The 113,202-nt window shown below is 59.5% G+C and carries 114 protein-coding genes and 1 other RNA gene (1 of these 115 only partly in view); 46 read left to right on the top strand and 69 right to left on the bottom strand.

All coding sequences use genetic code 11. The annotated features are described in order from the left end of the window. Positions 1-67: 67 nt before the first annotated feature. The 6 genes from msrQ to AC2LD7_RS03495 form a co-directional block, all read right to left on the bottom strand. Positions 68-676, bottom strand: a complete 609-nt coding sequence (gene msrQ, locus AC2LD7_RS03470; RefSeq protein ID WP_484596465.1) for a protein-methionine-sulfoxide reductase heme-binding subunit MsrQ — start codon at positions 674-676, stop codon at positions 68-70. Then, complete coding sequence (gene msrP / locus AC2LD7_RS03475) at positions 676-1,686, bottom strand: protein-methionine-sulfoxide reductase catalytic subunit MsrP (RefSeq protein ID WP_484596466.1); 1,011 nt, start codon at positions 1,684-1,686, stop codon at positions 676-678. The genes msrQ and msrP overlap by 1 nt, the downstream gene beginning before the upstream one ends. A 66-nt stretch (positions 1,687-1,752) precedes the next feature. Beyond that, entirely contained in the window at positions 1,753-2,580 is an 828-nt protein-coding gene (pssA, locus tag AC2LD7_RS03480; RefSeq protein WP_484596467.1) for a CDP-diacylglycerol--serine O-phosphatidyltransferase, read from the bottom strand. Between the two features lie 150 nt (positions 2,581-2,730). Next, positions 2,731-3,747: a ketol-acid reductoisomerase gene (ilvC, locus tag AC2LD7_RS03485; protein ID WP_484596468.1), complete on the bottom strand. Its 1,017-nt coding sequence runs from the start codon at positions 3,745-3,747 to the stop codon at positions 2,731-2,733. A 46-nt stretch (positions 3,748-3,793) separates the two neighbouring features. After that, on the bottom strand, positions 3,794-4,285 hold the full coding sequence (ilvN, locus tag AC2LD7_RS03490; RefSeq protein ID WP_131649991.1) for an acetolactate synthase small subunit: 492 nt from the start codon (positions 4,283-4,285) through the stop codon (positions 3,794-3,796). 2 nt (positions 4,286-4,287) lie between these two features. Then, the gene (locus AC2LD7_RS03495; RefSeq protein ID WP_484596469.1) at positions 4,288-6,012 is read right to left on the bottom strand and encodes an acetolactate synthase 3 large subunit; all 1,725 of its coding nucleotides are present in this window, start codon (positions 6,010-6,012) and stop codon (positions 4,288-4,290) included. A 403-nt stretch (positions 6,013-6,415) separates the two neighbouring features. On the opposite strand from AC2LD7_RS03495, the gene AC2LD7_RS03500 reads away from it, so the two are divergent. Continuing rightward, positions 6,416-6,847: a DUF4124 domain-containing protein gene (locus tag AC2LD7_RS03500; protein WP_484596470.1), complete on the top strand. Its 432-nt coding sequence runs from the start codon at positions 6,416-6,418 to the stop codon at positions 6,845-6,847. A 41-nt stretch (positions 6,848-6,888) separates the two neighbouring features. Here AC2LD7_RS03500 and AC2LD7_RS03505 read toward each other — a convergent pair whose 3' ends face one another. From AC2LD7_RS03505 to mrcB, 3 genes are read right to left on the bottom strand one after another with little or no spacing between them, the layout of a single operon-like run. Then, positions 6,889-7,221, bottom strand: coding sequence for a YqcC family protein (locus AC2LD7_RS03505; RefSeq protein WP_484596471.1), 333 nt, complete (start codon positions 7,219-7,221; stop codon positions 6,889-6,891). Then, positions 7,221-7,940 (bottom strand): tetratricopeptide repeat protein, encoded by a 720-nt coding sequence (locus AC2LD7_RS03510; RefSeq protein ID WP_484596472.1) that lies wholly within the window; start codon positions 7,938-7,940, stop codon positions 7,221-7,223. Before AC2LD7_RS03510 ends, AC2LD7_RS03505 begins: the two co-directional genes overlap by 1 nt. A 39-nt stretch (positions 7,941-7,979) precedes the next feature. Then, a complete protein-coding gene (mrcB, locus tag AC2LD7_RS03515) occupies positions 7,980-10,292 on the bottom strand; it encodes a penicillin-binding protein 1B (RefSeq protein ID WP_484596473.1) in 2,313 nt (770 codons plus the stop codon). 152 nt (positions 10,293-10,444) lie between these two features. On the opposite strand from mrcB, the gene AC2LD7_RS03520 reads away from it, so the two are divergent. The 4 genes from AC2LD7_RS03520 (at position 10,445) to AC2LD7_RS03535 (ending at position 14,096) form a co-directional block, all read left to right on the top strand. Continuing rightward, positions 10,445-12,007, top strand: coding sequence for a bifunctional aminoglycoside phosphotransferase/ATP-binding protein (locus tag AC2LD7_RS03520; protein ID WP_484596474.1), 1,563 nt, complete (start codon positions 10,445-10,447; stop codon positions 12,005-12,007). A 155-nt stretch (positions 12,008-12,162) separates the two neighbouring features. Next, positions 12,163-12,915 carry a class I SAM-dependent methyltransferase gene (locus AC2LD7_RS03525; RefSeq protein WP_484596475.1) on the top strand — a complete coding sequence of 251 codons (753 nt, stop codon included), beginning with the start codon at positions 12,163-12,165 and terminating at the stop codon, positions 12,913-12,915. 9 nt (positions 12,916-12,924) lie between these two features. Further along, positions 12,925-13,197, top strand: coding sequence for a TfoX/Sxy family protein (locus tag AC2LD7_RS03530; RefSeq protein WP_484596476.1), 273 nt, complete (start codon positions 12,925-12,927; stop codon positions 13,195-13,197). Positions 13,198-13,298: 101 nt separating this feature from the next. Continuing rightward, a complete protein-coding gene (locus AC2LD7_RS03535; RefSeq protein WP_484596477.1) occupies positions 13,299-14,096 on the top strand; it encodes a cyclic nucleotide-binding domain-containing protein in 798 nt (265 codons plus the stop codon). A gap of 223 nt (positions 14,097-14,319) precedes the next feature. Here AC2LD7_RS03535 and AC2LD7_RS03540 read toward each other — a convergent pair whose 3' ends face one another. From AC2LD7_RS03540 to AC2LD7_RS03550, 3 genes are read right to left on the bottom strand one after another with little or no spacing between them, the layout of a single operon-like run. Further along, complete coding sequence (locus AC2LD7_RS03540) at positions 14,320-15,210, bottom strand: ChaN family lipoprotein (protein WP_484596478.1); 891 nt, start codon at positions 15,208-15,210, stop codon at positions 14,320-14,322. 9 nt (positions 15,211-15,219) lie between these two features. After that, a complete protein-coding gene (locus tag AC2LD7_RS03545) occupies positions 15,220-15,987 on the bottom strand; it encodes a heme ABC transporter ATP-binding protein (RefSeq protein ID WP_484596479.1) in 768 nt (255 codons plus the stop codon). Beyond that, positions 15,987-17,024 (bottom strand): FecCD family ABC transporter permease, encoded by a 1,038-nt coding sequence (locus tag AC2LD7_RS03550; protein ID WP_484596480.1) that lies wholly within the window; start codon positions 17,022-17,024, stop codon positions 15,987-15,989. The genes AC2LD7_RS03545 and AC2LD7_RS03550 overlap by 1 nt, the downstream gene beginning before the upstream one ends. A gap of 148 nt (positions 17,025-17,172) precedes the next feature. On the opposite strand from AC2LD7_RS03550, the gene AC2LD7_RS03555 reads away from it, so the two are divergent. The 12 genes from AC2LD7_RS03555 (at position 17,173) to AC2LD7_RS03610 (ending at position 31,855) form a co-directional block, all read left to right on the top strand. Then, complete coding sequence (locus AC2LD7_RS03555) at positions 17,173-17,496, top strand: Rieske (2Fe-2S) protein (RefSeq protein ID WP_484596481.1); 324 nt, start codon at positions 17,173-17,175, stop codon at positions 17,494-17,496. A gap of 71 nt (positions 17,497-17,567) precedes the next feature. Continuing rightward, positions 17,568-19,346, top strand: coding sequence for a protein-disulfide reductase DsbD (locus AC2LD7_RS03560; protein WP_484596482.1), 1,779 nt, complete (start codon positions 17,568-17,570; stop codon positions 19,344-19,346). A 151-nt stretch (positions 19,347-19,497) separates the two neighbouring features. Continuing rightward, complete coding sequence (aroQ, locus tag AC2LD7_RS03565; RefSeq protein ID WP_158187567.1) at positions 19,498-19,941, top strand: type II 3-dehydroquinate dehydratase; 444 nt, start codon at positions 19,498-19,500, stop codon at positions 19,939-19,941. A gap of 82 nt (positions 19,942-20,023) precedes the next feature. Beyond that, entirely contained in the window at positions 20,024-20,482 is a 459-nt protein-coding gene (accB, locus tag AC2LD7_RS03570) for an acetyl-CoA carboxylase biotin carboxyl carrier protein (protein WP_484596483.1), read from the top strand. 17 nt (positions 20,483-20,499) lie between these two features. Continuing rightward, positions 20,500-21,849: an acetyl-CoA carboxylase biotin carboxylase subunit gene (gene accC / locus AC2LD7_RS03575; RefSeq protein WP_484596484.1), complete on the top strand. Its 1,350-nt coding sequence runs from the start codon at positions 20,500-20,502 to the stop codon at positions 21,847-21,849. 109 nt (positions 21,850-21,958) lie between these two features. Then, the gene (gene prmA, locus AC2LD7_RS03580) at positions 21,959-22,840 is read left to right on the top strand and encodes a 50S ribosomal protein L11 methyltransferase (RefSeq protein WP_484596485.1); all 882 of its coding nucleotides are present in this window, start codon (positions 21,959-21,961) and stop codon (positions 22,838-22,840) included. A gap of 121 nt (positions 22,841-22,961) precedes the next feature. Then, positions 22,962-24,272: a DUF3426 domain-containing protein gene (locus AC2LD7_RS03585; RefSeq protein ID WP_484596486.1), complete on the top strand. Its 1,311-nt coding sequence runs from the start codon at positions 22,962-22,964 to the stop codon at positions 24,270-24,272. Between the two features lie 200 nt (positions 24,273-24,472). Beyond that, the gene (gene dusB, locus AC2LD7_RS03590) at positions 24,473-25,486 is read left to right on the top strand and encodes a tRNA dihydrouridine synthase DusB (protein ID WP_484596487.1); all 1,014 of its coding nucleotides are present in this window, start codon (positions 24,473-24,475) and stop codon (positions 25,484-25,486) included. Continuing rightward, on the top strand, positions 25,483-25,803 hold the full coding sequence (gene fis, locus AC2LD7_RS03595) for a DNA-binding transcriptional regulator Fis (protein ID WP_131649971.1): 321 nt from the start codon (positions 25,483-25,485) through the stop codon (positions 25,801-25,803). Before dusB ends, fis begins: the two co-directional genes overlap by 4 nt. 112 nt (positions 25,804-25,915) lie before the next feature. Then, positions 25,916-27,520, top strand: a complete 1,605-nt coding sequence (purH, locus tag AC2LD7_RS03600) for a bifunctional phosphoribosylaminoimidazolecarboxamide formyltransferase/IMP cyclohydrolase (RefSeq protein WP_484596488.1) — start codon at positions 25,916-25,918, stop codon at positions 27,518-27,520. Positions 27,521-27,629: 109 nt separating this feature from the next. Beyond that, the gene (purD, locus tag AC2LD7_RS03605; RefSeq protein ID WP_484596489.1) at positions 27,630-28,919 is read left to right on the top strand and encodes a phosphoribosylamine--glycine ligase; all 1,290 of its coding nucleotides are present in this window, start codon (positions 27,630-27,632) and stop codon (positions 28,917-28,919) included. Positions 28,920-29,035: 116 nt separating this feature from the next. Further along, the gene (locus AC2LD7_RS03610) at positions 29,036-31,855 is read left to right on the top strand and encodes a response regulator (protein WP_484596490.1); all 2,820 of its coding nucleotides are present in this window, start codon (positions 29,036-29,038) and stop codon (positions 31,853-31,855) included. Between the two features lie 11 nt (positions 31,856-31,866). Here AC2LD7_RS03610 and AC2LD7_RS03615 read toward each other — a convergent pair whose 3' ends face one another. Further along, complete coding sequence (locus AC2LD7_RS03615) at positions 31,867-33,123, bottom strand: cytochrome P450 (RefSeq protein WP_484596491.1); 1,257 nt, start codon at positions 33,121-33,123, stop codon at positions 31,867-31,869. A gap of 205 nt (positions 33,124-33,328) precedes the next feature. On the opposite strand from AC2LD7_RS03615, the gene AC2LD7_RS03620 reads away from it, so the two are divergent. Next, the gene (locus tag AC2LD7_RS03620) at positions 33,329-34,282 is read left to right on the top strand and encodes a lysylphosphatidylglycerol synthase transmembrane domain-containing protein (RefSeq protein ID WP_484596492.1); all 954 of its coding nucleotides are present in this window, start codon (positions 33,329-33,331) and stop codon (positions 34,280-34,282) included. A gap of 89 nt (positions 34,283-34,371) precedes the next feature. Beyond that, positions 34,372-35,127, top strand: coding sequence for a VC0807 family protein (locus AC2LD7_RS03625; protein WP_484596493.1), 756 nt, complete (start codon positions 34,372-34,374; stop codon positions 35,125-35,127). Between the two features lie 9 nt (positions 35,128-35,136). Here the strand turns inward: AC2LD7_RS03625 and AC2LD7_RS03630 are convergent, their stop codons facing one another. Further along, entirely contained in the window at positions 35,137-36,036 is a 900-nt protein-coding gene (locus tag AC2LD7_RS03630; protein WP_484596494.1) for an AEC family transporter, read from the bottom strand. A gap of 151 nt (positions 36,037-36,187) precedes the next feature. Continuing rightward, positions 36,188-37,114, bottom strand: coding sequence for a dTDP-4-dehydrorhamnose reductase (rfbD, locus tag AC2LD7_RS03635; protein WP_484596495.1), 927 nt, complete (start codon positions 37,112-37,114; stop codon positions 36,188-36,190). Between the two features lie 389 nt (positions 37,115-37,503). Here rfbD and AC2LD7_RS03640 point away from each other — a divergent pair, with 389 nt between their 5' ends. From AC2LD7_RS03640 to AC2LD7_RS03650, 3 genes are all read left to right on the top strand, one after another. Further along, a complete protein-coding gene (locus AC2LD7_RS03640) occupies positions 37,504-37,902 on the top strand; it encodes a Rho termination factor N-terminal domain-containing protein (protein WP_484596496.1) in 399 nt (132 codons plus the stop codon). A 12-nt stretch (positions 37,903-37,914) separates the two neighbouring features. Further along, positions 37,915-38,049 (top strand): hypothetical protein, encoded by a 135-nt coding sequence (locus tag AC2LD7_RS03645; RefSeq protein WP_484596497.1) that lies wholly within the window; start codon positions 37,915-37,917, stop codon positions 38,047-38,049. Positions 38,050-38,161: 112 nt separating this feature from the next. Continuing rightward, the gene (locus tag AC2LD7_RS03650) at positions 38,162-38,695 is read left to right on the top strand and encodes a ferritin-like domain-containing protein (RefSeq protein WP_029404882.1); all 534 of its coding nucleotides are present in this window, start codon (positions 38,162-38,164) and stop codon (positions 38,693-38,695) included. 197 nt (positions 38,696-38,892) lie between these two features. Here the strand turns inward: AC2LD7_RS03650 and lpxC are convergent, their stop codons facing one another. The 18 genes from lpxC to rsmI all read right to left on the bottom strand — a co-directional run bounded on the left by lpxC (position 38,893) and on the right by rsmI (position 58,254). Next, the gene (lpxC, locus tag AC2LD7_RS03655) at positions 38,893-39,804 is read right to left on the bottom strand and encodes a UDP-3-O-acyl-N-acetylglucosamine deacetylase (RefSeq protein ID WP_484596498.1); all 912 of its coding nucleotides are present in this window, start codon (positions 39,802-39,804) and stop codon (positions 38,893-38,895) included. A 111-nt stretch (positions 39,805-39,915) separates the two neighbouring features. Beyond that, positions 39,916-41,103 (bottom strand): cell division protein FtsZ, encoded by a 1,188-nt coding sequence (gene ftsZ, locus AC2LD7_RS03660; RefSeq protein WP_484596499.1) that lies wholly within the window; start codon positions 41,101-41,103, stop codon positions 39,916-39,918. Positions 41,104-41,150: 47 nt separating this feature from the next. Continuing rightward, positions 41,151-42,398: a cell division protein FtsA gene (gene ftsA, locus AC2LD7_RS03665; protein WP_484596500.1), complete on the bottom strand. Its 1,248-nt coding sequence runs from the start codon at positions 42,396-42,398 to the stop codon at positions 41,151-41,153. A 12-nt stretch (positions 42,399-42,410) separates the two neighbouring features. Next, positions 42,411-43,268, bottom strand: coding sequence for a cell division protein FtsQ/DivIB (locus AC2LD7_RS03670; protein ID WP_484596501.1), 858 nt, complete (start codon positions 43,266-43,268; stop codon positions 42,411-42,413). Between the two features lie 3 nt (positions 43,269-43,271). Continuing rightward, positions 43,272-44,216, bottom strand: a complete 945-nt coding sequence (locus tag AC2LD7_RS03675; protein ID WP_484596502.1) for a D-alanine--D-alanine ligase — start codon at positions 44,214-44,216, stop codon at positions 43,272-43,274. Further along, positions 44,213-45,673 (bottom strand): UDP-N-acetylmuramate--L-alanine ligase, encoded by a 1,461-nt coding sequence (gene murC / locus AC2LD7_RS03680; RefSeq protein WP_484596503.1) that lies wholly within the window; start codon positions 45,671-45,673, stop codon positions 44,213-44,215. Before murC ends, AC2LD7_RS03675 begins: the two co-directional genes overlap by 4 nt. Beyond that, positions 45,666-46,736 (bottom strand): undecaprenyldiphospho-muramoylpentapeptide beta-N-acetylglucosaminyltransferase, encoded by a 1,071-nt coding sequence (gene murG / locus AC2LD7_RS03685; RefSeq protein WP_484596504.1) that lies wholly within the window; start codon positions 46,734-46,736, stop codon positions 45,666-45,668. Before murG ends, murC begins: the two co-directional genes overlap by 8 nt. After that, complete coding sequence (gene ftsW, locus AC2LD7_RS03690) at positions 46,726-47,958, bottom strand: putative lipid II flippase FtsW (RefSeq protein WP_484596505.1); 1,233 nt, start codon at positions 47,956-47,958, stop codon at positions 46,726-46,728. Before ftsW ends, murG begins: the two co-directional genes overlap by 11 nt. Then, a complete protein-coding gene (murD, locus tag AC2LD7_RS03695) occupies positions 47,958-49,301 on the bottom strand; it encodes a UDP-N-acetylmuramoyl-L-alanine--D-glutamate ligase (protein WP_484596506.1) in 1,344 nt (447 codons plus the stop codon). The genes ftsW and murD overlap by 1 nt, the downstream gene beginning before the upstream one ends. A gap of 6 nt (positions 49,302-49,307) precedes the next feature. After that, the gene (gene mraY, locus AC2LD7_RS03700; protein ID WP_484596507.1) at positions 49,308-50,390 is read right to left on the bottom strand and encodes a phospho-N-acetylmuramoyl-pentapeptide-transferase; all 1,083 of its coding nucleotides are present in this window, start codon (positions 50,388-50,390) and stop codon (positions 49,308-49,310) included. Next, positions 50,390-51,766 carry a UDP-N-acetylmuramoyl-tripeptide--D-alanyl-D-alanine ligase gene (locus AC2LD7_RS03705; RefSeq protein WP_484596508.1) on the bottom strand — a complete coding sequence of 459 codons (1,377 nt, stop codon included), beginning with the start codon at positions 51,764-51,766 and terminating at the stop codon, positions 50,390-50,392. Before AC2LD7_RS03705 ends, mraY begins: the two co-directional genes overlap by 1 nt. Further along, positions 51,759-53,222: a UDP-N-acetylmuramoyl-L-alanyl-D-glutamate--2,6-diaminopimelate ligase gene (locus AC2LD7_RS03710; protein WP_484596509.1), complete on the bottom strand. Its 1,464-nt coding sequence runs from the start codon at positions 53,220-53,222 to the stop codon at positions 51,759-51,761. The genes AC2LD7_RS03705 and AC2LD7_RS03710 overlap by 8 nt, the downstream gene beginning before the upstream one ends. Further along, positions 53,222-54,955 (bottom strand): peptidoglycan D,D-transpeptidase FtsI family protein, encoded by a 1,734-nt coding sequence (locus AC2LD7_RS03715; RefSeq protein ID WP_484596510.1) that lies wholly within the window; start codon positions 54,953-54,955, stop codon positions 53,222-53,224. The genes AC2LD7_RS03710 and AC2LD7_RS03715 overlap by 1 nt, the downstream gene beginning before the upstream one ends. Next, a complete protein-coding gene (gene ftsL / locus AC2LD7_RS03720; protein WP_484596511.1) occupies positions 54,952-55,242 on the bottom strand; it encodes a cell division protein FtsL in 291 nt (96 codons plus the stop codon). Before ftsL ends, AC2LD7_RS03715 begins: the two co-directional genes overlap by 4 nt. After that, the gene (gene rsmH / locus AC2LD7_RS03725; protein ID WP_484596512.1) at positions 55,239-56,186 is read right to left on the bottom strand and encodes a 16S rRNA (cytosine(1402)-N(4))-methyltransferase RsmH; all 948 of its coding nucleotides are present in this window, start codon (positions 56,184-56,186) and stop codon (positions 55,239-55,241) included. The genes ftsL and rsmH overlap by 4 nt, the downstream gene beginning before the upstream one ends. Further along, a complete protein-coding gene (mraZ, locus tag AC2LD7_RS03730) occupies positions 56,183-56,638 on the bottom strand; it encodes a division/cell wall cluster transcriptional repressor MraZ (protein ID WP_122168339.1) in 456 nt (151 codons plus the stop codon). Before mraZ ends, rsmH begins: the two co-directional genes overlap by 4 nt. Before the next feature lie 291 nt (positions 56,639-56,929). After that, an RNA gene (gene rnpB / locus AC2LD7_RS03735) (RNase P RNA component class A) lies at positions 56,930-57,288 on the bottom strand. Positions 57,289-57,378: 90 nt separating this feature from the next. Then, entirely contained in the window at positions 57,379-58,254 is an 876-nt protein-coding gene (rsmI, locus tag AC2LD7_RS03740; RefSeq protein ID WP_484596513.1) for a 16S rRNA (cytidine(1402)-2'-O)-methyltransferase, read from the bottom strand. Positions 58,255-58,375: 121 nt separating this feature from the next. Here rsmI and AC2LD7_RS03745 point away from each other — a divergent pair, with 121 nt between their 5' ends. From AC2LD7_RS03745 to AC2LD7_RS03760, 4 genes are all read left to right on the top strand, one after another. Then, positions 58,376-60,133, top strand: a complete 1,758-nt coding sequence (locus tag AC2LD7_RS03745) for a penicillin-binding protein activator (protein WP_484596514.1) — start codon at positions 58,376-58,378, stop codon at positions 60,131-60,133. After that, the gene (locus AC2LD7_RS03750) at positions 60,130-60,498 is read left to right on the top strand and encodes a YraN family protein (protein ID WP_484596515.1); all 369 of its coding nucleotides are present in this window, start codon (positions 60,130-60,132) and stop codon (positions 60,496-60,498) included. Before AC2LD7_RS03745 ends, AC2LD7_RS03750 begins: the two co-directional genes overlap by 4 nt. Before the next feature lie 89 nt (positions 60,499-60,587). Then, the gene (locus AC2LD7_RS03755; protein WP_484596516.1) at positions 60,588-61,181 is read left to right on the top strand and encodes a phosphoheptose isomerase; all 594 of its coding nucleotides are present in this window, start codon (positions 60,588-60,590) and stop codon (positions 61,179-61,181) included. Next, on the top strand, positions 61,178-61,756 hold the full coding sequence (locus AC2LD7_RS03760; RefSeq protein ID WP_484596517.1) for a BON domain-containing protein: 579 nt from the start codon (positions 61,178-61,180) through the stop codon (positions 61,754-61,756). Before AC2LD7_RS03755 ends, AC2LD7_RS03760 begins: the two co-directional genes overlap by 4 nt. A 131-nt stretch (positions 61,757-61,887) precedes the next feature. On the opposite strand, the gene AC2LD7_RS03765 is transcribed toward AC2LD7_RS03760, so the two are convergent. The 7 genes from AC2LD7_RS03765 to rplM form a co-directional block, all read right to left on the bottom strand. Next, positions 61,888-62,301 carry a ClpXP protease specificity-enhancing factor gene (locus AC2LD7_RS03765; RefSeq protein WP_484596518.1) on the bottom strand — a complete coding sequence of 138 codons (414 nt, stop codon included), beginning with the start codon at positions 62,299-62,301 and terminating at the stop codon, positions 61,888-61,890. A gap of 12 nt (positions 62,302-62,313) precedes the next feature. Beyond that, positions 62,314-62,931, bottom strand: coding sequence for a glutathione S-transferase N-terminal domain-containing protein (locus AC2LD7_RS03770; RefSeq protein WP_484596519.1), 618 nt, complete (start codon positions 62,929-62,931; stop codon positions 62,314-62,316). An 88-nt stretch (positions 62,932-63,019) separates the two neighbouring features. After that, complete coding sequence (locus tag AC2LD7_RS03775) at positions 63,020-63,829, bottom strand: cytochrome c1 (RefSeq protein WP_484596520.1); 810 nt, start codon at positions 63,827-63,829, stop codon at positions 63,020-63,022. Then, a complete protein-coding gene (locus AC2LD7_RS03780; protein ID WP_484596521.1) occupies positions 63,829-65,040 on the bottom strand; it encodes a cytochrome b in 1,212 nt (403 codons plus the stop codon). The genes AC2LD7_RS03775 and AC2LD7_RS03780 overlap by 1 nt, the downstream gene beginning before the upstream one ends. Further along, positions 65,040-65,633: a ubiquinol-cytochrome c reductase iron-sulfur subunit gene (gene petA / locus AC2LD7_RS03785; protein ID WP_484596522.1), complete on the bottom strand. Its 594-nt coding sequence runs from the start codon at positions 65,631-65,633 to the stop codon at positions 65,040-65,042. The genes AC2LD7_RS03780 and petA overlap by 1 nt, the downstream gene beginning before the upstream one ends. 262 nt (positions 65,634-65,895) lie before the next feature. Continuing rightward, a complete protein-coding gene (rpsI, locus tag AC2LD7_RS03790; protein ID WP_021209313.1) occupies positions 65,896-66,288 on the bottom strand; it encodes a 30S ribosomal protein S9 in 393 nt (130 codons plus the stop codon). A 14-nt stretch (positions 66,289-66,302) separates the two neighbouring features. Next, a complete protein-coding gene (gene rplM / locus AC2LD7_RS03795) occupies positions 66,303-66,731 on the bottom strand; it encodes a 50S ribosomal protein L13 (protein ID WP_019342644.1) in 429 nt (142 codons plus the stop codon). A gap of 416 nt (positions 66,732-67,147) precedes the next feature. Here rplM and AC2LD7_RS03800 point away from each other — a divergent pair, with 416 nt between their 5' ends. Together AC2LD7_RS03800 and AC2LD7_RS03805 are read left to right on the top strand one after the other, a co-directional pair. Next, entirely contained in the window at positions 67,148-68,185 is a 1,038-nt protein-coding gene (locus tag AC2LD7_RS03800; RefSeq protein ID WP_484596523.1) for an NADP(H)-dependent aldo-keto reductase, read from the top strand. 108 nt (positions 68,186-68,293) lie between these two features. Then, positions 68,294-68,986, top strand: a complete 693-nt coding sequence (locus AC2LD7_RS03805; protein WP_484596524.1) for an energy-coupling factor ABC transporter permease — start codon at positions 68,294-68,296, stop codon at positions 68,984-68,986. Positions 68,987-69,215: 229 nt separating this feature from the next. Here AC2LD7_RS03805 and yacG read toward each other — a convergent pair whose 3' ends face one another. The 5 genes from yacG to pilB form a co-directional block, all read right to left on the bottom strand. Beyond that, the gene (gene yacG, locus AC2LD7_RS03810) at positions 69,216-69,413 is read right to left on the bottom strand and encodes a DNA gyrase inhibitor YacG (RefSeq protein ID WP_484596525.1); all 198 of its coding nucleotides are present in this window, start codon (positions 69,411-69,413) and stop codon (positions 69,216-69,218) included. Further along, positions 69,410-70,018: a dephospho-CoA kinase gene (coaE, locus tag AC2LD7_RS03815; RefSeq protein ID WP_484596526.1), complete on the bottom strand. Its 609-nt coding sequence runs from the start codon at positions 70,016-70,018 to the stop codon at positions 69,410-69,412. Before coaE ends, yacG begins: the two co-directional genes overlap by 4 nt. A 335-nt stretch (positions 70,019-70,353) precedes the next feature. Then, entirely contained in the window at positions 70,354-71,223 is an 870-nt protein-coding gene (locus AC2LD7_RS03820; protein ID WP_484596527.1) for a prepilin peptidase, read from the bottom strand. A 2-nt stretch (positions 71,224-71,225) separates the two neighbouring features. Beyond that, the gene (locus tag AC2LD7_RS03825) at positions 71,226-72,443 is read right to left on the bottom strand and encodes a type II secretion system F family protein (RefSeq protein WP_484596528.1); all 1,218 of its coding nucleotides are present in this window, start codon (positions 72,441-72,443) and stop codon (positions 71,226-71,228) included. Between the two features lies 1 nt (position 72,444). Beyond that, positions 72,445-74,148 carry a type IV-A pilus assembly ATPase PilB gene (gene pilB, locus AC2LD7_RS03830; RefSeq protein ID WP_484596529.1) on the bottom strand — a complete coding sequence of 568 codons (1,704 nt, stop codon included), beginning with the start codon at positions 74,146-74,148 and terminating at the stop codon, positions 72,445-72,447. A gap of 319 nt (positions 74,149-74,467) precedes the next feature. On the opposite strand from pilB, the gene AC2LD7_RS03835 reads away from it, so the two are divergent. Both AC2LD7_RS03835 and AC2LD7_RS03840 read left to right on the top strand, forming a co-directional pair. Then, on the top strand, positions 74,468-74,884 hold the full coding sequence (locus AC2LD7_RS03835; RefSeq protein WP_484596530.1) for a pilin: 417 nt from the start codon (positions 74,468-74,470) through the stop codon (positions 74,882-74,884). 1,583 nt (positions 74,885-76,467) lie between these two features. After that, positions 76,468-77,031 (top strand): REP-associated tyrosine transposase, encoded by a 564-nt coding sequence (locus AC2LD7_RS03840; RefSeq protein ID WP_484596531.1) that lies wholly within the window; start codon positions 76,468-76,470, stop codon positions 77,029-77,031. Between the two features lie 112 nt (positions 77,032-77,143). On the opposite strand, the gene vapC is transcribed toward AC2LD7_RS03840, so the two are convergent. Together vapC and vapB are read right to left on the bottom strand one after the other, a co-directional pair. Beyond that, positions 77,144-77,554: a type II toxin-antitoxin system tRNA(fMet)-specific endonuclease VapC gene (vapC, locus tag AC2LD7_RS03845; protein ID WP_484596532.1), complete on the bottom strand. Its 411-nt coding sequence runs from the start codon at positions 77,552-77,554 to the stop codon at positions 77,144-77,146. Then, positions 77,554-77,784, bottom strand: a complete 231-nt coding sequence (gene vapB, locus AC2LD7_RS03850; RefSeq protein WP_484596533.1) for a type II toxin-antitoxin system VapB family antitoxin — start codon at positions 77,782-77,784, stop codon at positions 77,554-77,556. The genes vapC and vapB overlap by 1 nt, the downstream gene beginning before the upstream one ends. Positions 77,785-78,097: 313 nt before the next feature. Between vapB and mntA the strand changes: the two genes are divergently transcribed. The 4 genes from mntA (at position 78,098) to AC2LD7_RS03870 (ending at position 80,099) form a co-directional block, all read left to right on the top strand. Beyond that, positions 78,098-78,493 carry a type VII toxin-antitoxin system MntA family adenylyltransferase antitoxin gene (mntA, locus tag AC2LD7_RS03855; RefSeq protein ID WP_484596534.1) on the top strand — a complete coding sequence of 132 codons (396 nt, stop codon included), beginning with the start codon at positions 78,098-78,100 and terminating at the stop codon, positions 78,491-78,493. Continuing rightward, positions 78,483-78,911 carry a type VII toxin-antitoxin system HepT family RNase toxin gene (hepT, locus tag AC2LD7_RS03860; RefSeq protein WP_484596535.1) on the top strand — a complete coding sequence of 143 codons (429 nt, stop codon included), beginning with the start codon at positions 78,483-78,485 and terminating at the stop codon, positions 78,909-78,911. The genes mntA and hepT overlap by 11 nt, the downstream gene beginning before the upstream one ends. 167 nt (positions 78,912-79,078) lie before the next feature. Further along, positions 79,079-79,546: an RNA methyltransferase gene (locus AC2LD7_RS03865; protein WP_484596536.1), complete on the top strand. Its 468-nt coding sequence runs from the start codon at positions 79,079-79,081 to the stop codon at positions 79,544-79,546. Positions 79,547-79,661: 115 nt separating this feature from the next. Next, a complete protein-coding gene (locus AC2LD7_RS03870) occupies positions 79,662-80,099 on the top strand; it encodes a YtoQ family protein (RefSeq protein WP_484596537.1) in 438 nt (145 codons plus the stop codon). A gap of 129 nt (positions 80,100-80,228) precedes the next feature. Here the strand turns inward: AC2LD7_RS03870 and cysN are convergent, their stop codons facing one another. From cysN to AC2LD7_RS03890, 4 genes are all read right to left on the bottom strand, one after another. Continuing rightward, a complete protein-coding gene (cysN, locus tag AC2LD7_RS03875) occupies positions 80,229-82,127 on the bottom strand; it encodes a sulfate adenylyltransferase subunit CysN (protein ID WP_484596538.1) in 1,899 nt (632 codons plus the stop codon). A 60-nt stretch (positions 82,128-82,187) separates the two neighbouring features. Then, entirely contained in the window at positions 82,188-82,529 is a 342-nt protein-coding gene (locus AC2LD7_RS03880) for a four helix bundle protein (RefSeq protein ID WP_484596539.1), read from the bottom strand. A gap of 71 nt (positions 82,530-82,600) precedes the next feature. Continuing rightward, positions 82,601-83,518 carry a sulfate adenylyltransferase subunit CysD gene (gene cysD / locus AC2LD7_RS03885; RefSeq protein ID WP_484596540.1) on the bottom strand — a complete coding sequence of 306 codons (918 nt, stop codon included), beginning with the start codon at positions 83,516-83,518 and terminating at the stop codon, positions 82,601-82,603. A gap of 164 nt (positions 83,519-83,682) precedes the next feature. After that, entirely contained in the window at positions 83,683-84,441 is a 759-nt protein-coding gene (locus tag AC2LD7_RS03890; RefSeq protein WP_484596541.1) for a Nif3-like dinuclear metal center hexameric protein, read from the bottom strand. Between the two features lie 179 nt (positions 84,442-84,620). On the opposite strand from AC2LD7_RS03890, the gene algW reads away from it, so the two are divergent. Continuing rightward, complete coding sequence (algW, locus tag AC2LD7_RS03895) at positions 84,621-85,775, top strand: Do family serine endopeptidase AlgW (protein WP_484596542.1); 1,155 nt, start codon at positions 84,621-84,623, stop codon at positions 85,773-85,775. A gap of 124 nt (positions 85,776-85,899) precedes the next feature. Here algW and hisC read toward each other — a convergent pair whose 3' ends face one another. The 11 genes from hisC to AC2LD7_RS03950 all read right to left on the bottom strand — a co-directional run bounded on the left by hisC (position 85,900) and on the right by AC2LD7_RS03950 (position 94,468). Then, complete coding sequence (hisC, locus tag AC2LD7_RS03900) at positions 85,900-86,943, bottom strand: histidinol-phosphate transaminase (protein WP_484596543.1); 1,044 nt, start codon at positions 86,941-86,943, stop codon at positions 85,900-85,902. Positions 86,944-87,046: 103 nt separating this feature from the next. Continuing rightward, positions 87,047-88,357: a histidinol dehydrogenase gene (gene hisD / locus AC2LD7_RS03905; RefSeq protein ID WP_484596544.1), complete on the bottom strand. Its 1,311-nt coding sequence runs from the start codon at positions 88,355-88,357 to the stop codon at positions 87,047-87,049. A gap of 130 nt (positions 88,358-88,487) precedes the next feature. Further along, the gene (hisG, locus tag AC2LD7_RS03910; protein WP_484596545.1) at positions 88,488-89,120 is read right to left on the bottom strand and encodes an ATP phosphoribosyltransferase; all 633 of its coding nucleotides are present in this window, start codon (positions 89,118-89,120) and stop codon (positions 88,488-88,490) included. Positions 89,121-89,239: 119 nt separating this feature from the next. Next, positions 89,240-90,505, bottom strand: coding sequence for a UDP-N-acetylglucosamine 1-carboxyvinyltransferase (gene murA / locus AC2LD7_RS03915; protein WP_484596546.1), 1,266 nt, complete (start codon positions 90,503-90,505; stop codon positions 89,240-89,242). 102 nt (positions 90,506-90,607) lie between these two features. After that, positions 90,608-90,847: a BolA family protein gene (locus AC2LD7_RS03920; RefSeq protein ID WP_255983162.1), complete on the bottom strand. Its 240-nt coding sequence runs from the start codon at positions 90,845-90,847 to the stop codon at positions 90,608-90,610. Positions 90,848-90,941: 94 nt separating this feature from the next. Next, positions 90,942-91,424: a phosphate-starvation-inducible protein PsiE gene (locus AC2LD7_RS03925; RefSeq protein ID WP_484596547.1), complete on the bottom strand. Its 483-nt coding sequence runs from the start codon at positions 91,422-91,424 to the stop codon at positions 90,942-90,944. Next, positions 91,424-91,750 carry an STAS domain-containing protein gene (locus AC2LD7_RS03930; protein WP_484596548.1) on the bottom strand — a complete coding sequence of 109 codons (327 nt, stop codon included), beginning with the start codon at positions 91,748-91,750 and terminating at the stop codon, positions 91,424-91,426. The genes AC2LD7_RS03925 and AC2LD7_RS03930 overlap by 1 nt, the downstream gene beginning before the upstream one ends. Then, a complete protein-coding gene (locus tag AC2LD7_RS03935; RefSeq protein WP_484596549.1) occupies positions 91,743-92,393 on the bottom strand; it encodes an MlaC/ttg2D family ABC transporter substrate-binding protein in 651 nt (216 codons plus the stop codon). Before AC2LD7_RS03935 ends, AC2LD7_RS03930 begins: the two co-directional genes overlap by 8 nt. 11 nt (positions 92,394-92,404) lie before the next feature. Continuing rightward, complete coding sequence (mlaD, locus tag AC2LD7_RS03940) at positions 92,405-92,863, bottom strand: outer membrane lipid asymmetry maintenance protein MlaD (protein ID WP_484596550.1); 459 nt, start codon at positions 92,861-92,863, stop codon at positions 92,405-92,407. Beyond that, positions 92,863-93,627, bottom strand: coding sequence for a lipid asymmetry maintenance ABC transporter permease subunit MlaE (gene mlaE, locus AC2LD7_RS03945; RefSeq protein WP_484596658.1), 765 nt, complete (start codon positions 93,625-93,627; stop codon positions 92,863-92,865). Before mlaE ends, mlaD begins: the two co-directional genes overlap by 1 nt. A 25-nt stretch (positions 93,628-93,652) precedes the next feature. After that, positions 93,653-94,468, bottom strand: a complete 816-nt coding sequence (locus AC2LD7_RS03950; protein WP_484596551.1) for an ATP-binding cassette domain-containing protein — start codon at positions 94,466-94,468, stop codon at positions 93,653-93,655. A 248-nt stretch (positions 94,469-94,716) separates the two neighbouring features. Here AC2LD7_RS03950 and AC2LD7_RS03955 point away from each other — a divergent pair, with 248 nt between their 5' ends. From AC2LD7_RS03955 to AC2LD7_RS04000, 10 genes are all read left to right on the top strand, one after another. After that, positions 94,717-95,691 (top strand): KpsF/GutQ family sugar-phosphate isomerase, encoded by a 975-nt coding sequence (locus tag AC2LD7_RS03955; protein WP_484596552.1) that lies wholly within the window; start codon positions 94,717-94,719, stop codon positions 95,689-95,691. Then, complete coding sequence (locus AC2LD7_RS03960) at positions 95,692-96,213, top strand: KdsC family phosphatase (protein ID WP_484596553.1); 522 nt, start codon at positions 95,692-95,694, stop codon at positions 96,211-96,213. An 8-nt stretch (positions 96,214-96,221) separates the two neighbouring features. Beyond that, on the top strand, positions 96,222-96,794 hold the full coding sequence (gene lptC / locus AC2LD7_RS03965) for an LPS export ABC transporter periplasmic protein LptC (RefSeq protein ID WP_484596554.1): 573 nt from the start codon (positions 96,222-96,224) through the stop codon (positions 96,792-96,794). Further along, entirely contained in the window at positions 96,781-97,329 is a 549-nt protein-coding gene (gene lptA, locus AC2LD7_RS03970; protein WP_484596555.1) for a lipopolysaccharide transport periplasmic protein LptA, read from the top strand. Before lptC ends, lptA begins: the two co-directional genes overlap by 14 nt. Beyond that, entirely contained in the window at positions 97,329-98,054 is a 726-nt protein-coding gene (gene lptB, locus AC2LD7_RS03975) for an LPS export ABC transporter ATP-binding protein (protein ID WP_484596556.1), read from the top strand. Before lptA ends, lptB begins: the two co-directional genes overlap by 1 nt. Before the next feature lie 147 nt (positions 98,055-98,201). Continuing rightward, complete coding sequence (locus AC2LD7_RS03980; RefSeq protein ID WP_484596557.1) at positions 98,202-99,710, top strand: RNA polymerase factor sigma-54; 1,509 nt, start codon at positions 98,202-98,204, stop codon at positions 99,708-99,710. A gap of 79 nt (positions 99,711-99,789) precedes the next feature. Then, positions 99,790-100,098 (top strand): ribosome hibernation-promoting factor, HPF/YfiA family, encoded by a 309-nt coding sequence (gene hpf / locus AC2LD7_RS03985; protein ID WP_255983188.1) that lies wholly within the window; start codon positions 99,790-99,792, stop codon positions 100,096-100,098. Positions 100,099-100,104: 6 nt separating this feature from the next. After that, complete coding sequence (ptsN, locus tag AC2LD7_RS03990; RefSeq protein WP_484596558.1) at positions 100,105-100,569, top strand: PTS IIA-like nitrogen regulatory protein PtsN; 465 nt, start codon at positions 100,105-100,107, stop codon at positions 100,567-100,569. Positions 100,570-100,703: 134 nt separating this feature from the next. Further along, positions 100,704-101,561 (top strand): RNase adapter RapZ, encoded by an 858-nt coding sequence (gene rapZ / locus AC2LD7_RS03995; protein ID WP_484596559.1) that lies wholly within the window; start codon positions 100,704-100,706, stop codon positions 101,559-101,561. An 8-nt stretch (positions 101,562-101,569) separates the two neighbouring features. Further along, positions 101,570-101,842 carry an HPr family phosphocarrier protein gene (locus tag AC2LD7_RS04000; protein ID WP_484596560.1) on the top strand — a complete coding sequence of 91 codons (273 nt, stop codon included), beginning with the start codon at positions 101,570-101,572 and terminating at the stop codon, positions 101,840-101,842. Between the two features lie 106 nt (positions 101,843-101,948). Here AC2LD7_RS04000 and pmbA read toward each other — a convergent pair whose 3' ends face one another. After that, positions 101,949-103,295 (bottom strand): metalloprotease PmbA, encoded by a 1,347-nt coding sequence (pmbA, locus tag AC2LD7_RS04005; RefSeq protein ID WP_484596561.1) that lies wholly within the window; start codon positions 103,293-103,295, stop codon positions 101,949-101,951. A gap of 110 nt (positions 103,296-103,405) precedes the next feature. Here pmbA and yjgA point away from each other — a divergent pair, with 110 nt between their 5' ends. Further along, the gene (gene yjgA, locus AC2LD7_RS04010; RefSeq protein WP_484596562.1) at positions 103,406-103,927 is read left to right on the top strand and encodes a ribosome biogenesis factor YjgA; all 522 of its coding nucleotides are present in this window, start codon (positions 103,406-103,408) and stop codon (positions 103,925-103,927) included. 66 nt (positions 103,928-103,993) lie between these two features. Here the strand turns inward: yjgA and tldD are convergent, their stop codons facing one another. The 6 genes from tldD to mreD form a co-directional block, all read right to left on the bottom strand. Then, complete coding sequence (tldD, locus tag AC2LD7_RS04015; protein WP_484596563.1) at positions 103,994-105,436, bottom strand: metalloprotease TldD; 1,443 nt, start codon at positions 105,434-105,436, stop codon at positions 103,994-103,996. A gap of 2 nt (positions 105,437-105,438) precedes the next feature. Beyond that, positions 105,439-106,284: a carbon-nitrogen hydrolase family protein gene (locus tag AC2LD7_RS04020; RefSeq protein WP_484596564.1), complete on the bottom strand. Its 846-nt coding sequence runs from the start codon at positions 106,282-106,284 to the stop codon at positions 105,439-105,441. Positions 106,285-106,329: 45 nt separating this feature from the next. Next, positions 106,330-110,133: a YhdP family protein gene (locus AC2LD7_RS04025; RefSeq protein WP_484596565.1), complete on the bottom strand. Its 3,804-nt coding sequence runs from the start codon at positions 110,131-110,133 to the stop codon at positions 106,330-106,332. 366 nt (positions 110,134-110,499) lie between these two features. Further along, entirely contained in the window at positions 110,500-111,957 is a 1,458-nt protein-coding gene (rng, locus tag AC2LD7_RS04030; protein ID WP_484596566.1) for a ribonuclease G, read from the bottom strand. 145 nt (positions 111,958-112,102) lie between these two features. After that, on the bottom strand, positions 112,103-112,693 hold the full coding sequence (locus AC2LD7_RS04035; protein WP_484596567.1) for a Maf family protein: 591 nt from the start codon (positions 112,691-112,693) through the stop codon (positions 112,103-112,105). Positions 112,694-112,780: 87 nt separating this feature from the next. Continuing rightward, positions 112,781-113,202, bottom strand: the 3' portion of a protein-coding gene (gene mreD, locus AC2LD7_RS04040; RefSeq protein ID WP_484596568.1) for a rod shape-determining protein MreD. The gene runs 67 nt beyond the window's last position; only the last 422 of its 489 coding nucleotides appear in the window; the start codon falls outside the window, past its right edge; the stop codon is at positions 112,781-112,783.

The following is a 113,202-nucleotide window of genomic DNA, read 5'->3' on the forward strand; positions in this document are numbered from 1 at the left end:
CGCCGGAGAAGGTGCGCATTATAAGCACTCAGAACATCACGTCAACGGTTGTTTTCAGCTTTTTCAATCAACGAGCCGCGCTCGCCCTACCACGGCTGGCGAGCTTTCTTTCTATGAATGGCAGTCGCACCAATAGCAACGCAGCCGCTATCGTGGCGTAGAGCGCCCACCGTCCAGCATCGGCTCGCACGACCCACAACATGTGCAGCAGCACAATCAGAAGCACTGGATAAACAATTCGATGCAGCTTCTTCCAGCGCTTGCCCAGCTTACGCATGCTCCAACGGGTAGACGTAGCGGCAAGGGCAAGCAATCCAAGCAGCGCGATCGCACCTACCGCTATATATGGGCGATCAACAAGTTCTTCCGTGAAACCGGTGAAATCGAGCCCTAGCAAGAAATAAAGATAAGCCGTGAGATGCATCACCGCATAGCTGAAAGACCAAAGCCCAAACTGGCGGCGGAAAGCGATCCATCCTGCCCAAGCTGTGAGTCTTTGCAAAGGCGTCATCGAAAGTGAGCACAGCAGCAAGACCAAAGCGCCCTGACCCAAGTTATCCACCAACACCTTGCCAGGATCAGGACCTAACGCGGCGATAGCCCCCAAATACATCCAGTAGCAGGGGACACTTGCTACTGCCAGGAAAAGAAACAGCCTCCACCATGGGTACCGCATCAATAGTCCTTGCTCAGATCCATGCCGGCGTACAGGCTCGAAACTTCATCGGCGTAACCATTGAATGGAAGCGTCTCTCTAACGTTGGGACTGAACAGACTGCCAGGCAGCCGACGCTCTCTCGCCTGGGACCACCGAGGATGGGAGACGTCCGGATTGACATTGGCATAGAAGCCATATTCCTGAGGCGCCATTGTCTGCCAGGTCGTTGCCGGCTGTTCACGAACGAAACTGATGCGCACAATGGATTTGATGCTCTTGAAACCGTACTTCCACGGGACAATCAGCCGAAGGGGCGCCCCATTCTGGTTTGGAAGGATGCGACCGTACATGCCAACAACCATCAGGCTTAGCGGGTGCATCGCCTCGTCCATTCTCAGCCCTTCGACATAGGGCCAGTCGATAAGGGAAAACCCGGTACGCATGCCAGGCATCTGCTCGGGTCGAGCCAGCGTCTCGAAACGGACGTATTTCGCACTGGAGGTTGGCTCCAGGCGGCGAATCAGGTCAGCCAGCGGAAAGCCCAGCCATGGGATGACCATCGACCACGCCTCGACACAGCGCAAGCGATAGATGCGCTCCTCGAGCCGGGTAGGAGCAAACAGATCCTCGACCGAGTAGCGTCCCGGATTCGTCACCTCACCATCGACCACGACGGTCCAAGGGTCGGTCACGAGCCTGGGTGCATGAGCTGCCGGATCCCCCTTATCCGGGCCGAATTCGTAGAAATTATTGTAGTGAGTCGCATCGCGGTAAGGCGTGACAGCTTCACCCTCAGCAACAGAGGCCTCCCATCGCGCTTGATTGAGCTTGTCATCAAACCACCCAGGGGCATCAGCGGCATCTACGCCCTCGTAACGCCCATTGTCCGCATGTGCCACCAACGGAAGGCCCGTGGAGGCAAAAGACAGCGCAGCTCCCTGCAACAGCTGTCGACGATTCAGATAAAGCGCTTCGGGAATTACCTCTGATTCACGGCAATCGCTGCGACGGGGGATTTTTATAAGCATGAGAGGAGCTCCGCTGCCTAAGGCCTGGGCCCTCCAATAGACAGCGGATCACTGTAGAAATCAACTTTAAACACGCTTGCGGCGACGCATCAAAAACTGCACGGGGCCTGAAACGGCATAGGCAAGGAAGATTAAAAGCAGAATGCGAGGAGGATCGCTGAACACTACGGCGAAAACCAAGACCACTACAAGGATCGCAACGAATGGCACCCGACCTTTGAGATCGAGATCCTTGAAGCTGTAGTACTTGATGTTGCTGACCATCAACAAACCTGCTGCCGCCACTAGCAGTGCAAACAGCATTACCACCGCAAAGGGGAGATCCACGCCTCGAATGCCCGGCTCGTCCAGCGCCCAGACCGCCCACACCGAACCGGCAACTACACCAGCCGCCGCAGGACTAGCCAGACCTATAAACCAACGCTTGTCGACCTTACCGATCTGGGTGTTGAAACGCGCAAGACGCAACGCAGCACAGGCGACATAAATGAACGCCACGGTCAGCCCTACGTTACCCAAGCCGGACAGCGCCCATTCGTATGCCAACACGGCGGGCGCCAGGCCAAAGGCAACCATATCGGACAGCGAATCGTATTCGGCACCGAACGCGCTCTGGGTATTGGTCAGCCGCGCCACTCGCCCGTCGAGGCTGTCCAATACCATCGCCACGAATACCGTGGCGGCAGCGACATAAAAATTACCGTTGATTGCGGCAATTATGCAGAAGAAACCGGCGAACAGATTGGCGGTGGTAAAAAGGTTTGGGAGCAGGTAGATACCACGGTGGCGAACTTTACGACCCTCGGAATCCTGGATTTCTTCGACGTGCTCGTCGATGGGCAGCAGGCTTTCCGGCTCGGCTGGCTTGTTCGGCTCTTCGGGATGCTCACTCATGCAAATTCACCTTACAGCAGGTTTGAATAATTTCGACAGACCCTGGCACAACGGGTTCACCTGGGCGCCAGCATCGGTTTATATCAGATGCCCCACAGGCATAACGAAAAAACGCGGCCTAGGCCGCGTTCTTTTCAAGCAGAACCAGTATCAGTTCTTACTCTTGTCGACAATCTTGTTGGCAGAGATCCACGGCATCATGGAGCGCAACTTTTCACCGACTACTTCGATGCCATGGGCAGCGTTGTTGCGGCGATAGGCTGTCATCGACGGATAGTTGGCTGCGCCTTCGGTGATGAACATCTTGGCGTACTCGCCGTCCTGGATGCGCTTCAGCGCATTGCGCATTGCGGCACGGGACTCGGCGTTGATCACTTCCGGACCGGTGACGTACTCGCCGTATTCGGCGTTGTTGGAGATCGAGTAGTTCATGTTGGCGATACCGCCTTCGAACATCAGATCCACGATGAGCTTCAGCTCGTGCAGGCACTCGAAATAGGCCATTTCTGGCGCATAGCCAGCTTCAACCAGCGTTTCGAAACCAGCCTTGACCAGCTCGACGCAACCACCACACAGAACGGCCTGCTCACCGAACAGGTCGGTTTCGGTTTCGTCCTTGAAAGTGGTTTCGATGATACCGGTGCGGCCACCACCAACACCCGAGGCATAAGACAGGGCAACGTTCTTGGCATTGCCGGACGCATCCTGGTAAATCGCGATCAGGTCGGGAATACCACCGCCCTTGACGAACTCGGAGCGCACTGTATGACCTGGCGCCTTCGGCGCGATCATGATCACGTCCAGATCAGCACGGGGCACGACCTGGTTGTAATGGATCGAGAAACCATGAGCGAAGGCCAGCGTGGCGCCTTTTTTCAGGTTCGGCTCGATCTCGTCACGGTACAGACGGCCCTGGAATTCGTCAGGCGTGAGGATCATCACCACATCAGCCGCAGCAACTGCAGTTGCAACATTGTCGACTTTAAGACCATGGGCCTCGGCCTTGGCAACTGACGAGGAGCCAGCACGCAGGCCGACAGTCACGTCGACACCGGAATCTTTCAGGTTGCAGGCATGCGCATGGCCCTGCGAGCCATACCCAATGATCGCGACCTTCTTACCCTGGATGATGGAAAGGTCACAATCTTTGTCGTAGAAAACTTTCATTGAATTACCCCTGTTACTGGCCGTTCGGGCCATTCGATAAAACGAGTTAGATGCTCAGCACTTTGTCGCCGCGGGAAATCCCGGTGACGCCGCTGCGCACGACCTCCAGAATCGATGTGGTACCGATGGCCTGGATGAAACTGTCCAGCTTGTCGGTCGTACCGGCCAACTGGATGGTGTAAACGTTTGATGTCACGTCGACGATCTGTCCACGAAAAATATCGGTAGTGCGTTTGACCTCGGCACGCTGCGCGCCGGTAGCCTTCACCTTGATGAGCATCAGTTCGCGCTCGATATGCGCGCTTTCAGACAGATCCACCAGCTTGACCACCTCGATCAGCTTGTTGAGATTCTTGGTGATCTGCTCGATTACCTCTTCGTGGCCCACGGTGGTCAAGGTCAGTCGCGACAGGGTCGGATCTTCGGTCGGCGCAACGGTGAGACTCTCGATGTTGTAGTTGCGCTGCGAGAACAGGCCAACCACGCGGGACAACGCACCTGGCTCGTTTTCCATCAGCAGAGAAATGATGTGTCTCATGATCAGGTCCGCTCCGTCTTGCTGAGCCACATGTCACGCATGGCACCATCTTTGATCTGCATTGGATAAACGTGCTCGCTGGTATCAACGGCGATATCAAGGAACACGAGCCGGTCCTTCATGGCGAAGGCCTCTTCCATCTTCGGCTTGAGATCCTTCAGGTCAGTGATGCGCATACCTACATGCCCATAAGCTTCGACCAGCTTGACGAAGTCCGGCAGCGATTCCATATAAGAGTGCGAGTAGCGGCTGCTATACATCATGTCCTGCCACTGGCGGACCATGCCCAGCGCACCATTGTTGAGGTTGATGATTTTCACCGGAAGGTCGTACTGCAGGCAGGTCGACAATTCCTGAATATTCATCTGGATGCTGCCTTCGCCAGTAACACAGGCAACGTCAGCCTCTGGGAAATTCAACTTTGCCCCCATGGCCGCCGGGAAACCGAAGCCCATGGTGCCCAGACCGCCAGAATTGAGCCAGCGGTTAGGCTTGTCGAACCTATAGTACTGAGACGCGAACATCTGATGCTGACCAACATCCGAGGCCACATAAGCGTCGCCCTTGGTTACCTCGCATAGCGTTTCGATAACCGCCTGCGGCTTGATGATAACGCCGTCACCCTTGTCATACGGGAACAGGCCACGGCTTCCACGCCATTCCTCGATCTGCTTCCACCAGCTGGCGACGGTCTCGGCGTTCGGCGCCTGGCCGATTTCCTTGACGATGGCAACCATCTCGGTGAGCACGCTGTCCACCGGACCTACGATCGGTATATCAGCTTTGATCGTCTTGGAGATGGACGCCGGATCGATATCGATATGAATGATCTTTGCGTTCGGGCAGAACTTGGTCGCACCGTTGATCACGCGATCATCGAAACGCGCGCCGACCGCGAGAATCGTATCGGAGTGATGCATTGCCAAATTAGCGGTATAGCTGCCGTGCATACCGAGCATGCCGACGAACTGACGGTCGCTGCCCGGATAGCAACCAAGCCCCATCAAGGTGTTGGTCACTGGCAGGTTGAGCATCTTCGCCAGCTCGGTCAGCTGCGCCGAGGCGCCGCCCATGACCACGCCGCCACCGGCATAGATGATTGGCCGCTTGGCTGACAGCAGCAACTCCGCCGCCTTGCGGATCTGTCCAGAATGACCGCGCAGCGCCGGACTGTAAGAGCGCAGTTTGGCTTTCTTCGGGTAAACGTATTCGAATTTTTCGGCCGGGTTGGTCATATCCTTCGGGATATCGATGACAACCGGTCCAGGGCGGCCAGATTCAGCGAGATAGAACGCTTTTTTCATCACTTCGGGGATTTCCGAAGGATGCTTGATCATGAAGCTGTGTTTCACGATGGGCCGGGAGATACCGATCATGTCGGTTTCCTGGAAGGCATCGGTGCCGACCATGTTGCTGGCCACCTGGCCAGAGATCACCACCATTGGAATCGAATCCATATAAGCGGTGGCAATGCCAGTGATCGCGTTGGTCGCACCAGGGCCAGACGTCACCAGCACGACACCGGCCTTGCCGGTGGCGCGGGCGTAACCGTCAGCCATGTGAGTAGCGGCTTGCTCGTGACGTACGAGGATGTGCGTCACTTCCTTTTCCTTGAACAGCGCATCGTAGATGTGCAGCAAGGCGCCGCCCGGATACCCGTAGATGTACTTAACGCCCTCGTCGCGCAAGAAGCGGACGACCATTTCAGCGCCGGATAAAAGTTCCACGTTGTTCACCTCTAAAACGCCAGATAGCCGCTCCGCGTCGGGCCGGCCAGAAATAGGTTTACTGCCAGGCAGCGCATGAGCGACGGTGGTCGCCGACTACGTCAGCTGCTGATTAGCAAGTATTAGGAAAACCCCTAAAGTGTTGCGGGGCGTTCCTCCCAGCGCGAGGTAACGCGTTGCGGGTGTTACAGTCGGCGCGGGTGTGCACCTCATGATTGACTGAAAAGGCGCGCTTGCGACGGCCTCTCAGAACAGCAAGCATGGAATTGTTCGGATTAGACCCAGCCAAGTCAAGTCTGCTGTTGTCCTTCAACTGTTTTCAGCTGTGATCCAGCGCAGAATGAAGGCAAACGGCTTTTGCGTATAGTACCGGCTTGGTTTTGCACCCACAGAAGGGATTAGCATGCGTTTGACGATTTTCGCGGGCGGGCTGTTGCTTGCGTTGAGCAGCAGTGTCATGGCCAGTCAGGTTTATAAATGGGTGGATGCACAAGGGGTCACCCACTTCGGCGCACAACCGCCGCAAGGTCAGTCCGCCGAGGTACTCAACACCGCCACGCCGCCACCCAAACCTATCGCGACGGAGTCGGTCGAGCCCGAACCGACGGACGGATCCGAGCAGCGCAGCATTGATCGCAAGGTAAAGCAGCAGGTGGCCGAGCAGGAAGCAGAACGCCAGCGCTACTGCACAGCACTACGAACCAATCTGGCACAACTGCAGAACAATCCACGAGTGCGCGTGGAAAAAGAAGGAGAAATGCGGCGCCTGAACGAAGAGGAACGCCAAACGCGCATCGGCGAAACCAAACAGAAAATCGCCGACACGTGTAACTGATGCGTATCGGACACAAAGTCAGTTTCGCGGACTGACGCGCATCATGCGTCGCCGCGGCTGATCAGCACATCGAACGTCTCCAGCGCCTTGAGCAGACCGGCTACTTGCTGCGGTCGATCCTGATAGACCATTTCCGCCATCGGCAAAACCCCCGAAACGGCCGGCAGTGCCTCACCACGTTCCAGAATGAACTTCATTCTCGGCAAGAATATCCACTGTAACCATTGATCGAACGACAAGGTATCGACGCAGAACGGCTCTTGACTGGCCAAAGCCTGCGGATCCGGTGGCGATGATGCCCATACGCCAAGCAAACGCAGCTCTCGCTCTATCAGCAATAGCTGTTCGGCCAGTTTCGGAACGCGTTGACCCATCACATCGAGACCTTCGCTCGTTCACGAGCCTGCGCGGCGCCTGCGGCGTTACCCTGCTGCTCGCGTGCCTGCGCGATCAACTCCCACAGACTCGCCTGCAACGCCGGACGGTCACTGGCATAGCTCAAGCCCCGCCGAGACAGCTGTTCAGCCTGCACCGTATCCCCCTGAGCAAGGCGCACCTGAGCCAGGCGGTACAGCACCTGCGGCTCGCGCGGCGCAATACGCTGGGCACGCTCAAGGCTGGACGCCGCACCGTTCAGGTCACCTCCACCCTGTTGCTGCTGAGCCGTGGTCAATAGCGCCAGCACCGGTCCGTCAAGCTGCTCGTCCGCGGATAGCGTTCCACTGCTGGAAGGGATACCACTGGGCATCGGCTGGCGCGGCGTCGAGCCTGGCGTCGGTTGCACCGGCGGGGTCCACTGTCCAGGCGCATCGGAAACCGGGCCTGAAGAGCCGGAGAAGGTGACGTCCGGCGCAGCGAAAGTTTGCAAGGGTTCAGCATTCTGCTGCGGCACCATGACCATCACACCAGACGCCGCGGGCGACGGACGCGTCGTCGGCGCAGGCGAGCTGGCGGTGCGAGAAGATTGCCGCGCCGACACTTCTTCGGAAACCGGCGCTCCCGAATCGACGACAGGTATCGCGCCCCGCTCAACCGTCGCACAGCCCTGCACCAGCGCAGCGGCCGCCAGAACCGTTATCCATTGCTTGTTCAATATTCGAACCTCTTAAAATTCCATTCAACTGCTACCGTCTTAGGGCAACCAGCCGCGAACCCAGTCCATGACTGATTCAGCCGGCGCACGAATTCCGCAACCAGAACCCAGCGCAGGCTCGCTGCCGCGAATATAGGGAATCTGCACGGCGTCAGGGCAATTCTCCAACGTACCCTGCCCGGTCTGCGCATCCACCCAGACCATCTCGACATTGTCCGGCATTGGCGATTGCAACGGCAGCGGATCGGCACGACGCATGAAATCCGCCCAAACCTGCAATGCTCCGGTGGCCCCGGTCAGCGAAGTCTTGCCATTATCATCACGACCCAGCCAAACCACAGCCAGCAAGTCCTGACTGAACCCGGCGAACCAGCTATCGCGTGAATCATTGGTGGTGCCAGTCTTACCTGCCAACGCTAATGACTTTGGCAGGTAATTGTAGGCCGAGCGTCCTGTGCCTTCGAGCATGGTGCGCTGCATGGCGTATTGAGTCAGATAGATAGCTCCGGCATCGAAACGCTGTTGAATCTTGAAGGGGTATCGACTGAGCGGCTCGCCGTCGGCAGCGACGACACTGCGAATGGCTCGAAGCGGTGTATTGAAACCACCATTGGCGAGTGTCTGATACATATCCGCCACCTCGATAGGCCGCAACCCGCCAGCCCCCAACAGCATCGAGGGATAAGCTGGCCACTCTGGTGAAACACCCAATCGTTCAAGTGTTTTCAGCACGTGAGGCACACCCAAATCAAGGCCAAGGCGAGCCGTGGACAGATTGTAGGAATGAGCCAATGCCTGATAGAGATACACGGTTCCATGAGCGGTACGCCCATAGTTCTGCGGCTTCCATACTTGCCCATCGGCACCCTTGACTGAAAACGCTTCGTCTTCCAAGAGACTGGTCAGGGTGTACTGACTGGGCTTCTCCAAAGCGGCGAGATAAATAGCCGGCTTGATCAGTGAGCCGATGGGCCTGGACGCATCCAATGCACGGTTGAAACCAGCGAAGCCTGGCTGCCGGCCGCCGAGCATCGCTTGAATCTCGCCGGTCTCGGGGTTGGTAACCAGCATCGCCCCTTCGACCTTTTCCGCCGCTTTGCCGAGGCGCTTCAGCGTCTCGCTCATCGACTTCTCGGCCTTGAGCTGCAGAATCGGATCGAAGCTGGTAAAGACCCGCAGACCCTCTTCCGTCAAGTCTTCCTCGCGGTAATCCTCACGCAACTGGCGCTTGACCAAGTCAAGGAATGCCGGATACGAGCTGTCGGCAAGACTGCCCCGCTGTGTCACGCCAAGCGGTGCGTTCCGCGCCGCTGCTGCTTCCTCAGGGCTCAGAACTTGCTGCTCGGCTAACAGGTCCAGAATAAGATTGCGACGCTCCAATGCCCGCTCCGGATGGCGCCGAGGGTTGTAGTAAGTCGGCCCCTTGACCATGCCTACCAGCAGCGCAACATGCTGCACTTTCAGTTCGGCTAGCGGCCGGCCAAAGAAATACTGGCTGGCCAAGCCGAAACCATGAATGGCTCTGCGGCCATCCTGACCGAGAAATACCTCGTTGAGGTAGGCCTCGAGAATTTCCTCTTTGTCGTAATGCAACTCCAGTAAAGCCGCCATCATCGCCTCAATGGCCTTTCGGCTGAGGCTGCGCTCGTTGGTCAGGTAGAAGTTCTTGACCAACTGCTGGGTCAGCGTGCTGCCGCCCTGGCGAACCTCGCCGGCGGTCAGGTTCACCCAGACGGCACGTGCGATGGACTTGGGCGAAACGCCGAAATGATCGAAGAACTCCCGGTCTTCGACGGCGACCAGTGTTTCCACTAGATAAGGCGGCGCCTGGTCGAGCTTGATGAGAATACGGTCTTCGTTATGCACCGGATAAAGCCCGCCGATCGTTAGCGGTTCGAGGCGCGCAACCGGGATTTCGCCGCCATCGGCACGGGCGAGGCCGGCAACGAAGTCGCCGGAGAAACGCACTCTGATGCGCTGCGACTCTTCGGCGCCCTCATAGAACCGGAATCCGCGCGTATGCATCTCCACGGCATTGCCAGCCACCGAAATGCTGCCGGGACCGCTTACCGTCTTTTCGCGACGATAACCCAACGCACCAAGCTCAGTCAGGAAGTCGTCCTTGGCGAGCTTCTGCCCGACGAACAATTCAAGCGGCCTCGCGTAGACCGTTGCCGGAATGGTCCAGCGCTTGCCAGAGAACTTCTCCTGCACCACCGCGTCGAGGTAAACGGCTACACCGGCGAGTATCACCAGAGCCACAATGGATAGTTTGATAACCCAGCCCAACCAGGGACGGGAGCCACCGAAACGGCGTTTCGAACGAGAACGAGGGGAGCGTGCTTTAGTCATGGCGGCGCATTATACGCACTTTGATTTGTCCGCAAGACGGCCTCTTGGCGGTTTGCAGGCCTACCGAGGAACGACATAATGGAGCGCTCAGCCTGTGTGAACTGTGTCCCAATGTGCTCACACATCCACCCAACAACCTACAAGGAATGACCGTGAGCCAAGCATTGATCGCCGCGTTGCAGAATCCGACCCTTTACCCTCACCCGGTCGAGGGCTTTAAGATCATCGAAACCCATATTTCCTGGGTGATTCTTACCGGCACCTACGCCTACAAGATGAAGAAGCCTGTGGATTTCGGCTTCCTCAACTTTACCGATCTGGCTGCTCGCAAGCATTTCTGTGAGGAGGAGCTACGCCTGAATCAGCGCATGGCGCCTGACCTGTACTTGCAAGTCCTGCCGATCACCGGCAGCGTCGACGTGCCGGTGATCGGCGGCAGCGGTGAGCCGATCGAGTACATGCTGCAAATGCGCGAGTTTCCGCAGACTCAACTGATGGCTGAAGTGCAAGCTCGCGGCGAACTGACCGATGCCCATATCGACGCCCTGGCCGAGCAGATCGCCCAGTTCCACCTGAGCGTTCCCCAAGTGGCCGCCGGGCACGCTCTGAACAGCGCAGAAGCAATCGTCGCGCCGATGCGACAGAACTTCGAACAGATTCGCCCGTTGCTGACAGAGCAGGCCGATGTGCAGCAGCTCGATGCGTTGGCCGACTGGACCGAAACGAGCATCGCCCGCCTGCAGCCGCTGTTGGAGCAGCGTTCCCAGCACGGTTTCATCCGTGAATGCCACGGCGATCTGCACCTGGGCAACGCCACGATCATCGAAGACAAGGTGGTACTGTTCGATTGCATCGAGTTCAACGAGCCCTTCCGTCTGATCGATATCGCCTGCGACGCAGCATTCCTCGCGATGGATCTGGAAGATCGAGGACTGAAATGCCAGGCGCGGCGCTTTATCAACGGCTGGCTGGAATACACCGGCGATTACGCCGCACTCGATCTACTCAATCTGTACAAAGCCTATCGCGCGCTGGTTCGCGCCAAGGTCAATCTGTTCCGGCTGTATCAGGAACAGGACGCCGTTCAACGTCGGGTCATCCTGCGTCAGTACCGCAGCTACGCCAATCTAGCCGAAAGTTACAGTGCGATTCCGTCTCGCTTCCTGGCCATCACCCATGGCGTCTCGGCGGTGGGCAAAAGCCAAGTCGCGCTACGCCTGGTCGAGGCGCTGGGTGCGCTCAGGCTGCGTTCGGATGTCGAACGCAAGCGGCTGCACGGCGAACAGCCGCAAGCACAATCCGGCGAACTGGCTGCCGGCATCTACAGTGCCGAAGCTGGCGAAGCCACTTATCAGCGTTTGCATACGCTGGCCGAGGCGGCACTGAACGCAGGCTTCTCGGTAGTGATCGATGCGACCTACCTCAAGCAACAGCACCGCCAAGCAGCCTGGCAGGTCGCTGAATCCACCGGCGTGCCGTTCCTGATCCTCGACTGCGAGGCTCCCGACGCAGTCATTGAACAATGGCTTGCACAACGACAGGCCGAAGGCGGCGATCCATCCGACGCCACTATGGAGGTGGTCAAGGCGCAGCAGGCGACACGCGAGTCGCTGACCGAAAGCGAACAACTGCTCAGTCGGCAGGTCGATACGCCCGATGCAGGCAGCCTCGACAGCTTGGTCAGCGCGATTCGCCAGCGGCTTCCCGGGCTCTAACTCGAAGATTAGCGTCGTCGCGCCGAATGCGGCGGGCAACGATCAGGCACCGCTACGGGCAGAACCCGGCGGTGCTTCTATACTTGCGCAGGTCTGCCTGCGGAAATTGACCATGCCCCACTGCGTCCTGCCATTTTTGCCGCCGGATCGTCGCCATGGGTGATAGCGTCCAGCTTTTCTCGATCCGCTCCGACGCGTACGCCCAGTTCCGGCCAACTTACCCGGACAGCCTGTTCCGCTGGCTCGCTACGCAATGCCCGCAACCCCGCTGCGCGCTCGACATCGCCGCCGGTAGCGGCCAGGCGACTCTTCCTTTATTAGCCCACTTCGACACTGTACTCGCCTGCGATGCCAGCCCTGACCAGTTGCTCAGTGGCACGGCCTGGCAATCGGTACAACGTTTCGTTGCTCGGGCAGAGCAACTGCCACTGCGCGATGGCTTGGTTGACCTGATCGTGGTCGCCCAGGCGCTGCACTGGTTCGCTACTCCGGCGTTCTTTGCAGAAGCGACGCGAGCGCTCACCCCGGATGGTCTGTTCTGCGCGTGGTGCTACAGCTTGCTGCGTATCGAGCCCACAGTAGACGCCGTCATTGCTCGGCTACATAGCGAAACGCTCCGCGGCTACTGGCCGCAAGGACGTGCCAGCGTCGATGCCGGCTATCGCGACATTCAGATGCCGTTCGGAACCATCGAACCGCCGGTTTTCGCCATCGAGGCTTATTGGAATCTACCCCAGCTGCTCGGCTACCTGCGCACATGGTCGGCAGTGAGGCAGTGGCAGCAAGCTCACGGCAAAGATCCGGTGACCCAGCTGGAATCCGAGCTCGCGCGGCTGTGGGGCTATCCGGAGCGACAGCGTAAAGTTCGCTGGCCGCTTCACATCCTCGCCGGCTATCCAGGCCAATAGGAGCCAATCATGCACGACGAGCTGCTTACCTTGAAGAACCTGGGCAAGACATCCGCGCAATGGCTGCATGCCTCAGGCATCCACACAGCCGATGATCTGCGCCGGCTCGGTGCGGTCAGCGCCTATCAGGCGGTCAAATCACGAGGATTCAGTGCATCCCGAGTGTTGCTGTACGCGATTGAAGGAGCTCTACGTGACACCAACTGGAAAGAACTGCCAGACACCCTCAAGAGCGAGCTGAACCAGCATCTGAATAGTTGTCACAGCGGCAACAAGAGCTAGCTCACAACCTCTACGTGGCGCGATTTACTCCCTAGACCTGCGGCCTTATTGTCAGCGCGCGCATCGCTCAACCTTTGCAAGCTGGCTCAAGGATTACCGTCATGTATCTACTCGGGGAACAACCGGCCTACGCCGATCGACTGATCAACCGCCTGCAAGGGATCCCCGCCCAGCTATTGGAAGGCCTTGCACCCTCCGGCTCCGCTATCGAAGTCAAGTGTTCCGATGATTTGAGCGGCGAGCTGCCCGAGCAGCAATTGTTCGTCATCGAGAGCGGGCTACTGCACGCGCTGGTAGACGAGAGGCCACTGTTTTACATGCAGGAAGGCGACATTCTCGGCCTCCGCCAGGGCATCGAGTTGCCGGTCTGTCGTTATCGAAGTGAGGAGTCGATTCGTCTGGTCCCCTACTCGCGCAGTGCGGTATTCCAACATATTCATGCGGATCAGCGTCGACAGGAACTCTTTACCCAATATCTGATTGGCCAGACGGCCCTGCTGTCCGACGCGCTCGCTCGGCTGAAGCAGCCCGAGATTCATCCGACGACGGGTTTCCAGCACTTCGCGGCCGGTGAGGAACTGATCCGCCAAGGCGACGATGCAGATAATGTCTTCATCATCATCGAAGGGCACGCAGAAGCGATTGTCGACGGGCAAAAGGTCGGCGACGTGCAGCGCGATGAAATTTTCGGCGCGATGGCCGTTTTCACCCGTGAGAAGCGCAGTGCGACCGTCATCGCCACCGCGGCTTGTACCGTCATGGTGATACCTAAGGATCAGTTTCTCAGTCTGATGCAGAGCAACCCGAAAATTGCCCACAGCCTGATAGAGAGCATGGCCAGACGCATCGACCTACTGAACAAGGAAGTTACCCAGCTGCGGTTGCCGCTCACCGCTTGAGTTCGGATCGAGCACAAATGCGGTCAGAAAGTTTTATTTCCGACAGCTGTTGACTATGAAATGAGAATTGTTATTATTAGCACCACTGGTCGCGAGATCAGTCGGTAAGCTGGAAGGCCAGGCAGTCGGACTTTCAGGTTATCTCCTCATCAGGCTAATCACGGTTTTGACCCGGCTCTTGCCGGGTCTTTTTTTGCCTGACAAAAGCGGCTCCGTACTCATCTTACTTCCGGTTTCTGGCCTTTTCGCGAAGTGGACCACAAGAGTCCTGCCGCGGCTGGGCCGGTGTAAACCAGACGAAATCGGCTTGTTTCGCCCCCACCGTTTCCCCGGCCTCGGCAAGCATCAATACACGTGCGTCGGACGCTCCTCCGCGCTTGAGATGCAAAGTCACCCCGAGGTCACGCCGAACATGAAAGGCGCCGGCCAGCAATAATGCGGGCTTCGGCGCTGCGTCCAGTTGCTGAGCCATTCGGCGGTCACGTTGCTGCTGCACGGCAAGCATTGCCGGCAGCTGCGCTTCGGGCAGCATGTCGCAATGAGAGACGCGGATCTGTTCCAGCAATGCCGCCTGCACACGTGTCGCAGCGGCGATGCCGGTCAGCTGCGGCTTGTTGCGGTAGATGGCTGATATTTCCGCACGATCAAGGTTCGCCTGCAGTAGCGGATAAGACTGTGTCAGAGCGTACTCGACTAGTGGCGCGTACAGCTCCCACTTCCAACCGCTTTGCCATCCCAACGCCGCTGGCAGGTCCGCTGGCCGCTGCCCTTGCGCAATCGAGCTCTGTACGCGCGCAACCTCTTCCTGCTGATCAGGGTTGAGCATTTCCAATAACACGCTGCCCTGCTCGCGCCGTTGTGCCAACGCTTGAAGCAGCCAGCGCTGCAGGGCGTGATGGTCAGGATTGTCATGGCGTTCGCCAACCAGGACTCGATCGGCATCGGCCAGCTCATCTAATAGCTGTTGCGGCGAAAGCCGCTCGCCGCTACGCAGATCAACGATCTGACCCAGATCCAGATGATCTCGGTTCTCGGGGCCCTGCCAAGCCGGCAACGGCTGCATCGATTGGCACGCAGTGAGCAGGATCACAGCGACGGGCAACAGGAATCGCATCAGCACTCCTCAGCGGGCGATGACAAGCGGGTGACCACGCTCTGGGTGCTGCTGGATCAGCACCTCGAGGCCGAATACGGACTTCAGCGGTTCGGCACGCAGTACCTGTTCCGGCGTACCGCTTAACCGGGCACGGCCGTCGGCGAGCAGCAACAGGCGATCACAATAACGCGCGGCAAGATTCAAATCGTGCAGGATCACCAGCACCGCGCCGCCCTGCTCGGCAAAGCGCCCTACAGACTGCAGAATGCCGTGTTGGTGCGCCGGGTCGAGCATGGCGGTGGGCTCGTCGAGCAGCAGCACCTGACCCGTGCCTCCCGGCCATAGTTGCGCCAGCACTCTCGCCAAATGCACGCGCTGTTGCTCGCCGCCGGACAGCGTCAGGTAGCTACGCCGGGCCAGATGCTGCGCGTCCGCAGCGTGCAATGCGGCGGCAACGATCTGGCTATCGAGCTCCCAGCCGCTGGCATGGGGCAATCGACCGAGGCCGACGACGTCCTCCACCAGGAATCCAAAGCTCAGGCTCGAACTCTGCGGCAGCACCGCCAAACAGCGCGCGCGCTCAGGGCCATCCCAGGCGTGCAGCGGTTTTTGACGCAGCAATACCTGTCCGGTAGCGACCGCCAGCTCGCCACTCAGCGCCCCGAGCAAGGTGCTTTTGCCGGCACCGTTGGGCCCCAGCACACCCAACACCTCGCCAGGCGCCAGTTGGAGATCAATGCCGTGGAGCACCGTCGTGGCACCGCGGCGCACCGAAATCCCCTGGGCTTGGAGCATCAGCGGCGCCCTCGCAGCAACAGGTATAGAAAGAAGGGGGCGCCTAGCAAAGCGGTAACGATACCGATCGGCAGCTCGACGGGCGCGAGCATGAGCCGCGCCAGCAGATCAGCCAGCAGTAGCAGACTGCCGCCCGCCATCGCCGAAGCCGGCAGCAATAAGCGGTGATCGGGCCCGACCACCAGGCGCATCAGATGAGGGACTACCAACCCGACGAAGCCGATCATGCCGGCTGCTGCCACTGCCGCGCCGACGCCCAGCGCCGTGCAGAACACCAGCTCGCGCTTGAGCCGCTCGACCTCGAATCCCAAATGACGCGCCTCGGACTCGCCAAGCAACAGTGCATTCAGCGCTTGGGCTCGCCGCGGCAACCAGAACGCGACCGCCACCGTCACCAGCAGAAGCGGCCAAAGCCGTGCATAGCTGGCACCGTTGAGGCTGCCCAGGTTCCAGAACGTCAAAGTGCGCAGCGTGGCGTCATCGGCAAAGTAGGTAAAAAGCCCGATCGCCGCGCCAGCCAGGGCAGTCAGCGCAATGCCGGCTAGCAGCATCGTGGCGACATGCGTGCGCCCATCGCGACGCCCGAGACGATACACCAGCGCGGTGACGCCGAGGCCGCCGATGAAAGCGCTCAGCGACAGCAGATAGGGCTCCAGTAACGGCGAGATACCACCCACCAGCTCACCGCCGACAATGGCCACGGCAGCACCCAGCGCAGCACCACTGGAGACTCCGATCAATCCCGGGTCCGCCAGTGGATTACGAAACAGCCCTTGCATGGCGACGCCGGACAACGCGAGTACCGCGCCAACGGCCACCCCGAGCAAAGCGCGCGGCAAACGTATTTGCCCGACGATGAGCTCGGCCTGTCCGACGCCCTCACCCGCAAGCGGAATGCCAAGCACGCGAAGCATGGCATCCAGGGTTTCGTCGAATGACAGACTGACCGGCCCCAATGCCAGCGATAGCCAGAAGGCAAGCAGCCCCAACAGGCTCAGCGAAAGGAACAAAGGGCGTGCGGATAGCGCAGGGCTCATCAATAGCGTCGCCAGTCGGGAAGTTGGAGTCGGAAGTCGACGCGAAGAATAAAAGCCATCCCACGGGTTCGCCAGCACTAATCCATACAGCCCCTGCACCAAACGAGATCGCCTAAGCGATAATCCCGGTTCGACAGTGGAGGGCAACATGATCCGATTGTGCGCCGCGAGCGACGTCGCGGAAGGCCAGAGCAAGGGCCTGGATATAAATGATCAACGCCTGCTTGCCGTGCGCAAGGACGGCGCCCTATATGTCTACGAAAATCGCTGCCCGCATCGCGGGATTCCACTGGAGTGGCAGCCCGACCAGTTTCTCGACAGCAGTGGTAGCCTCATCCAGTGCGCCACACATGGCGCGCTGTTTCTGATCGATAGCGGCGAATGCGTTGCCGGCCCCTGCGCTGGCCAGGCGTTGCGTGCGCTAACCATTGTCGAACACGACGGCATAATCTGGTTACAGAACGCGCGCTAGTGCGACGTTGCGCCCGGGCGACGATTCGCCACCTTGGGTATCATGCCGCCACTGCTATCTGTGAGATGACCATGCGCCGTTTGCTGAGTCTGCTGATCCTGCTGTTCGCCCTGCCTGCCACCGCCGGCCTGTTCGATAGTCGTCCCAGCGCCACCTTGGGCGGGCTGAACAACAGCGCAGACTTTCTTCCGGTACGCGAAGCGTTCCGCCTGAGCCTGATAGGTGCGGCGCCCGAGCAGATCAAACTGCGCTTCATCGCCGCGGAAGGTTATTACCTCTACCGACACCGATTTGAGTTCAAGGCCAGCGACACGGGTGTGGTCATCGGCGAAGCGACTCTGCCTGCAGGCAAGCAGAAGACCGACGATTATTTCGGCGAGGTCGAGGTGTACTACGGGGTGCTAGACGTCGAGCTGCCGGTGCAAAAACCCGACAACCGACCGTTCAAGCTCCAGGTCACTTACCAGGGTTGTGCCGACAAAGGCCTGTGTTATCCGCCGGAAACGGAGTCGCTGGATATCGGCGGCACGCCAGCCCCCGCCGCTTCAAATTCCGATGCCGCCAGCGCTGACAGCGATAGCGGCGCATTATCATGGCGCTCGGTCGCGCTGTTCTTTCTAGCCGGACTAGGTCTGACCTTCACGCCTTGCGTGTTGCCAATGCTGCCGATCCTCTCCGGCGTGGTACTGCGTGGGCAGACCGGAGGCATGCGTAGCTTCCTCTTGTCGCTCGCCTACGTATTGCCAATGGCCGGCGGCTTCGCCCTGCTGGGCGCACTGATGGGCGTGTTCGGCGCCGAGCTGAATTTGCAGGCACGCCTTCAATCGCCTTGGATTCTGGTGCCCTTCGCACTGTTCTTCGTGGCTTTTGCCCTGGCCATGTTCGGCCTCTTCGAGTTGCGCCTGCCACAGGCATTGAATAGTCGTCTCGATCGCCTGGCGGGGAATGCAAAAGGTGGTTCGTTCATGGGCGCCGCGCTACTGGGCATCTTGTCCAGCCTGCTGGTCTCGCCTTGTGTATCCGCTCCGCTGGCCGGCGCGCTGCTCTACATCAGCGCCAGCGGCGATGCACTGGGCGGCGGCCTGAAGCTTTTCGCTCTGGGTCTGGGCATGGGCGCGCCGCTGATTCTGTTTGCCACGGGCGGCGGCGCGCTACTGCCTAAGAGTGGCACCTGGATGGTTTCTGTACGTAATGCCTTCGGTGTGCTCCTGCTAGCGGTTGCGGTATGGATGCTTGAGCGTGTATTGCCAGGATCGCTGGCCTTGGCGCTATGGGGCTTGTTGGCAGCCGGCACAGCGCTGTTTCTCGGAACGCTCGAATTCACCTCCAAGACGCCGCGACAGAAGCTCGCACAGCTGCTTGGCCTGGCACTGCTGGTCTACGCACTGGCAGCATGGATCGGCGCGCTGCAAGGCGGCTCCGATCCGCTGCGTCCGCTGCCACGCGCGGCGCTCGGTGCGGGGGCCGGCACGATCGCGGCCGACAGCTGGCACACCGTCTCCACCCCGGCGGAGCTCGACGCCCAGCTTGCCGCGGCCCGCGCGGCCGGACAGCCGCTGATGCTCGACTGGTATGCCGACTGGTGCATCAGCTGCAAGGTGATCGAACGCGAGGTGTTTGCCGCCCCGGAAATCGCGTCACGCCTCGTTGACTACCGCCTGATCCGCTTCGATATCACCGACAGCAACCCGGAACAACGCGCATTGCTCGACCGCTACAAACTCTTCGGTCCGCCCGCGATTCTGTTCTTCGATCGCACCGGCCGGGAAATGGAAGACGTACGCGTCGTCGGTGAAATCAACGCGAGCCAGTTCGCTGAACGGATGAACCGCGCCGACGCGTCTCTGTAGAAAAGCTCCTTGCCGCAATCTCCAGCCATAATGCGGCCATTTACGCCGATCGGGACATGACTGGACAGTCAGCCCCCCCTTCGTGCATAGTTTTCCCCCGCTGCATAACGCCGCTGATGGTGCTGTGCGGACAGAACAACAAGGAATACTCATGGCGACGTTTCTGGTCCTTCACGGCCCGAATCTGAATATGCTCGGCACCCGCGAACCCGGCGTCTACGGCGCGGTTACGCTGGCGCAGATCAACCAGGACCTCGAGCAGCGGGCCCGCGATGCCGGTCATCACCTGTTGCATCTGCAATCCAATGCCGAGTACGAACTCATCGAGCGAATCCATGCTGCGCGTAGCGAAGGTGTGGACTTCATTCTGATCAATCCTGCCGCCTTCACGCATACGAGCGTCGCGTTACGTGACGCGCTGCTGGCAGTGAGCATCCCATTCATCGAAGTGCACCTTTCAAACGTGCACAAACGTGAACCTTTCCGCCATCACTCCTATTTTTCCGATGTTGCGGTAGGGGTGATCTGCGGCCTTGGCGCCAGCGGCTACCGCCTGGCATTGGAGGCTGCCTTGGAACAACTCGCTGCTTCCTGACAGGACCGCGCACGGCAAACGTGCCCGACCTCGAAGAAGCGAGCAGCAATGCCCTTTGAACTTACTTGGGAGTCACCGCTTCATGGATATTCGCAAAGTCAAAAAGCTGATCGAACTGCTGGAAGAGTCCGGTATCGACGAACTGGAAATTCACGAGGGCGAAGAGTCCGTACGTATCAGCCGCCACAGTAAGCAGGTGGCGATGCAGCAACCCTACTATGCCCAGGCGCCGATGCCCGCACCGGCAGCCGCTCCGGCCGCTGCAGCGCCCGCCGCCGATGCTACCCCGGCACAGCCTAAGCTCAACGGCACCGTGGTTCGCTCGCCGATGGTCGGCACCTTCTATCGCGCTTCCTCGCCGGAATCGGCCAACTTCGTTGAAGTCGGCCAGAGCGTCAAGAAAGGCGACATCCTCTGCATCGTCGAAGCCATGAAGATGATGAACCACATCGAGGCCGAAACCAGCGGCACCATCGAATCCATCCTGGTGGAGAATGGTCAGCCGGTCGAATACGACCAGCCGCTGTTCACCATCGTTTGAACCGCGGAGAGCCAGCGATGTTGGAAAAAGTACTAATCGCCAACCGCGGTGAAATCGCCCTGCGGATATTGCGAGCCTGCAAAGAGCTGGGAATCAAGACCGTCGCGGTGCATTCAACCGCCGACCGGGAACTTATGCATCTGGCCCTGGCAGACGAGTCGGTCTGCATCGGCCCGGCCCTTGCGACCAACTCCTACCTGCACATCCCGGCGATCATCGCCGCAGCGGAAGTGACCGGGGCCACGGCGATTCACCCGGGCTACGGCTTCCTTGCCGAAAACGCCGACTTCGCCGAACAGGTGGAAAAATCCGGCTTTGCCTTCGTTGGACCGAAAGCCGAAACCATTCGCCTGATGGGCGACAAGGTCTCGGCCAAGAATGCAATGATCAAAGCAGGCGTGCCCGTGGTGCCCGGTTCCGACGGCCCGCTTCCAGAAGACGAGACCGAAGCCCTGCGCATCGCCCGTGAAGTCGGCTATCCAGTGATCATCAAGGCCGCCGGTGGCGGTGGTGGTCGCGGCATGCGCGTGGTCCACCAGGAAGAAGACCTGATCAAGTCGGCCAAGCTGACCCGCACTGAGGCTGGCGCGGCGTTCGGCAACCCGATGGTCTATCTGGAAAAGTTCCTCGGCAATCCACGTCACGTGGAAGTCCAGGTGCTATCTGATGGCCAGGGCAACGCGATTCACCTGGGTGATCGAGACTGTTCGTTGCAGCGCCGTCACCAGAAAGTCCTGGAAGAAGCACCAGCTCCTTATATCGATGAAAAAGCGCGTGCCGAAGTGCTCAAGCGCTGCACCGACGCCTGCGTCGAGATCGGTTACCGTGGCGCCGGCACTTTCGAGTTCCTTTACGAAGACGGTCGCTTCTATTTCATCGAGATGAACACCCGCGTGCAGGTGGAACATCCGGTGACGGAAATGGTGACTGGCGTGGATATCGTCAAGGAGATGCTCAGCATCGCTGCCGGCAACAAGCTGTCGATCAAGCAGGAAGATGTAGTCATTCGCGGTCACTCGCTGGAGTGCCGTATCAACGCCGAAGACCCGTCGAATTTCCTGCCCAGCCCAGGCAAGGTCAAGCATTTCCATGCACCGGGCGGCAACGGCGTACGCGTCGATTCGCACCTGTATAGCGGTTATTCGGTACCACCGAACTACGACTCGCTGATCGGCAAGCTGATCACCTACGGCGCCACGCGTGAAGAAGCCATGGTGCGCATGCGCAATGCGCTGGACGAAATCGTCGTCGATGGCATCAAGACCAACATCCCGCTGCACCGGGACTTGGTTCGCGACGAAGGTTTCTGCAAGGGCGGTGTGAATATCCATTACCTGGAAAAGAAGCTGGGTATGGATAAGCACTGACACCATTAGAAAACGATAGAAGCGCTGAAGGCTGGAAGTCGAACGAAAAGCGGGTATCGCCGCCGTCTCGTTCAGCTTCCAGCCTTCAGCCGTTTTTAACGAGGTTTTTATGTCCTGGTTACAACTTCGTCTCGCTATCGCTCCAGAACAGGCGCAAACCCTAGAAGATGCGCTGCTGGGCGTGGGTGCGGTATCGGTGACCTTCATGGATGCCGAGGACCAGCCCATATTCGAGCCGGACCTTGGCACCACGCCGCTGTGGTCGCACACCCATCTGCTGGCACTGTTCGAAGCCGACGTCGACGAAAGCAATTTGCTCGCGCATCTGCAACTACTGACCGGCGGCGAACTGCCCGAGTATCAATTAGAGCGCATCGAGGACCAAGACTGGGAACGTAGCTGGATGGACAACTTCCACCCGATGCGCTTTGGTCAACGCCTATGGATCGTGCCTAGCTGGCACGCTGCTCCCGAACCAAAAGCGGTGAACCTGCTGCTCGACCCCGGCCTCGCCTTCGGTACGGGCACCCACCCCACTACCGCGCTATGCCTGGAATGGCTGGATGGGCAACGATTGACCGGCATGCAGGTGCTCGATTTTGGTTGTGGCTCAGGAATCCTCGCCATTGCCGCACTGCTCCTAGGCGCCGAGAAAGCGATCGGTACCGATATCGATATCCAGGCCATCGAAGCATCACGCGACAATGCCGGGCGCAACGGCATCGACCCGGCGCGATTCCCACTGTACCTGCCCGAACAACTACCCGATGGTCAGGCCGACGTCGTGGTAGCCAACATCCTTGCCGGCCCACTGGTGGCGCTGGCGCCGCAGATCACCGAGCGGGTCAAACCCGGTGGACGCCTGGCTCTGTCCGGGATTCTTGCCGAACAGGCCGAAGAAGTCCGCGCCGCCTACGCCGAGCAATTCGATCTTGACCCCACTGCAGACAGGGAGGGTTGGGTGCGAATCACCGGTATTCGAAGGCCCTGAACCACGCGATCGTTCGATGTTCCGGAACGCGACATCAACGTCGCGTTGTCTCCGCGAGTCGCCACTGCCGCTCATTAGTGCGCATGCGCTAGACTAGCCGGCATTTCCGCCGGACTCGCGCATGACCAATTTCGTCACTCAGTGCCCGCATTGCCGCACCAGCTTCCGCGTCAGCCGCGCCCAGCTCGCCGCCGCCCATGGCGTAGTGCGCTGCGGCGCGTGCATGGATGTGTTCAATGCAGCCCGCCATTTGCATGAGGACGATCTGGCGCAAAACATTGCTGTCGATACAGCTGCGTCGACAGCATTTCCCATTAGCGAACCGGCACAGCCTCGTCCACAACCACCAGCAAAGCCACAGGCTGAAGACAACACACTGTGGATCCACGACGATCTCGATCTGGACAGCCTTGATCTGGACGAGGAACTGGCAAAGCTCGAGCGACAGGAGCTGGAGTTGTCGCGCGAGTTTCTCGAACTGGAGCCGCAGCCCAGCGAAAGCCTTCGACCCTACGCTTACGATCAGCCGACCGCCGATGACGAGGCCTGGGCTGAGCAACTGCTGAATGCGGAAGGCGATAAGGCAACAACCCCGACGCCCAGAACAGCGATGACGGTGGAACAGCCTTTCCCTGCCGAGCCGGATAAAAACTCTACGGAACTGCATTTCACCCCCGTTACGCGCGAGCGCCCCGCACCGCCAAGTCCGCTCACGAGTCCCCGTGGAGCTCTGACCGAGCATCTGGACCTGCAGAATTCACGGGAACGCGTCGAGCCATCCATTGGCATCACCGAAGAGCCAGACGATGAGCTGCCTCAAACCGAACCTGCAGCCGGCGCCGCATCAGGCCCCCAACGCAGCCAATCCAGCCAGGCGCGCCGGGGCGACGACCCATTATTCGAACTGGATGATGAGCCCTTGCAACTCGACTGGGAGGCCCGACGCCGACCCTGGGGCCGCTGGCTGGGTTGGGGTGCGCTTAACCTGATCGCCCTGCTGGCACTGGGCGGGCAATATGTGGCGCACAACTTCGACGAACTCGCGCGGCAGGACGAATACCGCCCTTGGCTCGCGAAGCTCTGCCCATCCCTGAATTGCGAGCTACCGCCAAAGGTCGATATCAGCCAGATCAGGAGCAGCAACCTAGTGGTGCGCAGCCATCCCGACTTCGCTGGTGCGCTGGTGGTCGATGCGATCATCTATAACCGCGCACCCTTCACACAGCCGTTCCCGCTGCTGGAAGTCCGCTTCGCCGACATCAACCGCCAGACGCTGGCGAGCCGCACCTTCAAACCTGGCGAGTACCTTTCCGGAGAGCTTGCCGGACAGCGGGAAATGCCATCGCAAATCCCCATCCACATCGCTCTGGACATTCTCGATCCAGGCGCTAAGGCGGTTAATTACAGCTTGAGTTTCCGCTCCCCCGAGTAATCTCTCCAGCGCCCGCACCGCCGCGAAGGCGAGCACCGCCGGTCGCATCGGCGTGCCAATCCAGCCGTTGGTTATAAGCTTGAGGCTGTTCAGAATTTGTTCAAAACAACCTTTAACCCGTCATCCGGAGCGGGTATTATGCACACCCTTTTTTGCTGTCCCGATCGACCTAACAAGCAGGCTCCAGGCAGGGAATCTTCATGTCAGCGGTACGCATCGGTCCTTATACTCTTCCGAATCGATTGATCCTCGCGCCCATGGCCGGCGTGACCGATCAGCCGTTCCGTCAGTTATGCCGGCGCCTCGGCGCGGGCCTGGTGGTCTCGGAAATGGTCACCAGCGATGTACGCCTGTGGAACAGCCGCAAGTCGCGCCTGCGCCTCCTGCATGACGGGGACCCTGAACCACGCTCCGTGCAGATCGCCGGAGGCGATCCGCAGATGCTGGCCGAGGCGGCTATGCGCAACGTCGAACTGGGCGCGCAGATCATCGATATCAATATGGGCTGCCCGGCGAAGAAGGTCTGCAACAAGGCCGCCGGGTCGGCGCTGATGAAGGACGAACTGCTGGTCGCCGAGATACTTGAGGCCGTAGTAGGCGCGGTGAGCGTTCCGGTGACTTTGAAAATCCGTACCGGCTGGGACAGGCAAAACAGGAATGGACTCACGGTGGCGAAGATCGCCGAACAGTCTGGAATCGCGGCATTGGCCGTGCATGGTCGTACGCGGGCTGACCTTTATACGGGCGACGCCGAGTACGACACTATCGCTGCGATCAAGCAGGCAGTATCGATACCGGTATTTGCCAATGGGGATATCGACACACCATTGAAGGCAAGTCAGGTATTGAAGGCAACGGGTGCCGACGCATTGCTGATCGGTCGGGCGGCCCAGGGCAGGCCTTGGATCTTTCGCGAGATCGATCACTATCTCGCGACCGGCCGGCTGCTGGCTCCGCCTGACTTGACCGAAGTCGAAGGCATTCTGCTTGAACACTTGAGCGCGCTGCACGCCTTCTATGGCGACGTCATGGGTGTACGCATCGCGCGCAAGCACGTCAGCTGGTATCTCGCAACACTTCCCGGCGCGCGCGAATACCGCGCCCGGTTCAACGGTTTGGAAGACAGGGATGCGCAATGCGCCAGTGTTCGAGCGTTCTTCGCCGAACGCCGAACAAGCCCTGACTTGGGGGATGGAAAAGGGGTGGCTGCATGACGCTGTTGAACGAAACATTGGTAACTGGAACAACATCCGTGAGCGACAATGTAAACCTCAAGCAGCACCTCAACACACCAAGCGAGGCAGGCCAGACCCTGCGCGGCAGTGTGGAGAAGGCGTTGCACAACTATTTTGCCCACCTCGAAGGCGCAGACGTCACGGACGTTTACAACCTGGTGCTTTCCGAAGTGGAGGCGCCGCTACTGGAAACCGTGATGAATTACGTCAAGGGCAACCAGACCAAGGCGTCCGAACTGCTGGGCCTGAATCGCGGCACTCTGCGCAAAAAACTCAAGCAGTACGATCTTCTTTAAAAAGCCTAAAAGCCGCTGGAGGCTCAAGGCTGGAAGCTGGAAGCTGGACGAACAAGCGACACCCTCGTCCGGCCTCCAGCCTCCAGCGTTATCTATCCTCGTTGGAACCAATATGACCGACCAAACCCTCCGCCTCCCCGTCCGCCGTGCGCTGATCAGTGTGTCCGATAAGACCGGCGTCGTTGAATTCGCTCGCGCACTCGTCGCCCTCGGCGTTGAGATCCTGTCCACTGGCGGTACGTTCAAGTTGCTGCGTGAAAACGACATCGCCACGGTCGAAGTCGCCGATTACACCGGCTTCCCGGAGATGATGGACGGTCGGGTGAAAACCCTGCATCCGAAGATCCATGGCGGCATTCTCGGACGTCGCGATCTCGACGGGGCGGTCATGGCAGAACACGGCATCAACCCTATCGACCTGGTCGCAGTCAATCTCTATCCCTTCGCCGCCACCGTCGCCAAACCCGGCTGCACACTGCCAGATGCGATCGAGAACATCGATATCGGCGGCCCGACCATGGTCCGTAGCGCGGCGAAGAATCACAAGGACGTCGCCATTGTGGTCAATGCCGATGACTATGCCAGTGTCATCGAGAATCTGCAGGACGGTGGCCTGACCTATGCGCAGCGTTTCGACCTGGCCCTCAAGGCCTTCGAGCACACCGCTTCCTACGACGGCATGATCGCCAACTATCTGGGTACCGTCGACCAGACCTCTGAGAGCCTTTCCACCGAGGGCCGCAGCCTGCTGCCGCGCACCTTCACCACCCAGTTCGTCAAGGCGCAGGACATGCGCTACGGTGAGAATCCGCACCAGATAGCGGCGTTCTACGTCGAAACCGCCGACGAAGCCTGCGTCGCCACCGCTCGCCAGCTGCAGGGCAAGGAACTCTCTTTCAACAACGTTGCCGATACCGACGCCGCGCTGGAATGTGTGAAGAGCTTCGTCAAGCCGGCCTGCGTCATCGTCAAGCACGCCAATCCATGCGGCGTCGCGGTGGTGCCGGACAACGAAGGCGGTATCCGCCAGGCCTATGAATTGGCCTACGCCACCGACAGCGAGTCGGCATTCGGCGGCATCATCGCGTTCAACCGCGAACTGGATGGTGAAACTGCCAAAGCCATCGTCGAGCGCCAGTTCGTCGAAGTGATCATTGCCCCCAACATTTCTGCCGAAGCCCGCGAAGCCGTTGCCGCCAAGGCCAATGTGCGCCTGCTCGAGTGCGGCCAATGGCCGGCCGAGCGTGCGCCGGGTTGGGATTTCAAGCGTGTAAATGGCGGGCTGCTGGTGCAGAGCCGCGATGTCGGGATGATCACCGAAGCCGACCTCAAGGTCGTCACGCAGCGCGCGCCGACCGAGCAGGAAATCCACGATCTGATCTTTGCCTGGAAAGTGGCCAAGTTCGTCAAATCCAACGCGATTGTCTACGCCAAGAACCGTCAGACCGTCGGCGTCGGTGCCGGCCAGATGAGCCGGGTCAACTCTGCCCGCATCGCTGCGATCAAGGCTGAGCATGCCGGGCTGCCAGTGCCGGGCGCGGTGATGGCGAGCGACGCCTTCTTCCCCTTCCGCGACGGTATCGACAACGCCGCCAAAGCCGGCATCACGGCAGTGATCCAGCCTGGCGGTTCGATGCGTGACGCCGAGGTGATTGCCGCCGCCGACGAAGCCGGGATCGCCATGGTATTCACGGGCATGCGCCATTTCAGGCACTGACAGGGCTACAGGCTACAGGCTACAGGCCGCAGGCTGCAGGCGAACGCACATCCGCTCTTGCCTGCAGCCCGTGGCCTGTGGCCTGTAGCTTTCTACGCAGGAGAGACTTATGAATGTTTTGATCATCGGTAGCGGCGGGCGTGAACACGCCCTGGCTTGGAAGGTCGCGCAGGATCCACGGGTCGAGAAGGTTTTCGTTGCCCCCGGCAACGCCGGTACAGCCACCGAAGCCAAGTGTGAGAACGTCGCCATCGATGTGCTGGCCATCGAGCAGCTGGCGGACTTCGCCGAGCAGAACGTGCAACTGACCATCGTCGGGCCCGAGGCGCCGCTGGTCAAAGGTGTGGTCGATTTGTTCCGTGCGCGCGGCCTCGATTGCTTTGGCCCGACTGCCGCTGCCGCACAACTGGAAGGCTCCAAGGCCTTCACCAAGGACTTCCTCGCCCGCCACGCGATCCCCACCGCTGACTACCAGAACTTCACCGAAGTCGAGCCGGCCCTGGCCTACCTCAACGAAAAAGGCGCGCCGATCGTAATCAAGGCCGACGGCCTGGCGGCAGGCAAGGGCGTGATTGTCGCCATGACCCTGGTTGAAGCCGAGGAAGCCGTGCGCGACATGCTGTCCGGCAATGCTTTCGGCGATGCCGGCGCGCGGGTGGTCATCGAAGAATTTCTCGACGGCGAAGAAGCCAGCTTCATCGTCATGGTCGACGGCCAGAACGTCCTGCCGATGGCTACCAGCCAGGATCACAAGCGCGTCGGTGATGGCGATACCGGTCCGAATACTGGCGGCATGGGCGCCTATTCGCCTGCACCTGTGGTCACCGCCGAGGTGCACCAACGCGTCATGGACGAGGTCATCTGGCCGACCGTCAAAGGCATGGCTGCCGAGGGCAACGTTTACACAGGCTTTCTTTACGCCGGCCTGATGATCGACCGGAGCGGTGCACCCAAGGTCATCGAGTTCAATTGCCGTTTCGGCGACCCGGAAACCCAGCCGATCATGCTGCGACTGCAGTCCAGCCTGATATTGCTGATCGAGGCAGCGCTGGCTAAGGCGCTGGACAAGGTCGAAGCGCAATGGGATCAGCGCCCCAGCCTCGGCGTGGTACTGGCCGCCGGCGGCTACCCGAACGACTACGCTAAGGGTGCACCGATTCGCGGGTTGGAGGCTGCCGCAAAGCTGGAAGGCAAGGTCTTCCATGCTGGCACCGCTCTTAAAGGTGGCGAGATCACCGCGTCCGGCGGCCGAGTGCTCTGTGCTACGGCGATGGGCGAAACGGTTTCCGCTGCTCAGCAGAATGCCTACGCCCTGGCTGCTCGCATCGAGTGGGACGGTCATTTCTATCGCCACGACATAGGCTATCGTGCAATCGCCCGCGAGCAAGGCGAAAGCTGAGCGCAAATATCATGGGAACGTGCGCGACGGCCGATGTAAAGAGGCCGCCGCGCACATTACAGCGTCCGGTTGTCTCGGCTATAATCGGCCGTCACACAGATGAAGGGACTTCAATCGTGCGTCGACTTTGGGTCGCCATTGCTTTTGCCTTCAGTCTATTGCTGGCTGCGCTGAGCGCTTTGCCCGCATTTGCCGCTACCTCAGTATCACCCTCCGTTCCAGCGCAACCCGCTCTCGCTACACAAGCGACACAACCCAACTGGCGATTGCTCGTCGACCAGTCCGGCCTGCTCAGCCTCAATGAAGTATTGGATCAGCGCAGCCTGTTTCAACGTATCGACAAGCTCTCCTATTCTGCCCCGGCGAATGACAACGCCATCTGGCTGCAAGTGAGCCTACCGGCCCTCAGCCAACCGAATTGGCTGCGAATATTTGCCCCTCGCGTGCAGTATGTCGATTTCTATCTGCTACGTGATGGCAAGCTCGAGCGCCATGTAGAGACCGGCGATCTAAGACCGCTGGAGTCTCGCCCGCTGCCTGCCCGTGCTTACCTGTTTTCTCTGCCCAACGACGGAGCACCTCGCGAAGCCTACATCCGCTTACAATCGTCACACCCGATCGTGGCCTGGTTCCAGACCGTCGACGAGCTTGGCCTCGTAGAGCAGGCCCGCCCCGCTTATCTCTTCGGGGCGCTGTTCGGTGCTCTGGCACTATTGACGATCTACAATCTGCTGCGCTTCGCCTACACCCTCAGCTACAGCCATGTATGGCTCGCCTTGCTGCATGGCGCGCTGCTTAGCTGCGCCGTGGCGAACCTCGGCATGCTGGCGGTGTGGTCGCCGAAACTCATCTACAGCCAACCGTTGATAGCCGACATGTCGGCGTTGCTGGCCTGCATTTCATTGCTGGCCTTCACCTTCGGTTTCTTTCACCATCGCAGAAAAACCTGGGTCAGCTGGTTGCTCGCGCTGCAACTGGGCGCCGTCACCGCACTGGCAGCAACGATATTGCTTACCGGTCAGCTCTGGTTCAGCTGGTTGATCTACACCATGGTGCTGGTTGCCGCCGTCAGCGTTACGGCGGTGGCGGTCCGGTACTGGCGACAGAACTACGATCCGGCCCGGCTGCTTGTCGCCGGCATACTGCTGTTCGATGCCGGCTTTGTCTTCGTTCTGCCAACCCTGCTTGGCCTCAACCAGCTCGATCCCGACTGGCTGACCGGCTTGGTATTCAGCATGGCCACCTGCTCGGGGTTGATCCTCAGCTTTGCCCTGCTCGAGCGGCAGCGCCAGATTCAAGCTGACAGCCGTACCCTGCATACCGCCGAAGCAGTCACCAGCGCCGAGCTACGGACCAAGGCAGACTTTCTGGCGAAGATCAGCCATGAAATTCGCACACCCATGAATGGCGTCTTGGGGATGAGTGAGCTCTTGCTCAGCACCTCGCTGTCAGCCAAGCAACGTGACTACGTGCAAACCATTCACAGCTCCGGCAACGAGCTGCTCAACCTGATCAACGAAATCCTCGATATTTCCAAACTGGAATCCGGGCAGGTCGAGCTCGACGATGTTCAGTTCGACCTCAACGCGCTGATCGAAGATTGCCTGAGTATCTTCCGCGCCAAGGCCGAACAGCAGAAAGTCGAGCTGATCAGTTTTATCCAGCCACAAATGCCGCATGTCGTCGCAGGCGACCCGACCCGTCTGCGCCAAACATTGCTGAATCTGCTCGATAACGCTTTCAAGCAGACCGAAGAAGGCGAGGTGCTGTTGATCGCTGCGGTGGACGATACCGAGGCGCAGCCACGGTTGCGTATCACCATTCAAGACAGTGGGCGCCCACTGGAAGCGCAGGAACGCGATGCGCTACTCAACGCCGCGCTGGACAGCCGCGACTTCCTAGCCGCAACCCGCCATGGCGGCCGCCTCGGATTGATCATTGCGCGACAGCTGATTCATCTGATGGATGGTGAATTCGGCATCCAGACCGGCGGCATTACCGGCAACATCTTATGGATAAGCCTGCCGTTGGGGGCCGATATTTCGGAGCAACCCAACAATGATCTCGATGTTCCCCTGCGAGGGGCGCGTTTGCTAGTGGTGGACGACAACGACACCTGCCGTAAAGTACTCAGCCAGCAATGCAGTAGCTGGGGGCTTGATGTCAGTGCCGTGGCATCAGGTAAGGAAGCGCTCGCCCTGCTCCGCACCAAGGCACATTTGCATGAATATTTCGACGTTGTCTTACTCGACCAAGACATGCCGGGGATGACCGGCATGCAGCTCGCCAGCAGGATCAAGGAGGACTTCAGCCTCAACCATGACGTACTGCTGATCATGCTGACCGGCATGAGCAATGCGCCGAGCAAGATCATCGCACGCAACGCCGGAATCAAACGCATCCTGGCCAAACCCGTTGCCGGATATACGCTGAAAACCACCTTGGCGGATGAACTCGCTCGGCGCAGTACCCGCGCGGCTGTACAACCCACCAGCACCCAATTCAGCACATCGCTTTCGGTGCCGGACGACTTCCGCATTCTGGTGGCCGAAGACAACAGCATTTCCACCAAAGTCATCCGTGGCATGCTGAACAAGCTCAACCTCAAGCCGGATACCGCCAGCAACGGTGAGGAGGCGCTTGCGGCAATCAAGGCGCAACCCTACGATCTGGTGCTGATGGATTGCGAAATGCCGGTCCTGGATGGCTTCGAGGCAACCGCGCGACTACGTGTCTGGGAAGCGTCCGAACGCCGTCCACGGACGCCGGTGGTGGCACTTACCGCACATATTCTCAGCGAGCATCGCGAGCGCGCCCGCGATGCCGGAATGGACGGGCATATGTCCAAACCTGTCGAGATGTCCCAGCTGCGCGAACTCATCGAGCATTGGATAGAAATCAGAGCGGCCGCCACGGATCGCTCCTCGCACCTTTGACCGCGGCTGGCTTACGGGTTCGGCTGCTGGGGGGTGACACCAGTGATGATCAACAGGCTTTCCGGTTGCGCAGGCATTCGTGACTCGTGCATGCGCAAATCCTGCGCAGGCACCGCATAGCTCATCCGGCGCGTCAGCATGCGTAGAGCACTCACCAGCAACGCGATTGCCAGAGGCTCGCCTGGGCAACGATGCCCCGTCGCGGCATCGCCCCCACCCTGGGTAATGAAGTTGAAAGCCCCGCCATCCCATGCGGCGAAGCGCTCGGGGTGGAACTGCTCGGGCTGCTCCCAGAGCCGCGCGTCTCGATTGGTGCCGTACAGATCCAGCAACACCCGCGTGCCTTTAGGAAAGCGATAGCCCTTCCATTCGAAATCCTCCCGTACACGCGCGGCGGTGAACGGAAAGAATGCATGAAGCCGACGAACCTCCTGGGCAAAGGGCTCCAGCGCGGCGTCTTCCCGCTGCAATCGCTGACGCCACTGCGGATGCGCCAGCAATTCCAGCGCCGCATAGATAACGAAGCGTGCCACCGCTACAGTCGGGCGCAGCAGATTGAGCATTTCCACTGCAGCGACCTTTTCGTCCAGAACCTGCCCGTCCGGTTCGACATGCCGAGCAACCACCGCCAACGCCCGAGCCTCGTCAATAACCAGTTCCCCGGCGCGCACCTGTCTGAGCAGGTCAACCATCCAGCCTTCCGCCTCTTTACGTGCCTTGCGCGCGCGCCAGTGACGAGCACCAACGCCGCCCGCACCGTCGATCATGGCTGCCAGTTGATCACGCCGCAGCTGCAGCTCCCCTGCAGCGAGCGGTACGCCAGCCCACTCACATACCGAGCGAGCAAGAATGGCCTGTACCTCAGGCAGCAGCGTGACGCGATCACAGCGCTGCCACGTAGAAATGGCGGCCTGCCAATTCGTCTCGCTCAACCGCACCAGCTCGGCAATGGCATCGTCTTTCAGCAGCGACATGAACAGCCGCTTGCGGTGTCGGTGGTCCGCACCATCGAGACCTTGCACCCCACCCTGGCCAAACAGGGTCTTTTTCAACATGCGCGGCGCCGCGTGCTGTCGCTGAAACAGCTGCTCGTCGTAGAACAGCCTCGCTGCGTCCTCGCCGGTCATGCATATGGTGTCCTGCATCAACAGGCGGACCTGAAATATGTCCGATTCGAGCCGCTGACAGCGGCTTGGAATGAACGAATAGCCCTCGCTGAGCAGCGATAGAGAACTGTCCACACCCGGATCGCGGGGAATATCTGGCATAAGCACACCTTTGCAAAATCGGCTTCTTTGGTGGACCTCTTGCCGCTCCGTGGGTGCCCCACTCCAGCCGTCGCTGCGTAGAATGAACAAAATGCACGGACCGGTGCCGATAAACAGACCGGCCGAATTTTCCGCGATGCACAAATCACCGATTGTCCGAGCTTTCGCTTCGAGGCAAATAAGCCGTCGCCAAGGAGCCAACACGATGATGAAGAGGAGCGATGTCGCCTGGACCCTTGTCGGCATCACGGCGGTACTGCTTTCTGGCTATCTGCTCTATCAGGAGATTCGCAATCTCTCGTTGGCTGAACTCACCGAGAGCCTTGGGGCCATTAGCTGTCGCAACTGGCTGCTGGCCGGATTGGCGACGCTTGGCGCCTACGTCGCGCTAGCCTGGTACGACCGAATAGCCATTGCCCATCTGGGCAAGAAGATCCCTTGGTGGTTCATCACGCTTTGCTCGTTCACCACCTACGCGCTGGCCCACAATATAGGCGCGTCGGTGTTTTCCGGTGCGGTCGTGCGCTACCGCGCGTATCGCAGCAAGGGCCTTACGCCGCACGAAATCGGCGTACTGATCGTGTTCTGCTCGCTGACGTTTGTCCTCGGCACTCTGTTGGCCGGCGGCACGGTGCTGGTCCTGCGACCAGAGTTGCTGAACAGAGTGATCGACGCTGAGCCATGGCTATCGATTGCAGTCGGCTCGTTCCTGCTGTGCCTGGTCGGGCTTTATGTAATCGGCGCATGGCGCCATTTTGCGCCATTGCATGTCGGCAAATGGCGAATCGACTATCCGCGTCTGCCAATTGTTGGCAGGCAGCTCATGGCCGCACCGCTAGAGCTCGCCTGCGCCGCCGCGATCATCTATTTTGCGCTTCCTGCGGTACATAATCCCGGCTATCTGGTGGTGCTCGGCGTATTCCTTGCTTCTTTTTCGTTGGCCCTGCTATCCCATGCACCCGGCGGACTTGGCGTGCTCGAAGTAACCTTTCTCGCCGCGTTGCCAGAATTGAACACCGCTGACGTCTTGGCGGCATTGATCGTGTTCAGAGCTTTCTACCTATTGCTACCCTTCGCCCTGGCGATTCTCGTCGTAGCGGTCTTCGAGGTCACGCAATGGTCGGAGAAGCGAAGTAGAGGCGCTGCTTCCGATCAGTAACCTGCTGTCACGGAACACCACCATCGCACTATGGCTAAGCGCGTGCCCACGGGCGATCATTCACCCTCTTCCGAGATGAACAGAATCACATGACCGATACCCGCACCAACCAACCGGACGCTGATCAGCCGACCGAGCACAAGCCCCGGCCCTTGATCGATCTGGCAATCAGCATCCTGATCCCTTCGCTGATTCTGATGAAGCTCAGCGGTGAAGAACGCCTCGGCGCGGACGGCGCGCTATTGCTGGCGCTGGCATTCCCGCTCGGCTGGGGCCTGTTCGAGCTGGCGAAGTACCGCAAATTCAACTGGATCGCCTTGCTGGGCCTGCTCAGCGTATTGCTAACCGGGGGCATCGGACTGCTGAAGCTAGACCCGCAGTGGCTGGCGATCAAGGAAGCCGCGATTCCCTGCATCATCGGCATCGCCGTACTCGCCTCCACTCGCACACGCTTCCCACTGATCCGCACGCTGCTCTACAACCCCAAGGTGCTTAACGTCGCCAAGGTGCATGAGCAGCTCGAGCGCAATGGCCAGACCGCTCATTTCGAAACTCGACTGTTGCGCGCCACGTATTTGCTCAGCGGCACCTTCTTCTTTTCGTCCTTCATGAACTACGTGCTGGCCAAGTGGATCGTCCACAGCCCGGCCGGTAGCGAGGCGTTCAATGCGGAACTGGGGCGCATGACGTTGCTCAGCTATCCGATGATCGCCATTCCCAGCATGTTGATGATGATGGCGATCTTCTATTACCTGTGGCGCACCATTCACGGCCTGACCGGACTGCGCCTCGAGGACATCATCGCCCCTAACGCGCGTGCCAATCAGCATGGCGAGCGCCCCTGAACAAGGGATTCAAGCAGACATCAACATCATCCACAGCGGTAGACTGACAGCCGCTAGCACGGTCGACAGGAACACAGTCGAGCTGACTGCGCGGGTGTCCTCTTGATTGACCGCGAAGGCCAGCACATTGACGCCGCTCGGGCAGGCCGCTAGCAGCACCAGCACGCTGCGAGCTTCCTCGCTCAGCCCCGGCAGCAGTCCGCTGATGTACCACACCAGCAGCGGGAACAGGCCCAGCTTGATCAATGTCAGCCCCAGCGCAGTGACACTCGGCCGCAGGCGGTAGCGCGAGAGACTGATACCCAGCACCATCAACGCGCAAGGCAGCGCTGCCTGTGCCAGCCAGTCGGCTACGCGCCAGACCGACTGTGGCAGACCGATCCCTGAAATGTTCAGCAGAGCCCCAAGCAACAAACCGACGATAAGCGGGTTCGCGAGGTTCTTCAGCAGTGCCTTGCCGCTGACCTTCTGCCCCGAGCCGAACGCGCTGTAAAAACTCTGCAGCGAAAACAGAATCAAGCTGTGAAAAACCAGGACGGCGAACACATAGACCAAGCTCGCCGGCCCCAGCAAGGTAGTCACAAGAGGAATCCCGACCAGCACGTTGTTCGAGTAGGCCGCCGTAAGTCCCAGCGGAGAGGCCCGCCCGAGCAAACGGTGTGCGACCAATCCGACCGCGACGAAGATGACGAGTACCGGTCCGAAATAGGCCAGCAATAGCATGGGTGACATGCCATCGCTCAGCTGCGCTCGGGCGATACCGGTAAACAGGACAGCCGGCATGAACAACTTGAAGGTGATATTCGCGAGTCCGGCAGCCGCTTCGCCGGCGAGCCAGCGCCGCCAGCCGAGCACGTAGCCAAGCATGATCACGCCAAAGATAGGCAAAATCGCCTGAAACACGACCACGCGGCATTCTCCAGCAACCGGCACGACCTTTTGTCGCCCCGCAAAAAAGGCCGCAAGAATACCCCGAGTTCGGGTCGAGATCATCAGTTAGGTAACCGCTCGAACGAGAGGCTGCCGCGTCTGATCGTTGAGCCCGGATGCGTCAGCTAGTTCAGGCTTGGGAGTGGTGCGCAGCTAAACTCGACGGATGAGCATCTGCACTACCCAACGCATCGAGCACAGGGGCCAGATCGTCATGCCAATCATGTGTGGCCATGCCGAAGGTTGTTTCGAACTTGGAGCAATCGAGAACCGACCAGACCGGACGGCGAGCGGGTGTCGGATACTGCGCAGTCGTAATCGATGACACCTGCGGTTGCTTGGGAAGAATGCCCTTGGCCTCTGCCTGGCGGAAAACCTCCACGGCGAAATCGAACCAGGTGCAGAACGATCGACCGCTGTAATGGTAAATCCCCCAAGCGAGCGTACCCTCACGAGCATATCGCTGGGCCAGCTGCAGCAAAACATCCGCGATGCTCCCCGCCTGGGTAGGGCATCCAAACTGATCGGCGACCACAGATAGCGAGTCGCGTTGGCGCCCCAGGCGCAGCATGGTCTTAACGAAGTTATGGCCATGCACGCCATAGACCCAGCTGGTCCGCAGAACCACATGCTGGTCGAGAACAGCCTGGATGGCTGCCTCCCCCGCCAGCTTGCTCGCGCCGTAAACGCCAGTTGGCGCGACCTCGTCCGTTTCCTTGTAAGGCGTTTGGGCTTCGCCGGAAAAGACATAATCGGTCGAAATGTGCAGCAACGGAATAGCGGCCTTCCTAGCCGCTTCAGCGAGTACTGCTGCACCATCGCGATTGACCGCGTAAGCCTGCTCACTATGCGTCTCGGCGTTGTCGACATGGGTGTACGCCGCCGCGTTGATGATCAGCCTGGGCTTGAACCGACTGACTGCCTGTACAACCTGATCCGCATTAGTGATGTCCAGCTGCCCTCGGGCCATGCCAAGCGCCTCGAGACCATATGCATGAGCACGGTCTACCAACTCGTGACCAACCTGGCCACTGGCACCGCATACAAGGATTCGCATCTGGTTATCGCCTCATCGAAAGCCCGCCAGTTAACGGCAAGCATGGATTTGTAAAACAGATTCGATACACGTCCATCGAGCCAAAAGTACCGAGTTAGCGCGGCGCGTGCTTTGTTCAGGCCAGCATAAATGGCTTTTGTTCCTCCGAATCGAAGCCTGCTGCCAATTATATTTCCAGCTATATCCGACCCACTCGCATAACCATCCGATGATGACCTGCATCACCCGAGCTAGACGACCGGGTGCCGGATAGCGCGCGCGATGCTAACACGAGTGAAACTCCCAACCTGCCGTGTGGACCAAAACAGAACAAAGCTGTAGCGGACCAGCCTGGACAATCAGGCATCTACGAGTCCACGGTCATCCATACCTGCACGAGGAGAAAGGTCATGCCTAGAGGCGAAAAATCCAAGTACACGGATAAACAGCAGCGTAAAGCCGAGCACATCGAAGACAGTTATGAAGAACGCGGTGTCCCCGAAAAGGAAGCCGAAGCGCGTGCCTGGGCCACGGTCAACAAGCAATCCGGTGGAGGCGAGCGCAAGGGCGGCTCGGGGCAAAAGAAAAGCGAGACAGCCAAACGAGCGGACCGCAAGGATTCGGCGCACCGAGCGGCCAAGGCTCGTGACGGCGACTCGCCGAATAAGGGCTCGGCGCGCAGCAATCGTTCGGATAGCACCTCACTCACCGACCTCACCCGAGATGAGCTGATGCAGAAAGCCCGTGAGCGTGACGTTCACGGACGTTCGAAGATGCGCAAGGACGAACTCATCAAGGCGCTCAGCTGAAGGAACCCAACCATGAATGAACCCGACCCTCGAGATGACGGCACACCGAGTCCCATCCCAGAGCCAGAGCGGAAAGAGCCCGGCGAACAGGTCCCCATCGACGAGCCCGGCAAACCTGATCGGCCACCGGACGAAGCCTCTGACTAAACTTTCCGGCTGTCCATCTATCACAGCTAATGGCCCAGCGAGACGCCAATAGGCGCAGTGGCCAGAGCGTGGCCGAACAATACAGCCACAGCCCAGCATTCAGGAGACCATGATGAGCTACGTACAATTGAGCGACAAACAGACCCTGCGCGAGCGCGCTCGACAGCACGTCGAGAATGGTGCGGTGACCGAAAGCTATTCGGCGGATCGCGACACCGTGATCAACTTGCTCAATGAGGCGCTGGCGACCGAACTAGTCTGCTACCTGCGCTACAAGCGCCACTACTACATGGCCACTGGACTGAAATCCAGCGTAGCCGCCGACGAGTTTCTCGAGCACGCCAATGAAGAGCAGGAGCATGCCGATCGCTTGGCCGAGCGCATCGTACAGCTTGGTGGCGCGCCCGACTTCAACCCGGACAGCCTGACCGAGCGAGCACATGCGCAATATGCCGAAGGCAACGGACTGCGTGATATGGTCTTCGAAAACCTTGTCGCCGAACGCATCGCCATAGACAGCTACCGCGAAATAGTCCAGTACATCGGAGACAAGGACCCCACCACAAGGCGCATCTTCGAAGATATCCTCGCGCAAGAAGAGGAGCACGCCGATGATATGGCGGGCTTGCTGGATGGGATGAATTGAAGCTGGAGGCTTACCAGCGTAGCGACTGCAGAAGCTTTGCCAAACGTAATTAAGGCCGAAGGGGCGGACTGGTCGAAACCCATCAGCCGAACTTGATGGATTCATCCATCCGCGATCCGCGTGCACTTTACTGTCGCCTGTCGCCAGATAAAAAAAGGCCACCCGAAGGTGGCCTCAAAAAGGAAAGAGAGTACTACTCAGCCGGCAGCTGCCGGTCGCATGTAGGAGATCGGTGCGGTCTGGGAATCATCGAAGGTCACCATTTCCCACGCATCCTTTTGTTCCATCAAGGTGCGTAGTAAGCGGTTGTTCAATGCATGTCCGGATTTAAAGCCGCGGAATTCGCCGATCAGGCTGGTGCCCAGCAAGTACAGATCACCAATTGCATCTAGAATCTTGTGCTTCACGAATTCGTCTTCATAACGCAGGCCGTCTTCGTTGAGCACATGGTCTTCATCGACCACGATCGCGTTTTCGACACTTCCACCCAGGGCTAGGTTGTGCGAGCGGAGGAATTCAATGTCGCGCATGAACCCGAAGGTTCGCGCACGGCTGACTTCCTTGACGAAGGAAGTGCTAGAGAAATCCACGCTAGCGGTCTGGGTGCGACCACGGAAAACCGGGTGGTCGAAATCGATCTCGAAACTCACCTTGAAGCCTTCGAATGGCAGGAATGTGGCGCGCTTGTCGCCATCCTCCACCGTGACCTCACGGATGATGCGGATGAATTTCTTGGGGGCGTCCTGCTCCTGCAGGCCGGCCGATTGAATCAGGAATACGAAGGGTCCAGCGCTGCCATCCATGATCGGCACTTCCGAGGCGGAAAGCTCGACACAGGCATTGTCGATCCCAAGTCCAGCCATCGCGGAAAGCAAATGTTCCACCGTATCGACTTTGACGTCACCGCTGACCAGCGTTGTCGACATGGTGGTTTCGCCGACGTTCTCGGCCCGCGCGGCAATCTGCACGGGCGGGTTGAGATCGGTGCGACAGAACACGATTCCGGAATCCACCGGTGCCGGCTTCAGGGTGAGATAGACCTTCTCTCCCGAATGCAGCCCGACGCCAGTGGCGCGAATGATGTTCTTTAAGGTGCGTTGTCTGATCATGGCTTGGTTTCGCTATTGCGCTGTTGCGAATGGTTTCCAACAAAGGTGGCGATCATAGCAGAACCCCACTTTGCTGAATACCAATCACCCCAATAGTCCTGATACATGCAATCAATCGGCCTGGCGACGCAAGAAGGCAGGAATATCGAGATAGTCCAGATCTTCCTGAGGATTCATCTTCGCCGCAGTAGCAGCTGCATGGGCCTGATTGCGCATGACAGTCGGACGCTCCAGGTCACGGTAGTTCACCGCAGCCTGATCCTGACGCGGAGCCGGCGCAGCCTGCGGCGCGACAGCAGCGGTCTGCAGCGTGTTGTCCACGACCTTGACCGGCTTTTCGTTGCGCGGGCCGAGACCAGTGGCAACGACCGTAACGTGCAGCTCATCGAGCATATCCGGATCGATAACGGCACCGACCTTAACAGTCGCCTCGTCGGACGCGAAGGCCTCGATGATCTCGCCGACAGCGGCGTACTCGCCGAGTGAAAGATCCAGACCAGCGGTGATATTGACCAGGATGCCGCGAGCGCCTTGCAGATTCACGTCTTCGAGAAGCGGGTTGCGAATGGCCGCTTCGGTAGCTTCGCGAGCGCGGTTCGGGCCAGTGGCACAACCGGTACCCATCATCGCCATGCCCATTTCGCCCATGACGGTTTTCACGTCGGCGAAGTCGACGTTCATCAGGCCGGGGCGTTGCATGATGTCGGAAATGCCGCGCACGGCACCGGTGAGCACGTCATCGGCCTTGGCGAAAGCGGCCAACAGGCTCGCATCCTTACCAAGGATGGTCAGCAGCTTCTCGTTGGGGATGGTGATCAGCGAGTCGACGCAATCGGACAGCTGACGAATGCCCTCATCGGCAACCTGCATGCGGCGACGGCCTTCGAATGGGAACGGACGCGTCACCACGGCGACGGTCAGGATGCCCATTTCCTTCGCGACCGAAGCAATGACCGGCGCGGCGCCGGTACCGGTCCCACCGCCCATGCCGGTGGTGATGAAGACCATGTCGGCGCCTTGCAGCACCTCGGCGATGCGCTCGCGGTCATCCATCGCGGCCTGACGCCCGATGTCGGGATTGGTGCCGGCACCAAGCCCCTTGGTGATGGCGGAACCCAGTTGCAGAACGGTCCGCGCTTCGATTTTTTTCAGCGCCTGGGCATCGGTGTTGGCGCAGATGAATTCCACGCCTTCAACGTTGTTGCGCACCATGTGATTGACGGCGTTGCCACCGCCTCCGCCTACGCCAATGACCTTGATCACTGCACTTTGCGGGGTATGATCTACGAGTTCGAACATTTCCCTCTCTCCTTCCAGCTTTCTAGTTTTAGGTACAGCCGCACTGCTCAGAAATTGCCCTGGATCCAGCTTTTGAGCCGGTCCACGACAGATGTTTTGGGTTCGTCGGCAACATTGCCGAGACCGGACATGGAAATGCCGTCGGTCTGCTTGCGCATGCCATACAGCAACAGGCCCACACCCGTTGAATAGATAGGGTTACGGACGACGTCCGTGAGTCCGTTGATGCTGTGCGGTACGCCCAGGCGCACCGGCATGTGAAAGATTTCTTCGGCCAGCTCGATGGCTCCTTCCATCTTTGCTGTACCGCCAGTGAGGACGATCCCTGCCGGAACCAGGTCCTCATAGCCGCTGCGACGCAGTTCGGCCTGAATCAGCGTGAAGAGCTCGTCATAGCGCGGCTCCACGACTTCGGCCAGCGCCTGCCGTGAGAGTTCCCGCGGTGGACGATCGCCAACGCTCGGTACCTTGATGGTTTCGCCGGGACCGGCCAGTTTGGCCAGCGCACAGGCGTAGCGAATCTTGATTTCTTCGGCGTACTGGGTGGGCGTACGCAGGGCCATCGCGATGTCGTTGGTAACCTGATCACCAGCGATCGGAATGACCGCGGTATGCCGGATCGCGCCTTCGGTGAAGATGCAGATGTCGGTGGTACCGCCACCGATATCTACCAGGCAGACACCCAATTCCTTTTCGTCGTCGGTCAGTACCGCATGAGCCGAAGCGAGCTGTTCGAGAATGATGTCGTCGACTTCCAGGCCACAGCGGCGCACGCACTTTTCAATATTCTGTGCCGCGTTCACCGCGCAGGTGACGACATGAACCTTCGCTTCCAGACGCACGCCAGACATGCCCAGCGGCTCGCGGACACCCTCCTGATTATCGATCACGTAGTCCTGCGGCAGGGTGTGCAGTACACGCTGATCGGCCGGGATGGCCACGGCCTGTGCAGCGTCCAGAACACGTTCGAGGTCGGCATTGCTGACTTCGCGATCACGAATGGCGACGATACCGTGGGAGTTGAGGCTGCGGATGTGATTACCGGCCAAGCCGACGAAGGCAGAGTGGATACGACAGCCGGCCATCAGCTGTGCCTCTTCGACGGCGCGCTGGATCGACTGAACGGTGGACTCGATATTGACCACCACCCCTTTTTTTAACCCGCGCGACGGATGAGTGCCGATTCCGACGATCTCCAGTTCGCCATCCGGCGTCACTTCGCCGACCAGCGCCACCACCTTGGAGGTGCCGATATCGAGACCGACGATCATCTTGCCGCTTTGCACGCTAGACATGTGTTTCATTCCTCAATTCTTCGCAACGACGGATTCTTCCGTCGTGGTCGGGCTCGGCTCGTGCCACGTAACGGCCAGGCCGTTGGCGTAGCGGAGGTCGATCCGCGCAATTTTCTCGCTCTCCTGCGCCAGCTCTTGCTGATAGATGGCAGTGAAGCGACGCATTTTTTCGATTACCTGGTCCCTGCCCAATAACAGCTCGACGCCCTGTTTGGTCGTCACGAACCAGCTGCCCCGTGCACGCAGCTCTAGGCGGGCAATGGAAAAACCGAGGGGCCGCAGCATCTGGCTGAGCAACTGGTACTGCTGCATCACCCGCTGTTGGGCCCGCTTCGGACCATACAATTGCGGCAAGTGTTCATACTGAGTCAGGTCATCCGGCGCAAAGGCCTGACCGTTGTTGTTCAGCAACGCCTCATCGCCCCAGCGGGCGATAGGCAATTGCTCATCGAGACGCACCATGACCTGATCCGGCCAGACCCGGCGCGCCTCGACGTGCGCAATCCAAGGCATCTGTTCAAGGTCGTGCCGCAAGGCATCAAGATCAACCTTGAAGAAACTGGCCTCGACGAACGGCGCCATACGCGCCTGTACGGCCTGCTGATCGACGTAGGTCAACTCGCCCCGAACGCTGACTTTGGCGATTGGCCGATCAGCATAGGGCGCGAGTCGCCCGCCCAGCTCGTAAAGCCCGACTACCAGCGCCACCAACAACATTGGCCAGAGGGCACGCTTGAGCGAACTCAGGCTAGGGCGCGGCAAACGCGCCGAAATCGGCTCACGTTGCACCAGGCGGCTCGCACCACGCTGCGCCGATTTGCGCGAGGAGCGACCGGTGGCTGGTTGTGAGTGACGCAGGGTGGTGATCATGGGTCAGTTCCCTGCCGCTAGGCTGGCATCGAGGATGGCCAGTACCAGCTGCTGAAAATCCAGTCCTGCAGCGCGCGCAGCCATCGGTACCAGACTGTGATCGGTCATCCCCGGAACGGTGTTCACTTCCAACAGCCAGAAGGCGCCGCCGCTGTCCTGCATGACATCGACACGCGCCCAACCCTGGATACCCACAGCCTCGCAGGCACGGGCGGACAGATCCTTGAGCTCCTGCTCCTTAGCAGCGTCCAGACCACAAGGAATGCGATATTGGGTATCGCTGGCCACATACTTGGCGTCGTAGTCGTAAAAGGTGTGCGGCGTACCCAGCCCGATCGGCGGCAATACCGAACCGCGAAGCGTGGCGATGGTGAACTCCGGCCCCTGGATCCACTGCTCGACCAATACTTGGGAGTCGTAGGCACTGGCAGCCCGCCAGGCAGCGATCAGCTCGGCGATGCCGCCGACTTTTGCCATTCCGATGCTCGAACCTTCATGGGCCGGTTTGACGATCAGCGGGAAGCCCAGATCGGTGGCGGCAGCCTGACAGTCAGCCTCGCTCGCCAGCACGGCATGACGCGGTGTCGGCAGGCCAAGGCTCTGCCATACCTGCTTGGTACGCAGCTTGTCCATGGCCAGCGCCGAGGCGAGGATACCGCTGCCGGTGTAGGGAATGCCCGCGCATTCGAGCAGGCCCTGCATACTGCCATCTTCGCCGCCACGCCCATGCAGCACGATAAACGCGCGGTCGATGCGCTCACTGCCCAGGCGCACCAGTAAATCATCGCCGACATCGATGCCAAAGGCATCAACGCCCGCAGCCTGTAGCGCCGACAGTACCGCAGCGCCGGATTTCAGGGACACTTCGCGCTCGGCACTCTTGCCGCCGAACAGCACGGCAACCCGGCCAAAAGCCTTGGGATCACGAGTCGATTGCAGGGCAGTCATTCGCTCTTCCTCGCGGCGCTTGTATCGCCAGCAAACAGGGGACTGTTGATCAGTTGGGGAGCCAGCCCGCCGATATCCCCAGCGCCCTGGCAAAGCAGAATGTCGCCCGCACGCAGCAGTGGCTTGACCACTGGCGCCAGCTCGGTACCGCGTTCGATGTAAATCGGGTCGAGCTGACCGCGCTGACGGATGCTATGGCACAGGTGTCGACTATCTGCACCGGGAATGGGCTCTTCGCCCGCCGGATAGACTTCCATCAGCAGCAGCACATTGGCGTCGGTCAGCACCTGAACGAAGTCGTCGTACAAATCGCGGGTTCGGCTGAAACGATGAGGCTGATAGACCATCACCAGACGGCGGTCAGGCCAGCCGCCGCGAACGGCCTGGATCACCGCCGCGACTTCACGCGGATGATGACCGTAATCGTCGACCAGCATCACGCTACCACCATCCACCGGTAGCTCGCCGTAGACCTGAAAGCGCCGGCCGACACCACCAAACTCCGACAGTCCCTGGACGATCGCATCGTCATCGATGCCCTCGTCGGTGGCGATGGCGATGGTCGCCAGCGCATTGAGGACGTTGTGATTGCCTGGCATCTTGACCGACACATCGAGCGCATCGAAGCCATCACGCAGCACGGTGAAGTAGGTGCGCATGCCTTCCTGACGAATATTGATAGCGCGCACATCGGCATCTTCGCTGAAGCCGTAAGTGGTTATAGGGCGACCGACCTGGGGGATGATCTCGCGCACTACCGGATCGTCGACGCAAAGCACCGCGAGCCCGTAGAACGGCAAGTTGTGCAGGAACTCGACGAATGTTTTCTTCAGCCTGCCAAAGTCGCCGCCATAGGTGCTCATATGATCGGCGTCGATATTGGTCACTACCGCAACCATCGGCTGCAAGTGCAGGAAGCTGGCGTCGCTCTCGTCGGCTTCGGCAATCAGGTAGCGGCTGGTGCCCAGCTGTGCGTTGGTGCCCGCCGCAGTCAGACGGCCGCCGATGACGAAAGTCGGATCGAGCCCGCCCGCGGCAAACACCGAAGCCAGCAGGCTGGTCGTCGTGGTCTTGCCGTGGGTACCGGCAACGGCGATGCCGTGACGGTAACGCATCAGTTCGGCGAGCATCTCGGCGCGCGGTACGACCGGAATCCGCTGCTCGAGCGCGAATGCGACCTCGGGATTGGAGGCGTTTACCGCACTGGAAACCACCAGCACATCGGCCCCGGCCACGTTGCCGGCTTGGTGCCCGATGAAAATCTGCGCACCGAAATTCTGCAGACGCTCGGTACTCGCGGAGGTTTTCAGATCCGAGCCGGAAACGTCGTACCCAAGATTGAGCAGCACTTCGGCTATGCCGCACATGCCGACACCGCCAACACCGACAAAATGAATCCGGCGGATACGGCGCATGCGACGTACCTCAGCCTTGACCGCTGCGGGGGATTTAGCCATGCGCCACCTCCAGGCAGATGTCGACGACGGTACGGGTGGCGTCCGGCCGAGCCAAACGGCGCGCCGTAGCTCCCATGGCCTTGAGTTTTTCCGGCTGCATCATTACCTCGGTCAGCTGCGCGGCCAGCGCGGCAGCATCGGTTTTTGCTTGGGGGAGAAGAACGGCTGCGCCCTCCTTCGCCAGATATTCCGCATTGCGGGTCTGGTGATCGTCGATCGCGTGCGGCAACGGCACCAGGAACGAAGGCAACCCGGCCGCAGCCAGCTCACAGACAGTCAGGGCGCCAGCGCGGCAGACCACCAGATCGGCCCAGGCATAAGCGCGGGCCATGTCTTTAATGAAGGGGGCAACTTCGGCCTCGACTCCGGCAGCGGTATACCGCTCCTGAGTGATACCGGCGTGCTGCTTGCCAGCCTGATGAAAAACCTCGGGACGCAGCTCCCGAGCCAGCTGACCGAGCGCCTCCGGCAGCAGCTTGTTCAAGGGCTCGGCGCCCAGGCTGCCACCCAACACCAGCAGGCGTGGGGTACGGTTGAGCAGGGTCTGCCTGGGTGTTTCGACGAACAGTTCGTGGCGCACCGGATTGCCGGTCGTACGCCGTTTGTCGCTGTTGTTGAATGTATTTGGAAAGGCTTCGCAAACGCGCTGTGCAAATGGCACCAGGCTACGGTTGGCGGTACCGGCCACGGCGTTCTGCTCGTGAATGATCAGCGGTATTCCGGCAAATTTGGCCGCCAACCCTCCGGGGCCAGTCACGTAACCACCGAGGCCCAATACACAAACGGGCTTGAGCTCGCGCATGATGCGACGGGCCTGCCACAGCGAACGCAGCAGCTGGAACGGCGCCTTGAGCAGGGAAGCCACCCCCTTGCCACGCAGCCCGCTGACCTGGATCAAGTGCAGCGGCAAACCAGCCGCGGGAACCACTTCGTTCTCGATGCCGCGAGGCGTACCCAGCCAGTGCACACTGTAGCCGCGGCTCTGAAATTCGTGGGCGCAGGCCAGCGCAGGGAATACATGCCCGCCAGTTCCGCCAGCCATGATCAGCACGTTAGCGGCCATCTGCGATCCCCTTGTTCCTGGCCGCAGGCACTTCGGCGAAATCGTCTTCGCTGAACTCAGCATCTTCGCTGCCCAACACCGTGCGGCTTTCCCACTCGATGCGCAGCAGTAGCGCCATGCTCGCGCAGGTGACTACCAGCGAGCTGCCGCCGTAGCTAAGAAATGGCAATGTCAGGCCTTTCGTTGGCAACAAACCGACGTTTACACCGACATTGATCAGGAACTGCCCGAGCCAGAGGAATGCGACGCCCCAAGCGATATAAGCCGCGAAGAACTGCCGTGACCGCTCCGCCGCTAGACCGATATAAAGGGCGCGCACGCCAACGAACGCAAACAGCAGAATGGTCAACAAAGCGCCAACCATGCCCAGTTCCTCAGCCAGAACCGAGAACACGAAGTCGGTGTGCGCTTCGGGCAGATAGAACTGCTTCTGCACGCTGTTTCCCAGTCCGACACCCAGCCACTCACCGCGACCGAAAGCGATCAGCGCCTGGGTCAGCTGATAGCCGGCGCCGTATTGGTCAGCCCAGGGATCGGTGAACGTGATCAAGCGCTGCAGGCGGTATTCCTGTGTTTGTACCAGGACGAACACCGCACCTACGGCCAACAGCACTAGCAGGCTGAACCGGATCAAGCCGACGCCGCCAAGAAACAGCATCGCCACCGCCGCGCCCATCATGACGACGGTTGCGCCAAAATCGGGCTCGAGCAGAAGCAGCATCGCCATCGGCAGCAGCACCAGAAACGGTTTGAGGAAGCCCCAGAAACTTTCACGCACCTCTTCCTGACGGCGCACCAGATAGCCAGCGAGATAGACCACGACGAATAGCTTGGCTATCTCGGAGGGCTGCACGTTGAACGCGCCGAAGCCGATCCAGCGCATGGAGCCATTGACCTCACGACCGATGCCGGGAATCAGCACGAGAATCAACAGGGCGAACGCGCCCAGCAGCAGCACCCAGTCCAGCCGTTGCCAAGCCGACAGCGGAACCATCAACACAACAGCAGCGGCGCCAAGGCCAAGCAGTATGTAAACCAGATGGCGGACCATGTGATACATGGAGTTACCGGCATTCACCGCAGCGACTTCGGAAGACGCCGAGGTGATCATTACCAGGCCCAGCCCCAGCAGGGCCAGGCAGCCAGCGAGCATCGGGAAATCGAGGTCCAGACCACGACGGCCGAACAAGGGCGAAGGTGCAGTGCGCAGGAAGGCGAGCATCAGCTGAGCCCCCTCACCGCAGTGGCGAATTGACGTCCGCGATCTTCGAAGTTGGCAAACATATCGAGGCTGGCACAGGCCGGAGAAAGCAGCACCGCATCCCCCGGTTGTGCATTTCTGGCCGCGAGCTGCACGGCTTCTTGAAGCGTCTGAACACGATGAATCGTCGCCGCGCCATCAAGGGCCGTAGCCAGAAGTTCGGCATCACGCCCAAGCAGGATGACGTCACGGCAATTTCGTGCGACGGGGCTGCGCAAAGCGGAGAAGTCCGCACCCTTGCCGTCACCTCCAGCAATCAGCACCAGCTTGCCGGCGATGTCGCTGCCCAGGCCATCAATCGCTGCCAGCGCGGCGCCGACATTGGTCGCCTTGGAATCGTCATAGTAAGCAACGCCTTTGCGCTCGCCGACCCACTGACAGCGGTGCGCGAGCCCGGCAAAGCTGCGCAGGGTTGCCAGCATCGGTTCGAACGGCAGCCCTACTGCATGCCCTAATGCCAGGGCAGCCAGCGCGTTGGATTGATTGTGAGCACCACGGATCTTCAGCTGGTTCGCCGGCATCAAGGCGTCGAATTGAAAGGCTAGGTATTTCTGAGCGTTTTCCTCGAACAGTCCGAAGCCCTTGAAGTCGGGTTTTCCAAGGCCGAACGACCACGTCGGGACATCATCGCCAACCAGCGGACGGCTAAGGCGATCGTCGCGGTTGACTACAACCTGTCGCGCACCGCGGAAGATCCGGTGCTTGGCCTGATGGTAGGCTGGCAGCCCGTCATAGCGATCCATGTGGTCCTCGCTGACGTTCAGGCAGGTTGCAACTTCGGCATTCAATTGGTCGGTGGCTTCGAGCTGGAAACTCGACAGCTCAAGGACATAGAGCTCGACGTCATCGTTAAGCAGGTCCAGTGCGGGAGTGCCTAGATTTCCACCCACCGCCACCTTGCGACCAGCTGCAATGGCCATCTCACCGACTAACGTGGTCACGGTGCTTTTCGCATTGGAACCAGTGATCGCAATGATCGGCGCTTTAGCTTCGCGAGCGAACAGTTCGATGTCGCCTGACAGCTTCACGCCTCTGGACGCGGCGACTTGCAGTGCCGGCGTACTGAGCGGCAGCCCCGGGCTGATCAGCAATTCGCTGGCGCGGCAAAGAAACTCGGGATCGAGCTCGCCACAACGCACTTCGACGCTCGGGTATTGCGTTTGAAGAGCGGCAAGTTCCGGCGGGTTCGCGCGCGTATCAGCTACGGCAAACGGCACTCCACGGCTCGCCAGATGGCGAACCAGGGACATGCCGCTCTTGCCGAGGCCGACGACGATGCGGAACTGATCGGAAGCGATGAGCACTCTTTATTACCTCAGTTTCAGGGTGGCGAGACCGACCAGCACCAGGATCACCGTGATGATCCAGAAGCGCACGATCACTCGGGGCTCGGGCCAGCCCTTGAGTTCGAAGTGGTGATGAATAGGCGCCATGCGAAAAACTCGCTTGCCAGTCAGCTTGAACGAGGCGACCTGGATCACGACCGACAGGGTTTCCATCACGAACACGCCGCCCATGATGAACAGCACGACTTCCTGACGAACGATGACCGCGATAGTCCCCAACGCGGCGCCGAGCGCCAGTGCACCGACGTCGCCCATGAAGACTTGGGCTGGGTAGGTGTTGAACCACAGAAAGCCCAGCCCAGCGCCGATCAGCGCACCGCAGAACACAATCAGCTCGCCAGCACCTGGCACGTAGGGAATCAACAGGTATTCGGCGAAATTCACGTTGCCCGACAGATAGCAGAAGATGCCCAGCCCGCCGCCGACCATCACGGTCGGCATGATCGCCAGGCCGTCGAGCCCGTCGGTGAGATTCACCGCATTGCTCGATCCGACGATGACGAAGTAAGTCAGGACTACGAAGCCGATACCCAGCGGTATTTCTATATTCTTCAGCAATGGCAGGATCAACGTCGTCTCTACCGGCGTTTGTGCAGTCATATAAAGGAAGATCGCCGCACCGAGACCGAACACCGATTGCCAGAGGTATTTCCAACGGCTCGGCAGGCCACGGGAGTTCTTTTCTATGACCTTGCGATAATCGTCGACCCAACCAATCGCGCCGAACAGCAGCGTGACGGCCAATACCACCCAGACATAGCGGTTAGCCAGATCGGCCCAGAGCAGGGTGCTGATGCCGATGGCGCTGAGGATCAGCGCCCCACCCATGGTCGGCGTACCGGATTTCGACAGATGTGATTGCGGACCGTCAGTACGCACGGACTGGCCGATCTGGCGCAACTGCAAAGTGCGGATCAACCAGGGCCCCATCCATAAAGAGAGCACTAGCGCGGTAAGTACGCCGAGAATTCCACGCAGCGACAGGTACTGAAAGACCGCGAAGCCGGTGTGGAATTGTTGCAGATACTCGGCGAGTAGCAGCAGCATCAGTGTTTCTCCGTGCTAGATGCGGAAAGCGCGGCAACGACCTTATCCATCGCGGCGCTCCGGGATCCCTTGACCAAAATGGTAGTGGCGTTGCCCTGCTCCAGGCGCAGCGCCTCGATCAGGCTTTGCTGATCGGCGAAATGTCGACCGCCAGCACCGAAGGCATCGACGGCATGCTTCATCAGCGGACCAACGGCAAACAACGTATCGACTTTGCCGATCGCATAGCTGCCGACTTCGCGATGGCCTTGCTCGGCCCAATCGCCCAGCTCGCCCATGTCGCCCAACGCCAACACGGTGCGACCGGCGAAGCCAGTCAGCACGTCGATGGCCGCGCAGATGGATGCCGGATTGGCGTTGTAGGTGTCATCGATGAGGCGCACGCCGTTGCCGAGCATCTGCGCGACACCTCGGCCCTTGACCGGCTGCAGGCTCTCCAGACCGGCGACGATGTGCTCCGGCGCGACATCCAGCGCATGCGCCGCTGCCGCTGCCGCGAGTGCATTGGCCACGCTGTGGCGGCCGAGCAGATTGAGCTGCACACGCACGGATCCGGCGGGCCCGCTCAGCACAAAGTTCGGGCAACCACGCAGATCGTAGGCAATAGAAGCGGGATGGAAATCGGCCAGAGGACTCTGTGTCGCGAAGCTCAGCACGCGTCTACCGGCTGCCCGCCGCTCCCAGGTCGAGTAGGCCTTGTCGTCGCGATTGAGGATCGCGATGCCGCCGGCACCGAGCCCGTCGAGGATCTCGCCCTTGGCCTCGACGATTTTCTCAGGACCGCCGAACTCGCCGACATGGGCGGTACCGGCGTTAGTAATCAAGCTGACATCTGGCTGCGTCAGGCTGACCGTATATGCGATCTCTCCGAGGCGCGAAGCACCCAGCTCGATCACCGCCGCGCTGTGCTGTGGTGCCAACTCGAGCAGAGTCAACGGAGCACCAAGATCGTTATTGAGATTGCCGCGAGTGGCGAGCACCGCATCGGCACCGTAGGCAGCTCGCAGGATGCTGGCGAGCAGCTCCTTGACGCTGGTCTTGCCGCTGGAACCGGTAATTGCCGCTACTGGCCCGGCAAAGGCGGTGCGATTCATCGCGCCCAACTGACCCAAAGCGATGCGGCTATCCGCAACTACTAACTGTGGCAATGAAACATTTTCCACACGCCGTTCGACCAAAGCGGCGACTGCGCCTTTTGACGCGACCTCGGCCAAGTATGCGTGGCCATCGAAACGAGGGCCGGTTAGAGCCACAAACAACTGCCCCGGTGCGATCGCACGACTATCGGTGCTCACCGAGCTGAATGACACATCGGCACCCACCAGCTCGGCGGACAGTGAGGCGACAAGATCAGTCAAGCGCATGACTTCAAGCATCGGAGCCCCTCCAAGCAGCCAAGGCGATCGAGGCCTGGTCGAGATCGGAGAACGGTAAGCGTTCACCCTGGATTTCCTGATAATCCTCGTGACCTTTGCCGGCCAGCAATACCACGTCGTCGACATGGCTAGCGGCGATGCAGCTGGCTATGGCTGCGGCGCGGCCCGGCGTGAAGGTCGCGTTTTCCGGTGCGCTGAAGCCGGCGCGAATCTCGTCGAGAATCTGTACGGGATCTTCATTGCGCGGATTGTCATCGGTCACCACGACCCGATCAGCCAACCGCTCAGCGACTTCGGCCATCAGCGCACGCTTGCCACGATCGCGCTCGCCGCCGCAACCGAACAGGCACAGCAGCTTGCCGCGGGTGTGAGGTCGCAGCGCGCCAAGAACCTTCTCCAGGGCATCGGGAGTATGTGCGTAGTCGACCACAACCAACGGGCGGTCACCGCCGCCCAAGCGCTGCATGCGGCCTGCCGGCCCTTCGAGTTTCGGCAGTACGGCGAGAATTTCATCCAGCGGATAGTTCATTCCCAGCAGAGCGCCTGTAGCAGCGAGTACGTTGCTGACATTGAAACGCCCGAGCAACGGGCTACGCAGCGAGCGCTCTCCTTGTGGAGTGATGAGGCGGGCATGGATTCCATCGTCGCCCAGCCGCGCTTCCGGGCAATAGAGATAGGCAGAGGCATCGTCGAGGCTGTAAGAGATAAGCCGCGACTCGCACTTCTCCTCGGCGAGAACGCGCCCGAAGGCATCATCCAAATTGATCACTCGGCAGCTGAGCCCCGGCACTTTGAACAGCCGCGCCTTGGCTTCACCGTATGCCTCCATCGATCCGTGATAATCCAGATGGTCGCGAGACAGGTTGGTAAACACGGCCACATCGAACGCCAGCGCTGCAGTCCGGCTCTGGGCCAGCCCATGGGAGGAGACTTCCATGGCCACTGCACGGGCGCCCTGCTTGCGCAGGTTCGCAAGATTAGCCTGCACACCGATGGCATCCGGCGTGGTGTGTCGGCCGAGCACTAGCTCACCATGAAAACCAGTACCAAGGGTACCGATGATGCCGCAACGCTCACCCAGGAGATCCAGCGCTTGAGCGATCAGATATGTCACGCTGGTTTTACCGTTGGTTCCGGTAACTCCCGCGAGGTGAAGGCTGCGACTTGGCTCGCCATAGAAACGTCCGGCAATCGCCGATAACTGCTCCGCCAGGTTACGGACCGGCACCAGCACGGCGCTTACCGCCGTCATTTCGGCCGCGCCGTCAGCTTCGTAGGCGACTGCCGCCGCACCGCGGGAAATCGCATCCGCGATGTGCAAGCGGCCGTCCTGCTGCAGCCCAGGCACAGCCAGAAACAAATCACCCGGACGCACCTTGCGGCTGTCCAGGGTCAGCTCGCGGATCAGCGTGGCGCTGCCGGCCTGCGCTAGCAATTGGTTCAACGGCATCGGCATTAGATTCGCCCTCCCTTCGGCTTGGCAGCCTCGGCCGTCTGGACTTCTTCCGCTGGAGGTAGATTGTCAGGGGCAATGTTCATCAGGCGCAGCGCGCCGGACATCACGCGACTAAACACCGGAGCCGACACCAGTCCGCCGTAGTAGCCGCCCTTGCTGGGCTCGTCGATCACCACCGCGATCGCAATGCGCGGATCCTTCATGGGCCCGAAACCGGCGAACATCGAGCGATAGGCGTTTTCTTGGTAGCCCCGGCTGCTGGACGATGCCTTGCGTGCAGTACCGCTCTTGCCCGCCACGTGATAACCCGGCACCTGGGCGCGGAACACACCGCGTGGGGCCTCGATGACCTCCTGCAGCATGCCCTGGACGGTCTTGGCAACTTCTGGCGGAACCACCGCGACGCCCTCTGGCTGCTGGTCGAGGCGAGTCAGCGACAAGGGCACAAGACGACCATCGTTAGCCAGCGCGCCATAGGCATGAGCCAACTGCACCGCGGTCAACGACAGGCCGTAGCCATAGGAAAGCGTGGCGGTCTCGGCCTGGCGCCATTCGCGATGGCTGGGAAGGTTTCCGACTCGCTCGCCGGGGAAGCCAAGGCCGGTGGCCTGACCGAAACCGACCTTGCTCATGACATCGTGAATGGCTGCACCACCGATATCGAAGGCGATCTTGCTCATGCCAACGTTGGACGAATTGATGAGGATGCCGGTCAGGTCCAGTTCACGGCCTTCGGATTTGGTGACATCTCGAATGGTGTAGCGACCGATGCGCAACCAGCCTGGCCAGACCTCGACGATATCACTGGGCTTCCAGCGGCCCGTTTGGAGCGCCGCGCTCATGGAGATGGGCTTCATTGTCGAGCCTGGCTCGAAGAGGTCTGTTAGCGCGCGGTTACGCATCGCAGCCGGCTGCAGGTTGCGGCGATTGTTCGGGTTGTAGGTCGGCTGGTTGACCATGGCCAGCACCTCTCCGGTCTTTACATCCAGCATCACCAAACTGCCGGCCTTGGCGCCAAACTCCAACAGAGCATTGCGCAGCTCGCGGTGAGCCAGGTACTGCAACCGCAGGTCAATGGAGAGCGCCAAGGCTTTGCCGGCCTTGGCATTCTTGGTCACCTGTACGTCCTTGATCAGCCGACCACGGCGATCCTTGAGTACCTGGCGTTTGCCGGGAACGCCTGCAAGCCACTCGTCATATGCCAGCTCCAGACCTTCCCGCCCGCGGTCATCGATATCGGTGAAGCCGACCACATGCGCCGCAACTTCACCAGCAGGGTAGAAACGGCGGAATTCTTCTTGCGAGTAGACGCCTGGAATATTCAGATCCAGCACGCGCTGCCCCTGCTCGGGGGTCAGCCCGCGCACGAGGTACATAAATTCACGCTCAGCCTGTTCCTTGAGACGCTGCTGAAGAGCGGTCGAGTCCTGCCCCAGCGCTTTCGCCAGTTCGGGCCAACGTGCCTTCGCTGCCTGTAGCTCCTGCGGATTGGCCCAAAGCGTTGTCACTGGCGTGCTGACTGCCAGCGGCTCGCCGTGACGATCGGTGATCAGACCGCGATGCGCCGGTATCGGAATGTGCCGCACGCTGCGCGCATCACCTTGGTTTTTCAGAAAATCCTGATCGATCACCTGCAGGTCAACGATTCGCCATGCAATCGCGCCGACCATCAGGGCCAGGAGAGCCAGCACGATGCGAAAACGCCACGGATAGAGCGCACCCTGCAGTCTCATGGCGCCACCAACCTGATATCCACCGCTGCCGGGATGTGCATTTTCAGTTGTTCGGTGGCAAGCGTCTCGATGCGGCTATGGGCCGTCCAGGTGCTCTGCTCAAGTATCAGGCGTCCCCATTCAGCCTGCGTCTTGTCGCGCACGCTGAGGGTGCCATAAAGCTCATTAAGCAATTGGCGATTCCAATGCGCACTGTAGGCAACACCGATTGCCGAAAGCAGCACAGCCACGAACAGCACCAGCATCAGCAGGCTGCCGCGGGGCATCGATCGCCGAAGCTGGTTCATCGCAACTTCTCCGCAACGCGCATTACGGCACTGCGCGAGCGCGGGTTGGCCTTGGTTTCTTCGGCGGAGGCGTATTGAGGTTTGCCCAGGAGCTTCAGACGCGGCACGAACTTCTCGGGAATGATTGGCAGATCGCGCGGCATGGTGTCCGCCTCGCCTTTGGCATGACGGCGCATGAACTGCTTGACGATGCGGTCTTCCAGCGAATGAAAGCTGATCACTACCAGCCGGCCGCCAACCTCGAGCGCCTCGAAGGCAGCGTCGAGCCCGACTTCCAGGTCGCCGAGTTCGTTGTTGATAAAAATGCGTAGCCCCTGAAAAGCACGCGTCGCCGGGTTTTTGCCTTTCTCCCAGGCCGGATTGGCGACCGTCAACACCTGAGCAAGATCGGCCGTCCGCTCGAAGGACCGTTCGGCTCGACGCTGCACTACTGCGCGTGCCATGCGCTTGGCGAAGCGTTCCTCGCCGTATTCCTTGAATACCCGAGCGATGTCGTCTTCGGCTGCAGTCGCGATCCACTCGGCCGCGCTGATCCCGCGGCTGGGATCCATACGCATATCCAAGGGGCCGTCATTGAGAAAGCTGAAGCCGCGCTCCGGATCGTCCAGCTGCGGCGAAGACACCCCTAGATCCAGCAGCACGCCGCTTAAAGTACCGGTCCAGCCGCGTTGCGCAACCTCGGCACCGAGCTCGGCGAAACTTCTCTGCACAACGACAAAGCGGCCATCCTCGGCCGCCAGTGCTTGCCCCGTAGCGATTGCTAGCGGGTCTTTGTCGAAACCCAGCAAATAGCCATCAGGCCCAAGCTGCCGCAGCAGAAGGCGGCTATGCCCCCCACGCCCGAACGTTCCATCCAGATAGCGGCCATCCGGACGCACAGCGAGCGCCGCAACGGCCTCGTCGAGCAACACGGTGATGTGGTTATAGCTGCTGGTCTGGCTCACAGGATTAGGTCACGCAGTTCTTCCGGCAAAGCACCGGGTTGTTTAATGGCCGCTAGGTCCGCATCTGCTTGCGCGTTCCAGTCGTCCTCGTTCCACAGGCTGAATTTGTTCAACTGCCCGACCAGCATGGCTCGCTTGTCCAGCCCGGCATACTCACGCAAACGTGGCGGCACCAGCACGCGACCGCTGCCGTCCATTTCCAGATCAACGGCGTTGCCGATAAGCAGGCGCTGTAACCGGCGGCTTTCCTCACGCAGTGACGGCAATTCACGGAGCTTGGCTTCTATCTGTTCCCACTCGGGAAGTGGATAAATGCAGAGGCAGCGATCAACAGCGTCGATTGTGATGATCAACTGTCCTTCGCAGCGCGAAACGAGCTCGTCACGATACCGGCTGGGCATGGCTAGCCGCCCTTTGGCATCGAGACTGATTGCGTTTGCTCCGCGAAACACGGCTGCGCTTCCTCTGAATTAGCTATCCATATCCATAAATACCCACTTCATTCCACTTTTCTCCACTCCTGCGCACTATAGAAATGCAGCAGCCCCACCGTCAAGGTGAGCCTGACGGGAAAAACCGTTATGTGACGGGTATTTAACGAGCGGGGCGAGGATAAACGGCGAACCGGAGCAAAAAGGGATCAGATATATTCAGACAAGCCAAAAGCCTGCACTTCAAAGTTAAAGTACTTTGTTAAGAGCAAGAATATTTTGGACTAAAAAGAGAGGGTGTTTCGGAAGAAGTCGGAGAGTCGATCTGTAAGCCGGGTTCTGTCGAGGACAGCCATTCCTCTACGACAGCCATCACTGACTGCCTCTAGCAACCTACCCGGATCCAGCGCGGGCCACGCCAATGGATCCCTATTTGGTCTTGCTCCAAGTGGGGTTTACCTAGCCACGAACTGTTGCCAGCCGTGCGGTGCGCTCTTACCGCACCTTTTCACCCTTACCGGCGCCGAAGCGCTTAGGCGGTTATTTTCTGTGGCACTTTCCGTAGGCTCACGCCTCCCAGGCGTTACCTGGCACTTCGCCCTATGGAGCCCGGACTTTCCTCCCTCCCTTCTTGCGGAACAAAAAGAGACAGCGACTGTCCGATCGACTCTCCGGCCGCCAGGGTACTTTGCTGGGCCTTAGCCTGCAAGCTGATAACCCAAGCGACGTCGCAACCGCAATAGCTTCCCTGCAACTACCGCTTAACGATCCTGACCCTTGCCTTGCAAAGCAAGCTGGTAAAGCAGGTTCTTTCTGACACCGGTTATCTCTGCCGCAACAGCCGCAGCGCGCTTCACCGGCAACTCCGCCAACAACAACTGCAACACCCGACACACATGCGCATCGACCGCATCACCACCCTGCGGTGCCTGCCAGCCGCCAACCACAAGAACGCATTCGCCGCGCTGCTGATTGCTGTCGGACTCCACCCAGGCACGCAACTCTTCCAGAGGCAGCCCCTTCAGGGTCTCAAATGTCTTGGTCAGCTCACGCCCCAGCACCGCTGGCCGGTCCGCACCAAACACGAACTCCAGGTCCTGCAGGCATTCGAGAATGCGATGCGGCGCTTCGTAGAAGATCAGGGTGCGCGACTCTTCCTTCAAATGCTCCAGGCGCGTACGACGTGCCGCCCGCTTCGCGGGCAAAAAACCTTCGAATATAAATCGATCAGACGGCAAGCCAGCCGCCGAAAGCGCCGCGATAAGCGCACAGGCACCGGGTAGCGGAGCGACCTTTATGCCTGCCGCCCGCGCCTGCTTGACCAAGTGATAGCCGGGGTCAGATATCAATGGCGTGCCGGCATCGGAAATGAGCGCCACATCCTCTCCCGCCAGGAGTCGCTCGATAAAGCGCCCCCCTTCATCGCGCTCATTATGCTCATGACACGCAGCCAGTGGCGTGGCAATACCGAAGTGCTGCAGCAACCGAGCCGAATGACGAGTATCTTCCGCCGCAATCAGCGCCACCTCAGCCAGTACGCGTAGCGCCCGCGCGCTGATGTCCTCGAGATTTCCGATAGGCGTAGCGACGACATAGAGCGTGCCTGCAGCGGAATTCACGGCATCTGGTGCAGTCACAGGGCGTACCTCAATCAAGTAAAACGCGCATTGTAGCCCGTTTAGCGGTCACAACATCGCAGCCCCGGCGGGGCTTGGGTACAATCCGCCGACACCCGCCAGTGCTTCCAGGAATGATCACATGATGGTTCGCTTTCGCCCGTTTCTCTTCTTATGCATTGCTGCCGTGCTTTCGGCCTGTGCCACCTCGCCGTCCTCGACATTAGGTGAGCTACCGCGCACTCCGCAGGCCTCGACGCAACAACTGCTGAAGGAAGCCGATGCCAGCGACCCAGGCGAGGCAGCACTGCTGCGGCTATCCGCCGCCGACCAAAGTATTCAGCAGGGCAACCGAGCCCAGGCTCGGCAGATTCTGGAGCAGATCACCATTGATCAGCTGATGCCCGCACAACAGATGTTCGCGCGAACCCTGCAAGCGGAATTGGCACTGGCTGACAACGACCCTCAGCGCGCCCTCGATGCCCTGCAGCATCCGACATTCGAACGTCTCGCAGAGCTTCCCGTAGAACAACAATTGCGTACCCAGCTGGCGCGAGCCCAAGCGTTCGAGGCAAACAGCCAGCCCCTCGACGCGGCACGTGAACGAACCTTCATCGCACCCCTGTTGAGCGGTGAGGCGGCAGAGCAGAACCACGAGATGATCTGGTCACTCGTTTCCAGACTGCCTGCGGACCAACTACAACCGACTGCAGATACGGATCTTTCCGGCTGGCTGTCCCTGGCCGCAACCGTAAAGCAGGCCGGCACGCTCGGCCAGCAGCAACGCGCGATCGACGCCTGGATCCAACAGAACCCCAACCATCCAGCCGCGCGGCGCCTACCCGAGCCATTGGTTAAGTTGCGGGAGCTGGCTGACCAGCCGCTGTCACATGTAGCGCTGCTGTTACCGATGGACGGCCCGTTGGCCAGCGTAGCGCGCGCTCTGCGTGACGGCTTTCTCGCCGCCCACCTGGAAGCACAGCAAGACCTGAAGATCGAATTGTTCGACAGCTCCCGCCTATCCTCTCTGGACGATTTCTACCGACAAGCCACCGCATCGGGTGTTGAACTCGTTATCGGCCCGCTGGACAAGGACCTAGTCCGTCAACTGGCCGACCGGGAGCAACTACCAATCACTACCCTTGCGCTGAACTACAGTGATGCAAACCAGAAAGTGCCCCCGCAACTGTTCCAATTCGGCCTTGCCGCAGAAGACGAGGCGCGCGAAGTGGCACGCCGCGCCTGGGCCGACGGGCACCGCCGGGCGATAGCGTTGACACCTCGTGGCGATTGGGGCAATCGGGTTTTTGAGGCCTTTCGCCAGCAATGGCAGGAACTGGGCGGAACAGTGGTTGCTGCCGAACCCCTCGCCGAACCGATCGAGCTGGCCAGTCAGATAGCCGACCTGTTGCAGGTACGCAGCAACCCCGAATCGCAGCCAACGCGGCGCCAGGACGTTGATTTCCTCTTCCTCGCGGCGACACCCCAACAGGCGCAGCAAGTAAAGCCCACGTTGATATTCCAGTACGCCGGTGACCTCCCGGTCTACGCCACCTCCCACCTGCATGCCGCAACGGATAACCGCACCCAATACCTTGATCTGGAGGGTATCCGCTTCACAGAAACGCCATGGCTTCTCGACCCCCAGCTACCACTTCGCCAGGAGATCGAACGCAAGTGGCCACAGGCTCGCGGAAGCCTCGGCAGGCTCTATGCGATGGGGGCCGACGCTTACCTTTTGGCACCACGCCTGAATCAGCTCTTGGCCCTGCCGGAGACGCAACTGCAGGGCCTTTCTGGGATTCTCAGCTTGACCCCTGATCAGCGTATCGAGCGCCGTCTTCCATGGGCTGAATTCCATGACGGCGAGGTCCAGCCGCTTCGGGAAACGCCGTATTGACAACCACCGACAAGCAGCACAGCGGGCAGCTGGCGGAAACCTACGCGCAACGTTATCTCGAGCGACACGGCCTGCGCCTGCTGCATCGCAACTGGTCCTGCCGCAGCGGCGAGCTTGATCTGGTCATGCTAGATGGCGATACAGTAGTATTCGTCGAGGTTCGCTACAGGCGCCACGCCGCATGGGGCGGCGCACTTGAAAGCGTCGACCAGCGCAAACAAGGGAAGCTGATCAAGGCTGCTCAGCTATTTCTGCAAAAAGAAGGCCGGTGGTCCCGGTATCCGTGCCGCTTTGATGTCGTCGCCATCGAGGCGACTGGCACCGCAGACACACCTAACTGGATCCGCAACGCGTTCGATGGCTAAGCCTGACACTCGCGACCGTACCCGGCAGCTCAAGATCGTTTACGGCATGGCCCAAGCGGGCCAGCCCGTCATTTGAAGGTCAAACACCGATGGACATGCAAATCCGTATACGCCAGCTTTTCCAGGCCAGTATCGAAACCAAGCAGCATGCGATGGAAGTACTTGCTCCCTGCATCGAGCAAGCCGGGCAGGTCATGGTCAATACGCTGCTCAGCGAAGGCAAGATCCTGACCTGCGGCAACGGCGGATCTGCGGGCGATGCCCAGCATTTCTCCTCGGAGCTGCTCAACCGATTCGAGCGCGAGCGTCCCAGCCTGCCGGCAATTGCCCTGACAACCGACAGCTCGACAATCACCTCGATCGCCAACGACTACAGCTACAACGAGATCTTCTCCAAGCAGATCCGCGCACTGGGTCAGCCGGGCGATGTGCTTCTCGCAATTTCCACCAGCGGCAACTCTGCCAACGTCATCCAGGCGATACAGGCCGCTCATGACCGTGAAATGCTTGTCGTCGCATTAACTGGTCGCGATGGTGGTGGTATGGCTTCGCTATTGCTTCCAGAAGATGTCGAGATACGTGTGCCGGCAAAGGTGACCGCACGCATCCAGGAAGTACATCTGCTGACCATCCATTGCCTTTGCGATCTGATCGATAACCAACTGTTCGGGAGTGAAGAATGAACCCGGTTCGACTGCACGCGTTTACGCTTGCGCTGTGCCTGGCAGCCACCGGCTGCAGTTCGGTACTCACCGCCACGCGCGATGATCCTATCAATGATGACCGGGGGACCCGCACGATCGGCAGCAGGATCGACGACTCGCTGATCGAGACCAAGGCCGCGGTGAACATTGCCAAAGCCCATCCCGACCTGGACCAGGCGTCGCATATTGTCGTTGCCAGCTATAACGGCGTGGTATTGCTCGCCGGACAGACGCCGCGCAGCGAACTCAAAGAGACAGCCGAACAGGCGGCAAGCTCCGTCCAGCGCGTCAAGCGTGTGCACAACGAGCTTCAAGTATTGCAACCCTCCTCAGCACTCGCCCGCAGCAATGACTCGTGGCTGACCACCAAGATCAAGGCGCAGATGCTGACCGACGAAAGCGTACCGGGCTCGCGCATCAAGGTAATCACCGAGAACGGCATCGTCTACCTGCTCGGCCTCGTCACTCGCCAGGAAGGCAACCGTGCAACTAGCGTGGTGCAAGGCGTTTCCGGCGTACAACGCATCGTGAAGCTGTTCGAGTATATCGATTAAGAGGCTGGAGGCTGGAGGCTGGAGGCTGGAGGTCAAGCGTAGGGGATGTCGCTTTATTATCCACCGACGCCTGATGATTCAGGCCTGCTTTTCGTCCAGCTTTCCAGCCTTAAGCGCCTTATGGCTTCTTTCTATTTAACGACTTTCAGGCTAGGACGCCCTGTCGAAGCTGGGCGCGGCGATGCGCCGGATGCAGCAGACGAATCATCGGCTGGTGTATCGTCATCGGGCGGCGTTGATTCGATCTCGAACACCATGCCCTGCCCGTTTTCTCGTGCGTATATCGCCATTACCGCAGCGGATGGCACATGCAGCCTGTGCGGAACACCACCGAACCGCCCCTCGAAGCTGATTGCGTCATTGTCCATCTGCAGGTGGCGCACAGCGCTCGGCGCAACGTTCAATACTATCTGCCCGTCGCTGGCGAAACCGGCAGGAACCTGAACCCCTGGATGCTCGACGTTGACGAGCAGGTACGGCGTGCACTCGTTGTCCACGATCCACTCATATAACGCCCGAACCAGATAAGGACGACTTGAAGTCATATACAGCCCCTCTTAGCGCATGCCGCGCTCAACGGCGGATAGACTGACCTGGAAGGCCTCACGAGCAAAGTTGGTTTCCATGTAGTCGAGCAGCGGCTTGGCCGCCCTTGGCAACTCTATTTCGAGTCTGGGCAAACGCCACAGGATAGGCAACAGACAGCAATCCACCAGACTGATCTCCTCGCTCATGAAGAAAGGCTTCTCAACGAACACCGGCGATACACCCGTAAGACTCTCGCGTAACTCCTTGCGCGCCTGAGCCCGCGCTGTATCGGAAGTGCGGCGATCAGTGATCCGATCCACCAGCGCGCACCAGTCCCTCTGAATTCTGTGCACCAGAAGCCGGGTGTTCGCCCTGGCCACTGGATAGACCGGCAGCAAAGGTGGGTGCGGATAACGCTCTTCCAGATATTCGGCAATCACATTTGGCTCGTACAGGGCCAGATCACGATCCACCAGCGTAGGCACGCTTGCGTACGGATTCACCTCGGTCAACCTGACCGGGCAACTCGCCGGATTGACATCGATTATCTCGACGCTGACACCCTTCTCGGCGAGCACATAGCGCACCCGGTGCGAATAATGGTCGGCGGGATCGGAATAGCAGGCCAACCGATTGGTCGCGGCCATAGGGTCCCTCCTTTATTAAATTATCGAATGGCAGAAAAACGCGCGCGCCCAGAAGGGCGCGCGCAGGGTACCGCAAAACAGCGAAAGGTCAGTGCACGTCTTTCCAGTATTCGCGCTTGAGCAAATAGGCGAATACGAAGAAGAACGCCAAGAACAACAGTACATAAGTACCGATGCGCTGGCTCTCCAATTTGACCGGGTTGGCCGAGTAAGCCAGGAAGGTCACGAGATTCTTGATCTTCTCGTCGTACTCCGCCCCAGTCAGCTCGCCAGAGCCTTGCACGACCGTCAACGCATGGCAGTCTTCGTGTGTGATCGGGGTTCCGGTGAGAGGATCGAATTGCTTGCGACCATCTTCAACGACCTGAACCTGCTTACATGCAACCGACTCGCCCTCAGGCAACTTGCTCGGCAACACCTGACGACCTTGAAGCGGTGCCAGCACGTGGGGCATGCCTACGTTCGGGAACACGGTATTGTTGACGCCGTAAGGGCGCGAAGGATCTTCATAGAAGCTGCGCAGATAGGTATACAGCCAGTCATTACCACGCACTCGCGCCACCAGAGTCAGGTCCGGCGGAGCCGCACCAAACCACCCTTTGGCGTCTGACGGCTTCATCCCGATCTTCATGTGATCGCCGATCTTAGCGTCACTGAACACGATGTTGTCCAGCATCACTTCCTCTGGAACGCCCAGGTCGGTCGCAACGCGCTCGTAACGCTGGTATTGCGCGCTATGGCAGCCCATGCAGTAGTTGGCGAATGTCTTCAAGCCATCCTGCAGCGCAACCTTGTCGGTCAGGTCGACATCCACCTCATCAAGGTGAACGCCACCGCCAGCGGCAAAGCCGAATGCCGGCACCAGTGCAAGAATCAATGCAGCAAATTGCTTTTTCATCAGCCAGCCACCCTTTGCGGAACTACTTTGGTCTTCTCAAGCTTGGTGTAGAACGGCATCAGGATGAAGTAACCGAAGTAGATAGCAGTACAGATCCGAGATACCAACGTGCGCTCAGGAGTGGGAGCCAGCACACCAAGCACGCCGAGGATGACGAAGGAGATGCAGAACAACGCCAGCGCGATCTTGCTCAGCCAACCCTTGTAGCGCATGGATTTGACCGGGCTACGGTCCAGCCAGGGCAGTACGAACAGCACGGCAATCGCCGCCCCCATAGCGATGACACCGAGGAGCTTGTCCGGAACTGCACGCAAAATTGCGTAATACGGCGTGAAGTACCAAACAGGCGCGATGTGCTCAGGCGTCTTGAAGGCGTTCGCTACTTCGAAGTTCGGCTTCTCAAGGAAATAGCCACCCATCTCTGGGAAGAAGAACACGATGGCGCAGAACACGAACAGGAACACCACCACACCAACGATATCTTTGACCGTGTAGTAAGGGTGGAACGGAATGCCATCAAGGGGCACGCCCGCCTCGTCCTTGCTCTTCTTGATGTCTACACCCATTGGGTTGTTCGAACCCACTTCGTGCAGAGCGAGGATGTGCAGCACTACCAGCCCTAGAATCACGATCGGCAGAGCAATGACGTGCAGCGCGAAGAAGCGGTTGAGGGTAATACCCGAAATCAGATAGTCGCCACGGATCCACTGGGTCAGGTCGCCACCAATAACCGGAATGGCACCGAACAGCGAAATAATTACCTGGGCACCCCAGTAGGACATCTGGCCCCACGGCAACAGATAACCCATGAAGGCTTCGGCCATCAGCGCCAGATAGATCATCATGCCGAAGATCCATACCAGCTCACGAGGCTTCTGGTAGGAGCCGTAGAGAATGCCGCGGAACATGTGAAGGTAGACCACGACAAAAAACGCCGACGCACCCGTGGAGTGCAGGTAGCGAATGATCCAGCCGTACTCCACGTCACGCATGATGTATTCGACAGACGCGAACGCACCCTCAGCCGATGGCTCGAAGCTCATCGTCAACCAGATGCCGGTGAGTATCTGGTTGACCAGAACCAACAAAGCCAGAGAACCGAAGAAGTAGAGCACGTTGAAGTTCTTCGGTGCGTAGTACTTGCTCAGATGGTCTTCCCACATCTTGGTCGCGGGGAAGCGCGCATCAACCCATTCCATGAACTTGCTCATTACGCGCTCTCCTGATCCACGCCGATGATGACCGTGGTGTCCGTCTCGTACGTATGCGGGGGAACCGGCAGGTTCAAGGGAGCCGGCTGCCCCTTGAAGACGCGGCCAGCCAAGTCATATTTCGAACCATGGCACGGGCAGAAATAGCCGCCGAGCCAATCAGCACCCAGATCAGGCGCCGCAACTTCTGGCCGAAAAGATGGGGAGCAACCAAGATGTGTACAGAGCCCAACCACAATCAACACTTCCGGCTTGATCGAACGAACCTGCGGATCGACATAGGCCGGCTGCTCGGATGCTTCGGACTTGGGATCGGCAACCCTGTCGGTGAGCTTGTCCAAGTTGGCCAGCGCCTCCTCGGTACGACGCACGATGAACACCGGTTGGCCACGCCATTCGGCGATCATCTGCTGGCCTGGCTCGATCTTGCCGATATTTACCTTAACCGGTGCACCGGCTGCCTTGGCCTTGGCACTCGGGAACCACGATCCCACAAACGGGACCGCGGCACCCACCGCTCCTGCAGCACCTACTACCGAAGTAGCGGCTACCAGGAAGCGACGCCGGCCAGCATTCACGCCGTCATTGCTCATTCAGTCGTCTCCCATCAGTTTCTTATGGCCTACCGAAAGCAGGCGTCTACTACGTGCGTCTACCGTAAAACGAGGCCGCGAAAAAATTCGCCAAATGGTAAAGAAAAGCCCCTCGCATGACAAGGTAATAACCTGACACAACTCTGCCCCAAGCCCCGAAAGTCGGGGCTTGGGGCGCGCGACAAGCTGTCGCAGGGATTACCATCACCCATAAAAAAACGCCCAGTTCCGGAAGAAGCTGGGCGTTTTTTGTGAAGCTGAATTAGCGCTTCGAGTACTGCGGACGCTTACGCGCTTTGCGCAGACCGACTTTCTTACGTTCAACTTCGCGAGCGTCGCGAGTAACGAAGCCAGCTTTGCGCAGGGCAGGACGAAGAGTCTCGTCATACTCCATCAGTGCACGGGTAATACCGTGACGGATCGCACCAGCCTGACCACTTACACCACCACCGAGAACGGTAACGTAGATATCGAATTTCTCGACGGTCTCGGTCAGCTCCAGCGGCTGACGAACAACCATGCGAGCGGTTTCACGCCCGAAGAAGTTGTCCAGCTCACGGTTGTTGATAGAAATCTTACCAGTGCCCGGGCGCAGAAAGACGCGCGCGGTTGCAGTCTTGCGACGGCCAGTGCCGTAATTTTGAGTCGCCGACATAATGAACTATTCCGTTAAATCTTCAGTTCTTGGGGCTGCTGAGCGGTATGCGGGTGATTGGCACCCTTGTACACCTTCAGCTTACGATACATGTCGCGACCCAGCGGGTTCTTAGGCAGCATGCCTTTGACCGCGGTCTCGATCACACGCTCTGGCGCCTTGGCGATCAACTTCTCGAAGTTGATCGACTTGATGCCACCCGGGAAACCGGAGTGAGAGTAGTACATCTTGTCGGTGGTCTTGGCACCGGTAACACGCACTTGCTCGGCATTGATAACGACGATGTAATCACCGGTATCGACGTGAGGGGTGTATTCCGCCTTGTGCTTGCCACGCAGGCGGCTAGCGATTTCGGTTGCCAGACGACCCAGGGTCTGGCCGGCAGCGTCGACGACGAACCAGTCGCGCTTGACGGTTTCCGGTTTAGCAGTAAAAGTCTTCATTCGTTATAGCCTCAGGGGCCGCCCTGAAAATAAGACGGCGAATCTTACTGAATGGTGCTCGCCCTGGCAAGGCCAGGACAGCCGGAAACAGACGCTATCGGGGGCTCGGGTCAGCGCGTCCGCTACGGCAGTGGTTTGGTAGGCTAGGCATCCCCTACCTTGTTTTCTCGTCAGCGGGCTAGGCATCCCCGGCGACAGGCTGCGGAATTATCCTGATTACGAGCAAAATAGCAAGCCGCTTCGATCCTCAGACGACGAGGGCAGCAATTTCGCGCCGAGCCGAAGCGATCGCCGGAAGCTCCCCCAGCTAATAAGCTGTTGTAGAACCTTCAAGCTAACCCATCAGACAGGTAGCGAGTAGAAACTTATCCGCTGGCAATACCATCCGATACACAAACTCACCAAAAGGACACCGCATGGAAAAGCGCCAGTTAGGCCGCACCGACCTCAAAGTCAGCTCACTTTGTCTGGGCACGATGACATGGGGTGAACAGAACGAAGAAAGTGAAGCCTTCGCCCAACTGGATCGCGCAAAGGGCGCGGGCATCAACTTCATCGATACCGCCGAAATGTATCCGGTGCCGCCGAAGCCGGAAACCTATGCGACTACCGAGCGTTTCATTGGTAATTACTTCAAAGCCCGAGGGAACCGAGCCGCCTGGATCTTGGCAAGTAAGATTGCCGGACCGGGCAACGGCATCAGCCACATTCGGGACGGCCACCTGAAGATGAACCGGCAACATATCGTCGCCGCCCTCGACGCCAGCTTGAAGCGCCTCCAGACGGACTGGATAGACCTCTACCAACTGCACTGGCCCGAGCGCAGCACCAACTTCTTCGGCCAGCTTGGCTACCAGCATCAACCAGAGGACTTCACCCCGCTTGAAGAAACGCTAGAGGCGCTCGGAGAACAGGTAAAGGCCGGAAAGATTCGCCATATCGGCCTATCAAACGAAACCCCTTGGGGCACGATGAAATTTCTGCAGCTGGCCGAATCCAGAGGCTTGCCGCGTGCAGTGTCGATTCAGAACCCATACAACTTGCTCAATCGCAGCTTCGAAGTGGGCCTGGCAGAAATAGCCATCCGCGAGCGATGCGGCCTACTTGCCTATTCGCCACTGGCGTTCGGCATGCTCAGCGGCAAATACGAGCAAGGTGCCCGCCCCGCAGACGCGCGCATCACCCTGTTCAGTCGCTTTGCTCGCTATTCCAATCCACAGGCACAGGCGGCGTGCTCCCGCTATGTCGCCCTCGCTCGCTCGCACGGCCTGGATCCGGCGCAGATGGCCTTGGCCTTCGTGACGCAGCAACCGTTCGTGACCAGCAATATCATTGGCGCGACATCGCTCGAACAGCTGGACAGCAATCTCGCCAGCTCTGATCTGAAGCTATCTGCCGAGGTGCTTGCGGCGCTAGATTCGATCCACAGCGAGCAACCCAACCCAGCGCCCTGATGCAATAGCCTGGCATCCAACGCGCGCCAGCCAAGCCAACTCCATAGTCGCACCGCTATACTGCAGCGGCTGTTGAGCCTGATAGAGCCGCGCCGAGGAGAAGCGAGGATGATTGCTGCCGAACTGCTCGCACCGTCCAGCCTGCTCATAGGCTGGCTGCTGTACGCCGCCGGCCTAACCTGGGCTTGTGTACGAGCACCTTGGGTCGAGCTTTTCAGCGACACCCGGCGCCAACATCTGTTCTTTGGGGCAATGCTGGCGATTTTCCTGCTCTGGCTGGTACGCCGGGATTTCGATTCCGGGCTGTCCTTCCACTTCATCGGCCTTACTGCCGTGACGCTGCTGCTGGATTGGCCATTGGCGATTCTTGCGGCACTTATTGCGCAGCTCGGCCTGACCGTAACAGGTCATCAGCAGTTGATCGCTCTAGGCGTCAATGGGGCGTTGCTGGTGCTGATACCTGTCGCGGCAACCGAACTCTGCGCGCGACTGGTCGAGCGATCGCAGCCGCGCAACCTGTTCGTCTATATATTCTTTTCGGGGTTTTTTGCAGCGGGACTCGCCGCGCTCTTCTGCATTCTGGCCGGGCTCGGAGTCCTGTTGATCGATGGCCGCTTCCCGATGCCACCCTGGCTCGATGACTTCGCCGGCTACATCTGGCTGGTGATGTTCCCCGAAGCATTCATCAACGGAACCATCGTCAGCGCGCTGGTGGTGTTTTATCCAGACTGGATGGAAACCTTCAACCGCAGCCGTTATTTGCAAGCGCCCTGGAAAGGCAATGGCGACAAGCAGGCCTGAGCGACCCTGGCAGTGCGACTCAACACAAGCGATAAGCCGCAATGTTGTTCATCTAAGCAAGTTGTTCGCCCCGGGGTCGGACCTCCCGCGAAGGCAGCCGAATGCACATCCGATCTGTGGAAGGCGCGCCCTCGCGGCGAATGCAGGCTACGGGGGCCGGCCCGATGTCAGGGAAGCGCTCCGACCCGTCACCGCGCTAAGCGAACAGCATTACGCTCTTGAACCAGACTCAATGCTGACGAGGCGGCATGTCATCCGAAAACAGATCATCCTCGAGCTCATTGCCCGGAATCGCATGCTCTTCCGATGCCCAGGCACCTAAATCGATCAGTTTGCAGCGCTCGGAACAGAAAGGCCGATTCGGGCTCTGCACGCCCCATTCGACGGGCGCGCCACAGGTAGGGCATTCAATAACCGTATTGCTCATTCCTGACCTCCTCGTAGCGTCAGATAAAATTTATGCAGGCGTTCGACCTCTGCCTTCAGCCATTCAAGATCACGGTCATTGACCAATACGTCATCGGCGTGACGCAGGCGATCTTCTCGACTGGCTTGAACCTTGAGGATGGCGCGAATCTGCTCCTCGCTGGTTTGATCACGCCGGACGGCACGTTCCAATTGCAGTGTTTCAGGCACGTCGACAACCAGCACGCGATCAACCTGACGATGCTGGCCCGACTCCACCAGCAGCGGAGAGACCATAACGGCGTAGGGAGACGCTGCCCGAGCAAGATGCTCGGCGACTTCCTGGCGAATCAAAGGATGTAGCAACTCTTCGAGCCATTTGCGCTGCTCTGGATTCTCAAAAACCAGCCCGCGGAGCACCGCTCGATCCAGGCTGCCATCCGCTGCGAGAACGTCTTCGCCAAAACGCTTAGCAATCAAGCCCAAAGCCGGCCTGCCGGGCTCGACGACCCAGCGCGCGGCATGGTCAGCATCGACCCAATGCACGCCGAGCCTACCGAACTCCTCCACCACGGCGCTCTTGCCGCTGCCGATACCGCCAGTCAAACCAAGCACCCAAGGCTTCATCACGAATCGTCCAGACCGTAAAACGACGCGCAGTAGTAACGCCTGAAAAGCGAGGTTGCAAGTTGACGGTGCTCATGGATGGCAAAAATCGTGATCGATGCGAGCCTGCCCTTAGGATAAAAACGGCTGGCTTCGAGCCGGCAGCAAGCCTTCTTCGCCGCGGGGCGCGCCTCCCACCGAAGCGGTATGGCGCGGGTCTTCTACGGATGATCCGTTTCTGTGGGAGGCCCGCCCCGGGGCGAAGCTTTTGCGTTTGATCGCACCACGTGCTCGTGAGCGCGCAACCTTGGACGCCCCACATCCATCATCTCGTCGAACACCATGCTCGCGCCGTTTCAGAACCCAGCGAACTGCAGATAACTCGACGTAATCCAATCACCCCAAAGCAGGGCGATCCAGCCGGCAATTGCCAGATAGGGCCCAAAAGGAATGGCCGTTCCGCTATCCGCTTTCTGCACACGCAGCATAATGGTGCCCAGCACCGCGCCTACTACGGACGACAAAAGAATGGTCAACGGCAAAACCTGCCAGCCACCCCAGGCGCCGAGCATGCCCAGCAGTTTGAAATCGCCATACCCCATACCTTCCTTACCAGTGATCAGCTTGAACAACCAATACACCGACCACAGGCTGAGGTAGCCAACGACAGCTCCCCAGAGCGCATCCGACAGCGAAGCGAACAGCCCGAAGCTATTAACGATCAACCCCAACCAGAGCAACGGCAACACAATCGAGTCCGGCAACAACTGGTGATCCATATCAATCACGCTCATCGCCAGCAATCCCCAGGTCAGCAGCAGCATGGCGCCGCCCTGCCAGGAAAAACCGAAGTGCCAGGCGACATATGCTGACAGCAGCCCGCATAGCACTTCGATCAGCGGATAGCGCCTGCTGATTGGCGCACGGCAGGATGAACATTTGCCGCGTAGAGCCAGCCAACTGACCAGCGGAAGGTTCTCCCACGGGCGAATCTCATGGTCGCAATGCGGACAATGAGAATTCGGTAGGACGAGATTGAACGCCGCACCGGTGGGTTCAGCCGGAAGGTCAAGGAACTCACGTGCCTGAGCACGCCAGTCCCGCTGCATCATTATCGGCAGACGATGTATCACCACGTTGAGAAAACTGCCGACCAGCAGGCCAAGCACCAGCGCGCACAAAACAAAGGCCAGCGTATTGCTGGCCAGAAAGGTGACTACATTCATGCTTAAACCACGGCACCCAGCTGGAAGATCGGCAAATACATGGCGATGATCAGGCCGCCAACCAGCACACCGAGAACCGCCATGATCATGGGCTCCATCAGGGCAGTGAGGCCGTCGACCATGTTGTCCACTTCATCTTCATAGAAGGTGGCAACTTTGGCGAGCATCTCATCCAGCGAGCCCGACTCTTCACCGATTGCGGTCATTTGGATGGCCATGCTCGGAAAAGTACCAGTGGTTCGCATCGAGAAATTCAGCTGCATGCCGCTGGAAACGTCGCCCTTCACCTTCATCGTGGCGTTGCGGAACACAACGTTGCCAGTAGCACCGGCGACCGAGTCCAGCGCATCCACAAGTGGAACACCGGCAGCAAAGGTGGTTGCCAACGTGCGAGCGAAGCGCGCCACCGCCGATTTGTAGAGAATGTCACCCACAATCGGAACCTTGAGAAGGAACCGATCAAACCAGTTGCGAAACTTTTCAGATCGCGCATGTGCCTGCTTGAAAGCGTAGGCAGCGCCGATAAGGCCGATCAGTACGACATACCACCACTCCTGCAGGGCTTCCGAAAGGCCGATCACCATCAAGGTAAAAGCCGGGAGCTCCGCGCCGAAGTTGGCAAAAACGTCCTGAAATTGCGGCACCACCTTGATCAACAAGATGGCAGACACGATAACCGCCACCAACACTACGGCAATCGGGTAGTTCATTGCCTTCTTGATCTTGGCCTTTAGTGCCTCGGTCTTTTCCTTGTAGGTCGCCACTCGGTCGAGCAGCGTCTCCAGCGAACCCGACTGCTCGCCTGAGTCCACCAGGTTGCAATAAAGATCATCGAAATACTGCGGCTTCTTGCGCAGCGATGTAGCAAAGCTGTTACCCGCCGCAACCTCTTGTTTAAGGTCATCGACCAGCTTGCGCATATTTGGGTTATCGAACCCCTCGCCGATAATGTCGAAGGATTGCAACAGCGGCACGCCAGCTTTCATCATCGTCGCCATCTGTCGGGTGAACAGAGCGATGTCCATCGGCTTGATTTTCTTGCCTGCGCTGAACAGCGACACCGACTTCTTGCGCACCTTCTGCGGGTTGACGCCCTGCTTACGGAGGTGCGCCTTGACCAGTGCCGGGCTGACACCGCTCAGTTCACCTTTTAGCTTTGCGCCCTGCTTATTCGTTCCTTCCCAGGTGAAGACACTGGTTTTTACCGCTTTCTGCGCCATGTTAGTCCTTGGTCACCCGGTTGACTTCTTCCAGACTGGTCACGCCCTGCATGGCCTTGGCCAAAGCCGAGGTCCGCAGGTCGTTAAAGCCGTCTTTGCGCATCTGGGTGGAAATATCGATTGAGTTGCCGTCTTCCATGATAATCCTGGCCAGGGCCGGCGTGTTTTTAACCACTTCATAAATACCGACACGACCTTTGTATCCACCCTTGCAATTCTCACAGCCGACCGGGCCGTAGATTTTAAAGGTGCCAATCTTATCGGCAGGGAAGCCCTCTTCCAGTAGGGCCTCTTTTGGCAATTCCACTTCTTTCTTGCAGCTATTGCAGAGCTTGCGCGCCAGCCGCTGGGCGATGATCAGGTTCACCGATGTGGCAATGTTGAATGCCGCCACACCCATATTGCGCAAGCGGGTCAAGGTTTCCGCGGCGCTATTGGTATGCAGCGTCGACATAACCATATGCCCGGTCTGCGCTGCCTTGATGGCAATTTCGGCGGTTTCCAGGTCACGAATCTCGCCCACCATGATGATATCCGGGTCCTGACGCAGGAATGCACGCAGCGCCTGGGAGAAATCCATACCCTGCTTGGGATTAACGTTCACCTGGTTAATACCTTCCAGGTTGATTTCTACCGGATCTTCCGCGGTGGAAATATTCACATCCACGGTATTGAGAATGTTTAAGCCGGTATAAAGGGAAACGGTTTTGCCGGAGCCGGTCGGCCCGGTCACCAGGATCATGCCCTGCGGCTGCTTGAGGGCATTCATGTACAGCTCTTTTTGCGACTCCTCGTAACCCAGCGCATCGATACCCATCTGCGCACTGGATGGATCGAGGATACGCATCACGATCTTCTCGCCCCACAAAGTGGGCAAAGTGTTCACACGAAAGTCGATGGCCTTGGTCTTGGAAAGTTTCATCTTGATCCGGCCGTCCTGGGGCTTGCGACGCTCGGAGATGTCCAGACCGGCCATGACCTTCAATCGCGCAGATATACGTGGGGCCAGCTGGATCGGCGGGCGAGCAACCTCATGAAGGATGCCATCGGTACGAAGACGTACACGATAGGCCTTCTCATAGGGCTCGAAGTGCAAGTCGGACGAACCGCCGCGAATGGCATCGAGCAACATTTTATTGACGAAACGCACGACTGGAGCGTCATCCGCAGCCTCACCGCCCTCTTCCACTTTTCCGTCATCGTTGACCGTCTCGACATCGATACCATCTAGATCAACCTCACCCAGATCTTCCAGCCCGGTGGTGCCGCTTTCATACAATTTGTCGATCGCAGCGCCTAGCTTGTCGTCTTCGACTAGGATCGACTCAATGGTCAGACCGGTACTGAACTGGATATCGGCAATCGACTGGTGATTGGCGGGGTCGGAGATGGCTATATATAGCTTGGTGCCGCGCCTGGAAAGCGGCAGAACGCGGTGCTGACGTGCCAATTTCTCGCTGATTAAATCCTTGGGCAGCGACTCCTTATCCAGCGCAGACAGGTCCAGCAATGCGACGCCAAATTGGTCGGACGCAAGCTCGGCGACAGCGCGCCCTTTCGCCAGCTTGTTATGCACGACATACGTAACCAGGGATGACTTGTTGCGCAGCGCCTGCACCTGCGCTTGCTGGGCCGTCTTTTCGTCCAGCACTCCGGCCAGCACCATCTGCCGGGCAAGGCCGGAAAGAGAAATATTGTCGCTCATGGCGGTCTCGCTCCTGTCTATGCTCGCCTTATAACGCAGATGCCGGGCCCTGCAAACAAGGTCAGCGGCAAGTGACGCTATTGGTCACATATCGCCCGCGAAGAGCCGGCCAATATCGGCGACGAGTGAAAACGGCCAGCTTCATTTGAACACCAGGCGCAGGCGGAGCTAGCAGCGCGCCTGAAACACTCCGTGGCAGCGGCAATAAAATTGAGGCATTTCACATTACTGCCCGCTGCGCTCGGTGCGAACGAAAGCTGGCACGCCAACTGCTTTGTCTCTGGCAGGCTCACAGCCTTAACACTTAAAGGAGATCCAAATGAAAGCTCAGATGCAGAAGGGTTTTACCCTTATTGAATTGATGATCGTTGTGGCGATTATTGGTATTTTGGCTGCTATTGCGCTGCCTGCTTATCAGGATTACACCAAGCGCTCTCATGTATCGGAAGGCTTGACCTTGGCTGCTGGCGCGAAATCGGCAGTTACAGAGTACTATGCATCTCAGGGCGCTTTTCCGACAACTAACACGATGGCTGGAATCTCTGGAACCATCAGCGGCAATGCTGTAAAAACGGTCGCGATCGGTGATGGAGGCGCAATTACTGTGACTTATAACGCTAAAGTCGCTGACGATGCGACGCTCATCTTGGCACCAGCCGACCAAAACGGCGCTATTCAATGGACCTGTACTGGCGGCGACGTGGATGACAAATATCGCCCTAGCAACTGCCGTTAAGCCCTGTAGGCTCGTAACGCGGAAAGGCGGATCAATTCGTAGGATGGATTAGCGAAGCGTAATCCGTCGTTCACCGCGAACCTACTGTATCCGCCGTTGCAAACTAAACGCCTCGCCTTCGTGCGGGGCGTTCTGCTGTTTGGGGGCGGTGATGCCGATTTCTTGCGGCGGATCGCGGTCATGGCGGATCACTTTCGTATGATGGAAACGCCGAAGGCGCTTCCATCGTTTACCGCGAACCGGCTGCATCCAACGCGGTAAGGCGGATCAATTGGTAGGATGGATTAGCGAAGCGTAATCCGTCGCTCATCTCAAACTTACTGTCCGCCGTTGCAAACTAAACGCCCCGCCTTCGAGCGGGGCGTTCTGCTGTTTGTACCGCGGTACGGCGAATTACCTTTCGTACGATGGATTTGATCGTTCCCACGCTCCCGCGTGGGAACGCCTTGGGTGACGCTCTGCGTCACGGCACATCGCGGTATGGCGGATCGCTTTTCGTATGATGGAATCGCCCAAGGCGCTTCCGTCGTTTATCGCGAACCGGCTGCACTCCACCGCCCAACACCGCAACCGAACCCACCCACTCGAACGTCGGATTACGCCTTCGGCTAATCCAACCTACGTTGACTGAACCTCGCGGAGCGGCGAACTGTAACGCGGTATCGCGGTATGGCGGATCGCTTTTCGTATGATGGAATCGCCGAAGGCGCTTCCGTCGCTTACCGCGAACCGGCTGCATCCACCGCCCAACACCGCAACCGAACCCACCCACTCGAACGTCGGATTACGCCTTCGGCTAATCCAACCTACGTTGACTGAACCTCGCGGAGCGTCGAACTGTAACGCGGTATCGCGGATCGCTTTGTATCGCGGTAACGCCGTAAGTCGGATCAATTCGTACCGCGGTATGCGCGGACACCTTTCGCGGTAACGCGGTAAGGCGGATCAATTCGTAGGATGGATTAGCGAAGCGTAATCCGTCGTTCACCGCGAACCTACTGTATCCGCCGTTGCAAACTAAACGCCTCGCCTTCGTGCGGGGCGTTCTGCTGTTTGGGGGTGGAAATACCGCTTCTTGCGGCGGATCGGTACCTCGGTATGGCGGATCGCGGTAAGGCGGATCGCGTTTCGTACGATGGAATCGCCGGAGACGCTTCCGTCGCTTACCGCGAACCGGCTGCATCCACCGCCCAACACCGCAACCGAACCCACCCACTCGAACGTCGGATTACGCCTTCGGCTAATCCAACCTACGTTGACTGAACCTCGCGGAGCGGCGAACTGTAACGCGGTATCGCGGTATGGCGGATCGCTTTTCGTATGATGGAATCGCCGAAGGCGCTTCCGTCGCTTACCGCGAACCGGCTGCATCCACCGCCCAACACCGCAACCGAACCCACCCACTCGAACGTCGGATTACGCCTTCGGCTAATCCAACCTACGTTGGCTGAACATTCGGTGCGGGATCGACTTTAAGATGGAATCGCCAAAGGCGCTTCCGTCGGTTACCGCGACTGGGCCACACCTCCGACGACTGATCCAACTTACACTTTTGGCTCATCAATACGTCGAGGGAGGCAAGGATGCCCAACTATCGTCGCGCCCTGGTTCCAGCGGCGAGCTGGTTTTTTACGGTGAATCTTCTTGAGCGGCGCGGCAATGATTTACTGGTGCGACACGTCGATGTTCTGCGGACTGCCGTCCGGCGCGTGCATCAACTCCATCCCTTTACTATCAATGCCTGGGTAGTTTTACCCGAGCATATGCATTGCGTCTGGACACTGCCGCCGGACGATTCGGACTATTCGCTGCGTTGGCGCTTGATCAAAACGTTCTTCTGCCGTGCCTTGCCTGCTGACGAGTATCGTTCGGCTGTACGTCTGCATCGGGGTGAGCGCGGTATCTGGCAGCGTCGTTATTGGGAACATCTCATCCGTAACGAAGCCGATTTCCGACGGCATGTCGATTACGTATATGTAAATCCACTCAAGCATGGCCTGGTTAGACGCGTAAGGGATTGGCCCTATTCCAGCTTTCATCGTGACGTTCGTGCCGGGCTGTATCCTGCCGATTGGGCGGGCGATCCGGAGCTTGTGGTGCCAGGAGCCGAGCATGCTCCTCGCGGCCTGACGAATCATTTCTCGTAGAATGGAATCGCCAGAGGTGCTTCCATCGTTACCGCGAACCAGCTGCATACGCTGGAGAATGAACCGCCCGCGAAACCGCGTTACTTGCGGTTTGCAACTCTTCGTTGCCCCGCTATTCGCTGGGGTTCGCCCAGTCCTCAATCCGCAGGCCCGGCACACGGTCGAACCCGCGGCAATTGTTCGTTACCAAGATCAATCCCTGCGAACGAGCATGCCCGGCAATCATCTGGTCATAAGGGCCAATTGGCTTCCCGGCTTTGACCAACTCAGCGCGAAGCTGGCCCGTATGGGCAGCCGCATCTTCGTCGTACTTCAATACTTCCAAGCGCGCCGCAAAACCCTCAACAACCGCAAGGTTGCCCTCGGGGTTGGAAGACTTCTCTGCGCCGTAGATAAGCTCCATCATGGTGACCGTGCTGATGCACATTTGCCCATGATGTCGGTTGAAGATCTCACGCACCAACTGAGGGCGGTTCTTGATGGTGAAGATGCAGATATTCGTGTCGAGCATGAACTTGACCATCAAAAACTTTCTCGCTCTTGCTCAGCAGGTTGCGCTCTTTCGGCCATGTAGTCCGAGGTAACGCCTTCGCCGTCGAACCAGGTATCCCATGATTCACCGGCTGGACTGATGATCCTGGTCCGACCCACTACGACAATATCGACGCGCTTCACGTCTTCAGGTAGCGCAACAGCCTTCGGCAACCGTATAGCCTGACTGCGATTGCTTTGGAAAATGGAGCCTTGTTCCACGATACACCTTCAAGGATATGCTTGCTGTATATCCATGGTAGTGTCATCGCGGGATATGTCAAAGGTATATACGTCTCAATATCCGCCGCTTAGCGTTGTGCCTTGGTAGGTACGTAACCCGAACATTGGATTACGTCATCGACTAAGTCCAACCTACGCTGCCTGGACATCGCTGGTCGCGGATCGCTTCCGTAAGATGAATCGCCAAAGGCGCTTCCATCGTTTACCGCCAAACGACTTATAAGCCGACCAGGCTATCGCCGGTTTCACGGTGTCTTTGAAGTACACTGCCGGGGTCTTGCCTGGAGCTTTCATGAACAAACGGGCCTTGGTTGAATTGTTGCGCTCGCGCCTCGATGGCTTACTTGCCGTCTATGCCTTCGGCAGTCGAGTGCAGGGAACTGTGGGGGCACAGAGCGACCTGGATATGGCTGTGCTGGTGCAGGGCTATGCCGATCCGCTGGTGCTATGGGAGCTCGCCGGAGAGGCTGCCGATATAGCCGGTTGTCCGGTCGATCTGCTGGACCTGCGCGGTACTACGACGGTGATGCAGCAGCAGGTGCTGTTGGGCGGCGAGCGCTGGTGGGCTGCCGGAGATCAGGCAGGCTTGGTCGAGTGCGCCATGCTCAGCGAAAAACTGGAGCTGGATCGGCGCCGGGCAGATTTATTGCGCGATATCGAGCGGGAGGGGCAGGTGTATGGCCGATGATGTGCTGCTGAACAAGGCGGCTAGCATTGAGCGTTGTGTCAGGCGCGCACGTGAGGAGTATGAGCGCGACCCGGCGAGCTTCGCCGAAGACTTCACCCGCCAGGACGCAGCGATCCTGAATATTCAACGTGCCTGCGAGGCGGCGCTGGACATGGGACAGCATCTGATCAGGCGTGAGCGCTTAGGCATACCTCAAAGCGCTCGCGACGTATTCGCGCTGCTTGCAGCGGGAGGCTGGATTGAAAACGATCTGGCCGAGGCGCTCAAGCGAATGGTGGGCTATCGCGATATCGCGGTGCAGGAATACCAGGCGCTGCAGCTGCCGATCACCGTTGCGGTGATTACCCGACATCTGGATGAGTTTCTCGATTACTCAAAAGCGGTTCTGCTGGGTAATGCGGGCCGGAGTCAGAAGTAATCACAGTATTCGCGATAGGAGCAGCATCCGAGGAGGTCTCGTTAATCAAACGCGGGCGCAGCCCGCCTGCCTCGAACCGTACGCAACTACGTGATCGAACACCAACTGGCGGCACGCCCCACCCGTCGACGTATCGTTATACTCCGCGCTTTTGCGAGACCGTCTCTGTGGCCAACAAACGATACAGCTGTGTCGGCCTGTTCAACCCTAAGTCGCCATCCAATGTCGGTTCGATCATGCGGGCCGCTGGTTGTTATGGCGTGAGCTCGGTTTTCTATACGGGCACACGCTACGACCGTGCGCGCGACTTCAATACCGATACCAAGAAGATTCATCAGGATATCCCCCTGATTAACATCGATGACCTGCGCAGGGTTCTTCCGCTGGGCTGTGTGCCTGTGGCGGTGGAATTGGTCGAGGGGGCTCGCCCGCTTCCAGAATACACCCACCCGGATCGGGCGTTGTACATCTTCGGCCCGGAGGACGGTTCGCTGAACAAGGAAATCCGCGATTGGTGCGAAGATGTAATTTATATTCCCACCACCGGCTGCATGAATCTGGCCGCCACGGTCAATGTCGTGCTGTACGACCGGCTTGCCAAGGGCAACAACACCCGCTCCGGCCCGCTCTTCTAGCTGCAAGCTTTGAACCTCTTGCGCTGGCCCGAGCTCGGCTGCTGGGCTAGGATCGACCGCTGTTTTGCCTGCTCGACATCAACCAAACCAGGCAACGAAGCGTTCTGGAGGAACCATGAGCTTTACTGTTTACCTGTCCGGCGAAATCCACACCGATTGGCGCGACGAGATCAAGCGTGGCGCTGCCGCCGCCGAGCTGGACGTGGTCTTCACGTCTGCCGTGACCGATCACGAAGCCAGCGATGCCGCCGGCGACTGCCTCGGTACTGAAACGAACGGTTTCTGGCGCGACCATAAATCGTCCAAGGTCAACGCCATCCGCACCAAGACGCTGATTCAGCAAGCGGACCTGGTGGTGGTGCGTTTCGGCGATAAGTACAAGCAATGGAACGCCGCATTCGACGCCGGTTATTGCGCAGCGCTGGGTAAGCCTTATGTAACGTTGCACGGCGAAGATATCGTGCATCCGCTGAAGGAAGTCGATGCGGCCGCCATGGCCTGGGCGACCACCACCGAGCAGGTCGTGGAAATTCTGAAATACGTGGTGCGCTAGCGCTAGCACAGCACGTCAGACGTAACATTGCGTGCCACTCTGTGGGTTGCACCCACTCTACGGATGCTGCCCTACGCTAGAAACAAAAACGCCCTACAATCTGCAGGGCGTTTTGCTTTACGGGATAGCTTAGATAGCGCCGCGCTTGCGCAGCAGATCAATGACCTGCTTGACGCCCTCTTCCACCGTCAACGACTCCGTATCGATCACCAGATCCGCATTACTCGGGACATCGTAAGGGAAGGATTCGCCTGGGATGTTATCGCCCGCCGCCGCATACAGCCCCTGCGGATCACGCTGCTGGCAGGCTTGCGGTGAAGCCTGGACGTAGACAGTAACGACCCGATCAGCGCCAATCAGCGCTCTGGCCTGTTCACGGCCTTCGGCATCCGGTGCGACGAAGGCTGCCAAGGTCAGCAGCCCCGCCTCGTTGAACTGACGCGCCACGTGAGCGGCACGGCGCCAATTCTCAGTGCGCCCGGCGCGGTCCTGCGGCAGGCCCTTGTTCAGGTCGTGGCGCAGGTTCTGGCCATCCAGCACATAGACCGCGCGGCCCATATCGAACAGCTTGCGCTCCGCCGCGTAGGCCAGCGTACTCTTGCCGGCGCCGGACAAGCCGGTAAACAGCACGGTAGCCGGTTGCTGACCAAAGCGTGTCGCGCGCTCTTCGGTGGAAACGTGCGCCAAGGCGCCGTGATGTCCCGAGGAGCCATGAACAATCGGGTCAGCGATGATCATGCCAGCGCCAACAGTGCCATTGGTGAGGCGATCGATGACGATAAACGAGCCGGTGGTGCGATTCTGCGCGTAGCCGTCTAGCGCGATCGAGGCGTCCAGGCTGACCTTGACCCTGCCAATCTCATTGAGCTGCAGGCTGCTGGCCGGGCCATGGTCCAACGTGTTCACATCCACCCGGTGCGTGATGCTGGCGATGGAGCCCGGCACATAACTGGTGGCGCGCTTGATATCGTATTTCTTGCCCGGAAGCATCGGCTCGTCAGCCATCCACACCAACATGGCGTCGAAGCTGTCAACGATGCGCGGCTGATTGTCAGCGTGCACCAGCATGTCGCCGCGAGACACGTCAATCTCGTCTTCCAGCGTCACGGTGATCGCTTCGCCCGGCGTCGCCTGCTCCAGTTCGCCATCGAAGGTGACGATGGACTTGACCTTGCTGCGCTTGCCGGATGGAAGCACCGTTACCTCGTCGCCTTTGCGCACGATGCCGCTTGCGAGCGTTCCGGCGAAGCCACGGAAGTTCAGGTTGGGGCGGTTGACGTATTGCACCGGGAAGCGCAGATCGTCGAAATTACGGTCGCCAGCGATCTCGACGCTTTCGAGAATTTCCATCAACGACTGGCCTTCGTACCAGGGCGCGCGCTCGCTGCGGTTGACCACATTGTCGCCCTTAAGCGCCGACATCGGCACGAAGTGCAGCGACGAAGGCTGCAGCTCGATGCGCTCGGCAAAAGCGAGGTAGTCGGCCTTGATGCGCTCGAAGACTTCCTGATCGAAGTCCATCAGGTCCATCTTGTTAATGGCGACCACGATGTGCTTGATGCCCAGCAGCGAGGTAATGAAGCTGTGGCGCTTGGTTTGCGTCTGCACACCGTAACGGGCATCGACGAGGATGATCGCCAGATCGCAGGTGGACGCACCGGTCGCCATGTTGCGCGTGTACTGCTCATGGCCAGGGGTGTCGGCGATGATGAACTTGCGCTTGGCGGTGGAGAAATAACGGTAGGCAACATCAATCGTGATGCCCTGCTCGCGCTCGGCCTGCAGGCCATCGACGAGCAACGCCAGATCGACTTCATCGCCGGTGGTGCCGGACTTCTTCGAGTCACGAGTAATGGCTTCGAGATGATCCTCGTAGATCATTTTCGAGTCGTGCAGCAGACGCCCGATCAGCGTGCTCTTGCCGTCGTCGACGTTGCCGCAAGTCAGGAAGCGCAGCAATTCTTTGCGCTCATGCTGGGCCAGATACGCGAGGATGTCGGCGGAAATAAGGTCAGACTGATGACTCATTCTTCGTAGCTCCAGGGCTGCAGGCTGCAGGCCTCAGGCGGCAGGCCAACAGCGCTAAATTCAGTTTGCGATTCGGCCAATCAGGCCGCTTAGCATTCGAGATATTCGGGTTGACTCTTCAAGCCAGGCAGCAGCGCTGGACTGTCTGATGTAGCCAATATCAGCGCCGATAAGAATCTGGGTTCGCAATTCGCCACAAGAGCCTTTGGCTCTTCGCAGAAATTGACATTTTTCCTTATTGCTCCCGCGCTCCATCCCCTCGGCGATATTGCTGGGAACTGAAAGCGCTGAGCGGGTAATTTGATCCTTGAACCCATAATCTCGGCAGGCTGCAAGTTCCTGATAGACCTGAACGGTCAAAACCCTCGCTTTCTGCCACACTTCAAGCCGCTCGAAATCCATTTCATCAGCTCCGATTACTTTGAGGCCTGCTTTCAGCCCGTCGCCTGAAGCCTGCCGCCTAGGCCTCCGGCCTAGAAATATCCCTGCCGCTTCTTCTCTTCCATCGAACCAGCTCCGTCATGGTCGATCACACGGCCCTGACGTTCGGAAGTACGCGTCAGGAGCATTTCCTGAATAATTTCCGGCAGCGTCGCGGCGGTGGATTCCACCGCGCCGGTAAGCGGATAGCAGCCGAGGGTGCGGAAGCGCACCATGCGCTTTTCGATACGCGATTTTTCCTCATCGGAGAGGTGCTCGAGGATGCGCTCGTCGTCGATCATGATCAGAGTACCGTTCTTCTCGATGACTTCGCGTTCGGCGGCGAAGTACAGCGGCACGATTGGAATCTGTTCCAGATAGATGTATTGCCAGATGTCCAGCTCGGTCCAATTCGACAACGGGAAGACGCGGATGGATTCGCCCTTCTTCACTTTGCCGTTATAGACATTCCACAGTTCGGGGCGCTGATTCTTCGGGTCCCAGCGATGCTTGCTGTCGCGGAAGGAATAGACACGCTCCTTCGCCCGCGATTTTTCTTCGTCGCGGCGTGCGCCACCAAAGGCGGCATCGAAGCCATGCTTGTCGAGCGCCTGCTTGAGACCCTCGGTCTTCATGATGTCGGTGTGCTTGGCACTGCCGTGGGTGAAGGGGTTGATGCCCTGAGCCACACCGTCCGGGTTGATGTGAGTGATCAGGTCGAGGTCCATCTCGGCGACCATCTTTTCGCGGAAACGGTACATTTCCTGGAATTTCCAGCGAGTGTCGACGTGCATGACCGGAAATGGCAGGCGGCCGGGGAAAAACGCCTTACGTGCCAGATGCAGCATCACGGCGGAGTCTTTGCCGATGGAATAGAGCATCACCGGATTATTGAACTCGGCGGCCACCTCACGAATGATGTGGATGCTTTCCGCCTCCAACTGTTTCAGATGCGTCAGTTTATCGACCATAGCTACTCACGAATTGGCAGATGGACGGCCGCGGGCCGGAACGAGGGCGCAACTTTAGCACGGCGTTAAATTCTAATCAGGCGACCTTTTAGATCTAAATCTTCTAGCTTTATATCGGCCGAAACCGCCTGGACACCTGCCAAGGTCTGATGGAACCATGCCCCTCACGCCGGATTCGGGCAATCGATAAACCGGTGCTCGATGGCGAAACGCCGCGCCAGATAATCACCCAGAGCCTGCACGCCGTAGCGCTCCGTTGCGTGATGGCCAGCGGCGAAGAAGCTCAGACCGTTTTCCCGAGCGATATGTACTGTCGGTTCCGATACTTCACCGGTCAGATAAGCATCGACGCCGGCAGCCACGGCCTGTTCGATATAGCCTTGGGCACCGCCGGTGCACCAAGCGATCCGCCTGATTGGCCCTGCGCCTTCGATCATCAGCGGCTCGCGTGCCAGCGCAGCGTGGACCCGATGCATGAAGTCAGCCGGTGCCAACGGGACTTCCAGCGAACCGACAAGCCCGACGGAGCGAGGGTTATCGGGCTCCAGTGGCCCTTCGATGGTCAGCCCGAGCAAACGCGCCAGCTGGACGTTATTACCGACCTCAGGATGCACATCGAGTGGCAGATGATAAGCGAGCAGACTGATCTCGTTGGTCAGCAACGTTTTCAATCGTCGTTGCTTGATGCCCACCACACGTGGGTCTTCGTTCTTCCAGAAATAGCCGTGATGCACCAGCACCACGTCGGCCTGCGCTTCGACCGCAGCATCGAGCAGTGCCTGGCTGGCGGTTACGCCGCTGACAATACGGCGCACCTGTGGTCGCCCCTCGACCTGCATGCCGTTCGGGCAGTAGTCCGCAATCTTCGTGGCATTCAGGTAACGATCGGCTTCCTCGACCAAAGTGCTCAGTGCAACGGCCATGCAATATCCTCTCGTAAAAGCAAAGAATTACGCTGGACACGAACGTGATTTAACCCGCCCTGCCAACTCAGCGCAGATTAGCTACTGGCGAGGCTGCAATTCGCCACCAGCTTCGTATAATGCCGCCACCTTAAGGGGCGCTATCGACCCCCGCAACCTGCCCGGATTCTAAAATCGCGATGATCAATGCCCTGCGTTTTCTTGGCTGGCCGTTGCTGGTAGGCCTGCTCATGGCCCTGCTGATCATTCAGCGCTACCCGCATCTGGTAGGGCTGGGCACGCAACCTGAATACACCTTGCGCCACACACCGGTGATTGGGATACCGCAGCAGGGTCCTTATTCATATGCCAATGCGGTAAGCGGCGCAGCACCTGCCGTGGCCAACCTCTACACCACCAAAGTGATCGACCAACCCCAGCAGCCGATGCTGAAGGACGACCCACTGTTTCAGCGTTTCTTCGGCGATAACCTGCCGCGCCAGCGGCGCATGGAGTCGAGCCTCGGTTCGGCAGTCATCATGAGCCCTGAAGGCTATTTGCTGACCAACAATCACGTTACCGCCAACGCCGAGCAGATAGTCGTGGCGTTGCGTGATGGCCGTGAAACGCTCGCGCGGGTGATAGGCAGCGACCCGGAGACCGATCTCGCGGTGCTGAAGATCGATCTGGAGGACTTGCCGGCGATGACCATCGGACGCTCCGACAGCATCCGTATCGGCGACGTGACGCTGGCGATCGGCAACCCGTTCGGGGTCGGCCAGACCGTGACGATGGGCATTATCAGCGCTACGGGGCGCAACCAGCTGGGCCTCAATACTTACGAAGATTTCATTCAGACCGATGCAGCAATCAACCGCGGCAATTCTGGTGGCGCACTGGTCGATACCGCCGGGCAACTGATCGGCATCAACACGGCGATCATTTCCGAGTCGGGCGGCTCACAAGGTATCGGCTTTGCGATACCGGTGAAGCTGGCAATCGAGGTGATGAAATCGATCATCGAACATGGCCAGGTCATCCGTGGTTGGCTCGGGGTCGAGGTGCAATCGCTAACCCAAGAGCTAGCGGAATCCTTCGGTCTGGCCGGACGGCCGGGAATCGTCGTCGCTGGCGTCTATCGCGACGGACCCGCCGAGCGTGCCGGGTTACTGCCGGGCGATCTGATTCTGAGCATTGCCGGCGAACAAGCCAGCGATGGCCGCACCTCGATGAACCAAGTTGCCAGGGCACGCCCTGGCGATAAGGTCGATATCGATATCCTGCGCAACGGCAAGCCACTGACATTGACGGCCGAGGTCGGGATGCGGCCGCTCGTGGAGAAAAGTCCGCAGTAGGCGGCAGGCTAGTCAGCGTGGAGCGGACACCTAAGTGGCACCCGCACCATTCCGCTTCTGTTTCGTGAAACGCGTCGCCCGTGGCCTTGGCCTGAAGCCTACAGCTTGAAGCCTGCCGCTGCCCTTACAGCGCCTGCAACAGCGCCTGGTTCTGCTCCGGCGTACCGATGGTGATACGCAGGAACTGATCGATACGCGGCTGTTTGAAATGCCTCACGATCACACCCTGCTCGCGCAGCTGCACCGCCAGTTGGCTGGCATCACGTTGCGGATGACGCGCAAAGATGAAGTTGGCCCTGGAGGGCAGCACTTCGAAACCCAGCTCCTGCATCGAGGCAATCACGTCTTCGCGACTGGCAATCACCCGCTGGCAGGTTTGCTCGAAGTATTCGCGATCTTCGAACGCAGCGGCTGCGCCGGCGATGGCGATACGGTCCAGCGGATAGGAGTTGAAGCTGTTCTTGATGCGCTCAAGCGCCTCGATAAGATCGGGATGGCCGACGGCCAGGCCAACGCGAAGGCCCGCCAGCGACCGTGATTTGGACAGAGTCTGGCTCACCAGCAGGTTCGGGTAGCGATCCACCAAGGCAATCGCGGACTCACCGCCGAAATCGACATAGGCCTCATCCACCAGGACGACCGAATCGGGATTGGCTTGCAACAAACGCTCGACCGCCTCCAACCCCAGCAGGCAACCAGTCGGTGCATTGGGGTTAGGAAAAACGATCCCGCCGTTCGGTCGTGCGTAGTCATTCACATCGATCTGAAAGTTATCGTTTAGGGCGATAGTCTCGTATTCGATGCCATACAGACCGCAATAGACCGGATAAAAACTGTACGTCACGTCGGGGAACAACAACGGCTTACCGTGCTGGAACAGCCCGTGGAAGGCGTGCGCGAGTATTTCATCCGAGCCATTGCCGACGAAGATTTGCTCCGGCCGCACATCGTAATACTCCGCAACCGCGCGCTTGAGGCGCTCCCCGTTTGGATCGGGATAAAGGCGCAGGCTATCGTTCAATTCGGCCTGCATCGCGGCGATCGTCTTTGGCGATGGACCGTAGGGGTTCTCGTTGGTATTGAGCTTGACCAGCTTGCTCAGCTTTGGCTGCTCACCCGGTACGTAAGGCACCAGGCCTTTCACGAAGGCGCTCCAATATTTGCTCATCGCCCTTCTCTCCTCTCAAAATCGCTGAGACTGAAAGGCTGAAGGCCGGACGAAAGGCATTGCAGCCTCGTCCAGCCTACGGCTTCCAGCGCTTTTATCGGCTCTACGGCTTTATCCGGTACTCGGCGCTGCGTGCGTGTGCCGTCAGCGATTCGCCGCGAGCCAGAACCGAGGCGATCTTGCCCAGTTCCGACGCACCTTCGGCCGAGCAGTTGATGATCGACGAACGCTTCTGGAAGTCATAGACCCCCAACGGCGACGAGAAACGCGCCGTGCCGGACGTTGGCAGAACGTGGTTTGGCCCAGCACAATAATCGCCCAACGCCTCAGCGGTATAGCGCCCCATGAAAATCGCCCCGGCGTGGCGAATCTGCGGCAGCCATCGATCAGGGTCGGCCACCGAAAGCTCCAGATGCTCAGGCGCGATGCGGTTAGCGACGTCGATCGCCTGCTGCATATCGGCGACTTGAATCAGCGCACCGCGCCCCTGTATGGAGGCACGGGCAATATCGGCGCGCTCCAGGGTCGGCAGCAGGCGCGCAATGCTTTCGGCAACCTTGTCGAGGAAGGCGGCATCGTGACTGACCAGAATGGATTGGGCGTCTTCATCGTGCTCAGCCTGGGAGAACAAGTCCATGGCGATCCAGTCGGGATCGGTCTGGCCATCGCAGACCACCAGAATCTCCGACGGTCCAGCGATCATATCAATGCCGACCTTGCCGAACACATGACGCTTGGCGGTGGCGACGTAGATATTGCCGGGGCCGACGATCTTGTCCACCGGCGGCACGCTTTCGGTTCCGTAGGCCAGCGCCGCAACGGCTTGCGCGCCACCGATGGTGAAGACTCGGTCGACGCCGGCAATGCAGGCCGCTGCCAGCACCAGTTCGTTGAGCTCGCCGCGCGGCGTCGGCACCACCATGACAACTTCCGGTACACCGGCAACCTTCGCCGGAATCGCATTCATCAACACCGATGAAGGGTATGACGCCTTGCCGCCCGGCACGTAAAGCCCCGCACGATCGAGCGGGGTAACCTTCTGGCCGAGCACGGTGCCGTCGGCTTCGGTGTACGACCAGGAGTTCTGTTTCTGCCTTTCGTGATAGGTCCGCACGCGCTCAGCGGCCGCCTCCAACGCCTGGCGCTGCGCTGGAGTGATACGCTCCAGCGCCAGTTCGAGGCGCTCACGGGGCAGGATCAGGTCAGCCATCGACGCCACTTCGAGGCCGTCGAAACGCTGCGTCAGCTCGACCAGAGCCGCATCGCCACGCTCACGGACCGCCTTGATGATTTCGAGCACACGCTGATTGACGCCATCGTCGGACACGCTTTCCCAGCTCAACAGATGATCCAGGTGTCGCGAGAAATCCGGATCAGCAGCATTGAGTCGGCGGATATCGATGGAAGCGGTCATAACGAGCCTCATGAAAGGATGCGTCGAAGCGGATTTCAGGCGCCACTTAGATTAACAAGCCAACCGCGCGGGCACCTGTGAATTTAGGTGATGACGCGAATAGGCGGGCCGGACTGCAGCCGGCAAAGTCTCAACCGCGATGATTGTCGATAGCGCCCTGCAGGGCGTCGATCAGCGCCTGGATGCGGGCGTGCTGCATTTTCATCGATGCCTTGTTAACCACCAGCCGCGAGCTGATCATGGCGATCAGTTCCTGCGGCTCCAGGCCATTGGCACGCAACGTGTTGCCGGTGTCGACGACGTCGATGATTTTGTCAGCAAGCCCTACCAGAGGCGCGAGCTCCATCGAGCCGTAGAGTTTGATGATATCGACCTGGCGGCCCTGCTCGGCGTAGTAGCGCTTGGCGACGTTGACGAACTTGGTCGCTACGCGCAGCCGGCCCTTGGGCTCTGCTGCACCGACCCGCCCCGCTGTCATCAGCTTGCAGTTGGCGATTTTCAGATCCAGCGGCTCGTACAGGCCCTGCCCACCGTATTCCATCAATACGTCCTTGCCCGCCACACCAAGATCCGCCGCGCCGTGCTCGACATAGGTCGGCACGTCAGTGGCGCGGACGATCAGCAAGCGCACATCATCCTGCGTAGTCGGAATGATCAGCTTGCGGCTCTTTTCCGGGTTCTCGGTGGGGACGATACCGGCCGCGGCGAGCAACGGCAGGGTGTCGTCAAGAATGCGGCCTTTGGAAAGGGCGATGGTGAGCATGGACGGTTTGTTCCTTGAAGCCTATTGATGGCGGCCGTGACACAGGCATGGGCGAGCCGAGTCGACCCACCCGACCGGGTGTCGCCGCCCATAAGCGGGCGACCCCGACATGGTTTGGATTAGCCCGGCACGCGGCGGATCTTGGCGCCCAGCAGCTGCAGTTTTTCCTCGATGCACTCGTAGCCCCGATCGATGTGGTAGATGCGGTCGATCAGCGTATCGCCCTCGGCCACCAGACCGGCGATGACCAGGCTCGCCGAGGCGCGCAGGTCGGTCGCCATGACGGGCGCACCTTTGAGCTTCGATACACCGGTAACGATGGCGGTATTGCCTTCGACGAGTATCTGCGAGCCCATGCGGTTCATTTCGTACACGTGCATGAAGCGGTTTTCGAACACCGTCTCGATGACCGTGCCGGTGCCTTCGGCGACGGCGTTCATGGCGATGAACTGCGCCTGCATGTCGGTGGGAAATGCCGGATACGGCGCCGTACGGACGTTGACCGCTTTCGGCCGGTTGCCCTTCATATCCAGCTCGATCCAGTTGCTGCCGGTATCGATATGGGCACCCGCTTCCTCGAGTTTGTGCAGTACCGCCTCGAGCAGCGTGGCATCGGTATCCTTGAGCTTCACGCGACCACCGGTTGCGGCAGCGGCCACCAGGTAGGTGCCCGTCTCGATGCGGTCCGGCATTACGCTGTAGCGCCCGCCGCCGAGGCGCTTCACGCCGTCGATGGTGATCGTGTCGGTGCCGGCACCGGAAATCTGCGCGCCCATGGCGTTGAGGAAGTTGGCCAGGTCGACCACTTCTGGCTCACGCGCGGCGTTTTCCAATACGCTGCGGCCGTTCGCCAGCGCCGCGGCCATCATGATGTTCTCGGTACCGGTCACGCTGACGATATCGAAGAAGAAATGGGCGCCGCGCAAGCCGCCAGCCGGCGCCTTGGCCTTGATGTAGCCGCCCTCGACATCAATCTGTGCACCCATCGCTTCCAGGCCGCGAATGTGCAGGTCCACCGGACGCGAGCCGATGGCGCAGCCACCTGGCAGCGCGACTTCTGCTTCACCGAAGCGCGCGACCATGGGGCCTAGCACCAGAATCGAAGCACGCATGGTCTTAACCAGCTCATAGGGTGCGACCAGCGTCTGAATACTGCTGGCGTCGACTTCAACGCTGAGTTTTTCATCGATGACCGGTTGCACGCCCATGCGACCGAACAATTCGATCATAGTGGTGATGTCATGCAGGTGCGGCAGGTTGCAGACGGTTACCGGGGTATCGGCAAGCAAGGTAGCCGCCAGAATGGGCAGGGCCGAGTTCTTGGCACCGGAGATGCGAATCTCGCCATTGAGGCGGGCACCGCCGGTAATGATCAATTTATCCATGAATGTTCCCGTAACCCGCAGGCTCGAAGCACTGTCGAAGAGGAGCCGTACGCGGGTTCAAGGACTGCGCACTGGCTGGAATATGTCTATCGTGACCGGCAATCAGCTACGCGCAAGCCAGTCAGCACGGCTGAAGAACTTCATGGTGACGGCGTGGATGCTACCGTCGCCGATCCAAGGATTCAGATGAGCATAAATTTGCTGTTGGCGCTTGACCGGGCTCAAGCCGGCCAACTCATCGCTGATCACGTTCAGCTGGAAGTTGCAGCCTTCGCCCTCGACTTCCACCTGAGCACCCGGAAGCTTCTCTTCCAGAAAATTTTTAACTTCTACAGCCTGCATGTTCAACCTCGATCGGCGCCGGACGCGCGCGGCCGGCCATCATACAAAAAAGCCCGAAGGCTGCGAACCCCGAACCCGCACGGGCTGACGAAGCTCACTCGAGCGTTTCCGCCTCGCTGTCGCGCGGACGCTGATGCCGGTTGCCGGCAGCTACCGCTGGGAATTTCGACGAGGCAAAGCGAACGACCAGTATCGCCACCGCTAGCAGCAGGATGGCTCCGGAAATATAGACCACACCCATGTCCGGACGATGATGATGCGAAACATCCGAGATCAGCAAACGAGTCAGCGCGGTAATAGCTACGTAAATAAGGAAGCGCACGGGCATATGGTTGGTCTTGAAATAAATCCCAACCATTGCACCGAGTTCTAGATAGATGAACAGCAGCAGGATGTCATCGACGCTGATGCTGCCTTTCTCGATCATGCCCAGAAACGCCACCAGCCCCGCCCAGGCAGTGACCGCACCGATAGCGAACAGCGACAGATAATGAAAAGTTTCGACCAGGAGGTTTCCCAGCGACTCGGCCACTGCGTGAACTTTGCCGCGCATTGATTCCGCCCAGCGCAATAGCATCAGTCCGCTTCCTGTGTTTCGTCTGCCAACGAAAGTACATCCAGCAGGCCAGACACCCTGGCGATTTCATGCATATCGCTGGGCATACCGACGATAGCCACCTCTCGACCCGACCCGATTGCATCGCGAGTAAAAGCCAGCAGCAGGGAAAGCCCGACGCTGCTGGATTTTTCCACTGACGAGCAATCGATCAGCAGCCGTTCGCTTTTAATCGCACGAATCAATGCCTGCCCGTCGCGGCGCAAAGCCGGGCCGGACTGGTAATCGAGCACGCCGGAGAGCCGCAGCTCGCCGCCAGCCCCCCTTTCGACGCGCCCGTCACTCATCGCCCGCCGCCTGCTGACCGGCTTCGGTGTCCTTGGCCCGCGCGACCACTTCGGCCCAGCCATCGATGGTCTTATCCAGATCACCATTGTTTTTCTGCATGGCGTCGGCGAACTGGTCGCGGAACAGCTTGCCAATGTTGATGCCGTTGATGATTACATTGCGAACCAGCCACTCACCGTTGTGATTGACCATGGTGTAGGAGACCGGATAGATCTCGCCCTGGCGACCCGTCACTTCCATACCGACGCTGGTGCGCTCCGGATCCTGCTTGCCGCTCGCTGGCAGCACTCGGATCTGCTGATTGTTGTACTCCAGCAGGGCGTTGCCGTAGAACTGCATGAGGCTACGCTTGAAGTTCTCCTGAAAGCGCTTCATTTGCTCAGGGCTGGCGCTGCGTGAGTATTTCACCGTCATGATGCTGCGGGAAATACCCTCGGCATCCACTGCCGAGCCGAGAATGTCGTTGAGCGAGTCGTAGAAGGCATTCGGATCCTGACGGTATTGCTCCTTGTTGGTCTTGAGGTCGGCGAGCAGTTCATCTGTGGTCCGCTGGATCACTTCGTGGGCGCTCGGGGCCGCCTGAACCAGCAGAGGCAGGGCAGCGAGCAATACCAGCAAGCCGCGACGCAGGGCAGTCATCATATGAATACTCCTCACTCTTTATTTACGGAATTGAGTAGAAATTTGCCGATCAGGTCTTCCAGCACCAGCGATGACTGGGTATCACGAATGGTATCGCCGTCGCCCAGTGTCTCTTCTTCGCCACCCACGCTAATGCCTACATATTTCTCGCCCAGCAGCCCGGCGGTCAGAATCGAGGCGGTGGAGTCGGTCGGCAGGATATCGACATCCTTCTGCACTTCCAGCGTGACACGTCCGGTATAGCTCTCGCGGTCCAGGTCGATTGCGGTCACTTTACCGATGGTCACGCCGGCCATGGTGACCTTGGATCTGACACTGAGACCGGCAATATTGTCGAAATAGGCGTAAAGCTTATAGGTGTCAGTACTGGCGGCATTCAGCCCGCTGACCCGCAGCGATAGCAACAGCAAAGCCAGCACGCCCGCCAGAAGGAACAGGCCAACACCGATTTCCAGGGTGCGGATACGCATCAAAAATCTCCAAACATCAACGCGGTCAGAATAAAGTCGAGGCCGAGTACCGCCAGCGAGGCGTAGACCACGGTTCGGGTAGTGGCGCGGCTGATCCCCTCGGAGGTCGGCTCGCAATCGTAGCCCTGGAAAACCGCGATCCAAGTGACTACCACAGCGAATACCATGCTCTTGAATACTCCATTGAGTACATCCGAGGTAAAGGTGACGCTGTTCTGCATATTGGCCCAGAAAGAGCCTTCGTAAACGCCAAGCCAGTCCACCGCAACCATCGCACCGCCCCAGATACCGACCACATTGAAAATCACGGTCAGCAACGGCAGCGAGATGAAACCGGCCCATAGCCGCGGCGCAATGATGTACTTCAGCGGATCGACGCCGATCATTTCCAGGCTGGACAATTGCTCGGTGGATTTCATATTTCCGATCTCAGCAGCCAGTGCCGAACCGGCGCGCCCGGCGAACAGCAGTGCGGTGACCACCGGCCCCAGCTCGCGCAGCAGCGTGAGGGCCACCATCTGTCCCACCGCCTGTTCGGAGCCATAGCTGCTGAGAATGCTGTAGCCCTGCAGCGCCAACACCATCCCGATGAATATTCCCGACACCACCACGATTGCCAGCGACAGCACGCCAACCGAGTACAACTGCCTGATCAGCAGGGAAAAACGATTGCTCAAGCCACTAGGGCCGAACAGGGCGTGGAACAGGAACAGCGTCGCACGGCCCTGCGCGGCGACCACATTCATGCCGGCTTCACCGAGCATACGGACTCGTTCGATCAAGGAACGCTTACGCACCGGAGCCTCGCAACAGGTCGTCGGCATAGGCCGGTGCAGGAAAATGGAAAGGCACCGGACCGTCTGCCGCGCCTCTCATGAACTGCTGGATCCGTGGGTTGGCCGACTCGCGAAGCTCGGCAGGCGTACCCTGCCCGAGCACTTGGCCATCACCGACCACATAAATGTAATCGGCGATGCTGGCGGTTTCGGCCAGATCGTGAGAAACCACGATACTGGTGATACCCAGCGCATCGTTGAGCAGGCGAATCAATTGCACCAGAACACCCATGGCGATAGGGTCCTGGCCAGCGAAGGGTTCGTCGTACATGAGAATCTGCGGATCCAGCGCAATGGCGCGCGCCAGGGCCACACGACGTTTCATCCCGCCAGATAACTCATCAGGCATCAGCTCGATCGCACCCCGCAGGCCTACCGCCTGGAGCTTCATCAGAACGATGTCGCGAATCATCTCTTCTGGCAGTTTGGTATGCACGCGCAACGGAAAGGCGACGTTTTCAAAGACATCGAGATCGGTGAACAGCGCACCGCTTTGAAACAGTACGCCCATCTGCTTGCGCATATCGAACAGCTCCCGACGCGACAGGGTCGGCAGATTGGTTCCCGCCACCCACACCTCGCCGCTGGCCGGCTTGAGCTGGGCCGCGATCAAGCGCAACAGTGTCGTCTTGCCGCAGCCGGACGGCCCCATGATGGCCGTCACTTTGCCCTGCGGTATGACAATATCGACGTTGTTGAAAATGCTCCGCTCCCCGCGCTTGAAGGTGACACCCTTCAGCTCGACGGCGTTAGCGTTGGCGGCGCTCATTGGCTCTCCTTGGCTACAGTCTGCGAATCAGACGCCCCCCAGTGTTCCGGAGTTACTTCGCGCGACCGTTTTCGGCGGCGAACTATAGCACCGCGCTGTCGGCCTCCCCAACACGCGACTGTGTCGGCGCATGAGCGAGAGTGCCACTCCCAGCCAGAGTTCAGGTTCGTACCCACTGTAGCTTTTCGGTGAGTAGCGATCGGATTGCCGCTATAATCCCGCGTTTTCATTCAGGCAACGATGTGACCATGAGCCAAAGCAGCCAGCTGATCGAGACTGCCCAGCGCACTATCCACATGGAGATAGAGGCGGTCGAAGAACTCAAAACACGCATCGACGATCAATTCGTCAAGGCTTGCGAGCTTATCCTCGGCTGCAAGGGGCGCGTCGTCGTGGTCGGCATGGGCAAGTCGGGCCATATCGGCAACAAGATCGCCGCCACGCTCGCCAGCACCGGGACCACCGCATTCTTCGTTCATCCGGCCGAAGCCAGCCATGGCGACATGGGCATGATTACCCGCGACGACGTCGTCCTCGCTCTGTCCAACTCGGGTACCACCAACGAAATCGTGACACTGCTGCCGCTGATCAAACGCCTCGGCATTACGCTGATCAGCATGACCGGCAACCCCGATTCGGTGCTCGCCAAGGCAGCAGCGGTCAATATCGACGCCAGCGTCGCCATTGAAGCCTGCCCGCTGAACCTGGCACCCACATCCTCGACCACCGTCAGCCTAGTACTCGGCGATGCATTGGCGATCGCCCTTCTGGAAGCGCGCGGCTTCACCGCGGAAGATTTCGCCTTTTCGCACCCTGGCGGCGCGCTTGGCCGACGCCTGCTGCTCAAAGTCGAACACGTGATGCACTCAGGTGACCGCCTGCCTCAGGTCAACCGGGGTACTTCGCTACGCGACGCACTGCTGGAGATGACCCAGAAAGGTCTCGGCATGACCGTGGTCATCGAGGACGACGGCAGCCTGGCCGGGGTATTCACCGACGGCGACCTGCGTCGCACTTTGGATAAAGGCATCGATGTACGCCAGACCAATATCGATCAGGTGATGACCCTCCACGGCAAGACAGCCAACGCTGACATGCTTGCTGCCGAAGCCCTGAAAATCATGGAAGACAGCAAGATCAGTGCGCTGGTAGTGGTCGACGATAATGACCATCCCGTCGGCGCGCTCAACATGCATGATCTGTTGCGCGCAGGAGTGATGTAAATGAACGATTTACTGCGACGCGCCCGCAATATTCGCCTGGCCATTTTCGACGTCGACGGTGTGCTGACGGATGGCAAGCTGTACTTCCTGGTCGATGGCAGCGAGTTCAAGACCTTTAACACACTCGACGGCCACGGCATCAAGATGCTGATCAACTCTGGGGTGAGCACCGCGATAATCAGCGGCCGCAAGACACCTGTGGTCGAACGCCGTGCACAGAATCTGGGCATCCAGCATCTCTATCAGGGACGCGAGGACAAGTTGGTGGTCCTCGATGAGCTGCTCGCCGAACTCGGAATCGGCTACGCTGAAGTCGCCTATCTGGGTGACGATCTGCCAGACCTGCCGGTAATCCGCCGGGTGGGCCTGGGCATGGCCGTCGCCAGTGCCGATGCCTTTGTTCGCCAGCACGCTCACGGAGTCACCAGCGCCCGCGGCGGCGAGGGCGCTGCTCGAGAGTTCTGCGAACTGATCATGCGTGCCCAAGGCAGCCTCGAAGCCGCTCAGGCCGCCTATCTCTAGAGGTTTCAATGCTGAGCAGAATCCGTTTCCCTGCCATCCTGCTGTTGATTGCGCTATTTCTCGTCGCGATCGGCTATTGGAACATTCGCCCCGAGAGTTTCATGCAGGAACCGACTGCGGCCACAGGTGAGGAATCGCCGATCGACTTTTACGTAACCAACTCCAGAACCGTCCAGTACCAACCGGATGGCAAGCGTAACTACGAACTGTCTGCGGAGAAAGTTGAGCACGTCAAGGCCAGCGACGTGAGCCTCCTGACCCGACCCGACTTGCATTCTTATCGCGGCACCGAGTTGCCATGGCACGTGACCAGCGAGCGCGGCGAAGTCGGCCCACAGGGTGAGGAAGTGGAGCTGATCGATAACGTCAGGATCGAACGCAACGATGCCAAGGGGCGTCCAACCGTCATCACCACCAGCCGAATGACGGTGCTCCCCGAGAAGGATTATGCCGAGACCCGCCAACCCGTTAGAATCGTCGCCGCAAACGGTGTGACCACCGCCACGGGCATGAAAGCGTATCTGAATGAAGGCAGGATGCTCCTGCTATCCAACGTAAGAGGCCAGCATGAGCTGCGTTAAGACTTTCCCCTTCCTGCTCGGCTTGAGCATTTTTCTGTTCGGCTCGAATGCCCATGCGCTTCCTGAAGACCGCAACCAGCCGATCCGCGTCCAGGCCGACACCGCGGAATTAGACGATCGACAGGGCGTTGCCGTGTATCGCGGCGATGTGGTCATTACCCAAGGCACCATGAAGATCACTGGCAATACCGTGACCATTACGCAAAACAAGAATGGCGATGTCGAGGTTTTCACCTCCATCGGCAAGCCTGCCTATTACGAGCAGAAGCCAGCGGTGGACAAGGAAATCGTCAAGGCTTACGGCCTGACCATCCAGTATTTCGCAGCGAATGAGCGCATCGTCCTGATCGATCAGGCGAAAGTCGTTCAGGAAGGCAACACCTTCGAAGGCGAGAAGATCGTCTATGACACCCAGCGTCAGATCGTCAACGCCGGCCGAGCCACCAATACCGACGTAACCACCCCGCGTCCTCGCGTGGACATGGTCATCCAGCCGCGCAACAAAGACCAGCCGGCAGCGGAGCAGACCGAGTAATGGCGATTCTCAAAGCCCAGCACCTGGCAAAAAGCTACAAAAGCCGTCAGGTCGTGCGTGATGTAAGCCTGTCCATCGAGAGTGGTCAGATTGTCGGTTTGCTTGGACCGAACGGCGCCGGCAAGACCACCTGCTTCTATATGATCGTCGGGCTGGTAAAAGCCGATCAGGGTCGCGTGCTGATCGACGAGCAGGATGTCACCCACCTCCCCATGCATGGCCGTGCCCGCGCCGGCATCGGCTATCTGCCACAAGAAGCGTCGATCTTTCGCAAACTGTCGGTATCCGACAACATCATGGCGATTCTCGAAACCCGCAAGGACCTGGATCGCAGCGGTCGCCAGCAGGCGCTGGAAAGCCTGCTGCAGGAGTTCCACATCAACCACATCCGTGACAGTCTCGGCATGAGCCTGTCCGGTGGTGAACGGCGCCGCGTGGAGATTGCCCGCGCACTCGCCACCGCTCCCAAGTTCATCCTCCTCGACGAGCCCTTCGCCGGCGTCGACCCGATCTCGGTCGGCGACATCAAGCAAATCATTCATCACCTCAAGGCCAAGGGCATCGGCGTACTCATCACCGATCACAACGTGCGCGAGACGCTAGACATCTGCGAGACCGCTTACATCGTCAACGATGGCCAACTGATCGCCGAGGGTGACGCGGAGACGATCCTGGCCAACCAGTTGGTCAAGGAAGTTTACCTCGGACACGAATTCCGTCTCTGATGTGATTTTTCCGCTCACACCGTCGCACGGGACTAGGCAAAGGCTTCGTTGGCAGGCATATAATTTGCTTATAGCGGGCGTGCACAGCGCCAGTGAAATCGGAACAGGCGCGGTTGCGCCGGCAAATAAGGTTCGAAGTCCTCTGCCATGAAACCATCGCTAGTCCTGAAGATGGGCCAGCAGCTGACGATGACACCGCAGCTGCAACAAGCCATACGGTTGCTCCAGTTATCCACGCTCGATCTCCAGCAGGAGATACAGGAGGCGCTGGACTCCAATCCCATGCTCGAGCGCGAGGAGGATGGAGACGACTTCGATAACTCCGATCCGATGGCCGAGTCGATCGAGAAGAAACCTGAAAGCACCTCGACCGAGCAGGACACGCCGGACAATCACTTCGAAGAGCCCATCAATACGGTGGAAAACCTCGAGGAAGGCGATTGGGGCGATCGTATTCCCAATGAGCTGCCGGTGGACACCGCCTGGGAAGACATCTACCAGACCAGCGCCAGCAGCCTGCCCAGCAATGACGACGACGAGTGGGACTTCACCACCCGCACGTCCATCGGTGAAAGCCTGCAGAGCCATCTGCTCTGGCAGCTCAATCTCGCCCCGATGAGCGATACCGACCGTCTCATCGCCGCAACGCTGATCGATTGCATCAACCCGCAGGGTTACCTCGACGAAACCCTCGAAGAAGTACTCGAGTCGTTCGATCCCGAGCTGGAAATTGAACTCGATGAAATCGAAGTCGTGCTGCGCCGCATCCAGCAGTTCGAGCCCGCCGGCATCGGGGCGCGCGATTTGCGCGAATGCCTGCTACTGCAGCTGCGCCAACTACCCGAGCGAACGCCTTGGCTGGGCAAAGCGATACGTTTGGTAAGCGATCAGCTGGAGATACTCGGCAGCCGCGACTACAGCCTGCTGATGCGCCGCATGAAGCTCAAGGAAGACGAGCTCCGCCAAGTGGTCGATCTAATCCAGACGCTCAATCCGCGTCCCGGCTCGCAAATCGAAGCGAGCGAGCCGGAATACGTCGTGCCCGACGTAATCGTGCGCAAGCACAACGAGCGCTGGCTGGTCGAGCTGAATCAGGATGCGATGCCGCGCCTGCGGGTGAATGCCCAATACGCAGGCTTCGTCAAACGAGCCGACTCCAGCGCCGATAACACCTTCATGCGCAACCAATTGCAGGAAGCGCGCTGGTTCATCAAAAGCCTGCTCAGCCGCAACGAGACGCTGATGAAGGTCGCCACGCAGATCGTCGAACACCAGCGCGGCTTCCTCGATCACGGCGATGAAGCCATGAAACCGCTGGTGCTGCACGACATTGCCGAAGCGGTGGGCATGCATGAGTCGACGATCTCGCGGGTCACCACGCAAAAATACATGCATACACCGCGCGGCATCTACGAGCTGAAATATTTCTTCTCCAGCCACGTCAGCACGGCCGAAGGCGGCGAATGCTCGTCCACCGCCATCCGCGCGATCATCAAGAAGCTGGTGGCGGCGGAAAACCCGAAAAAGCCATTGAGCGACAGCAAGATCGCTGGTTTACTGGAGGCACAGGGTATTCAAGTTGCACGCCGCACCGTCGCCAAGTACCGCGAATCATTGGGTATCGCGCCGTCCAGTGAGCGTAAGCGGTTGTTGTAATGCCAGGCGACCTGGTCGATCTCTTCCGGTGACGGGCGCGCAGCCCGTCAATTCGCACGTGGCAAAAAGGAGATGCAGTATGCAAGTCAACATCACTGGCCTTCACCTGGAAATCACAGAAGCCCTGCGTGACTACGTCGAGGAGAAATTCGAGCGCCTGGAAAGACATTTCGATCGCATCATTGCCGTCCAGGTGATTCTGCAGGTCGAGAAACTCAGACAGAAAGCCGAAGCCACGCTGCACGTTGCCGGGCGCGAAGTCGTCGCCAACGCAGAACATGAAGACATGTACGCCTCCATAGACCTGCTTGCCGACAAGCTCGACCGGCAGCTCATCAAGCACAAAGAAAAACAGCTCGACCATAACCAGGGTGCCCTCGCTCGCTGACCCATCATGATCCGAATCGAAAATATCCTGACCCCCGGACGTTCCTTGGTGAACGTATCGGGTGGCAGTAAGAAACGCGTCCTGGAACAGATCGCCAAAGTAATTGGCCAAGACCTTCCAGACCTTGATTCCCAGACCATCTTCGAAAGCCTCATTGCCCGCGAAAAGCTCGGCTCTACCGGCTTCGGCAACGGCATCGCCATCCCGCACTGTCGCATGCCCGGCTGCGTGTCGCCGCTCAGCGCGGTGCTGCGGCTCGACGCACCGGTTGACTTCGACGCCATCGACGGTGCACCGGTCGATTTGCTATTCGTACTGCTGGTACCGGAAGCCGCGACCGACGAACACCTCGAACTGCTTCGCCAGATCGCCAGCATGCTGGACCGTGAGGAAGTGCGTGAACGCCTGCGCAGAGCCGCCACCGGACAGGACCTGTATCAGACCGTCGTCGATATTCAGAGCGGTAGTTAGCGCAACGGCATGGCCGATCGCCCCGCGCAAAGTGAGGAAAGAGACGTGTCCGTAACCTGCCAACTCCCAACCCAGCAGCGTATGCAGCACGGCTCGTGCGTTCGAGTCCGCACCCTGTCGAACCTCGCTCCGCAATGCGCCTGATCATCGTCAGTGGCCGCTCCGGGTCAGGCAAGAGCACGGCGCTCAATGTGCTTGAGGACAACGGCTTTTACTGCATCGACAACCTTCCCGCCGGGCTACTTCCAGAGCTGGCGGAGCGAGCGTTGCTGCATACCGAACTGTTGCATCCGCAGGTCGCTGTCTCTATCGATGCGCGCAATTTACCAAGCCAGCTGAAGCGCTTTCCCGAACTGCTCGATGAGGTCCGCGCGCGGCACATTCAGTGCGATGTTTTGTATCTGGATGCGGCGGACGAGACGTTGCTCAAGCGCTTCTCGGAAACTCGGCGAAGGCACCCGCTGACCAACGAAAACCGCTCGCTGGCCGAGGCCATCCATGACGAGGAGCTGTTGCTTGCTCCCATCATCGATCATGCCGACTTGAAACTCGATACGACGAACCTCAACCTCTACCAATTGCGAGACACGCTGAAACTGCGTCTGCTGAACAAGCCTGAACCGGGCACGGCGTTCCTCTTCGAGTCCTTTGGCTTTAAGCGCGGCATGCCGGTAGATGCCGACCTGGTATTCGATGTGCGATGCCTACCCAATCCGTACTGGAAAGCCGAGCTGCGCGATTTTTCCGGACTGGACCAGCCTGTCGTCGACTACCTCTCTATGCAGGCCGATGTTGAAGAGATGTTCCAGGACATCTTCGCCTATCTGAACAAATGGCTGCCGCGGTTCGCCGCCAGCAATCGCGCCTACGTTACCGTTGCCATCGGCTGTACCGGCGGGCACCACCGCTCGGTCTATCTGGCGGAGCGACTCGGCCAGGCACTGCGCGAGACCCTGAAGAACGTTCAGGTACGCCACCGCGACCTGGCTTAGGAATGCATATGCCGTCTTGCGAAATCACTATCATCAACAAACTGGGCCTGCATGCCCGTGCGGCAGCCAAATTCGTTGGTGTCGCCAACCAGTTCCCCTGCGATGTCCGCGTCGGGCGCTGCCCTGCCAGTTTGATCGATGGCAAGAGCATCATGGCGGTGATGATGCTCGCTGCGAGCAAAGGCACCATCCTGCACCTGCACGCCAACGGCGAACAGGAGCAGGAGGCGATCGATGCGCTGATCGCACTGATCGAAGATTTTTTCGAGGAAGGCGAATAGAGCAGCTGGAAGCTGGAAGCAAAACAGTGTCAAGCCCGGCCAAACCCTTTCAAACTTAGCGTCTTTTCCGTCCAGCTTTCCAACCTACAGCGCTGTTATCGTCTTTTCAGCTTCCCGCTACCTTCATTCGCTCGATCAGCACCGAGCCGGTATGGATGCTGCTGCGTGTTTCGACATCGCAGCCTACCGCGACGATCTGCCGGAACATATCGCGCAGGGTGCCGGCAATCGTGACTTCCTGGACCGGGAACTGGATTTCCCCGTTTTCGACCCAGAAACCGCCAGCGCCGCGCGAATAGTCGCCTGTGACCAGATTCAGCCCTTGCCCCATCAACTCGGTGACCAATAGCCCGCGCCCCATGCGGCGGATCAGTGCCGCCTGATCCTCGTCGCCGTGGGATACGAAGAGGTTATGCACACCGCCGGCATTGGCCGTGCTGGGCATCCCGAGTTTGCGTCCGGAGTAGGTTCCCAACACATAGGACAAGAGCTTGCCATTCTCGACGAACGGCTTGGCATAGGTTGCCAGACCATCGCCGTCATAAGCCGAGCTGGCCAGCCCGCGCAGCAAGTGGGGACGCTCGTCCAGGCTCAGCCACTCGGGGAACAGCGTCTGTCCCAGCGCGTCCTCCAGGTAGGAGGACTTGCGATAAAGATTACCGCCGGAAATCGCGGCGAGAAAATGACCGAACAGACCAGTCGCCAACTCTGAAGAAAACAGAACAGGGACATCGCAGGTCGGCACGGGACGAGCGCCGAGGCGGCGAACGGCACGTTCTGCGGCGCGACGGCCGATCGACTCGGCTGAGGCCAGATCACCGGCGACACGGCTGACATCATAGTGATAGTCGCGCTGCATTTGCCCCTCGGCCTCGGCGATCATCACACTACTAAGGCTGTGGCGAGTGCTGCAGTAGGCACCGATGAAACCGTTGCTGTTGCCATAGCCGCGGCAACCCTGATGAGTACTCAGACTGGTACCGTCGGCATTGAGGATACGCCCGTCGGTGGCGAACGCGGCCGCCTCACAACTGAGCGCCAGCTCGATGGCCTCATCTGGGGCTATGTCCCAAGGATGATAGAGCTCCAGATTCGGTGTGTCCTTCGCCATCAGAGCAGGGTCGGCGAGCCCTGCGAACTCGTCCTCCGAAGCATGCTTGGCGATCGCCAGGGCCGCCGCCACGGTTTCGCGAATCGCCTCGTCGCCGGCGCCCGTAGTACTCGCCGACCCTTTGCGTTGCCCGACGTACAGTGTGATGCCGAAGCCTTGATCGCGGTTGAATTCGACCGTCTCCACTTCCCGCTGGCGGACCGTGGTAGACAGACCCTGCTCCATCGAGACGGAAACCTCGCAGGCACTGGCGCCCTGTCGGCTGGCCTCTTCGATGATCCGCGCAACTTTTTCGCGCAGCCCGGGCAATGCGTGCGGACCAATCCCCTCTACTTCACTCATAAAACACTCCAAACCACTGATTCGATCAAGTCGCAGCCTGCAGAGCTCAGCTTGGAGCTCCACCGCAAGGCTGCTGTTATCATGGCGGCATTTCCTACTGGACCAGCCCCATGTCTGATATTTCCGATCTCGACGACTTCGAGGAAAAAAGCAAAACCCAGGTAAAGCGTGAGCTGCACGCACTCCAGGACCTGGGTGAGCGCCTCACCACATTCAAGTCCGACGTGCTCGATCGCCTGCCGCTCACCGATGCGTTACGCAAGGCGCTGGCCGATGCGCCGAAGCACACCGCGAATATCGCGCGCAAACGCCACCTGCAATACATCGGCAAACTAATGCGTGATCAGGACATCGAAGGCATCCTGGCCCTGGTCGACCAACTCGACGCATCCACTCGCCAATACAACGAACGCTTCCATGCATTGGAACGCTGGCGCGACCGCCTGATCGCCGGCAACGACGAAACCCTCGAAGCCTTCGTTACCGAATTCCCCGAAACCGACCGCCAACAGCTACGCAGCCTGATTCGCCATGCCCAGCACGAAGCAGCGCGGAACAAGCCGCCAGCGGCCAGCCGCAAAATTTTCAAATACATCCGCGGGCTGGACGAGACACAGCGCGGACTGCGTTGAAAGCAGCTTCAGGCTACAAGCTTCAGGCGGCAGGCAAAGCGCCCACCGTGCCGGCCTGCAGCCGCTTTACGCACCCGTCCCTCCGACCGTAATTCCGTCGATCTTCAGGGTCGGCTGACCAACACCGACCGGCACCGACTGCCCATCCTTTCCACAGGTGCCGACACCGCTGTCCAACGCCAGGTCGGTACCGACCATCGAAACCTTGTTCATCACGTCCGGGCCATTGCCGATCAACGTAGCTCCTTTGACCGGCGCGGTGATTTTGCCGTCCTCGATCAGATAGGCTTCGCTGGTGGAAAACACGAATTTGCCGCTGGTGATGTCCACCTGCCCGCCGCCAAGGCTCGCGCAATAGATGCCTTTCTTCACCGAGCGGATGATCTCTTCCGGGTCGCTTTCGCCCGCCAGCATGTAGGTATTGGTCATCCGTGGCATCGGCAGGTGCGCATAGGATTCGCGCCGGCCATTGCCGGTTGGTGCTACGCCCATCAGTCGAGCGTTGAGCTTGTCCTGAATATAGCCCTTGAGTATTCCGTTCTCGATCAAGGTCGTGCACTGGGTTGGTGTGCCTTCGTCGTCGACGCTCAGCGAGCCGCGACGGTCGGCCAGCGTGCCGTCATCGACAATGGTGCACAGCTTCGAAGCGACCTGTTGCCCGATACGGCCGCTGTAGGCCGAGCTGCCCTTGCGATTGAAATCGCCTTCAAGCCCATGGCCGACTGCCTCGTGCAGTAACACGCCAGACCAGCCGGGACCAAGCACCACCGGTAGCGTGCCGGCCGGTGCCGCCACTGCGTCGAGGTTCACCAGCGCCTGTCGCAGCGCCTCACGGGCATAGCCCATCGCGCGGTCTTCGTTGAGAAAGTATTCATATCCGGTACGTCCGCCGCCGCCCTGCCCGCCGCGCTCGCGACGCCCGTTCTGCTCGACGATGACGCTCACGTTGAAGCGCACCAGCGGCCGTATGTCGGCAGCCATGCCGCCATCCAACCCTGCCACCAGAATGTGCTCCCAAACACCTGCCAGACTTACCGTGACCTGCTTGATTCGCGGATCCAGCGCCCGCGTGGCGACGTCGATACGCTTGAGCAACTCGACCTTCTCCGCACGGTCGAGTCCATCCAGCGGATTGTTCTGGCTATACAGCGGCGCAAACGCAGCCTTCGAAAGCACCTCGACACGCCCTTGGTGGCCGCCACGGGCAATTGAGCGAGCCGCTTCAGCTGCTTGGCGCAACGCATCGGCGGTGATCGCATTGCTGTAGGCGAAGCCGGTTTTCTCGCCAGACAGCGCTCGTACGCCAACGCCCTGTTCCAGGTGAAAGCTACCTTCCTTGACGATGCCATCTTCCAGCATCCAAGACTCGGTGACCTGGTCTTGGAAATACAAGTCCGCCGCGTCGATGCCAGGGCCGGCCAGTTCGCCGAGCAAGCCCGGTAAATCATCGATACCCAGCCCGCCCGGTGTCAGCAGGCGCTCGGTGACAGGTAACAGCAGTTCACTCATATCTACTCCAAAGTGCGCGATGCGATACGGGGCGCGGTGAAACGACGATGGCTCAGCAGCGGCATGCGCTGGCGCATCGCAGCCTGCTCGGCCGTGTCACGGGCGGCGGTCAGTGCGGCTTCGCCTGTCGCCTGTTCGCTCAGCACGCGGCCCCAAAAATCTACGATAGACGAGTGCCCGTAGGTCAGTCGTCCGCCAGGGTGTTCTCCTCCCTGCGCTGCGGCCAGCATATAGCATTGCGTCTCGATGGCCCGCGTGCGGACCAACATCTCCCAGTGCGCCTGACCGGTTACCGTAGTGAAGGCCGAAGGCGCGCTGATCAGCTCAGCACCAGCCAGGCGGAGGGCCGAATACAACTCGGCGAAGCGCAGGTCGTAGCAAACGGTCATCCCCAACCGGCCGACCGGTGTATCGATCACTACCAGCCGCTCGCCCGCGGCATAATCATCTGACTCACGGTAACGGCCACGTGCATCACTGACTTCGGCATCGAACAGATGCAGCTTGTCGTAACGCGCAACGCGCTGGCCCTGGTCATCGACGAGTAACGAGCAGGCCCGGACCTTCGCTTGCGGTCGATCATCCGGAGGGAGCGGCAGCGTGCCGGCCACTATCCATAACCTGAGGTCGCGTGCGACCTGTTTCAACCACGGGAGTATCGGCCCAGCGCCCTCGGCTTCGGCCCGGCCGACCGCCGGTAGGTCGGTGCGGCCCATGGCAGCGAAATTTTCCGGCAACACGGCCAGTCGGGCACCGGAATCGGCAGCCTGCTCCAGCAGCTTTTTGGCAGTGACGAGGTTCGCTTGTATATCGGCCTGACTGGCCATCTGGATCACAGCAAAAGTCATGCTTGAAACCCTAGGCGGCGTAGAGCCGCACGCTGCAAAAAATGTTCAGTTGGGCTGTTCGAAAGGTTTATCGAACGTGATCTTCGGCGCTCGCCATGGCCCCTCAACGTTGTACTGAACGCTGGCGAAGCGTGCGAACTTGTCACCCAGCAGCTTGTCGACGACGAACAGGGCGCCACCGATGGCCGGCGCACCGACGATCAGCGCAGCCAGTGGTAGGTTATTGCTGACCGGCAGCGTGACCAGCAGCTTGGCGTCGATCCGGTCATTGACCATATCGACCCGGCCATCCAGCTCCAGATTGCTCGAGGGCCCGGTAACCGTCAGCGGCTGCGACGTCACATAAACCCCGTCTGTAGCGACCAGCTCGGCCTTGATTCGATCGTAGCTCAGACCTTTGCTGAACAAGTCCGAGAAATCCAGCCGCAGCCGCCGGCCGATGGAGGCGAAATTGAGCAGGCCGAAGACCCGCAGCGCCTGGGCGCTACCGTCTACCTCGCGCAGCTGGCCATTGCGCAGCCTGCCATCGAGCCGGCCGGAAAGCCGCTGCAAGCTGAAGGATGCTGGTGATCCAGGCCAGTTGCCGTCCACGTCGAGATGAAAGGATTCGCTGGTGGTGGAAGGCGCAAACCCCCAGGCCAGAAGTACATCAGCTACATTGGCACCCCCGAGCCTGCCCTTGTACCAACTCTGCGAGCCGCTCCAGCCACCCTTGCCGCCGATCTTGAGTCCTTTGAGATCCAGATTCAGCTCCGAGAATTCGACGCCATTATCCGCCGGGCGCATTTTCAACGCCCAGGCACCCAGCGGCTGATCGCCCTGCAGCACCTCGGCCACGGCAATATCCATCGCTGGCAGGTTCTTCGGATCGACGGCAGCCAGCGGATCTTCCGATGTTCCTTGGGGCTTGTCTGGATTTGCCGCGGGAAGTTGCAGGCGCGACAGATCCAGCACGATGGGCTCGCTGTCGCTATCCGGCAGGCGAACGGTGCCGGCGACGGTTCGGCTGTCCAACCCCAGCGACCAGCCAGCCGGAAGGCGCCGCAGGTCCACGCCGAGATTGTCGACCTGAGCGCCGAACCCCGTGAACGTCCCGATATCAAGCTGAGCGCGGCGCAGCAGTGAGGTGGCCTGCTGGCCTTGCGAAGCGCTGCCGTAGTCGTTCGATAATGCCTGCCATTCTCCCAGATCGAGCAGCGGTATCTTTCCGCGCACGTACAAGCCCTGATCGCTGCGCAGATTCGCAGCAGCGCCGCCCAACACCAACTCACCGCCACCCTCGGCCCAATTATCGGCCGGCGCGGCGAAGGTCAGCGCCGCCAGCGCGCCATGCCGAAGGCTGTAATTCTGGCGCTCGCCACCTAGCGTCATCCGCAGCGTGGTGTCGCGCCGTTCGTTGACCGTCTTGCCGAATGGCGCCGGGAGCGCCAACGCTGTACCCAGCAGTGAAGAATCCACCTGGAGACGGTTATCGGCGCCATCCAGAACCAGGCTCAACCGAAACGGCAGCTCGCCGGATGCGGGCACAGGTTGTTCAATCTTCCGCCAGGCCAGGAGTCGCGGCAGCGCTACCGTGCCGGTGGCCTCGATCCGTGTGGAGGGCTTACCCGGCTGCCGGGTGGCGATGGCCTTGCCGCGCACAAGACTGCCAAGGGTGCGGCCATGGAGCTCCGCAGCGCTGAAGCCGCGCTCGCTGTCATAGCGAAACTCACCACCCAATCCTTCGAACTGCAGATCCGCCTGTGCAACGAAAAGCGAAGCATCGGAGCTGGAAAAATCCACGACGGCCCTTGGGCGCTCGCCCTTTGCCAGCGGGATATCAAGATTGAGCGTTCCGCTCAAAGGTCCGTCAGCGTGCCACCCGGCGAAGAGATCGGCGGTGCCGATCGGTGCCATCTGCATCACTGTCAGCGCGTCTCGCAGATTGCCGTCGACCTGTCCCTCGATATTTAGCCACGGCGGTTGGCCATTCTGGCTATGCGGAATTTCGGCTGTGGCGTCATGTACACGACTGTCGAGCATGCGCGCCTCGGCAAGGCGTACCCGCACCCCACTGTCCTCGATCAATACCTCACCTCGCCCCTCACGCAACACGGGCCAGCCGGGCTGGAAGGCAAGCTCGGCATCCTTCACCTTGAAATACAGGCTCAGGCTGCGAGCAGTATCGGCCGCACCCTTGTTCAGCGCGCCCTGATACTGAAAATAGCCCTGCTCGACGGTCCCGCCGCGAATCGCCGTATTCAGCCACTCGCTCAACGCCGGGCTCAAGGCTGGCGAGCGCGTCGGCAGGTATTTCTCCGTATAGCGAGCATCCCCGTCACGGATACCGACGCGCAGATCCATATAGTCCTCGGCCTCCGGATCGCGCATCAGGCGGATCAGGAAATCGCCAGCGATGCGCCCCTCTTCGCCCTCGACTTGCAAATAGGGTGCGGCGAGCGTGAAGGCTTGATCATCCAGCGTCCAGACGAGACTGCCGCGGCTACGACGATAGTCCCAGGGATTCGGAAACAGTTCAGCCAGGTGCAGACTGAAGTCCCGGTTGTCGAAACGCAGCTCGCCCCCGCCGAGATTGCCCTGCACCGCGCCACTGACGTTGCGCACCGCAGGAATCCATTTGTGCGCGGCGATACTGACCGCATCGAGATTGGCGGTGAATGCCAAGCGCTCGACACGTGGCGCCGCAGGGCGATAGTCCACTTGCAGATTGCGCAGCGTTCCGCTCGGCGCCAGCCCGAGCAGATACTCGCTCGCCTGATCGGGCAGCGGCGCCAAGGCATGGATCAACTCGGCCACCGGCGCGACCGGAATGCGATCGGTTTGCATGCGCCAGCGAGCCTCGGCGATATCCTGCTGGACAACCACCGCCGTGTCTCGCCAGCGGTCGTCATCGAAGGTGAAAGCCAGCCCATCGAGCTGCAATCGATAGCCTTGGTCCGATCGGTCGATATAGGCATTCACCGATAGATCCTCGACCTGGATCGGGTCGCGCTCCAGCTGGCCCACTCGCAGTGCCGGCACGCTCAATCGCGCAACCGCGCGGGCCAACCGACGTTCGCGCCAATCGAGCCATATTTCACCCCCAGCCTGAAGCTGCTGAATGTTCCAGTTGCCGGTCAGGTTCGCGGGCATCCAGGCGGCCCAGTCGCTCTGCGGCAGGCTGAGGTAGAGCCGTGCCTCACTGTCCCTCCAGTCGTTCGGTCGCACCCGCGCTTGCGCACGCATGCTCAGTGGCTGGCCATCTGGCAACAACACCCGCCCGTCCAGGCGCAGGCTGTCACCTGCGGTGCGCAGTTCAAGATTGGCATAGGTCAGGGTCAGCGGCGCTTCGGCGTGCGCCTCAAGAGTGATCTGGCTGTCGAGCAGCAACAGACGCCCAATTTTTTGCAATTCGGTCAAAAGCTTCTGTGGATCGGCAGGCGGCTGATCGCTACGCTCGGGCAATCCATCGACACGCCACCTGCCCTCCGCATCCTGCACCAGACTTAGATGGACGCCAGTGAACGCCACGCTTTTCAGCCGCAGCTGCCGAGACAAGAGGCTGCCGACAAGGTCGGGCACCAGAGCCAAGCGATCCAGACGCATCGCCGCGTCGCCTTCGCCAAGCACCACGTCGTGCGCCAGCAACCGTGGCGAGAAACCCTCCCAACGACCTTCCAGTTTTCCTAGCGCTACCGGCATGTTCAGCAGTTCGCGCGCCTTGTCTTGCGCCTCGAGTCGATACTCCGCCACCAGCGGCACCAGTTGGCGGCCAAGGCTCACATAAAAAGCAAGCAGCACCAGGCCGATCGCACCCAGCCAGAGGCTGCGGCGCAAGAATGCGAGGACAAAGGCAAGGAGCCGACTCATACGGATGCGCTCCAATCATCCGGGCCAACATGGCCAGGCTGGCATTTAGGGTCTGTTCCCGTTTCGTCGCGGCCGCGACGGAGCCGGTTTTTGCGCGAGACAAGGCCGCGCCCGCTCCCGGCGGGCTTGCGGCATTCACTCCATCCATGGAGATCGCACGAGTCGCGCAGTTTGGCCGTTCCAAATAAGCGACGAGAAACGCCGTATCGCACAAAAACCGGCCCGTCCCTACGGGTTGCACGGCAAATCTCGCCATGCGGCGTTGCGGGACTTGGTAAGGGAGCGACCATTATCTGCGTCCCGCGCCTTGCCTGGCGAGATTTGGCGCAGCAACGCGGCTCGCAGCAAAACGGCAACAGACCCTAGTCAGAGCAACACCACGTCGTACTGTTCCTGTGAATACATGGTCTCTACCTGGAACTTGATCGAACGGCCGATGAAACTCTCGAGGTCGGCGACATTGCCCGATTCTTCGTCGAGCAGCCGGTCGATAACGTTCTGGTTCGCCAGTACGCGATAGCCCTCGGGCTGGTAAGCGCGCGCCTCGCGGAGAATCTCGCGGAATATCTCGTAGCAGACCGTTTCCGGCGTTTTCAGCTTGCCGCGTCCCTGGCAACACTCGCAGGGTTCGCACAGCACTTGCTCGAGGCTTTCGCGAGTGCGCTTGCGTGTCATCTGCACCAAACCCAGCTCGGTGATGCCGATGATGTTGGTCTTGGCGTGATCGCGCTCCAGTTGCTTTTCCAGTGTGCGCAGGACCTGACGGCGATGCTCCTCGTCTTCCATATCGATGAAGTCGATGATGATGATCCCGCCGAGATTGCGCAGCCTCAGCTGACGCGCAATGGCGGTGGCGGACTCGAGGTTGGTCTTGAAGATGGTTTCCTCGAGCGTGCGATGGCCGACGAAGGCACCGGTGTTCACGTCTATGGTGGTCATCGCCTCGGCCGGATCGATGATCAGGTAGCCACCGGACTTGAGCATGACCTTGCGCTCGAGCGCCTTCTGGATTTCATCCTCGACACTGTACAGATCGAAGATCGGCCGCTCGCCGGGGTAATGTTCGAGCTGCTCGCTCAGCTCCGGCATCAGCTCGCCGACGAACTGGCTGACCTTCTGAAAATTTTCTCGCGAATCGATACGGATCTTTTCGATACGCGGATTGACCAGGTCGCGCAGGGTGCGCATGGCCAGCGAAAGATCTTCATAGATGATCGAGGGCGCGCCGGCGGCTTTCATCTGGCCGTCGATCTGCTCCCACAGGCGACGCAGGTAACGAATGTCCATTAGGATTTCGTCGCTGCCGGCACCCTCGGCAGCGGTACGCAGAATGAACCCGCCGGCTTCCTTGATGCCTTCGGCCGCGACGCATTCGGCAACCACCTGCTTGAGACGATCGCGCTCGGCTTCTTCCTCGATGCGCAGGGAGATTCCGACATGGCTGGTCTTGGGCATGTAGACCAGGTAGCGCGAGGGTATCGACAATTGTGTCGTCAGCCGCGCGCCCTTGGTTCCGATCGGGTCCTTGGTGACCTGCACGACCAGCGCCTGCCCCTCATGAACAAGCGCACTGATGGGCTCGACCGCGTTGCCTTCCCGGCTGGAAATTTCCGAAGCATGGATGAATGCCGCACGCTCCAGGCCAATATCGACGAAAGCCGCCTGCATACCGGGGAGCACCCGTACGACCTTCCCCTTGTAGATGTTGCCAACGATGCCGCGACGCTGGGTGCGCTCAACGTGCACCTCTTGCAGGACACCGTTTTCCACCACCGCCACCCGTGATTCCATGGGGGTGATGTTCATCAGAATTTCTTCGCTCATTGTTGTTCTCGGCCGATGGCAGTGGGTGCCAGGCTGCTGAAAAATCACCTGCGTTGGCAAGACTTCGTTTCTCAATGGGCCTGACAGCAGCCGAAGCTGACGAGTGGGCTCGATTCTAACGGCATACGCCGCCAAGCCACAGGCTCTAGACGGAGCTTTTAGTCCAGTACTCAAGGCCGTAGGCATCGAGCAGTTGTGCCGTTTCGCATAACGGTAGACCGACCACGCCGGAGTAGCTGCCCTCCAGCGCGCTGACGAAGATCGCACCCCAACCCTGAATGGCGTAGCTACCCGCCTTGTCCTGCGGCTCGCCGCTGGCCCAGTAGGCCTCGGCTTCATCCGGCCGAATCGATCGGAACCGTACTCGGCTGCTCACCAGGCGCACCACGCAACCTGTCTGGCTGGCCAACGCAACGGCCGTCAGCACCTGATGCTCACGCCCGGACAAGGCCTGCAGCGTCGCCAGCGCATCCTGTTTATCCATCGGCTTGCCGAGAATCCGCTGATCCAGCACTACCGTGGTGTCTGCACCCAGCACGCACGCCGAGGCATCATCGAGCAGGGCCAGGCCCGCCAGGGCTTTTTCTCGGGCTAGACGCTGTACGTAAACGTCCGGCGGCTCCGCAGGATCGGGTGTTTCGTCGATGGAGACCGAGAGAAGGGAAAACGGAACGCCGATTTGCGTCAGCAGTTCACGGCGCCGGGGCGACGCGGAGGCGAGAAACAATGCGGGCATACCTGCTCCTTGGACATAAAACTATCGAAGCAGATTCGCATATCCGGGCGGCGCTCGGAAGCAACTCGCGCTGATCGCAGAGGGAGGTCAGTAGACATCGAAACGTCGCCGCGCCCATTGCAGGGCCACGAAGACCCAAGGCCAGAGCAACGCGCTGACCGGCACAGGAACGAGGAATAGAAGCGTCGGCGGGCGGTTACCCGTCAGCGTATTGAGCCACAGCTGCACCAGCTGCCCGATTCCCAGAATCACCAGCAGCACCAGACTTTGCTGCAATAGCGGGAACATACGCAGGCGCTGCTGAAGGTTGAGCACTAGAAAAGTGATCAATATCAACGGCAGGCCGTTTTGCCCCAGCAGCGTGCCGGACAGCACATCGAGCATCAGCCCGAAGAAGAACGCCACGGCCATGCCGCCACGATGGGGCAAGGCGATTGCCCAGTAGGCGATGAACATGGCGAGCCAGAGCGGGCGCCCCAGCCCGATGCTGTGTGGCATGGGCGCCACGC

The sequence above is a fragment of the Stutzerimonas sp. genome (assembly GCF_982611455.1).

Bases quoted from the DNA above. Each gene is read 5' to 3' on its own strand.
- msrQ (WP_484596465.1), bottom strand. From the start codon at position 676: ATGCGGTACCCATGGTGGAGGCTGTTTCTTTTCCTGGCAGTAGCAAGT.
- msrP (WP_484596466.1), bottom strand. From the start codon at position 1,686: ATGCTTATAAAAATCCCCCGTCGCAGCGATTGCCGTGAATCAGAGGTA.
- pssA (WP_484596467.1), bottom strand. From the start codon at position 2,580: ATGAGTGAGCATCCCGAAGAGCCGAACAAGCCAGCCGAGCCGGAAAGC.
- ilvC (WP_484596468.1), bottom strand. From the start codon at position 3,747: ATGAAAGTTTTCTACGACAAAGATTGTGACCTTTCCATCATCCAGGGT.
- ilvN (WP_131649991.1), bottom strand. From the start codon at position 4,285: ATGAGACACATCATTTCTCTGCTGATGGAAAACGAGCCAGGTGCGTTG.
- AC2LD7_RS03500 (WP_484596470.1), top strand. From the start codon at position 6,416: ATGCGTTTGACGATTTTCGCGGGCGGGCTGTTGCTTGCGTTGAGCAGC.
- AC2LD7_RS03505 (WP_484596471.1), bottom strand. From the start codon at position 7,221: ATGGGTCAACGCGTTCCGAAACTGGCCGAACAGCTATTGCTGATAGAG.
- mrcB (WP_484596473.1), bottom strand. From the start codon at position 10,292: ATGACTAAAGCACGCTCCCCTCGTTCTCGTTCGAAACGCCGTTTCGGT.
- AC2LD7_RS03525 (WP_484596475.1), top strand. From the start codon at position 12,163: ATGGGTGATAGCGTCCAGCTTTTCTCGATCCGCTCCGACGCGTACGCC.
- AC2LD7_RS03530 (WP_484596476.1), top strand. From the start codon at position 12,925: ATGCACGACGAGCTGCTTACCTTGAAGAACCTGGGCAAGACATCCGCG.
- AC2LD7_RS03535 (WP_484596477.1), top strand. From the start codon at position 13,299: ATGTATCTACTCGGGGAACAACCGGCCTACGCCGATCGACTGATCAAC.
- AC2LD7_RS03540 (WP_484596478.1), bottom strand. From the start codon at position 15,210: ATGCGATTCCTGTTGCCCGTCGCTGTGATCCTGCTCACTGCGTGCCAA.
- AC2LD7_RS03545 (WP_484596479.1), bottom strand. From the start codon at position 15,987: ATGCTCCAAGCCCAGGGGATTTCGGTGCGCCGCGGTGCCACGACGGTG.
- AC2LD7_RS03550 (WP_484596480.1), bottom strand. From the start codon at position 17,024: ATGAGCCCTGCGCTATCCGCACGCCCTTTGTTCCTTTCGCTGAGCCTG.
- AC2LD7_RS03555 (WP_484596481.1), top strand. From the start codon at position 17,173: ATGATCCGATTGTGCGCCGCGAGCGACGTCGCGGAAGGCCAGAGCAAG.
- AC2LD7_RS03560 (WP_484596482.1), top strand. From the start codon at position 17,568: ATGCGCCGTTTGCTGAGTCTGCTGATCCTGCTGTTCGCCCTGCCTGCC.
- aroQ (WP_158187567.1), top strand. From the start codon at position 19,498: ATGGCGACGTTTCTGGTCCTTCACGGCCCGAATCTGAATATGCTCGGC.
- accB (WP_484596483.1), top strand. From the start codon at position 20,024: ATGGATATTCGCAAAGTCAAAAAGCTGATCGAACTGCTGGAAGAGTCC.
- accC (WP_484596484.1), top strand. From the start codon at position 20,500: ATGTTGGAAAAAGTACTAATCGCCAACCGCGGTGAAATCGCCCTGCGG.
- prmA (WP_484596485.1), top strand. From the start codon at position 21,959: ATGTCCTGGTTACAACTTCGTCTCGCTATCGCTCCAGAACAGGCGCAA.
- AC2LD7_RS03585 (WP_484596486.1), top strand. From the start codon at position 22,962: ATGACCAATTTCGTCACTCAGTGCCCGCATTGCCGCACCAGCTTCCGC.
- dusB (WP_484596487.1), top strand. From the start codon at position 24,473: ATGTCAGCGGTACGCATCGGTCCTTATACTCTTCCGAATCGATTGATC.
- fis (WP_131649971.1), top strand. From the start codon at position 25,483: ATGACGCTGTTGAACGAAACATTGGTAACTGGAACAACATCCGTGAGC.
- purH (WP_484596488.1), top strand. From the start codon at position 25,916: ATGACCGACCAAACCCTCCGCCTCCCCGTCCGCCGTGCGCTGATCAGT.
- purD (WP_484596489.1), top strand. From the start codon at position 27,630: ATGAATGTTTTGATCATCGGTAGCGGCGGGCGTGAACACGCCCTGGCT.
- AC2LD7_RS03615 (WP_484596491.1), bottom strand. From the start codon at position 33,123: ATGCCAGATATTCCCCGCGATCCGGGTGTGGACAGTTCTCTATCGCTG.
- AC2LD7_RS03620 (WP_484596492.1), top strand. From the start codon at position 33,329: ATGATGAAGAGGAGCGATGTCGCCTGGACCCTTGTCGGCATCACGGCG.
- AC2LD7_RS03625 (WP_484596493.1), top strand. From the start codon at position 34,372: ATGACCGATACCCGCACCAACCAACCGGACGCTGATCAGCCGACCGAG.
- rfbD (WP_484596495.1), bottom strand. From the start codon at position 37,114: ATGCGAATCCTTGTATGCGGTGCCAGTGGCCAGGTTGGTCACGAGTTG.
- AC2LD7_RS03640 (WP_484596496.1), top strand. From the start codon at position 37,504: ATGCCTAGAGGCGAAAAATCCAAGTACACGGATAAACAGCAGCGTAAA.
- AC2LD7_RS03645 (WP_484596497.1), top strand. From the start codon at position 37,915: ATGAATGAACCCGACCCTCGAGATGACGGCACACCGAGTCCCATCCCA.
- AC2LD7_RS03650 (WP_029404882.1), top strand. From the start codon at position 38,162: ATGAGCTACGTACAATTGAGCGACAAACAGACCCTGCGCGAGCGCGCT.
- lpxC (WP_484596498.1), bottom strand. From the start codon at position 39,804: ATGATCAGACAACGCACCTTAAAGAACATCATTCGCGCCACTGGCGTC.
- ftsZ (WP_484596499.1), bottom strand. From the start codon at position 41,103: ATGTTCGAACTCGTAGATCATACCCCGCAAAGTGCAGTGATCAAGGTC.
- ftsA (WP_484596500.1), bottom strand. From the start codon at position 42,398: ATGTCTAGCGTGCAAAGCGGCAAGATGATCGTCGGTCTCGATATCGGC.
- AC2LD7_RS03670 (WP_484596501.1), bottom strand. From the start codon at position 43,268: ATGATCACCACCCTGCGTCACTCACAACCAGCCACCGGTCGCTCCTCG.
- AC2LD7_RS03675 (WP_484596502.1), bottom strand. From the start codon at position 44,216: ATGACTGCCCTGCAATCGACTCGTGATCCCAAGGCTTTTGGCCGGGTT.
- murC (WP_484596503.1), bottom strand. From the start codon at position 45,673: ATGGCTAAATCCCCCGCAGCGGTCAAGGCTGAGGTACGTCGCATGCGC.
- murG (WP_484596504.1), bottom strand. From the start codon at position 46,736: ATGGCCGCTAACGTGCTGATCATGGCTGGCGGAACTGGCGGGCATGTA.
- ftsW (WP_484596505.1), bottom strand. From the start codon at position 47,958: ATGCTCGCCTTCCTGCGCACTGCACCTTCGCCCTTGTTCGGCCGTCGT.
- mraY (WP_484596507.1), bottom strand. From the start codon at position 50,390: ATGCTGCTGCTACTCGCCGAGTATCTGCAACAATTCCACACCGGCTTC.
- AC2LD7_RS03705 (WP_484596508.1), bottom strand. From the start codon at position 51,766: ATGCTTGAAGTCATGCGCTTGACTGATCTTGTCGCCTCACTGTCCGCC.
- AC2LD7_RS03710 (WP_484596509.1), bottom strand. From the start codon at position 53,222: ATGCCGATGCCGTTGAACCAATTGCTAGCGCAGGCCGGCAGCGCCACG.
- AC2LD7_RS03715 (WP_484596510.1), bottom strand. From the start codon at position 54,955: ATGAGACTGCAGGGTGCGCTCTATCCGTGGCGTTTTCGCATCGTGCTG.
- ftsL (WP_484596511.1), bottom strand. From the start codon at position 55,242: ATGAACCAGCTTCGGCGATCGATGCCCCGCGGCAGCCTGCTGATGCTG.
- AC2LD7_RS03745 (WP_484596514.1), top strand. From the start codon at position 58,376: ATGATGGTTCGCTTTCGCCCGTTTCTCTTCTTATGCATTGCTGCCGTG.
- AC2LD7_RS03755 (WP_484596516.1), top strand. From the start codon at position 60,588: ATGGACATGCAAATCCGTATACGCCAGCTTTTCCAGGCCAGTATCGAA.
- AC2LD7_RS03760 (WP_484596517.1), top strand. From the start codon at position 61,178: ATGAACCCGGTTCGACTGCACGCGTTTACGCTTGCGCTGTGCCTGGCA.
- AC2LD7_RS03765 (WP_484596518.1), bottom strand. From the start codon at position 62,301: ATGACTTCAAGTCGTCCTTATCTGGTTCGGGCGTTATATGAGTGGATC.
- AC2LD7_RS03770 (WP_484596519.1), bottom strand. From the start codon at position 62,931: ATGGCCGCGACCAATCGGTTGGCCTGCTATTCCGATCCCGCCGACCAT.
- AC2LD7_RS03775 (WP_484596520.1), bottom strand. From the start codon at position 63,829: ATGAAAAAGCAATTTGCTGCATTGATTCTTGCACTGGTGCCGGCATTC.
- AC2LD7_RS03780 (WP_484596521.1), bottom strand. From the start codon at position 65,040: ATGAGCAAGTTCATGGAATGGGTTGATGCGCGCTTCCCCGCGACCAAG.
- petA (WP_484596522.1), bottom strand. From the start codon at position 65,633: ATGAGCAATGACGGCGTGAATGCTGGCCGGCGTCGCTTCCTGGTAGCC.
- rpsI (WP_021209313.1), bottom strand. From the start codon at position 66,288: ATGTCGGCGACTCAAAATTACGGCACTGGCCGTCGCAAGACTGCAACC.
- rplM (WP_019342644.1), bottom strand. From the start codon at position 66,731: ATGAAGACTTTTACTGCTAAACCGGAAACCGTCAAGCGCGACTGGTTC.
- AC2LD7_RS03800 (WP_484596523.1), top strand. From the start codon at position 67,148: ATGGAAAAGCGCCAGTTAGGCCGCACCGACCTCAAAGTCAGCTCACTT.
- AC2LD7_RS03805 (WP_484596524.1), top strand. From the start codon at position 68,294: ATGATTGCTGCCGAACTGCTCGCACCGTCCAGCCTGCTCATAGGCTGG.
- yacG (WP_484596525.1), bottom strand. From the start codon at position 69,413: ATGAGCAATACGGTTATTGAATGCCCTACCTGTGGCGCGCCCGTCGAA.
- coaE (WP_484596526.1), bottom strand. From the start codon at position 70,018: ATGAAGCCTTGGGTGCTTGGTTTGACTGGCGGTATCGGCAGCGGCAAG.
- AC2LD7_RS03820 (WP_484596527.1), bottom strand. From the start codon at position 71,223: ATGAATGTAGTCACCTTTCTGGCCAGCAATACGCTGGCCTTTGTTTTG.
- AC2LD7_RS03825 (WP_484596528.1), bottom strand. From the start codon at position 72,443: ATGGCGCAGAAAGCGGTAAAAACCAGTGTCTTCACCTGGGAAGGAACG.
- pilB (WP_484596529.1), bottom strand. From the start codon at position 74,148: ATGAGCGACAATATTTCTCTTTCCGGCCTTGCCCGGCAGATGGTGCTG.
- AC2LD7_RS03835 (WP_484596530.1), top strand. From the start codon at position 74,468: ATGAAAGCTCAGATGCAGAAGGGTTTTACCCTTATTGAATTGATGATC.
- AC2LD7_RS03840 (WP_484596531.1), top strand. From the start codon at position 76,468: ATGCCCAACTATCGTCGCGCCCTGGTTCCAGCGGCGAGCTGGTTTTTT.
- vapC (WP_484596532.1), bottom strand. From the start codon at position 77,554: ATGGTCAAGTTCATGCTCGACACGAATATCTGCATCTTCACCATCAAG.
- mntA (WP_484596534.1), top strand. From the start codon at position 78,098: ATGAACAAACGGGCCTTGGTTGAATTGTTGCGCTCGCGCCTCGATGGC.
- hepT (WP_484596535.1), top strand. From the start codon at position 78,483: ATGGCCGATGATGTGCTGCTGAACAAGGCGGCTAGCATTGAGCGTTGT.
- AC2LD7_RS03870 (WP_484596537.1), top strand. From the start codon at position 79,662: ATGAGCTTTACTGTTTACCTGTCCGGCGAAATCCACACCGATTGGCGC.
- cysN (WP_484596538.1), bottom strand. From the start codon at position 82,127: ATGAGTCATCAGTCTGACCTTATTTCCGCCGACATCCTCGCGTATCTG.
- AC2LD7_RS03880 (WP_484596539.1), bottom strand. From the start codon at position 82,529: ATGGATTTCGAGCGGCTTGAAGTGTGGCAGAAAGCGAGGGTTTTGACC.
- cysD (WP_484596540.1), bottom strand. From the start codon at position 83,518: ATGGTCGATAAACTGACGCATCTGAAACAGTTGGAGGCGGAAAGCATC.
- AC2LD7_RS03890 (WP_484596541.1), bottom strand. From the start codon at position 84,441: ATGGCCGTTGCACTGAGCACTTTGGTCGAGGAAGCCGATCGTTACCTG.
- algW (WP_484596542.1), top strand. From the start codon at position 84,621: ATGATCAATGCCCTGCGTTTTCTTGGCTGGCCGTTGCTGGTAGGCCTG.
- hisC (WP_484596543.1), bottom strand. From the start codon at position 86,943: ATGAGCAAATATTGGAGCGCCTTCGTGAAAGGCCTGGTGCCTTACGTA.
- hisD (WP_484596544.1), bottom strand. From the start codon at position 88,357: ATGACCGCTTCCATCGATATCCGCCGACTCAATGCTGCTGATCCGGAT.
- hisG (WP_484596545.1), bottom strand. From the start codon at position 89,120: ATGCTCACCATCGCCCTTTCCAAAGGCCGCATTCTTGACGACACCCTG.
- murA (WP_484596546.1), bottom strand. From the start codon at position 90,505: ATGGATAAATTGATCATTACCGGCGGTGCCCGCCTCAATGGCGAGATT.
- AC2LD7_RS03920 (WP_255983162.1), bottom strand. From the start codon at position 90,847: ATGCAGGCTGTAGAAGTTAAAAATTTTCTGGAAGAGAAGCTTCCGGGT.
- AC2LD7_RS03925 (WP_484596547.1), bottom strand. From the start codon at position 91,424: ATGCTATTGCGCTGGGCGGAATCAATGCGCGGCAAAGTTCACGCAGTG.
- AC2LD7_RS03930 (WP_484596548.1), bottom strand. From the start codon at position 91,750: ATGAGTGACGGGCGCGTCGAAAGGGGGGCTGGCGGCGAGCTGCGGCTC.
- AC2LD7_RS03935 (WP_484596549.1), bottom strand. From the start codon at position 92,393: ATGATGACTGCCCTGCGTCGCGGCTTGCTGGTATTGCTCGCTGCCCTG.
- mlaD (WP_484596550.1), bottom strand. From the start codon at position 92,863: ATGCGTATCCGCACCCTGGAAATCGGTGTTGGCCTGTTCCTTCTGGCG.
- mlaE (WP_484596658.1), bottom strand. From the start codon at position 93,627: ATGCTCGGTGAAGCCGGCATGAATGTGGTCGCCGCGCAGGGCCGTGCG.
- AC2LD7_RS03950 (WP_484596551.1), bottom strand. From the start codon at position 94,468: ATGAGCGCCGCCAACGCTAACGCCGTCGAGCTGAAGGGTGTCACCTTC.
- AC2LD7_RS03955 (WP_484596552.1), top strand. From the start codon at position 94,717: ATGAGCCAAAGCAGCCAGCTGATCGAGACTGCCCAGCGCACTATCCAC.
- AC2LD7_RS03960 (WP_484596553.1), top strand. From the start codon at position 95,692: ATGAACGATTTACTGCGACGCGCCCGCAATATTCGCCTGGCCATTTTC.
- lptC (WP_484596554.1), top strand. From the start codon at position 96,222: ATGCTGAGCAGAATCCGTTTCCCTGCCATCCTGCTGTTGATTGCGCTA.
- lptA (WP_484596555.1), top strand. From the start codon at position 96,781: ATGAGCTGCGTTAAGACTTTCCCCTTCCTGCTCGGCTTGAGCATTTTT.
- lptB (WP_484596556.1), top strand. From the start codon at position 97,329: ATGGCGATTCTCAAAGCCCAGCACCTGGCAAAAAGCTACAAAAGCCGT.
- AC2LD7_RS03980 (WP_484596557.1), top strand. From the start codon at position 98,202: ATGAAACCATCGCTAGTCCTGAAGATGGGCCAGCAGCTGACGATGACA.
- hpf (WP_255983188.1), top strand. From the start codon at position 99,790: ATGCAAGTCAACATCACTGGCCTTCACCTGGAAATCACAGAAGCCCTG.
- ptsN (WP_484596558.1), top strand. From the start codon at position 100,105: ATGATCCGAATCGAAAATATCCTGACCCCCGGACGTTCCTTGGTGAAC.
- rapZ (WP_484596559.1), top strand. From the start codon at position 100,704: ATGCGCCTGATCATCGTCAGTGGCCGCTCCGGGTCAGGCAAGAGCACG.
- AC2LD7_RS04000 (WP_484596560.1), top strand. From the start codon at position 101,570: ATGCCGTCTTGCGAAATCACTATCATCAACAAACTGGGCCTGCATGCC.
- pmbA (WP_484596561.1), bottom strand. From the start codon at position 103,295: ATGAGTGAAGTAGAGGGGATTGGTCCGCACGCATTGCCCGGGCTGCGC.
- yjgA (WP_484596562.1), top strand. From the start codon at position 103,406: ATGTCTGATATTTCCGATCTCGACGACTTCGAGGAAAAAAGCAAAACC.
- tldD (WP_484596563.1), bottom strand. From the start codon at position 105,436: ATGAGTGAACTGCTGTTACCTGTCACCGAGCGCCTGCTGACACCGGGC.
- AC2LD7_RS04020 (WP_484596564.1), bottom strand. From the start codon at position 106,284: ATGACTTTTGCTGTGATCCAGATGGCCAGTCAGGCCGATATACAAGCG.
- AC2LD7_RS04025 (WP_484596565.1), bottom strand. From the start codon at position 110,133: ATGAGTCGGCTCCTTGCCTTTGTCCTCGCATTCTTGCGCCGCAGCCTC.
- rng (WP_484596566.1), bottom strand. From the start codon at position 111,957: ATGAGCGAAGAAATTCTGATGAACATCACCCCCATGGAATCACGGGTG.
- AC2LD7_RS04035 (WP_484596567.1), bottom strand. From the start codon at position 112,693: ATGCCCGCATTGTTTCTCGCCTCCGCGTCGCCCCGGCGCCGTGAACTG.